The organism is Sphingomonas sp. GW821-FHT12D09 (genome assembly GCF_058807215.1).
Map to the genome: position 1 here is coordinate 432,869 of NZ_JBXAQL010000001.1, position 112,247 is coordinate 545,115.

Annotated in this window: 103 protein-coding genes and 2 tRNA genes (2 of these 105 running past the window's edge); 49 read left to right on the top strand and 56 right to left on the bottom strand. The window is 66.9% G+C overall.

Features of this window, described 5'->3' with window-relative positions; translation table 11 throughout:
• From AC1RPL_RS02115 to purM, 6 genes are all read right to left on the bottom strand, one after another.
• Positions 1-1,843, bottom strand: partial view of a patatin-like protein gene (locus tag AC1RPL_RS02115; protein WP_493067601.1) — the 5' portion only. 449 nt of this gene lie to the left of the window's left edge; only the first 1,843 of its 2,292 coding nucleotides appear in the window; its start codon is at positions 1,841-1,843; the stop codon falls past the left edge of the window.
• Positions 1,843-2,541: an endonuclease/exonuclease/phosphatase family protein gene (locus tag AC1RPL_RS02120; protein WP_493067602.1), complete on the bottom strand. Its 699-nt coding sequence runs from the start codon at positions 2,539-2,541 to the stop codon at positions 1,843-1,845. The genes AC1RPL_RS02115 and AC1RPL_RS02120 overlap by 1 nt, the downstream gene beginning before the upstream one ends.
• A 43-nt stretch (positions 2,542-2,584) precedes the next feature.
• Positions 2,585-2,785 (bottom strand): hypothetical protein, encoded by a 201-nt coding sequence (locus AC1RPL_RS02125; protein WP_493067603.1) that lies wholly within the window; start codon positions 2,783-2,785, stop codon positions 2,585-2,587.
• 93 nt (positions 2,786-2,878) lie between these two features.
• A complete protein-coding gene (locus tag AC1RPL_RS02130; protein WP_493067604.1) occupies positions 2,879-3,271 on the bottom strand; it encodes an MmcQ/YjbR family DNA-binding protein in 393 nt (130 codons plus the stop codon).
• Entirely contained in the window at positions 3,247-3,828 is a 582-nt protein-coding gene (gene purN, locus AC1RPL_RS02135) for a phosphoribosylglycinamide formyltransferase (RefSeq protein ID WP_493067605.1), read from the bottom strand. Before purN ends, AC1RPL_RS02130 begins: the two co-directional genes overlap by 25 nt.
• Positions 3,821-4,915, bottom strand: coding sequence for a phosphoribosylformylglycinamidine cyclo-ligase (purM, locus tag AC1RPL_RS02140; protein WP_493067606.1), 1,095 nt, complete (start codon positions 4,913-4,915; stop codon positions 3,821-3,823). Before purM ends, purN begins: the two co-directional genes overlap by 8 nt.
• A gap of 198 nt (positions 4,916-5,113) precedes the next feature.
• Between purM and AC1RPL_RS02145 the strand changes: the two genes are divergently transcribed.
• The 5 genes from AC1RPL_RS02145 (at position 5,114) to AC1RPL_RS02165 (ending at position 11,834) form a co-directional block, all read left to right on the top strand.
• A complete protein-coding gene (locus tag AC1RPL_RS02145) occupies positions 5,114-6,397 on the top strand; it encodes a heavy-metal-associated domain-containing protein (protein WP_493067607.1) in 1,284 nt (427 codons plus the stop codon).
• Positions 6,394-6,999 (top strand): P-loop NTPase family protein, encoded by a 606-nt coding sequence (locus tag AC1RPL_RS02150; RefSeq protein WP_493067608.1) that lies wholly within the window; start codon positions 6,394-6,396, stop codon positions 6,997-6,999. Before AC1RPL_RS02145 ends, AC1RPL_RS02150 begins: the two co-directional genes overlap by 4 nt.
• 46 nt (positions 7,000-7,045) lie before the next feature.
• Complete coding sequence (locus AC1RPL_RS02155) at positions 7,046-9,187, top strand: RNA degradosome polyphosphate kinase (protein WP_493067609.1); 2,142 nt, start codon at positions 7,046-7,048, stop codon at positions 9,185-9,187.
• Complete coding sequence (locus tag AC1RPL_RS02160; protein ID WP_493067610.1) at positions 9,184-10,683, top strand: Ppx/GppA phosphatase family protein; 1,500 nt, start codon at positions 9,184-9,186, stop codon at positions 10,681-10,683. Before AC1RPL_RS02155 ends, AC1RPL_RS02160 begins: the two co-directional genes overlap by 4 nt.
• A 65-nt stretch (positions 10,684-10,748) precedes the next feature.
• Entirely contained in the window at positions 10,749-11,834 is a 1,086-nt protein-coding gene (locus tag AC1RPL_RS02165; RefSeq protein ID WP_493067611.1) for a serine hydrolase domain-containing protein, read from the top strand.
• A 1-nt stretch (position 11,835) separates the two neighbouring features.
• Here AC1RPL_RS02165 and AC1RPL_RS02170 read toward each other — a convergent pair whose 3' ends face one another.
• Together AC1RPL_RS02170 and rnd are read right to left on the bottom strand one after the other, a co-directional pair.
• Entirely contained in the window at positions 11,836-12,123 is a 288-nt protein-coding gene (locus tag AC1RPL_RS02170; protein WP_493067612.1) for an I78 family peptidase inhibitor, read from the bottom strand.
• Positions 12,120-13,295, bottom strand: coding sequence for a ribonuclease D (gene rnd / locus AC1RPL_RS02175; protein WP_493067613.1), 1,176 nt, complete (start codon positions 13,293-13,295; stop codon positions 12,120-12,122). The genes AC1RPL_RS02170 and rnd overlap by 4 nt, the downstream gene beginning before the upstream one ends.
• A 175-nt stretch (positions 13,296-13,470) precedes the next feature.
• Between rnd and aspS the strand changes: the two genes are divergently transcribed.
• The 5 genes from aspS to AC1RPL_RS02200 all read left to right on the top strand — a co-directional run bounded on the left by aspS (position 13,471) and on the right by AC1RPL_RS02200 (position 19,447).
• Positions 13,471-15,309: an aspartate--tRNA ligase gene (aspS, locus tag AC1RPL_RS02180; RefSeq protein ID WP_493067614.1), complete on the top strand. Its 1,839-nt coding sequence runs from the start codon at positions 13,471-13,473 to the stop codon at positions 15,307-15,309.
• Between the two features lie 317 nt (positions 15,310-15,626).
• A complete protein-coding gene (locus AC1RPL_RS02185) occupies positions 15,627-17,018 on the top strand; it encodes an L-serine ammonia-lyase (RefSeq protein ID WP_493067615.1) in 1,392 nt (463 codons plus the stop codon).
• A 10-nt stretch (positions 17,019-17,028) separates the two neighbouring features.
• Positions 17,029-18,045 carry a 2-hydroxyacid dehydrogenase gene (locus AC1RPL_RS02190; RefSeq protein ID WP_493067616.1) on the top strand — a complete coding sequence of 339 codons (1,017 nt, stop codon included), beginning with the start codon at positions 17,029-17,031 and terminating at the stop codon, positions 18,043-18,045.
• Positions 18,046-18,109: 64 nt separating this feature from the next.
• Complete coding sequence (locus tag AC1RPL_RS02195; protein ID WP_493067617.1) at positions 18,110-18,616, top strand: hypothetical protein; 507 nt, start codon at positions 18,110-18,112, stop codon at positions 18,614-18,616.
• Positions 18,617-18,673: 57 nt separating this feature from the next.
• Positions 18,674-19,447: a polyphosphate kinase 2 family protein gene (locus AC1RPL_RS02200; RefSeq protein ID WP_493067618.1), complete on the top strand. Its 774-nt coding sequence runs from the start codon at positions 18,674-18,676 to the stop codon at positions 19,445-19,447.
• A 115-nt stretch (positions 19,448-19,562) separates the two neighbouring features.
• Here AC1RPL_RS02200 and AC1RPL_RS02205 read toward each other — a convergent pair whose 3' ends face one another.
• Positions 19,563-20,192 carry a carbonic anhydrase gene (locus tag AC1RPL_RS02205; protein ID WP_493067619.1) on the bottom strand — a complete coding sequence of 210 codons (630 nt, stop codon included), beginning with the start codon at positions 20,190-20,192 and terminating at the stop codon, positions 19,563-19,565.
• Positions 20,193-20,306: 114 nt separating this feature from the next.
• On the opposite strand from AC1RPL_RS02205, the gene lipA reads away from it, so the two are divergent.
• A complete protein-coding gene (lipA, locus tag AC1RPL_RS02210; protein ID WP_493069066.1) occupies positions 20,307-21,245 on the top strand; it encodes a lipoyl synthase in 939 nt (312 codons plus the stop codon).
• 161 nt (positions 21,246-21,406) lie between these two features.
• Positions 21,407-21,913, top strand: coding sequence for a type II toxin-antitoxin system RatA family toxin (locus AC1RPL_RS02215; RefSeq protein ID WP_493067620.1), 507 nt, complete (start codon positions 21,407-21,409; stop codon positions 21,911-21,913).
• Here the strand turns inward: AC1RPL_RS02215 and AC1RPL_RS02220 are convergent.
• Both AC1RPL_RS02220 and AC1RPL_RS02225 read right to left on the bottom strand, forming a co-directional pair.
• Positions 21,829-22,374: a CinA family protein gene (locus AC1RPL_RS02220; RefSeq protein ID WP_493067621.1), complete on the bottom strand. Its 546-nt coding sequence runs from the start codon at positions 22,372-22,374 to the stop codon at positions 21,829-21,831. The genes AC1RPL_RS02215 and AC1RPL_RS02220 overlap by 85 nt on opposite strands.
• 369 nt (positions 22,375-22,743) lie before the next feature.
• The gene (locus AC1RPL_RS02225; protein WP_493067622.1) at positions 22,744-23,868 is read right to left on the bottom strand and encodes a bifunctional 2-C-methyl-D-erythritol 4-phosphate cytidylyltransferase/2-C-methyl-D-erythritol 2,4-cyclodiphosphate synthase; all 1,125 of its coding nucleotides are present in this window, start codon (positions 23,866-23,868) and stop codon (positions 22,744-22,746) included.
• 480 nt (positions 23,869-24,348) lie between these two features.
• On the opposite strand from AC1RPL_RS02225, the gene dusB reads away from it, so the two are divergent.
• The 7 genes from dusB (at position 24,349) to hflX (ending at position 33,633) form a co-directional block, all read left to right on the top strand.
• Positions 24,349-25,347: a tRNA dihydrouridine synthase DusB gene (gene dusB, locus AC1RPL_RS02230; protein WP_493067623.1), complete on the top strand. Its 999-nt coding sequence runs from the start codon at positions 24,349-24,351 to the stop codon at positions 25,345-25,347.
• A complete protein-coding gene (locus tag AC1RPL_RS02235; RefSeq protein ID WP_493067624.1) occupies positions 25,323-26,420 on the top strand; it encodes a two-component system sensor histidine kinase NtrB in 1,098 nt (365 codons plus the stop codon). Before dusB ends, AC1RPL_RS02235 begins: the two co-directional genes overlap by 25 nt.
• Entirely contained in the window at positions 26,417-27,862 is a 1,446-nt protein-coding gene (ntrC, locus tag AC1RPL_RS02240; protein WP_493067625.1) for a nitrogen regulation protein NR(I), read from the top strand. The genes AC1RPL_RS02235 and ntrC overlap by 4 nt, the downstream gene beginning before the upstream one ends.
• Positions 27,863-27,946: 84 nt before the next feature.
• A complete protein-coding gene (locus AC1RPL_RS02245) occupies positions 27,947-30,178 on the top strand; it encodes a sensor histidine kinase NtrY-like (protein WP_493069067.1) in 2,232 nt (743 codons plus the stop codon).
• The gene (gene ntrX, locus AC1RPL_RS02250; RefSeq protein WP_493067626.1) at positions 30,175-31,554 is read left to right on the top strand and encodes a nitrogen assimilation response regulator NtrX; all 1,380 of its coding nucleotides are present in this window, start codon (positions 30,175-30,177) and stop codon (positions 31,552-31,554) included. Before AC1RPL_RS02245 ends, ntrX begins: the two co-directional genes overlap by 4 nt.
• Positions 31,555-31,773: 219 nt before the next feature.
• On the top strand, positions 31,774-32,331 hold the full coding sequence (gene hfq, locus AC1RPL_RS02255; RefSeq protein WP_493067627.1) for an RNA chaperone Hfq: 558 nt from the start codon (positions 31,774-31,776) through the stop codon (positions 32,329-32,331).
• 12 nt (positions 32,332-32,343) lie between these two features.
• Positions 32,344-33,633, top strand: a complete 1,290-nt coding sequence (hflX, locus tag AC1RPL_RS02260) for a GTPase HflX (RefSeq protein ID WP_493067628.1) — start codon at positions 32,344-32,346, stop codon at positions 33,631-33,633.
• A gap of 4 nt (positions 33,634-33,637) precedes the next feature.
• On the opposite strand, the gene AC1RPL_RS02265 is transcribed toward hflX, so the two are convergent.
• From AC1RPL_RS02265 to AC1RPL_RS02315, 11 genes are all read right to left on the bottom strand, one after another.
• A complete protein-coding gene (locus AC1RPL_RS02265) occupies positions 33,638-33,967 on the bottom strand; it encodes a low molecular weight protein tyrosine phosphatase family protein (protein WP_493067629.1) in 330 nt (109 codons plus the stop codon).
• Entirely contained in the window at positions 33,964-34,743 is a 780-nt protein-coding gene (gene mazG, locus AC1RPL_RS02270) for a nucleoside triphosphate pyrophosphohydrolase (RefSeq protein WP_493067630.1), read from the bottom strand. Before mazG ends, AC1RPL_RS02265 begins: the two co-directional genes overlap by 4 nt.
• Before the next feature lie 57 nt (positions 34,744-34,800).
• Positions 34,801-35,445: a retropepsin-like aspartic protease family protein gene (locus AC1RPL_RS02275; RefSeq protein ID WP_493067631.1), complete on the bottom strand. Its 645-nt coding sequence runs from the start codon at positions 35,443-35,445 to the stop codon at positions 34,801-34,803.
• Positions 35,442-36,209, bottom strand: coding sequence for an MBL fold metallo-hydrolase (locus tag AC1RPL_RS02280; RefSeq protein ID WP_493067632.1), 768 nt, complete (start codon positions 36,207-36,209; stop codon positions 35,442-35,444). Before AC1RPL_RS02280 ends, AC1RPL_RS02275 begins: the two co-directional genes overlap by 4 nt.
• Positions 36,206-36,985, bottom strand: a complete 780-nt coding sequence (locus AC1RPL_RS02285; RefSeq protein ID WP_493067633.1) for a TatD family hydrolase — start codon at positions 36,983-36,985, stop codon at positions 36,206-36,208. Before AC1RPL_RS02285 ends, AC1RPL_RS02280 begins: the two co-directional genes overlap by 4 nt.
• On the bottom strand, positions 36,982-38,481 hold the full coding sequence (gene metG, locus AC1RPL_RS02290) for a methionine--tRNA ligase (RefSeq protein WP_493067634.1): 1,500 nt from the start codon (positions 38,479-38,481) through the stop codon (positions 36,982-36,984). The genes AC1RPL_RS02285 and metG overlap by 4 nt, the downstream gene beginning before the upstream one ends.
• Positions 38,482-38,626: 145 nt before the next feature.
• On the bottom strand, positions 38,627-38,953 hold the full coding sequence (locus AC1RPL_RS02295) for a hypothetical protein (protein WP_493067635.1): 327 nt from the start codon (positions 38,951-38,953) through the stop codon (positions 38,627-38,629).
• 51 nt (positions 38,954-39,004) lie between these two features.
• Positions 39,005-39,952 (bottom strand): DNA polymerase III delta subunit-related protein, encoded by a 948-nt coding sequence (locus AC1RPL_RS02300; protein WP_493067636.1) that lies wholly within the window; start codon positions 39,950-39,952, stop codon positions 39,005-39,007.
• A gap of 161 nt (positions 39,953-40,113) precedes the next feature.
• A complete protein-coding gene (locus tag AC1RPL_RS02305) occupies positions 40,114-41,280 on the bottom strand; it encodes a D-alanyl-D-alanine carboxypeptidase family protein (protein ID WP_493067637.1) in 1,167 nt (388 codons plus the stop codon).
• Between the two features lie 17 nt (positions 41,281-41,297).
• The gene (locus tag AC1RPL_RS02310; protein ID WP_493067638.1) at positions 41,298-42,461 is read right to left on the bottom strand and encodes an SPOR domain-containing protein; all 1,164 of its coding nucleotides are present in this window, start codon (positions 42,459-42,461) and stop codon (positions 41,298-41,300) included.
• Positions 42,445-43,470: a lytic murein transglycosylase gene (locus AC1RPL_RS02315; RefSeq protein ID WP_493067639.1), complete on the bottom strand. Its 1,026-nt coding sequence runs from the start codon at positions 43,468-43,470 to the stop codon at positions 42,445-42,447. Before AC1RPL_RS02315 ends, AC1RPL_RS02310 begins: the two co-directional genes overlap by 17 nt.
• 127 nt (positions 43,471-43,597) lie before the next feature.
• Here AC1RPL_RS02315 and AC1RPL_RS02320 point away from each other — a divergent pair.
• The 4 genes from AC1RPL_RS02320 to AC1RPL_RS02335 all read left to right on the top strand — a co-directional run bounded on the left by AC1RPL_RS02320 (position 43,598) and on the right by AC1RPL_RS02335 (position 49,950).
• Positions 43,598-43,687 (top strand) — tRNA-Ser (locus AC1RPL_RS02320).
• Between the two features lie 641 nt (positions 43,688-44,328).
• Positions 44,329-46,839: a TonB-dependent receptor domain-containing protein gene (locus AC1RPL_RS02325; protein WP_493067640.1), complete on the top strand. Its 2,511-nt coding sequence runs from the start codon at positions 44,329-44,331 to the stop codon at positions 46,837-46,839.
• Positions 46,840-46,962: 123 nt separating this feature from the next.
• Positions 46,963-48,825, top strand: coding sequence for a methyl-accepting chemotaxis protein (locus tag AC1RPL_RS02330; protein WP_493067641.1), 1,863 nt, complete (start codon positions 46,963-46,965; stop codon positions 48,823-48,825).
• 87 nt (positions 48,826-48,912) lie between these two features.
• A complete protein-coding gene (locus tag AC1RPL_RS02335) occupies positions 48,913-49,950 on the top strand; it encodes a DUF2332 domain-containing protein (protein WP_493067642.1) in 1,038 nt (345 codons plus the stop codon).
• A 20-nt stretch (positions 49,951-49,970) separates the two neighbouring features.
• Here the strand turns inward: AC1RPL_RS02335 and AC1RPL_RS02340 are convergent, their stop codons facing one another.
• From AC1RPL_RS02340 to rpsB, 19 genes are all read right to left on the bottom strand, one after another.
• Positions 49,971-50,441, bottom strand: a complete 471-nt coding sequence (locus AC1RPL_RS02340) for a hypothetical protein (protein ID WP_493067643.1) — start codon at positions 50,439-50,441, stop codon at positions 49,971-49,973.
• Positions 50,442-50,590: 149 nt separating this feature from the next.
• Entirely contained in the window at positions 50,591-50,848 is a 258-nt protein-coding gene (locus AC1RPL_RS02345; protein ID WP_493067644.1) for a PilZ domain-containing protein, read from the bottom strand.
• Positions 50,849-50,983: 135 nt separating this feature from the next.
• Positions 50,984-51,214 carry a 50S ribosomal protein L31 gene (gene rpmE / locus AC1RPL_RS02350; protein ID WP_493067645.1) on the bottom strand — a complete coding sequence of 77 codons (231 nt, stop codon included), beginning with the start codon at positions 51,212-51,214 and terminating at the stop codon, positions 50,984-50,986.
• Positions 51,215-51,303: 89 nt separating this feature from the next.
• Positions 51,304-51,519: a hypothetical protein gene (locus AC1RPL_RS02355; protein ID WP_493067646.1), complete on the bottom strand. Its 216-nt coding sequence runs from the start codon at positions 51,517-51,519 to the stop codon at positions 51,304-51,306.
• Positions 51,519-52,154 carry a hypothetical protein gene (locus AC1RPL_RS02360; protein WP_493067647.1) on the bottom strand — a complete coding sequence of 212 codons (636 nt, stop codon included), beginning with the start codon at positions 52,152-52,154 and terminating at the stop codon, positions 51,519-51,521. Before AC1RPL_RS02360 ends, AC1RPL_RS02355 begins: the two co-directional genes overlap by 1 nt.
• Entirely contained in the window at positions 52,151-52,630 is a 480-nt protein-coding gene (gene fabZ / locus AC1RPL_RS02365) for a 3-hydroxyacyl-ACP dehydratase FabZ (protein ID WP_493067648.1), read from the bottom strand. Before fabZ ends, AC1RPL_RS02360 begins: the two co-directional genes overlap by 4 nt.
• A complete protein-coding gene (locus AC1RPL_RS02370; RefSeq protein WP_493067649.1) occupies positions 52,627-53,379 on the bottom strand; it encodes an OmpH family outer membrane protein in 753 nt (250 codons plus the stop codon). The genes fabZ and AC1RPL_RS02370 overlap by 4 nt, the downstream gene beginning before the upstream one ends.
• Positions 53,379-56,159, bottom strand: a complete 2,781-nt coding sequence (gene bamA, locus AC1RPL_RS02375; RefSeq protein WP_493067650.1) for an outer membrane protein assembly factor BamA — start codon at positions 56,157-56,159, stop codon at positions 53,379-53,381. Before bamA ends, AC1RPL_RS02370 begins: the two co-directional genes overlap by 1 nt.
• A gap of 71 nt (positions 56,160-56,230) precedes the next feature.
• Entirely contained in the window at positions 56,231-57,364 is a 1,134-nt protein-coding gene (locus tag AC1RPL_RS02380; RefSeq protein ID WP_493067651.1) for a M50 family metallopeptidase, read from the bottom strand.
• Positions 57,361-58,521 (bottom strand): 1-deoxy-D-xylulose-5-phosphate reductoisomerase, encoded by a 1,161-nt coding sequence (gene dxr / locus AC1RPL_RS02385; RefSeq protein ID WP_493067652.1) that lies wholly within the window; start codon positions 58,519-58,521, stop codon positions 57,361-57,363. Before dxr ends, AC1RPL_RS02380 begins: the two co-directional genes overlap by 4 nt.
• Positions 58,518-59,294: a phosphatidate cytidylyltransferase gene (locus AC1RPL_RS02390; RefSeq protein WP_493067653.1), complete on the bottom strand. Its 777-nt coding sequence runs from the start codon at positions 59,292-59,294 to the stop codon at positions 58,518-58,520. The genes dxr and AC1RPL_RS02390 overlap by 4 nt, the downstream gene beginning before the upstream one ends.
• Entirely contained in the window at positions 59,291-60,028 is a 738-nt protein-coding gene (locus tag AC1RPL_RS02395; protein WP_493067654.1) for an isoprenyl transferase, read from the bottom strand. The genes AC1RPL_RS02390 and AC1RPL_RS02395 overlap by 4 nt, the downstream gene beginning before the upstream one ends.
• Positions 60,029-60,079: 51 nt before the next feature.
• Positions 60,080-60,637 carry a ribosome recycling factor gene (gene frr, locus AC1RPL_RS02400; RefSeq protein ID WP_493067655.1) on the bottom strand — a complete coding sequence of 186 codons (558 nt, stop codon included), beginning with the start codon at positions 60,635-60,637 and terminating at the stop codon, positions 60,080-60,082.
• Positions 60,638-60,649: 12 nt separating this feature from the next.
• On the bottom strand, positions 60,650-61,381 hold the full coding sequence (pyrH, locus tag AC1RPL_RS02405) for a UMP kinase (protein ID WP_493067656.1): 732 nt from the start codon (positions 61,379-61,381) through the stop codon (positions 60,650-60,652).
• A gap of 84 nt (positions 61,382-61,465) precedes the next feature.
• Positions 61,466-61,873, bottom strand: a complete 408-nt coding sequence (locus AC1RPL_RS02410) for a hypothetical protein (RefSeq protein ID WP_493067657.1) — start codon at positions 61,871-61,873, stop codon at positions 61,466-61,468.
• Complete coding sequence (locus AC1RPL_RS02415) at positions 61,873-62,520, bottom strand: TMEM175 family protein (RefSeq protein WP_493067658.1); 648 nt, start codon at positions 62,518-62,520, stop codon at positions 61,873-61,875. The genes AC1RPL_RS02410 and AC1RPL_RS02415 overlap by 1 nt, the downstream gene beginning before the upstream one ends.
• 66 nt (positions 62,521-62,586) lie before the next feature.
• Positions 62,587-63,087, bottom strand: coding sequence for a hypothetical protein (locus AC1RPL_RS02420; protein WP_493067659.1), 501 nt, complete (start codon positions 63,085-63,087; stop codon positions 62,587-62,589).
• Positions 63,088-63,177: 90 nt separating this feature from the next.
• Positions 63,178-64,113, bottom strand: a complete 936-nt coding sequence (tsf, locus tag AC1RPL_RS02425; RefSeq protein WP_493067660.1) for a translation elongation factor Ts — start codon at positions 64,111-64,113, stop codon at positions 63,178-63,180.
• Positions 64,114-64,331: 218 nt separating this feature from the next.
• Positions 64,332-65,186, bottom strand: a complete 855-nt coding sequence (gene rpsB, locus AC1RPL_RS02430; protein WP_493067661.1) for a 30S ribosomal protein S2 — start codon at positions 65,184-65,186, stop codon at positions 64,332-64,334.
• Between the two features lie 347 nt (positions 65,187-65,533).
• On the opposite strand from rpsB, the gene AC1RPL_RS02435 reads away from it, so the two are divergent.
• Positions 65,534-65,752 carry a hypothetical protein gene (locus AC1RPL_RS02435; RefSeq protein ID WP_493067662.1) on the top strand — a complete coding sequence of 73 codons (219 nt, stop codon included), beginning with the start codon at positions 65,534-65,536 and terminating at the stop codon, positions 65,750-65,752.
• Here AC1RPL_RS02435 and AC1RPL_RS02440 read toward each other — a convergent pair.
• Both AC1RPL_RS02440 and AC1RPL_RS02445 read right to left on the bottom strand, forming a co-directional pair.
• Positions 65,688-66,479 (bottom strand): CDP-alcohol phosphatidyltransferase family protein, encoded by a 792-nt coding sequence (locus AC1RPL_RS02440; protein ID WP_493069068.1) that lies wholly within the window; start codon positions 66,477-66,479, stop codon positions 65,688-65,690. The two genes, AC1RPL_RS02435 and AC1RPL_RS02440, sit on opposite strands and share 65 nt — an antisense overlap.
• A gap of 50 nt (positions 66,480-66,529) precedes the next feature.
• A complete protein-coding gene (locus AC1RPL_RS02445; RefSeq protein ID WP_493067663.1) occupies positions 66,530-67,258 on the bottom strand; it encodes a phosphatidylserine decarboxylase in 729 nt (242 codons plus the stop codon).
• A gap of 136 nt (positions 67,259-67,394) precedes the next feature.
• On the opposite strand from AC1RPL_RS02445, the gene AC1RPL_RS02450 reads away from it, so the two are divergent.
• The 8 genes from AC1RPL_RS02450 to AC1RPL_RS02485 all read left to right on the top strand — a co-directional run bounded on the left by AC1RPL_RS02450 (position 67,395) and on the right by AC1RPL_RS02485 (position 75,099).
• Positions 67,395-68,777 carry a cytochrome P450 gene (locus AC1RPL_RS02450; RefSeq protein ID WP_493067664.1) on the top strand — a complete coding sequence of 461 codons (1,383 nt, stop codon included), beginning with the start codon at positions 67,395-67,397 and terminating at the stop codon, positions 68,775-68,777.
• Positions 68,777-69,205, top strand: coding sequence for an aminoglycoside 6'-N-acetyltransferase (aac(6'), locus tag AC1RPL_RS02455; RefSeq protein WP_493067665.1), 429 nt, complete (start codon positions 68,777-68,779; stop codon positions 69,203-69,205). The genes AC1RPL_RS02450 and aac(6') overlap by 1 nt, the downstream gene beginning before the upstream one ends.
• Before the next feature lie 105 nt (positions 69,206-69,310).
• The gene (locus AC1RPL_RS02460; protein ID WP_493067666.1) at positions 69,311-69,925 is read left to right on the top strand and encodes a class I SAM-dependent methyltransferase; all 615 of its coding nucleotides are present in this window, start codon (positions 69,311-69,313) and stop codon (positions 69,923-69,925) included.
• A gap of 78 nt (positions 69,926-70,003) precedes the next feature.
• Complete coding sequence (locus AC1RPL_RS02465; RefSeq protein WP_493067667.1) at positions 70,004-71,224, top strand: NADP-dependent isocitrate dehydrogenase; 1,221 nt, start codon at positions 70,004-70,006, stop codon at positions 71,222-71,224.
• A 57-nt stretch (positions 71,225-71,281) separates the two neighbouring features.
• On the top strand, positions 71,282-72,181 hold the full coding sequence (locus AC1RPL_RS02470) for a surface lipoprotein assembly modifier (RefSeq protein ID WP_493067668.1): 900 nt from the start codon (positions 71,282-71,284) through the stop codon (positions 72,179-72,181).
• Positions 72,182-72,203: 22 nt separating this feature from the next.
• A complete protein-coding gene (locus AC1RPL_RS02475; RefSeq protein WP_493067669.1) occupies positions 72,204-74,000 on the top strand; it encodes a cation:proton antiporter domain-containing protein in 1,797 nt (598 codons plus the stop codon).
• 68 nt (positions 74,001-74,068) lie between these two features.
• A complete protein-coding gene (locus AC1RPL_RS02480; protein ID WP_493067670.1) occupies positions 74,069-74,581 on the top strand; it encodes a hypothetical protein in 513 nt (170 codons plus the stop codon).
• The gene (locus AC1RPL_RS02485; protein WP_493067671.1) at positions 74,581-75,099 is read left to right on the top strand and encodes a hypothetical protein; all 519 of its coding nucleotides are present in this window, start codon (positions 74,581-74,583) and stop codon (positions 75,097-75,099) included. Before AC1RPL_RS02480 ends, AC1RPL_RS02485 begins: the two co-directional genes overlap by 1 nt.
• A gap of 18 nt (positions 75,100-75,117) precedes the next feature.
• On the opposite strand, the gene alaS is transcribed toward AC1RPL_RS02485, so the two are convergent.
• The gene (alaS, locus tag AC1RPL_RS02490) at positions 75,118-77,769 is read right to left on the bottom strand and encodes an alanine--tRNA ligase (RefSeq protein WP_493067672.1); all 2,652 of its coding nucleotides are present in this window, start codon (positions 77,767-77,769) and stop codon (positions 75,118-75,120) included.
• Positions 77,770-77,900: 131 nt separating this feature from the next.
• On the opposite strand from alaS, the gene AC1RPL_RS02495 reads away from it, so the two are divergent.
• Positions 77,901-78,896 carry an aldo/keto reductase gene (locus AC1RPL_RS02495; protein WP_493067673.1) on the top strand — a complete coding sequence of 332 codons (996 nt, stop codon included), beginning with the start codon at positions 77,901-77,903 and terminating at the stop codon, positions 78,894-78,896.
• A 199-nt stretch (positions 78,897-79,095) separates the two neighbouring features.
• On the opposite strand, the gene AC1RPL_RS02500 is transcribed toward AC1RPL_RS02495, so the two are convergent.
• Positions 79,096-80,343, bottom strand: coding sequence for a M24 family metallopeptidase (locus AC1RPL_RS02500; RefSeq protein ID WP_493067674.1), 1,248 nt, complete (start codon positions 80,341-80,343; stop codon positions 79,096-79,098).
• Positions 80,344-80,440: 97 nt separating this feature from the next.
• Here AC1RPL_RS02500 and AC1RPL_RS02505 point away from each other — a divergent pair, with 97 nt between their 5' ends.
• The 3 genes from AC1RPL_RS02505 to trhO all read left to right on the top strand — a co-directional run bounded on the left by AC1RPL_RS02505 (position 80,441) and on the right by trhO (position 84,366).
• Positions 80,441-82,081: a tetratricopeptide repeat protein gene (locus AC1RPL_RS02505; protein ID WP_493067675.1), complete on the top strand. Its 1,641-nt coding sequence runs from the start codon at positions 80,441-80,443 to the stop codon at positions 82,079-82,081.
• A gap of 136 nt (positions 82,082-82,217) precedes the next feature.
• The gene (locus AC1RPL_RS02510) at positions 82,218-83,531 is read left to right on the top strand and encodes a dicarboxylate/amino acid:cation symporter (protein ID WP_493067676.1); all 1,314 of its coding nucleotides are present in this window, start codon (positions 82,218-82,220) and stop codon (positions 83,529-83,531) included.
• Positions 83,518-84,366, top strand: coding sequence for an oxygen-dependent tRNA uridine(34) hydroxylase TrhO (trhO, locus tag AC1RPL_RS02515; protein WP_493067677.1), 849 nt, complete (start codon positions 83,518-83,520; stop codon positions 84,364-84,366). The genes AC1RPL_RS02510 and trhO overlap by 14 nt, the downstream gene beginning before the upstream one ends.
• Here the strand turns inward: trhO and AC1RPL_RS02520 are convergent.
• The 4 genes from AC1RPL_RS02520 to recA all read right to left on the bottom strand — a co-directional run bounded on the left by AC1RPL_RS02520 (position 84,357) and on the right by recA (position 88,154).
• Positions 84,357-84,983 (bottom strand): glutathione S-transferase family protein, encoded by a 627-nt coding sequence (locus tag AC1RPL_RS02520; protein ID WP_493067678.1) that lies wholly within the window; start codon positions 84,981-84,983, stop codon positions 84,357-84,359. The genes trhO and AC1RPL_RS02520 overlap by 10 nt on opposite strands.
• On the bottom strand, positions 84,980-85,441 hold the full coding sequence (locus tag AC1RPL_RS02525) for a hypothetical protein (RefSeq protein ID WP_493067679.1): 462 nt from the start codon (positions 85,439-85,441) through the stop codon (positions 84,980-84,982). The genes AC1RPL_RS02520 and AC1RPL_RS02525 overlap by 4 nt, the downstream gene beginning before the upstream one ends.
• Before the next feature lie 2 nt (positions 85,442-85,443).
• On the bottom strand, positions 85,444-86,826 hold the full coding sequence (locus AC1RPL_RS02530) for an RNB domain-containing ribonuclease (RefSeq protein WP_493067680.1): 1,383 nt from the start codon (positions 86,824-86,826) through the stop codon (positions 85,444-85,446).
• Positions 86,827-87,074: 248 nt separating this feature from the next.
• Positions 87,075-88,154 carry a recombinase RecA gene (gene recA / locus AC1RPL_RS02535; protein WP_493067681.1) on the bottom strand — a complete coding sequence of 360 codons (1,080 nt, stop codon included), beginning with the start codon at positions 88,152-88,154 and terminating at the stop codon, positions 87,075-87,077.
• Between the two features lie 228 nt (positions 88,155-88,382).
• Here recA and AC1RPL_RS02540 point away from each other — a divergent pair, with 228 nt between their 5' ends.
• Together AC1RPL_RS02540 and AC1RPL_RS02545 are read left to right on the top strand one after the other, a co-directional pair.
• A complete protein-coding gene (locus AC1RPL_RS02540) occupies positions 88,383-88,802 on the top strand; it encodes a DUF2541 family protein (RefSeq protein ID WP_493067682.1) in 420 nt (139 codons plus the stop codon).
• A 204-nt stretch (positions 88,803-89,006) separates the two neighbouring features.
• Positions 89,007-89,723: an MOSC domain-containing protein gene (locus AC1RPL_RS02545; RefSeq protein WP_493067683.1), complete on the top strand. Its 717-nt coding sequence runs from the start codon at positions 89,007-89,009 to the stop codon at positions 89,721-89,723.
• Between the two features lie 26 nt (positions 89,724-89,749).
• Here AC1RPL_RS02545 and AC1RPL_RS02550 read toward each other — a convergent pair whose 3' ends face one another.
• From AC1RPL_RS02550 to smpB, 5 genes are all read right to left on the bottom strand, one after another.
• Positions 89,750-90,112 (bottom strand): response regulator, encoded by a 363-nt coding sequence (locus AC1RPL_RS02550; protein ID WP_493067684.1) that lies wholly within the window; start codon positions 90,110-90,112, stop codon positions 89,750-89,752.
• Positions 90,113-90,152: 40 nt separating this feature from the next.
• Complete coding sequence (locus tag AC1RPL_RS02555; RefSeq protein ID WP_493067685.1) at positions 90,153-92,555, bottom strand: hybrid sensor histidine kinase/response regulator; 2,403 nt, start codon at positions 92,553-92,555, stop codon at positions 90,153-90,155.
• 180 nt (positions 92,556-92,735) lie between these two features.
• Complete coding sequence (locus tag AC1RPL_RS02560; protein WP_493067686.1) at positions 92,736-94,814, bottom strand: M13 family metallopeptidase; 2,079 nt, start codon at positions 94,812-94,814, stop codon at positions 92,736-92,738.
• Between the two features lie 121 nt (positions 94,815-94,935).
• On the bottom strand, positions 94,936-95,499 hold the full coding sequence (locus AC1RPL_RS02565; protein ID WP_493067687.1) for a DUF2062 domain-containing protein: 564 nt from the start codon (positions 95,497-95,499) through the stop codon (positions 94,936-94,938).
• Positions 95,492-95,971 carry an SsrA-binding protein SmpB gene (smpB, locus tag AC1RPL_RS02570; RefSeq protein WP_493067688.1) on the bottom strand — a complete coding sequence of 160 codons (480 nt, stop codon included), beginning with the start codon at positions 95,969-95,971 and terminating at the stop codon, positions 95,492-95,494. The genes AC1RPL_RS02565 and smpB overlap by 8 nt, the downstream gene beginning before the upstream one ends.
• 166 nt (positions 95,972-96,137) lie before the next feature.
• Here smpB and recJ point away from each other — a divergent pair, with 166 nt between their 5' ends.
• From recJ to AC1RPL_RS02615, 9 genes are all read left to right on the top strand, one after another.
• Positions 96,138-97,901 (top strand): single-stranded-DNA-specific exonuclease RecJ, encoded by a 1,764-nt coding sequence (recJ, locus tag AC1RPL_RS02575; protein ID WP_493067689.1) that lies wholly within the window; start codon positions 96,138-96,140, stop codon positions 97,899-97,901.
• Between the two features lie 84 nt (positions 97,902-97,985).
• A tRNA-Glu gene (locus AC1RPL_RS02580) sits at positions 97,986-98,060 on the top strand.
• 356 nt (positions 98,061-98,416) lie between these two features.
• On the top strand, positions 98,417-99,736 hold the full coding sequence (locus AC1RPL_RS02585; RefSeq protein WP_493067690.1) for a methyl-accepting chemotaxis protein: 1,320 nt from the start codon (positions 98,417-98,419) through the stop codon (positions 99,734-99,736).
• A 19-nt stretch (positions 99,737-99,755) separates the two neighbouring features.
• Entirely contained in the window at positions 99,756-100,730 is a 975-nt protein-coding gene (locus AC1RPL_RS02590) for a hypothetical protein (RefSeq protein WP_493067691.1), read from the top strand.
• 11 nt (positions 100,731-100,741) lie between these two features.
• Complete coding sequence (locus AC1RPL_RS02595) at positions 100,742-101,197, top strand: hypothetical protein (protein ID WP_493067692.1); 456 nt, start codon at positions 100,742-100,744, stop codon at positions 101,195-101,197.
• A 26-nt stretch (positions 101,198-101,223) separates the two neighbouring features.
• The gene (locus AC1RPL_RS02600; protein WP_493067693.1) at positions 101,224-102,324 is read left to right on the top strand and encodes a DUF11 domain-containing protein; all 1,101 of its coding nucleotides are present in this window, start codon (positions 101,224-101,226) and stop codon (positions 102,322-102,324) included.
• A 115-nt stretch (positions 102,325-102,439) separates the two neighbouring features.
• A complete protein-coding gene (locus tag AC1RPL_RS02605) occupies positions 102,440-107,404 on the top strand; it encodes a hypothetical protein (RefSeq protein WP_493067694.1) in 4,965 nt (1,654 codons plus the stop codon).
• 129 nt (positions 107,405-107,533) lie between these two features.
• Positions 107,534-107,959, top strand: coding sequence for a MarR family transcriptional regulator (locus AC1RPL_RS02610; RefSeq protein WP_493067695.1), 426 nt, complete (start codon positions 107,534-107,536; stop codon positions 107,957-107,959).
• A gap of 40 nt (positions 107,960-107,999) precedes the next feature.
• Positions 108,000-109,031: a spore coat protein U domain-containing protein gene (locus tag AC1RPL_RS02615; RefSeq protein ID WP_493067696.1), complete on the top strand. Its 1,032-nt coding sequence runs from the start codon at positions 108,000-108,002 to the stop codon at positions 109,029-109,031.
• 8 nt (positions 109,032-109,039) lie between these two features.
• Here AC1RPL_RS02615 and AC1RPL_RS02620 read toward each other — a convergent pair whose 3' ends face one another.
• Together AC1RPL_RS02620 and AC1RPL_RS02625 are read right to left on the bottom strand one after the other, a co-directional pair.
• Positions 109,040-109,504, bottom strand: coding sequence for a YbaK/EbsC family protein (locus tag AC1RPL_RS02620; protein WP_493067697.1), 465 nt, complete (start codon positions 109,502-109,504; stop codon positions 109,040-109,042).
• On the bottom strand, positions 109,501-111,066 hold the full coding sequence (locus AC1RPL_RS02625; RefSeq protein ID WP_493069069.1) for an MFS transporter: 1,566 nt from the start codon (positions 111,064-111,066) through the stop codon (positions 109,501-109,503). Before AC1RPL_RS02625 ends, AC1RPL_RS02620 begins: the two co-directional genes overlap by 4 nt.
• A gap of 269 nt (positions 111,067-111,335) precedes the next feature.
• Between AC1RPL_RS02625 and AC1RPL_RS02630 the strand changes: the two genes are divergently transcribed.
• Both AC1RPL_RS02630 and AC1RPL_RS02635 read left to right on the top strand, forming a co-directional pair.
• Complete coding sequence (locus AC1RPL_RS02630) at positions 111,336-111,602, top strand: DUF6356 family protein (RefSeq protein ID WP_493067698.1); 267 nt, start codon at positions 111,336-111,338, stop codon at positions 111,600-111,602.
• 16 nt (positions 111,603-111,618) lie between these two features.
• Positions 111,619-112,247 carry the 5' portion of an FAD/NAD(P)-binding protein gene (locus tag AC1RPL_RS02635; RefSeq protein ID WP_493067699.1) on the top strand. 718 nt of this gene lie beyond the right edge of the window, so only the first 629 of its 1,347 coding nucleotides appear in the window; the start codon lies at positions 111,619-111,621; the stop codon falls past the right edge of the window.

Consider the following 112,247-nt stretch of genomic DNA (forward strand, 5'->3'; position numbering starts at 1 on the left):
CGGCCGCGAGCCGCGCATCGGTCTCCGCATCGAGCTGCTTGAGCTGCATCCGGTCCGCCAGCCGGTCGAGGATCGGGCCGGCATCGTCGGTCATCATGCGGATCTCGTCGCGCAGGTCCGCATAGGTGCCGGCGCGCTTGAGTTCCAGATAGGTGGCGAGCGAATCATAGATCGCCTCGCGCATCGGCTTCAACGCGCCATGACTGCTCGGCAAGTCGATCTCGGTCAGGCGGCGGGCAAGCAGGCGCAGCCGCCGGATGCGGAAGCCAAGGTCGTGGGTGCGCAGGAACTCCAGCGTCTCGGGCGAGGCGCCGTTGGACAGCGTCGCCCCGAACTTGTCCGCGCCCCGCGACTGGACCGCCATCGCCAGCGCCTCGCGAATCTCGTGCAGCCGCTCGGGGCCGTGGCGCTCTCCGACCGTGTAGAGCAGCCGCGCAGTGCGATCGATCGCACCCTCGACCTTGAGCAGGCCATAGGCTGTGTGCCCATACCCGGCCTTGGCGGCGGCGGCGACTTGCGCGCGCTTGCGCCAGGCGGCGAGGCGCTTGGGGTTCGGATAGTCAAGCCAGAGCGTGTAGCCGAACAGCGCCTCGACCTGCGTCTCCACTTCGGCGCGGATCTCGGTGACGATCGCCAGCATGCGCTCGATCCGGTGCGAGCGCCGGGCGATTTCATCCAGGTTATCGCGGATCGGCTGCTCGCGCGGCAGCTCGGACAGCGCGCCGATGATCGTCGCGAAGAAGCCGGGCTTGTCGTCGCTCGCGCCGTAGAAATCGAAGCGGAAATTGGGGAAGGGGTCGACGAAGACGAAGCGCCGGTCGACCTGGCGGCGGGCAGGGCGCTCCTTCAGCGCCTCCATCGCCGGGCGGAAGGGCGCGTTGGCGAGCACCGATCCGTCGATCAGGATCGCCTTCTCCGCCTTGTTGTCCTCCCATTGGCGCGGCAGCACGCGCTCGAGGAACTGGTCGCGCTCGGGCCAATCCTGTTTCCGCTCGGTGAGCAGCTCGTCCATCTCCTCCACCGTCATCGGCGGAAAGGCGCCGGGGAAGCTGGAAGTCGCACGCGCCGCGAAGGTCAGGCTCGCCGCATCGGCGAAATCCTCGCCGGGAATGCCGTGATCGGTGAAGGAGAAGACGAGGCGATGCTCGTTCTCCATCACCTGCGCCGGCGAATTGAGCCGCAACGCCTCGGGATGGCCGCGGAAATCGGTGACGGTGACGAACAGGTCGAGCGGCTGGCCGTCCGGCAGCAGGCGCTTCTCCTTCGGCCCCTTGGCCATGGCGGCAAAGGCATCGAGGATGGTGTTGGCCAGGTTCTTGCCCCCGAAGGGCGGCTCGAACCAGCGCGAGCGGACGAAATGCTCGAGCTTGGTGCGCACTTCCTCGCGCGCGCCGGCTTCCACCGTTTCGTCCACCGTCTTGGAGCGATTGGCGACCAGCCAGGCGATCGGCACGGCCCAGAGCTTGGCGAAGCGGTGCGAGGCGCGCTGGCGCGGGGCGAGCAGCGCCTCCACGTCCGCATTGTCCATCCACAGGTCGGTCAGCGGATCGAGCGACTGGCCGGTGGCGATCGCCTGGGCGAGGAACACCGTGTTGATCCCGCCCGCGCTGGCGCCGGCGAGGATGTCGACCAGCACGCGCAGATTGACGCCCGAAGTCTCGCGGATCTCCTCGATCAGCTCGCGATAGACATCGGGGCTGGCATCGGCACCGTCGCGCTCGGCGCAGCTCGCCCGGGCGAGGCGCCAGATCTCCTTGGTGATGCCGTGCATGTAGACAGCCAGGCTGATGCCGCCATAGCAGACGAGCGCCAGCCGCAGTTCCTTGTCACGAGTTTCGGGCATCAGGCCTTCTGAAGAGTCGCCCAGATGGGCAGGTGATCCGAGGCGGTACGCGCCTGCAGGCTGTCGTGCACCCCGGCACCCGTTATGGTCAACTCGTGGCTTGCCATGATCCGGTCGAGCTTCGCCATCGGGTGGCGGGCGTGGAAGCTCTTGCCGGTCGCCGCAAAGGCGAAATGGTGGGAGAAGTCGCGCAGACACCCGGAATGGGCGCTCCATTCGTTGAGGTCGCCCATCAGGATCGTCGGATACTGGTTCGTGCTGGCCTGCAGGTGCGTGATGATCGCATGCGCCTGGCGCCGCCGCCACAGGCCCGAGAGATCCAGATGCATGCCGACGACGCGCACCACCGTGCCGCTCGCCAGCCGGACATCGGCCATCACCGCGCCGCGCGGCTCCAGCGCGGGCAGGTGAATCGCCTCGCAATCGAGGATCGTCGCGCCCTTGCGCACCAGCAGGGCATTGCCGTGCCAGCCCATCGAGCGCGCCTTGGTGCCGAACGGGATCGCCTTGTAGTCGCTATGCTCGGCGAGCAAGTGGCCGGTAAGCACCGCCGAACGCTCGCCGAAGCGGCGATCGGCTTCCTGCAGCGCGACGACGTCGGCGCCGATCTCGCAGAGCACCTTCAACGTGCGCTCGGGCATGCGCCTGCGATCGGTTCCGATCGACTTGCGCATATTGTAGCTGGCGACCTTGATCATCGGTGCTCCTTATCAAGGGAGCAGGGGAGCATGTGCAAGGGCCTCAGCTCGGTTGCGCCTCGGCGCGCGTCTGGCTGGAAGCCTCTTGCGCTGCCGCCACCAGGCGCCGGCCGGTTTCTTCCGCAGCTTGTGGCGTCATCGCGATGGCGACGCCATCGGGTCCGTCGAGCAGCACCACACCCTGTTCGGCGGTGGCGACACCCGGCAATTCTTCCGGTTCGGCGTGGGAGATCTTTTGTCCCATCTTATATTCTCCATTCGCCAGCCTCGGGCAGTGAGACGGGAATGGGGACCCAACAAAGATGAACGGGAAAATATCCCCAAAAACCTTGGGCTTTCAGCGGCCGCCCGCTTCGAGCAGGCGACGCGGAGCGGCCAGCTCCCAGCTGCGCGCGATGCGGTCGCCGACGAAATCCCAGTCGATTTCGGGCCCGCCCAGCGCGATGCCGACCCAGCCCACACCGAAATAGGCGACCTTGGAATAGGTCTCCGGCGCGATCTCGATCAGGTTCGGGCCTTCCTCGTCGTCCGCGGTCTTCACCGCGACAATGGTGCGGCCATCACCATGGTGATCGTGACGGAACTGGGCGAACTGCTTGCCGGCAACGAAGAAGGTCGCCTGGCCGTGGCTGGGGCGCTCCTCGGCTTCGGGAAGCTCCAGCGCGATGGCCCGGACCTGGGCGAGGGCAGGGCCTGGATCCGGGCTCAGCTGTGCAGATTCTTGGGACATAGGAACTCGGCAACTACCCTTGGGTAGAGCCGATGTTCCTCCTTCAGCACCCGCTGCGCAAGGCTTTCCGCCGTATCGCCGGGCAGGATCGCGACTTCGGCCTGGCCGAGCACTTCTCCGGCATCCAGCTCCTCGGTGACGATGTGCACCGAAACGCCGCCGTGCGTGTCGCCCGCGTCGATGGCGCGCTGGTGGGTGTCGAGGCCCTGGTACTTGGGCAGCAGCGAAGGGTGGACGTTGACGATCCGCCCGCGCCAGGCCTGGACGAAATCGTCGGAGAGCAGGCGCATGTACCCGGCCAGTGCGACCGCCTCGACGCCAGCCTTGCGCAGCGCCGCATCGATCTTCGCTTCATATTCGGGCTTGGGCATGCCCTTGGGACTCTGCGCGAAGGTCGAGATGCCCTGGTCGGCGGCCCAGGCGAGCCCTTCCGCGTCGGGCCTGTCGCTCGCGACCAGCGCGACTTCATAGGGGCAGTCGGCCGCACGTGCCGCCTCGACGAGCGCGGCCATGTTCGAACCGCGCCCGGAAATCAGGATGCCGAGCTTCTTACGCATTATGCGTGGCGGACCACTCCGCGCGCGCGCTCCAGGTCTCGGCCGGGCCGAACACCGTGCAGCCCTGCGCCCCCTCGACCACTTCGCCGATCACGAACACTTCTTCGCCCGCGGCATAGAGCGCTTCCTTCACATCCGCCGCCACGTCCGCGGCCACCACGGCGACCATGCCGATGCCGCAGTTGAAGGTCCGCGCCATTTCCTCGGGCTCGATATTGCCCTGCGCCTGCAGGAACGCCATCAGCCGCGGCAGCGGCCAGGCGCTGGCGTCGATCCGGGCATGGCAACTCTCGGGCAGCACGCGCGGCACGTTCTCGAGCAGCCCGCCTCCGGTGATGTGCGCCAGGCCGTGGATCGCACCCTTGCGAAGCTGCGGAAGCAAGCTCTGCACATAGATGCGCGTCGGCGCCATCAACGCGTCGAGCAGGATCACGTCCTGGTCGAACACCGCCGGGCGGTCCATCTTCCAGCCCCTGTCGGCGGCAAGGCGGCGGACCAGCGAGAAGCCGTTCGAGTGCACGCCGGTCGAGCCCAGGCCGAGCAGCACGTCGCCCGGACGGATCGCGCTGCCGTCTAGCAGTTGGTCGCGCTCGACCGCGCCGACGCAGAAGCCGGCCAGGTCGTAATCGCCCTCGGCATACATGCCCGGCATCTCCGCGGTCTCGCCGCCGATCAACGCGCAGCCTGCCTGGCGGCAGCCCTCGGCGATGCTGGCGATCACGCGCTCGGCGGTCTCGGGCACCAGCTTGCCGCTGGCATAATAGTCGAGGAAGAACAATGGCTCGGCGCCCTGGACGATCAGGTCGTTGGCGCACATCGCGACCAGGTCGACGCCGACGCCGTCATGCGCGTTGTAATCGATCGCCAGCTTGAGCTTGGTGCCCACGCCGTCATTCGCCGCGACCAGCAGCGGATCGGTGAACCCGGCCGCCTTCAGGTCGAACACCCCGCCGAACCCGCCGAGCGCGGCATCGGCGCCGGGGCGGCGCGTGGACTTGGCGAGCGGGCCGATCGCGCGGACCAGCGCATTGCCGGCCGCGATCGAGACGCCCGCCTGGGCGTAGGTATAGTTCTTCTGGTCGCTCATGCGGCGCGCATAGCGCCGTACCCCGGGATCGTCACCCTCTAACCGTCATCCCCGCGAAGGCGGGGATCCAGGGTAACAAAGCGACGCCCTGCGTGGCTCTGGATCCCCGCCTTCGCGGGGATGACGGGGAGGGGAGTAACGCCGCATGTTACATCTGCGCTTGGATTTCCCCGCCCGCTTCGCCAAAAGGGCCGCTGCATGACCCTTGCCCGCAAATCCCTCACCATCGGCATCGCCTCCGCGCTCGCGCTTGCGGGGCTCGGCGCCGTGTGGGCGGAAGGCGAGCAGAAGGGCGGCGGCAGCGCCGTGCCGATCGACGCCTCCGGCAGCTTCGAAGTCTCGGGCGTCGAAGTCGATGTGAAGGGCAAGGACGCCGATGCCGCGCGCTATGGCGGCTGGCGGCTCGCGCAGCGGCGCGGCTGGGAGCAACTGTCGCGCAAGCTGACCGGCAAGGCATCGACCCTGTCCGATTCGGCGCTCGATTCGCTGGTCACCGGCATCGTCGTCGAGCAGGAGCAGATCGGCCCGCAACGCTATATCGCCAAGCTGAGCGTGTTGTTCGACCGCAACAAGGCAGGCGGCATCCTGGGTGTCTCGGTCGCGGTAAACCAGTCGCCGCCGATGCTGATCGTGCCGCTGGAATATTCGGGCGGCACCGGCCTGGTGTTCGAGCGCGAGACTGCCTGGGCCAAAGCCTGGAACCGCTTCAAGAGCGGCGGCAGCACCGTCGATTATGTCCGCGTCCAGGGCAATGGCCCGGATTCGATGCTGCTCAATGGCGGCCAGATCCTGCGTCGCGGGCGCAACTGGTGGCGTAGCGTGCTCGACCAGTACGGCGCCGCCGACGTGCTCATCGCCGAGGTCCAGCTGCGCCGCGAATATCCCGGCGGCCCGATCATCGGAATCTTCTCCGCCACCCACGGCCCCGATCGCCAGAAGATCGGCGGCTTTGCGCTGCGCGTAGACAATGGCGATTCGCTCGATACGCTGATGGATGCCGGCGTCCAGCGGCTCGACAAGGCCTATCAGCAGGCGCTCGCGCTCGGCCAGCTCCACACCGACCGGCTGCTCGCCACGCGCCCGCCGACGCCCAAGACCGAGGAAGAAAAGCCTGCCGACGAGGCGACCGATGCGGCAACGCCCACGCCGGAAGCAACCGCGGCGGCCACCGGCAATGGGGTCAATATCCAGTTCGACACGCCCAATGTCGGCTCGGTCAATGCCGGAGAGGCGGCCCTGCGCGGCATTCCGGGCGTGCGCACCGCGATCACCTCCAGTCTCGCATTGGGCGGCGTCTCGGTGATGCGCGTCACGTATGACGGCGCGATCCCGGGGCTGCGCGTCCAGCTCGAGGCACGCGGATGGAGCGTGCAGGAAGGGGCGGGGGTGCTGCGCATCCGCCGTCCGGGCGGAAGCGGCGGGGCGCAGCAACCCATACCGGCGCCGACCGGCACGGCCACGGCAGCGCCGAACGGCGGATGACGCAGCTTCGCCTGCCGCTTGGACTGCCAGAGGCGCGCGAGACGGAATTCCTGGTCAGCGACTCCAATTCCCGCGCAATCCACCAGCTCGAACATTGGGGCACCTGGCCGGTGATGTCGGCCTTGCTCGTCGGCCCGCGCAAGTCCGGCCGCAGCCTGCTCGCACGCATCTTCGCGGCGAAGACCGGCGCGCGCATCTTCGACGATGCCGATCTGGGCAGGGAAGCGGAGGTCTTCCACGCCTGGAACCAAGCCCAGGCCGAGCACCGCCCGCTGCTGATCGTCGCCCAGGCGGCACCGCCCGCCTGGGCCGTGAAGCTGCCCGACCTGAAGTCGCGCCTCGCCGCCTCGCCCCTGCTCGAGATCGGCCCGCCCGACGACGAGCTCATCCCGCAGCTGTTGGAGCGTGCCTTCGAGCGCCACCTGCTCCACGCCAAGCCCGACGTGATCGCCTGGATCGCCAAGCGGATGGAACGCAGCCATATCGCGATCCTGCGCGTTGCCGATGCATTGGAGCTGGAAGCGGGGAGGCGCTTGTCGATACCTTCGGTGCGCGCCACATTGTCGGCAGCCGGTCTCATAACCGAAACGGATGGCGATTAACGGCGTGGTCAAGGCAGCGAAGAACCGCGCCGTCGAAGGGGCCGAGATGACTGAATTGCCGGATAGTGGCGTACGTTACTTCAATCGCGAACTGAGCTGGCTCGCGTTCAACCGGCGGGTGATGGAAGAGGCGTGCAACCCCGCCCAGCCGCTGCTCGAGCGGCTGCGCTTCCTGTCGATCTCCGGCTCGAATTTCGACGAGTTCTTCATGGTCCGCGTCGCCGGCCTGATGGGCCAGCAGCTGCAGAATGTGGAAGCACGCTCGGTAGACGGACTGACGCCAAGTCAGCAGCTCGCCGCCATTTCCGCCCAGGCCGAGGCGCTCGCCGACAACCAGCAGGGCGTGTGGACCGACATCCGCAGCGACCTCACCGAGACCGGCATCTTCGTGCTCGACGCGAGCGAGATCGCAGGGGAGACCGAAGTCTGGCTCGAAGCGCATTTCCGCGAGCAGATCTTCCCGATCCTGACGCCGCAGGCGCTCGATCCCGCGCACCCGTTCCCGTTCATCCCCAACCAGGGATCGTGCGTGATCTTCGATCTGGTCCGCAAATCCGATCGTGAGCCGGTGCGCGAGCTCGTCCTGCTGCCCACCGCGATCAAGCGCTTCGTCCGCCTGCCCGGCATGCCGGCGCGCTATGTCGCGGTCGAGACGGTGCTCAAGCATTTCTCGCATTTGCTCTTCCCCGGCTACACGTCGCTCGGTGCCGCGGCCTTCCGGGTGCTGCGCGACAGCGATCTCGAGATCGAGGAAGAGGCCGAGGATCTGGTCATGACCTTCCGCTCGGCGATCAAGCGCCGGCGGCGGGGCAGGGTCATCCGCCTCGAGATGGAGGAGAGCATCTCTCCAGAGCTGGAAGCCGTGCTCAAGGAGGAGCTGGGCGGCAGCGAGGCGCTGCTTACCGAGACCGGCGGCTTCCTCGGCATCGGCGACCTGGCGATGCTGGTTGACGAGGACCGGCCCGACCTGAAGTTCACGCCCTTCTCGGCGCGTTTCCCCGAGCGGATCCGCGAATATGGCGGCGATTGCTTCGCAGCGATCAAGGCCAAGGACATCGTCGTCCACCACCCCTATGAGAGCTTCGACGTCGTGCTCTCGTTCCTGGGCCAGGCGGCGGCCGATCCTGACGTGGTGGCGATCAAGCAGACGCTCTACCGCGCCGGCAAGCAGCCTGCCGTGATCAACGCCCTGATCGCCGCCGCCGAAGCCGGCAAGTCGGTCACCGCCGTGGTCGAGCTGAAGGCACGGTTCGACGAGGAGCAGAACCTCTATTGGGCCACTGCGCTGGAACGGGCAGGCGTCCAGGTCGTCTATGGCTTCATCGACTGGAAGACCCACGCCAAGGTCTCGATGGTCGTGCGGCGCGAGGGCAATGCCTATCGCACCTATTGCCACTTCGGCACGGGCAACTACCACCCGATCACCGCGCGCATCTACACCGATATCAGCTTCTTCACCGCCGATCCGCGCATCGGCCGCGATGCCGCGCAGATCTTCAACTATGTCACCGGCTATGTGGAGCCGCAGAGCTTGGAGCTGCTCGGCATCTCCCCGCGCGACCTGCGCGACCGCCTGGTCGGCCTGATCGACGACGAGATCGCCCATGTCCGCGCCGGGCGGCCCGGCGCGATCTGGGCGAAGATGAACTCGCTGGTCGATCCCGCGGTGGTCGAGAAGCTCTATGAGGCGAGCAATGCCGGGGTCGAGATCGAGCTGATCATCCGCGGCATCTGCTGCCTGCGTCCCGGCGTTCCCGGGATGAGCGAGAACATCAAGGTCAAGTCGATCGTCGGCCGCTTTCTCGAGCACAGCCGCATCTGGGCCTTTGGCGGTGGCAAGGCGCTGCCGAACGACGGCGCGAGGCTGTTCATCTCATCGGCCGACTGGATGCAGCGCAACTTCGATCGCCGCGTCGAATTCATGCTGCCGATCCTCAACAAAACGGTACATGCCCAGGTGCTCGACCAGGTGATGGTAGCGAACCTGCTCGACAATGAGCAAAGCTGGGTGCTCCAGTCCGACGGCAGCTATATCCGCATCGGGCCGGGCGAGGACGGGAGCTTCAACCTGCACCGCTATTTCATGACCAACCCCTCGCTCTCCGGTCGCGGCGCCGCGCTCGATGCGCGCAAGCCCGTGCCCAAGCTCCAGCTGAAGCGCCGCGGCAGGGCCAAGGCCAAGGGATGAACACTTTGATGTTCCGCAAGGGACGCCCCAAGGCCCAGCCGGCCGAGGACCGCACCGCGATCATCGACATCGGCTCCAATTCGGTGCGCCTGGTGGTCTATCACGGCTCGGCCCGCCTGCCGGCGACCCTGTTCAACGAGAAGGTGATGGCGGGGCTGGGCCGCGGCCTGGCCGAGACCGGGGCGATCGATCCCGCGAGCCTCGCCAGCGCGCGGGCCGCGCTGGCCCGCTTCGCCACGCTCGCCCGCGAGATGCAGGCATGCGAACTGCGCACCGTCGCCACGGCTGCTGTCCGGGATGCGTCGAACGGCGGTGAGCTGATCGCGGCGGCACGCGCGCTCGGCCTGGAGGTCGAGACGCTGTCGGGCGAGGAAGAGGCCACCGCGTCGGGCCTCGGCGTGCTCTCGGGCATCCCGGAGGCGGACGGCATCGTCGGCGACCTCGGCGGCGGCTCGCTCGAGCTGGTCCGCGTCGTCGCCGGCACGGTGACCGACCGCGTGTCCTTCCCCCTGGGCGTGCTGCGCCTCGGCGCGATCCGCGCCGGCGGCAAGGGATCGCTCGAACGCAAGGTGACCAGGCTGCTCGACGAGGCCGGCTGGAAGGGGCGGGGGAAGGGGCTGCCCTTCTACCTGGTCGGCGGATCGTGGCGCAGCCTTGCCCGGCTCGACATGCACCTGAAGCATTATCCGCTGCCGATCGCGCACCAATATCCGATGGCGGTCGCGCGCATCGCCGAGCTGGCCAGCTCGATCGCGGTGATGCCCAAGTCCGATCTCAAGGCGATCCCCAACCTGTCCAGCGGCCGCGCCTCCTCGCTGGAAGACGCCGCGAACCTGCTGAGCCATGTCCTCAAGCAGCTCGGCAGCAGCGGTACGATCGTCTCCGCCTATGGCCTGCGCGAAGGACTGCTCTATCAGCGGCTTTCGCCCGAAATCCGCCGACAGGACCCGCTGATCGCCGCCACCCGCGACGAGGGCGAGCGGATGGGCCGCTTCCCCGAACATGGCGACCTGCTCGATGCCTGGATCGCCCCGCTCTTTGCCGGCGAGCCGCCCGAGCTCGGCCGGCTGCGCCACGCCGCCTGCCAGCTGGTCGATGTCGGCTGGCACGCCAATCCGGAGTTCCGCGCCGAACGCGGTCTCGATGCGGCGCTCCACGGCAATTGGGTGGCGATCGATTCGATGGGCCGTGCCGCGCTCGGCCAGGCGCTGTACACGGCGCTGGGCGGCGGGCTGGACACGCCGACGCCGCTCAACCAGCTTGCCGATGACGATACGCTGTGGCGCGCCAAGCTCTGGGGCCTGGCCATCCGCCTGGGCCAGCGCCTGTCGGGCGGAGTCGCCGCGCCGATCAAGCGCTCCGAGCTGCACATGGACGCGGACACGCTCGCGCTCGTCCTCGATCCCGCCGACGAGGTGCTGTACGGCGAGGCCGTCGAGAAGCGCCACAAGGCACTCGCCGCAGCCTTCGGTCGCCAGCCCGTATTGGAGGTCTGACGGTCATCAGGCGTTCATGTCGCTCCCGCAATGAACCCGCATATTGTGGCTTGAGGGGGGACCCAATGATCGATCGACGCATGGTGCTGCAAGGCGGTCTCGTCACGGGCATGACTGCGCTGGTGCCGGTGCCGGCCTTCGCGAAGATGGGCGCCGACGATGCCAGGATCGATGCCTTCGTGAAGGCCAACGGCTTTGGTGGCACGATCGTCCGGGCCAAGGCCGGCAAAATCCTCTACGCCCGTAACTTCGGACTGGCGAACATCGCCGCCGCCAAGCCGGCGACGATCGAGACGGTCTATGGCATCGCCTCGATCTCCAAGTTCCTCACCACCGTGACGGTCCTCAAGCTGGTAGAGGCTGGCAAGCTTGCCCTCGACGCGCCGATCGCGACGCTGCTGCCCGGCTACCGCGCCGATACCGGTGCCAGGGTCCAGCTCGCGCACCTCCTGTCGAACACCAGCGGCATTCCGAACGACTTCATCCCCACCCTCAAGACCGAGCCCGACCTGGTCACGCGCGACCTCGGCACCGCCGAATCGGTGCGCCGCTTCGCCTCGGGCGATCTCGCCTTCGAGCCCGGAGCCAAGTTCGACTATGCGCTGACCAACTGGTTCATCGTCGTCGCGGTCGTCGAGGCGGCGACGGGCAAGCCGTTCCAGCAAGCGATGCGCGAGATCACGCTCGATCCGCTGGGCTTGAGCCACACGACCGCCGCGGCGGGGATCGACAACGCCCCGGGCACGGCCCTGTCCTATCGCACCGTCGAGCCGCCGGTCGAATGGCCCAATCCGCGCGCGCCGGTCATGGCTGCCTCGGGCGGCTATTTCAGTACAGCACCCGACCTGGTCCGCGCCGGCCATGCAGTGTTCGACAAGGGCTTCGTCTCATCCGCTTCGCTAAAGGCGCTGCGCACCGTGCGCGTCGCCGACCAGGATTATGCACTGGGCGGCCGCGTCCGCAGGATGACCATCGCCGGCAAGCCGGTCGAGGCGGCATGGGAGACCGGGCGCACCGCCGGCTTTCGCACGCTGCTCGCGCATCGCTACGACACGCGCGAAGCGGTGGTGCTGCTCAACAATAGCGGCATTTCGCAAAAGGCGATCGACCTGTTCGCCGACAGCCTGTTCGGTCCGGCGCCGCGGCCCTAGCTCACCCGCAGCGCGCGGAGCCGATCTTGCCGTCGGTTCCGAGATGCAGGTTCAGCCGGTCCGCCCGGAATTCCATCGTCACGATGGCGTTCGGCTCCAGCCAGCGCACCACGTTCGCGCCCGACAGTCGCTTGGCCTCGGCCTCGACCTCGGGACTGCGCGTCTCGCCGACCAGCCCGCCAAGCTTCGACGCATTGCACTCCACGCCGGGAATCGGCTTGGGCGGCTCCTGCTGCGCGCAGGCGCCCAGAAGGACCAGGGCAGCGGCGGGGAGGGCTAGGCGGATCATTCGGCGGGTTCCTCGGTACGGGTCATCTTGAGCTTACCATTCTTGACGGTGAACCCCAGCTGACCCTCGACCAGGTTGAGCGCGTCGCGGCCGAACTGCTCGTAGCGCCAGCCCTGCAGGATCGCGAGTCCGTCGCGCACGCCGGCCGCCAGCGCCTCCAGATCGTCGGTGCGCGCGAGCAGGCGCGGCGCGACGTTGATCTCCTTGGCGCGGATCTTGAGCAGCAGCTTGAGCAGGTCCGCCACCAGCGCGCCGTCCTTGCCGAGCGAAGGCTTGCGGTCGTCGCGCGGCGGCATCTCGTCGCTCGACATCGGGTTGGCACCCTCAAGCGCCGCCATCAGCCGGCCGCCGATATCATTACCCGCCCAGGCCGCGGAGAGCCCGCGCACCTTGCCGAGATCGCTCTGCTTGCGCGGCGGATTGCCGGCGATATCGGCCAGCGTCTCGTCCTTGACGATGCGGCCGCGGGGCAGGTCCTTGCCCTGCGCTTCCAGCTCGCGCCACCGCGCCAGCGCCTTCAGGCGGCCGAGCACTTCGGGCTTGCGGCTCGACACGCGCACGCGCTGCCAGGCTTCGTCGGGGTCGTTGTGATAATTCTCCGGATCGGCGAGCCGCTCCATCTCCTGGTCGAGCCAGGCGCCGCGGCCGGTCTTCTTCAGCTTCTCCAGCATGCGCGGAAAGATGTTGGAGAGGTGCGTCACGTCGCCGATCGCATATTCGATCTGGCGCTTGTCGAGCGGACGGCGGCTCCAGTCGGTGAAGCGCGCGCCCTTGTCGATGGTGAAGCCGAGATAGGTGTCGACCAGGTTGGAATAGCCGATCTGCTCGCCCAGCCCGAGCGCCATCGCGGCGACCTGGGTGTCGAACAGCGGGTGCGGGGTCTTGCCCGTCAGGTTGTAGACGATCTCGATGTCCTGCCCGCCGGCATGGAAGACCTTCAGCACATCCTCGTTGTTCACCATCAGGTCGAGCAGCGGCTGCATGTCGATTCCGCCCATCGGATCGATCGCCGCCGCCTCTTCGTCGTCGGCGATCTGGATGAGGCAGAGCTCAGGCCAATAGCTGTTTTCCCGCATGAACTCGGTGTCCACACAGATATAGGGCTTGTTGGCGAAACGGGCGCAGAGATTGGCGAGAGCCGCACTGTCTTCAATCAGACCATGGATATGCATCCTAGGCCCATAGACCGGACTTCGGGTTGACAAAAGAGGGTGGGACGAAGATGCGCCGCCTCATTGATTTTATCGTCATCCCGACGAAAGCCGGGACCCAGAGCCCCAAGCGGCGTCGCTAGCGACCCTGGGCCCCGGCTTCCGCCGGGGTGGCGAACCATTGAGAGACCGGAAAATGCACGCCTATCGCACGCACAATTGCGCTCAGCTCCGCGCCGCCGATGTCGGCCAGGAAGTCCGCCTGTCGGGCTGGGTCCACCGCAAGCGCGACCATGGCGACCTGGTCTTCATCGATCTGCGCGATCATTATGGCATCACCCAGATCGTCACCGAAGTGGACGGCCCGGCCTTCCAGGTGATCGAGTCGCTGCGCAGCGAATCGGTGGTGACGATGACCGGCAAGGTCGTCGCCCGCGCTTCCGAAGCAGTGAACCCCAACCTGCCGACCGGCGAAGTCGAGATCCGCGTCACCCACGCCGTGGTCCAGAGCCACGCGCAGGAGCTGCCGCTCCCGGTGTTCGGCGACAACGAGTATCCGGAGGACATCCGCCTCCGTTACCGCTTCCTCGATCTGCGCCGCGAGAAGGTCCACAAGAACATCATGCTGCGCTCCAGCGTGATCGCCTCGCTGCGCCGCCGGATGATCGACCAGGGCTTCACCGAGTTCCAGACGCCGATCCTCACCGCGTCGTCGCCCGAAGGCGCCCGCGACTATCTCGTTCCCAGCCGCGTCCATCCGGGCAAGTTCTACGCGCTCCCCCAGGCGCCGCAGATGTTCAAGCAGCTGCTGATGGTCGCCGGCTTCGACAAGTATTTCCAGATCGCTCCCTGCTTCCGCGACGAGGACGCCCGCGCCGATCGTTCGCCGGGCGAGTTCTACCAGCTCGATTTCGAGATGAGCTACGTGACGCAGGACGACGTGTTCGCCGCGATCGAACCGGTCCTGCACGGCGTGTTCGAGGAATTCGCCGATTGGGAGGGCATGGGCCGCAGCGTCTCGGCGCTGCCGTTCAAGCGCATTCCCTACAAGGAATCGATGCTCAAATATGGCAACGACAAGCCGGACCTGCGCAACCCGCTGCTGATCACCGACGTGTCGGACTTCTTCAAGGGCTCGGGCTTCGGACGCTTCGCCTCGATCGTCGAGGGCGGCGACGTCGTCCGTGCCATCCCGGCGCCGGGCACGCACGAGAAGAGCCGCAAGTTCTTCGACGACATGAACAGCTGGGCCCAGTCGGAAGGCTTCCCGGGCCTCGGCTATGCCACCCAGAAGGATGGCGTGTTCGGTGGGCCGATCGCCAACAATCATGGCCAGGATGGCATGAAGGCGATCGCCGACGCGATGGGCCTCGGCCCGAACGACGGCATCTTCTTCGCCGCCGGCAAGGAAGCCCAGGCGACCAAGCTCGCCGGTCTGGCCCGCACCCGCGCCGCCGAGCAGCTCGACCTGATCGACAAGAAGCGCTTCGAATTCTGCTGGATCGTCGACTTCCCGATGTTCGAATATGACGAGGACGCCAAGAAGGTCGACTTCAGCCACAATCCCTTCAGCATGCCGCAGGGCGAGATGGAGGCGCTGGAGACCAAGGACCCGCTCGATATCCTGGCCTATCAGTACGACATCGTCTGCAACGGCATCGAGCTGTCGTCCGGCGCGATCCGGAACCACCGTCCGGAGATCATGTACAAGGCGTTCGAGATCGCCGGCTACACGCAGGAAGACGTCGACACCAACTTCGCGGGCATGATCAACGCCTTCAAGTTCGGCGCCCCGCCGCACGGCGGCTCGGCCCCGGGTGTCGACCGCATCGTCATGCTGCTCGCCGACGAGCCCAACATCCGCGAAGTGATCGTCTTCCCGATGACGCAGAAGGCGGAGGACCTGATGATGCAGGCGCCGTCCTTCGTCAGCGAGAAGCAGCTCAAGGAGCTCAACATCCGCCTGGCCCCGCAGGTGGCGGCGGACCTCGCCAAGAAGGGCACCGACGGCGTGGTCGATCCTTCGGCGGGCTAACTTCCTTCGTCACCCCGGCGAAAGCCGGGGCCTAGGAGTCATAAGCGGAATCGCTCCTGGCTCTGGGTCCCGGCTTTCGCCGGGATGACGACATTGGGTGTCCGGAACCCTTTTACCCGTCATCCCGCGCAGGCGGGGATCCAGGGTCACAAAGGATATCGCTCTGCCACTCTGGATCCCCGCCTGCGCGGGGATGACGAATTTGGATTTGCCGGCCAAGCCCGCCAGCTTGAAGTTATAAAACTTCAATATACAGACATAAAACTACAACCAAGATCAGCAATCCGGCCGCCAGAGCCCGGGACGCAGGAGTAGAAATGTCTGACGAGAACACCTCCCGGGCCCGCGCCCGGGCGGAAGCGACCATTGGACTGGCCGATCTGTTCACGATCGGCATCGGCCCGTCGAGCTCGCATACGGTCGGCCCGATGCGCGCTGGCTGTGCCTTTGCCGAAGCCGCGCTCGATCGCGGCACGCCGACATCCGTCTCCTGCGAGTTGTTCGGATCGCTCGCGCTCACCGGCCGCGGCCATGCCACCGATATCGCCGTGATCCTGGGGCTCGCCGGCTATGGACCGGAGAGCGTCGATCCCGATGCGGTCAGCACGATCGTCGCCACGATCCGCGCCGAGGAGAAGCTCGCGCTCGGCGGCCATGTCGTGGTGCCCTTCGTCGAGGGCCGCCATCTGGTCTTCCGCGACGACCGTTTCCTGCCCTCGCACCCCAATGGCATGCGCTTCGTCGCGCATTATGCCGAGAGCGAGCCTTGGGAGACCTTCTTCTACTCGATCGGCGGCGGTGCGATCGTCGAGGGCGGGTGCGAGCCGCCCCAGTCCAACGTCCGTCTGCCCTTCGCCTTCACCTCGGGCGCCGAACTGCTCGCGGTGGCGGAGAAGCAGGGCGCCACGATCGCCGATATCGTCCGCGCCAACGAAGCCGCCTGGCGCGACGATGCCGAGACCGACGCGTTCCTCGACAGCCTGCGCGCCGCCATGTCGGCCTGTATCGACCGCGGCACGCGCGGGGAGGGGGAGCTGCCCGGCGGCCTCAAGGTCAAGCGCCGTGCCCGCGATCTCCACCAGCGCCTGATCGCGCGTGGCCCGCGCAGCGATCCCTCGCTCGTCTTCGACTGGGTCAGCCTATGGGCGCTCGCGGTGAACGAGGAGAATGCCGCCGGCGGCCGCGTCGTCACTGCGCCGACCAACGGCGCCGCCGGCGTCATCCCCGCGGTGCTGCGCTATTACGAGACCTTCTGCGCCAGCCCGACGCCCGCCGGCTCGCGCACCTTCCTGCTCACGGCCGCGGCGATCGGCTTCCTCTACAAGAAGCGCGCCTCGATCTCCGCCGCCGAGATGGGCTGCCAGGGCGAAGTCGGCGTCGCCTGCTCGATGGCCGCCGCCGGCCTCGCCGCCGCGCTGGGCGCCACCAATTCCCAGATCGAGAATGCCGCCGAGATCGGCATGGAGCATAACCTTGGCCTCACCTGCGACCCGATCGGCGGCCTGGTCCAGATCCCCTGCATCGAGCGCAACACGATGGGCGCGATCAAGGCGATCAACGCCGCCTATCTGGCGCTCCACGGCGACGGCAGTCACATCGTCAGTTTGGACGCGGTGATCGAGACGATGCGCCAGACCGGCGAGGACATGCGGTCGAAGTACAAGGAAACGGCGCAGGGCGGCCTCGCGGTGAACGTCGTCGCCTGCTAGCCTGAGCGGCATGCGTATCGCCGTATTCAACACCAAGCCCTATGACCGCCGCTTCCTGAGCGAGGCAAACACGGCCTTCGGGCACGATCTCCACTTCCTAGAGCCCCGCCTCGAACCCGCCACCGCCGCGCTGGCGGCCGGGCATGGCGCGGTCTGCGTCTTCGTCAACGACATCGTGGACGCCGAAGTGCTGGAAGCGCTCGCGGCCGGCGGGACGAAGCTGGTGGCGCTGCGCTGCGCCGGGTTCAACAATGTCGATCTCGCCGCCGCCGCGCGCCTCGGCGTGGAAGTCGTCCGCGTGCCCGCCTATTCGCCCCATGCGGTCGCCGAGTTCACCATCGGGCTGCTCCTCGCCGTCGACCGCAAGATCCCCCGCGCCTGGGCCCGTGTCCGCGAGAACAACTTCGCGCTCGATGGGCTGATCGGCCGCAATTTGCATGGCCGCACCGTCGGCGTGATCGGCACCGGCAAGATCGGCGCGCTTGTCGCCCGCACCCTGAAGCTCGGCTTTGGCTGCGAAGTCCTCGCCGCCGACCTCTTCCCCGACCCGGAGCTGGAGAGCATCGGCATCCGCTACGTCCCCCGCGACCAGCTGCTGCGCGAGGCGGAGATCGTCACCCTCCATTGCCCGCTCACCCCCGACACCCGCCACCTGATCGACGCCAGGACCATCGAAACCGCCCGCGACGGGCTGATGATCGTCAACACCAGCCGCGGCGCGCTGATCGACACCGCGGCGCTGATCGAGGGCCTCAAGTCCCGCAAGGTCGGCGCCGTAGCGCTCGACGTCTACGAGCAGGAAGCGGACCTCTTCTTCGAGGACCTCTCCAGCGAGATCGTCTCGGACGACGCCTTCCAGCGGCTGCTGACCTTTCCGAACGTGCTGATCACCGGCCACCAAGCCTTCCTCACCGAGGAGGCGCTGAGCGCCATCGCCGGCACGACGCTGCAGAGCATCGCCGATGCGGAAGCGGGCAGGGCGCTGGAAAACCGCGTCGATACCGCCCGGATCGCGCCTTCGAAGTGAGAAGGGCGGCCTTGGTCGCATCCCGGTTCCGGAGCCCAGCCTCCAGCCGCTAGCCCGCGCGCCCATGAACCGCCCGATACTGATCCTCGCCGCCGCCGCGCTCCTGCTCGCCCAGGAGGGCGCCGCCGCCCAGGACGTGCCTGTACCCGCCCAGGATGCCGGCTGCGCCGCGCTCCGCGCCGAAGTCGCCCAGATCGAGCGCGACATGCGCACCGAAAGCACCGCCATGTCGAAGGCTGCCGAGGACATGCGCAAGAAATCCATGTCGCGCGCCAAGGCGGCCCGCACCACCGGCATGCTCACCGGCCTCGCCGGCATGATCCCCGGCGTCGGCATGGCGGCCTCGCTCGGCGGCTCGCTGCTCTCCCGCGCCGCTTCCGCGGGCGGCGGGATGGGCATGCCCAAGGCAATGGAGGAGGCGATGGCGCGCCAGACCGCGCTCAGCGATCGCATGACGACTGCCTCCCAGGCGCTGCAGGACAGATGCGGCGGCGCCTCCTCCGGACCCACGATGTCGCGCGAAGAGGTCAAGGCGATGATGGACCAGGCCAGGAACCCGACGCCGAACTGACGATTTGGCGCATCCTCTTCCAGTCTCTATCGTTTCGCCAGGCACGAAAGGAACGGCATGGCGATCGATCTGGGCGATTACGAAGACGGCGAAGCGTTCGACGGCAAGTACAAGCACGCGCTGGAGAAAATCCAGAAGCGCCTGAGTCACATCCATTACGCGCACATCGTCCACAAGCGCCGCGCGATCATCGCGTTCGAGGGTTGGGACGCGGCGGGGAAGGGCGGGATCATCCAGCGCCTCACCGCCGAATGGGACCCGCGCTATTTCGAAGTCTGGCCGATCTCGGCACCCACGCCGGAGGAGCTGGCCCACCATTTCCTCTGGCGTTTCTGGCGCCGGCTGCCCGCCCAGCACAATATCGCGATCTTCGACCGCAGCTGGTACGGCCGTGTCCTGGTCGAGCGGGTCGAGGGCTTCACGCCCGAGGCGGACTGGAAGCGCGGCTATGCCGAGATCAACGATTTCGAGGCCCAGCAGGTGGCCGCGGGCACCACGCTGGTCAAGGTCTTCGTCCACGTCACCCAGAAGGAGCAGGACAAGCGCCTCACCGCGCGGCTCGAGCATCCCTGGAAGCGCTGGAAGACCGGCCTCGACGATTACCGCAACCGCGCCAAACGCCCGGAATATCTCGACGCGATGCACGACATGTTCAAGCAGACCGACACCAAGGTCGCGCCCTGGATCGTGATCGACGGCAACGACAAGAAGGCCGGCCGCATCGCGGCGCTCACCGCCATTGCCGACGCGCTGGAGAAGCATGTCCCGATGGAGCCGCCGGAGCTCGATCCCGAGGTCGAGAAGGTCGCGCGCAAGGCGCTGGGGCTTTAACCACCACCGTCACCCCGGCGAGAGCCGGGGCCCAGGGTTTCTCTGCCGTGTCGCTTGTGGCTCTGGGTCCCGGCTTTCGCCGGGATGACGAACCATGGATGGCGAACCAAAAGGCTCAAGCCTCTCCGAACGCCCCATCCTCGCCCATGACGTGCAGCACGCCGTCGGCGATCGCGAAATAGGCGCCGTGGAGGGTGAGCGTGCCCGCCTTCACCCGCTCGGCGACGAAGGGGAAGGTCAGCAGGTTGACCAGCGAGACCCGCACCGTCTCCAGCTCCAGCGCATGCACCGCCTCGGGGCCGGTGCCGTGCTCGGCGACGATCCGCTCGCGCGCCTCGTCGAGCATGTCGACCCAGTGCGCGATGAACCCGCCTTCGCCATTGGCCGCGCCCTTGAAGCGCTGCGACAGCGCCGCCGACACGCCGCCGCACGCACCGTGCCCCAGCACCACGATCTCGGGCACTTCCAGCTGCGTCACCGCGAACTCCAGCGCCGCCGAGACGCCGTGGCGACTCGCATCGTCCTCGAACGGCGGCACCAAATTGGCGACGTTGCGCACCACGAAGATCTCGCCGGGCACGGTATCGAAGATCTGCGCCGGATCGACTCGGCTGTCCGAACAGGCGATCACCATCACCCGCGGGCTCTGCCCCTCGGTGAGCTCGGACCATCGGTCGCGGTGGCGGCGATATTCACTGGTCCGGAAGCGCTGATAGCCGTCGAGCAGGTCGGTGAAATCGGTCATGGCCGCTGCCGTAACGTCCGGCATCCAGACTGCCAAGGTTTGTATCGAACTGTTGCTCGACCCGATGATTGACGAAAGTGCAACCGGGGCTGGAATCCCCGGCCCACCCGCTCTATCTGGCCTGTCATGAACGACCTTTCCCCGGCACCTCGTCCCGAGCGTCAGCGCAAGCCCGACTGGATCCGCGTCAAGGCGCCGACCTCGGAAGGCTTCGCCAAGACGCGGGCGCTGATGCGCTCGAAGAACCTCGTCACCGTGTGCGAGGAAGCGGCCTGCCCGAACATCGGCGAATGCTGGACCAAGAAGCACGCCACGGTGATGATCCTGGGCGACGTCTGCACCCGCGCCTGCCGCTTCTGCAACGTCAAGACCGGCATGCCGCGCAAGGTCGATCCGCTCGAGCCCCAGCACGTCGCCGAAGCGGCCGCGCAGATGGGCCTGGAGCATATCGTCATCACCTCGGTCGACCGGGACGACCTGCCCGACGGCGGAGCGTCGCAGTTCGTCAAGGTGATCGAGGAGATCCGCAAGGCGAACCCGACCACCACGATCGAGATCCTCACGCCCGATTTCCGCAACAAGCACGAGGCCGCGATCGAAGCGATCGTCGCCGCGCGGCCCGACGTCTACAACCACAACCTCGAGACGGTGCCGAGGCTCTACCCGACGATCCGCCCGGGCGCGCGCTACTACGCCTCGCTGCGCCTGCTGGAGACGGTGAAGCGGCTCGATCCGACCATCTTCACCAAGTCGGGCATCATGCTGGGCCTCGGCGAGCAGCGCCTCGAGGTCCACCAGGTGATGGACGACATGCGCTCGGCCGACATCGATTTCCTGACGATGGGCCAGTATCTCCAGCCGACCCCGCGGCACGCCAAGGTCGAGGAATTCGTCACGCCCGCCGCCTTCCAGGCCTATGGAGCGATCGGCCGGGCCAAGGGCTTCCTCCAGGTCGCCTCGTCGCCGCTGACGCGTTCGAGCTATCACGCCGGCGAGGATTTCGCCGAGATGAAGGCCGCGCGCGAGGCGAAGCTGGCAAAGGCGCAGGCATGAAATTCCTCCCCGGAACGGGGAGGGGGACCGCGACGCGAAGCGGCGTGGTGGAGGGGGCCCGCGCGCCCCGAATGATGTCGCCGGTGGAGGGCGGGGCCCCCTCCACCATCGCTTACGCGATGGCCCCCCTCCCCGTGCCGGGGAGGAATTAAGAAGACCCGATGCCCAAGCATTCCGAAACCCGCCCGCTGCCCTACACGCCCGAACAGATGTTCGACCTGGTGGCGGACGTCGCGCGCTATCCCGAGTTCTTGCCCTGGGTCAGTGCGATCCGGGTGCGCTCGAACAGCGATACCCAGATGGTCGCGGACATGATCGTCGGCTTCAAGGGCCTGCGCGAGACCTTCACGTCGAAGGTGGAGAAGGCGCGGCCGGGTGCACTGCATATCGAGTATCTCGAAGGGCCGCTGAAGCACCTCAACAACGACTGGAAGTTCCGCACCGACGGGAAGGGCGGCTGCCTGGTCGACTTCACCGTCGACTTCGCGTTCAAGAACCGCGTGTTCGAGATGCTCGCCGGCCAGATGTTCGACCGGGCGCTTCGCAAGATGATCAATGCGTTCGAGGAACGCGCCGCGCGCCTCTACGGCGATTCGACGTCGGCTTCCTCGGCATCGAGTCCCACCGCACCCGGCATCAGCAGCTCGAGCGCGCACAACGCCGCCTGAAGCCGCACGCCGGCGCGGCCGTTATTCTCGAAATGGCGCGCATCCGCCACGATATGATCGGGATCGGCGCCGCGCACGGCCTGGGCGAACACCACCGTGCCCACCGGCTTCTTCTCGGTGCCGCCATCGGGGCCGGCAATCCCGGTGATCGCCACCGCGACATCGGCATGGGTGCGGGCCAGTGCGCCCTGCGCCATGCTCCAGGCGACCGCGATCGAGACCGAGCCGAAGGTCTCCAGCACGTCGCTGCCCACCTTGAGCACGTCGTGCTTGGCTTCGTTCGAATAGGTGACGAAGCCCGCGTCGAAGACGTCGGACGAGCCGGGGATCTCGGTGAGCGCGGCGGAGACCAGGCCGCCGGTGCAGCTTTCTGCAACGGCGACACGGCGGCCTGCGGCGCGATTGGCGTCAAGCACCTTGCGCGCGGCCGCGACCAGTTCCGGCGGAAGAATCGTGTCCATAGGTGGGCGCCTTTGCCACCCTAATGTTGCCGAGGCGAGTCAGTTCATTCACGGGGTGGTTAAGAGGTGACGGCAAACCGTCATCCCGGCGAAAGCCGGGATCTCAGGCGGCATAGGATCGTCTCCCGAATGGCGACCTTCCCCGGCGAAGGCCGGGGCCCAGCTTCGGACGCTTATTTCTCACGCGGAGGCGCAGAGAACGCTGAGGTGTCCTGCACCGCGCCAGCGGTGCGCTCAAGTTCGGAGCTACCCCAATTCCCGCCGCTGACGCGGCACCGGAATTGACCGCGAGCACAGCCTCTCTGCGCTCTCAGCGCCTCTGCGCGAACAAAAAATCTCCGCGCCTCCGCGTCTCCGCGTGAACAAAAACTAGCCAGGCACCCGCACCGTAGCCACAGCCTGCGCCGCCATACCCTCGCCACGCCCGGTGAACCCCAGCCGCTCGGTGGTTGTCGCCTTCACGCTCACCGCCGATATCGGCAACCCCAAAATCCCCGCGATGCTCGCCCGGATCGCCTCGCGGTGCGGCCCGATCTTGGGCGCCTCGCAGATGATCGTCAGGTCGATATAGTCGATCACGCCGCCCTCGGCCGCCACCAGCGAGGCGGCATGTTCCAGGAACCTGGCCGAGCGCTGGCCGCGCCACTGCGGGTCGCTCGGGGGGAAGTGCATGCCGATATCGCCCGCGCCGATCGTGCCGAGCAGCGCATCGGTGATCGCATGCAGCGCCACATCGGCGTCGCTATGCCCCGCAAGCCCCTTGGCATGCGGCACCAGCACGCCACCCAGCCACAATTCCTCACGCTCGGCGAAGCGGTGGACGTCATAGCCCTGGGCAGTGCGCACCCGCATCTGCGCCCCGAAGCGCGCCTCGGCGGCGGCGAAATCGGCGGGATGGGTGATCTTTTCGAGCATCGCGCACCCTTCCACGACTGCAACGTCCATTCCCAGCGCGCGCAGCATCTGCGCATCGTCGGTCGCTTCCTGGTCTTCCGGCCAGGCCCGGTGCGCCGCCTCTATGGCGGCATAGCGGAACGCCTGGGGCGTCTGCACCCGCACCAGCCCGTCGCGTGGAACGGACGCTCCGGCCGCGGAGACGAGCGTGTCCGCTACCGGCAGCCCCGGAATTGCTCCGTCATGCGTCTCCAGCGCGGCCAGCAGCCGGTCGATCACCGCATGCGGCAGGAAGGGGCGGGCGGCATCATGGATCAGCACCCGGTCGGCACCGTCCAGCGCTGCCAGCCCCTTGGCCACGCTCTCCCGCCGGGTCGCCCCGCCAACAACGAAGGCCAGATCGTCCGAAATCGCGCGCAAGGCCTCTTCCTGGCCCGCGCCGATCACCACCAGCACCCCGTCGATCGCGGAATGTGACGTCATGGCGGCAACGCTGTGCGCCAGCATCGGCTTGCCAGCGAGGAGGGCGAACTGCTTGGGCACGGTGCCGCCGGCGCGGATGCCGTTGCCGGCGGCGACGATGATCGCGGCTGTCTTCATGGGGGCGGACCTAGAGCAACTTTCTTTCTTCGTCATCCCCGCGAAGGCGGGGATCTAGGGCCAGACAGGACATCGCTTCGTAACCCTGGATCCCCGCCTTCGCGGGGATGACGGTAGGTGCGAAGGGAAGGGGCTACCAATGTAGGAAATCCTCTGACAGCCTCGAGCATCGGCCGGCAAACACCGGCCCGCTCTTTGAACCGTCCAGCCACCGAACCGCGCACGCCTCTTCGTGCGCAAAATCAACGCGTTATCCACGCGCCAAAGGGAGGGACCGCAAACATCCGCGCCCGAACGGATCGCAAAAGCAACCTTCGACTCCGCGGAAACCCACGTGTTCCGGCCATTCCCGGCCAGATAGCGGACCACTTCCAACCCGGCCCCCTGCGCAAACGCTGCGAACATCCGCCTCCGCAAGCGTCCGCTTGCCAATCTCCGCTTGTACCTGTAGGCGCCACTGCCTATTTTTCAGGCACAGTCATGAGCGAACTCGCCCCCATCCAGATCGGCCCGGTTACGGTCGAAGCGCCGGTCATCCTGGCGCCGATGACCGGCGTTACCGACCTGCCGTTCCGCCGCGCGGTGCGCCGCTATGGCTCGGGGCTCAACGTCACCGAGATGATCGCCAGCGCGGCTGCCATTCGGGATACGCGCCAGTCGATCCAGAAGGCCGCCTGGGATCCGATCGAGGAGCCGGTGTCGATGCAACTCGTCGGCTGCTCGCCCCCCGAAATGGCCGAGGCCGCCAAGCTCAACGCCGATCGCGGCGCCGCGATCATCGACATCAACATGGGCTGCCCGGTCCGCAAAGTGACCAATGGCGATGCCGGCTCGGCGCTGATGCGCGACCTCAAGCATGCCGCGGCGATCGTCGATGCCTGCGTGAAGGCGGTCGATGTGCCGGTCACGCTCAAGATGCGCATGGGCTGGGACCTGGACAGCCTCAATGCGCCTGAGCTGGCGCGCATCGCCGAGGACCTCGGCTGCAAGCTGGTCACCGTCCATGGCCGCACCCGCAACCAGATGTACCGCGGCAGCGCCGACTGGAGCTTCGTCCGCAAGGTCAAGGACGCCGTCTCGATCCCGGTGATCGTCAATGGCGACATCTGCTCGGTCGAGGATGCCCGCGAGGCGCTGCGCCAGTCGGGTGCGGACGGCGTGATGATCGGCCGCGGCGCGTACGGCAAGCCATGGGTGCTCAAGCAGGTGATGGACGCGCTGACGGGCAAGGGCGAGCAGGCCGACCCGAGTATCGAAGAACAATATCGTGTAATTCTAGAGCATTACATCGATAGTCTCGAACATTATGGTGAGATGACCGGCGTCAATATGATGCGCAAGCATCTCGGCTGGTACACCAAGGGCATCCACGGCTCGGCCGAATTCCGCAACAAGGTCAATCAGGTGCCGGACGCCAAGACCGTCCTGGCGATGCTCGACGAATTCTACGCACCGTGGCGTTCCCGCGCGGCGGCCTGAGGCGACGTCCGGCGCCGGCCCTCGGGCCCGGCTTTGCCGAGACGTTCGCCGCGCTGCCCGTCGCTGTCCTCGTCATCGATCCCGATGGCCGCATCGCGCATGCCAATGCGGCATGCGAGGCGCTGCTCAACCATGCCGAGACCACGATGATCGGCCAGCCCTATGACGCGGTGCTGAGCCCGCCCGACGGCTATGTCGAGCGCCGCGACGGGCACGGCTTCGCTGCCTTCGACACCGAGATCGAGGCCGTGCGCGGCCCGCGCATCCGGGTCGATTTCGTCGAGACCCATGTCGCCGATCATCCCGGCTGGCGGATCGTCACGCTCCACCACGCGCCGCAGTCCCGCCGCGTCGCCCAGGGTGCGGACCGCAGCGCTGGTGCCCGTGCCGCCGTCGGTGCCGCCGCGATGCTCGCCCATGAGATCAAGAACCCGCTCTCGGGCATCCGCGGCGCCGCCCAGCTGCTCGCCAGCTCGGGCGAGGATCGCGAGCTCACCGGCCTGATCACCACCGAAGTCGACCGCATCGCCGCGCTGATCGACCGGATGCAGGACTTCACCGACACGCGGCCGCTCAAGCTCGAGCCGACCAACGTCTACCCGCTGCTCGACCATGCTCGCCGCCTGGCGCTGGCCGGCTTCGCCCGCGGCATGGTGATCGAGGAGCGCTTCGATCCCTCGCTGCCCCCGGTGCTGATCGATCCCGATGCCTTCCAGCAAGTGATGATGAACCTGGTCAAGAACGCCGCCGAGGCGCTTGGCGGGCTTGCCCAGCCGCGGATCGTGCTCACCACTGCCTATCGCCACGGCATGTCGGTCAGCACCGGCGCCGGCCGCCCGCGCCAGCCTTTGCCGATCGAGATCTGCGTGATGGACAATGGCCCCGGCGCGCCCGAGGACATTGCCGAGCATCTCTTCGAGCCCTTCGTCTCGGGCAAGCCGGAGGGGAAGGGGCTCGGCCTCCCGCTCGTCGAGAAGCTGGTCCGCGACATGGGCGGCATCGTCCAGTACGCCCGCGAGCGCGCCCCCGAAATGACTGTCTTCCGCATTCTCCTCCCCCGAGCCAAGGCATGACCGGCTCGGTCCTGGTCGTCGACGACGACAGCGCGATCCGCACCGTGGTCGCCGCAGCGCTGCGCCGCGAAGGCCATGCCGTCACGACGGCAGCCAGCCTGGCCGAGCTGCGTCGGGCGATCGGCGCCGCGCTGCCCGACGTGCTGGTCACCGACGTGATCCTGCCCGACGGCAATGGCCTGGACGAAGTCGCCAAGCTCACCGCCGAGCATCCCGCGCTCCCGGTGATCGTCTTCTCCGCGCAGAACACGCTGGCGACGGCCGTGCGCGCCACCGAAGTCGGCGCGTTCGACTATCTCCCCAAGCCCTTCGACTTGGATGTGCTCGGCCAGGCGGTGCGCAGCGCCATCGCCCGCGGCCGCCATCTCCCCGCAGACCTGCCCGGCGACGAGCTGAGCGGCGGTTCCTCGCTGATCGGCCGCTCGCCGGCGATGCAGGAAGTCTACCGCGTCATCGCCCGTGTCGTCTCCAACGACCTCACCGTGCTGATCTCGGGCGAATCGGGTACCGGCAAGGAACTGGTCGCCAAGGCGATCCACGACATGGGGCCACGCCGCCGCGCGCCGTTCGTCGCGCTCAACATGGCCGCGATCCCGCGCGAGCTGATCGAGGCCGAGCTGTTCGGTCATGAACGCGGCGCCTTCACCGGCGCCCAGGCCCGCGTCGCCGGCAAGTTCGAGCAGGCAGCAGGCGGCACCCTGTTCCTCGACGAGATCGGCGACATGCCGATGGATGCGCAGACTCGCCTGCTCCGCGTGCTCCAGCAGGGCGAGTTCACCACCGTCGGCGGCGCCCGCGCGATCAAGGCCGATGTCCGCATCGTCGCCGCGACCAACAAGGACCTGACCGCGCTCGTCCAGGCCGGCCAGTTCCGCGAGGATTTGTTCTACCGCCTCAACGTCGTCCCCGTGGCGCTCCCGTCGCTCCGCGAGCGCCGCGACGACGTGCCCTTGCTGGCCCGCTTCTTCCTCGACCGAGCCGCCGAGGACGGCCTGCCGCGCAAGAGCCTGGCGGCCAACGCGATCGCGGTGCTCGAGGGCTATGACTGGCCCGGCAATGTCCGCCAGCTCGAGAATTTGATGCGCCGCATCGCGGCGCTCAGCCGCGACGAAGTGATCGATGGCGACGCCCTGCGCCGGGCGCTGGGCGAGGCGAGCGCGATGCCGGCCCCAGCGACTCGCGACGAAGGCATCGAAGCCGCCGTCCGCGCCCGGCTGGAGCGCATCGCGATCGAGGAGCCGCGCACGCTCGACGACGGCACGCTCTACGATCGCATCATCGGCGAAGTGGAGCGCCCGCTGATCGAAGCGATGCTGGGGCGTCATGGCGGCAACCAGCTGCGCGCCGCCCGCGCGCTTGGCATCAACCGCAATACCCTGCGCAAGCGCCTCGATACACTGGGCATCGATGTCGGTCCCAATCGCCCGGATGGTGCCGAATAGCGACAGACCGAGCAATATTATGTGTTCTTTTTGCCACAATCTCGCTCTAGCGTGTCCGGGATGGATGCCGTCACTGCCGAGCCTATGATCAAGGCGCCGCCGCGTAAGCGACGGTTCACGGCTATAGGGACGCTGGAGATCGTGGTTGTGGCGCTGGCCATAGCCACCCCGGTCGCGACCTTCCTCTTCGTCCGCAATTTCGCGCACCAAGTGTTCAACCCCGGCGTCGCCGCCTCGCTGCTACTGGCGAACCTGCTGCCTTATGTCGCGCTGATCGTGCTGATCGGCCGGCGGATCGCCATCCACCATGCCGCCAAATCGGCGCTGGAGGGTGGGGGAAGGCTGCACGTGCGCCTGGTCGCGGTGTTCTCGCTTATGGCGAGCATCCCGATCGTGCTGACCGTGTTGGCCGCCTCAGTGATGTTCCAGTCGGGTGTGCAGCTCTGGGGCTCGGAGCGCGCGCGCAGTGCCTTCAATTCCACCAAGTCCTTTGCGGACCAGGGCAAGCGGCTGGTCATCCAACGCTGGACCGGCGAAGCCCGTTTCATGGCGGGCGATATCGCGGGCAAATACCCGGTCGTCCCGGATCGCTCGCTTGCCGTGCAGGACTATCTGATGCGGCAGACCTATAACCGCAATCTCTACCAGTTCGTCCTTTTCCACATTGTGGACCAGAAGAATGTGGTGGCGCTCTATTCCTACGACGCGCCCAAGCCGGATCTGTTCGCGGCCCGGGTATCGGGCCAGGTGCTCAATCTGCTGCGCGACGAAGACAGCTACACCAATTTCGACAACGAGATGCTCTGGGTGGTCACCCCGGTCGATCGGTCGCGCAACCTGTTCCTTTATGTCGCTACACCCAACAATGTTGACTTCCTCAGCAGCCAGAATCACGAAACCGACCGGATCATGTCGGAATTCAGCGCGCTCCAGGCCCGCGCGCGCTCACTCCAGGTCCAATTCAACCTGGTGCTGTTCGGCGTCGCATTGCTGATCGTCGGCCTGGCCACCTGGATCGCGCTCGCCGTCGCCGATCGGCTGGTGAAGCCGGTCGAGCAGCTCGTCACTGCTGCCCGGCGTGTCGCCGGCGGCGATCTCACCGCTCGTGTCGACATCCCGCAGACCGGTGACGAGATCAGCACGCTCAGCAACGCCTTCAACTCGATGACCGAGCGGCTACAGGCACAGACCAATGCGTTGGTCACCGCCAATGCCCAGATCGAAAGCCGCCGCGTGCTGATTGAAGCGGTGATGTCCGGTGTCTCGGCGGGCGTCATCTCGATCGATGCGCAGCGCAATGTCCGCCTGATCAACGAATCGGCGATCGAATTGCTGCATCAGGGCGAGGAAGAGCTGGTCGGCCGTGCGCTCAGCACCTTGGCCCCTGAGCTCAACGACCTGCTCGACACCGGCGACCGCGAGTCGGTGATCAAGCTCGGCACCGGCGCGGACGCGCGGACGCTCGCAGTGAAGGTCACCAGCGACGAGGCCGGCCAGGTGCTCACCTTCGACGACATCACCCAGCAGCTCAACGACCAGCGCCGCGCCGCCTGGTCCGATGTCGCGCGCCGCATCGCACACGAGATCAAGAACCCGCTCACCCCGATCCAGCTCGCCGCCGAGCGCCTCAAGCGCCGCTACGGCAAGAAGATCGAGCCCGAGGACGGCATCTTCGCCCAGCTGACCGACACGATCGTCCGCCAGGTCGGCGACCTGCGCCGCATGGTCGACGAATTCTCCTCCTTCGCGCGCATGCCCAAGCCGATGTTCCGCCAGGAATCCCTGCTCGACATCGCGCGCCAGGCGATGTTCCTCCACGAAGTCGCGCATCCCACGCTGCGTTTCGAGATGGAGGTGCCCGATCCCGCGCCGAGCCTTATCTGCGATCGCCGCCAGATCGGCCAGGCCTTCACAAATATTGTGAAAAACGCCGTCGAGGCGATTGAAGCACGCGGGGAAGGGGAGGCGCTTTCCCAGGGCGAGATCGTCATGACCATCCATGACGCGGCCGAAGGCAAGCTCACCCTGACACTGGCCGACAATGGCATCGGTCTGCCGGTCGAGCGTGACCGGATCGTCGAGCCCTATATGACCACCCGCAGCCGCGGCACCGGCCTGGGCCTCGCGATCGTTAAGAAGATCGTCGAGGAGCATTTCGGCACCATCGCCTTCTCGGACCGTCCCGGCGGCGGCACGCTGGTGACGATCTGCTTCGATACCGACCAGCTCGCCGAAATGGTGAGTTCCCCTGAAGGTGAAGGCGCCGACGAACCGCGCCCCGCCGTGCTTACCCGTACTGGAAGTGCCAAGTCATGAGTCTCGATATCCTGGTCGTCGACGATGAGCGCGACATCCGTGAGTTGGTAGCCGGCGTCCTCGAGGACGAAGGCTATGCCACGCGCGGCGCCGCCAACAGCGACGAGTGCCTCGAGGCCATCGCCGAACGCCGGCCCAGCCTAGTGCTGCTCGACGTATGGCTCCACGGTTCGCGGCTCGACGGGATGGAGATCCTCGACGAGATCAAGCGCCGAGACCCCTCGATCCCGGTGCTGGTGATCTCCGGCCATGGCAATCTCGACACCGCCGTCGCCGCGATCCGTCGCGGCGCCTCCGATTTCATCGAGAAGCCGTTCGAGGCCGAGCGCCTGTTGCTCATGGTCGAGCGCGCCACCGAGACCGAGCGCCTCAAGCGCGAAGTCGCCTCGCTACGCGCCTCGATCGGCCGAGAGGAGGACCTCACCGGCCAGTCGGGCGCGATCAACACCGTGCGCGCAACCTTGAAGCGGGTCGCCTCCACCGGCAGCCGCGTGCTGATCAGCGGCGGCGCCGGCACCGGCAAGGAAGTGGCCGCCCGGTTGCTCCATGGCTGGAGCCAGCGTACCGCCGCGCCCTTCGTGATCGTCAGCGCCGCGCGCATGCAGCCCGAGCGTGTGGAGGAAGAGCTGTTCGGCGTGGAGGAGGGCGGGGACCTGGTCCGCACCGGCCTGCTCGAACAGGCGCATGGCGGCACCTTGTTCCTCGACGAGATCGCCGACATGCCGATCGCCACCCAGGCACGGATCCTGCGCGTGCTCACCGACCAGAGCTTCACCCGTGTCGGCGGCACCCGCGTGGTCAAGGTCGATGTCCGCGTCGTCTCGGCCACGGCACGCGACCTTATGAACGAGATCGCCGAGGGCCGCTTCCGCGAGGACCTCTATTACCGGCTGAACGTGGTCCCGGTGACCATCCCCCCGCTCACCGACCGCCGAGAGGATATTCCCGTCCTGGTCGAGCATTTCGTCGCGCATTACGCAAACGAGCGCCGCGTACCGACACCGGAGGTGGCGCCGGACGCGATGGTGGCGCTGCAGAGCTATGAATGGCCCGGCAATGTCCGCCAGCTGCGCAACGTGGTCGAACGCACCGTAATCCTGGCGCCGGGCGATCGGATCGGCCGCATCGACCTCGACCTGCTGCCTCCCGAAGTGCTCGGCCGCCCGGCCGAGACCGGCGGCAACATGGGTGCCAGCGCGATCATGGGCGCGCCGCTCAAGGAAGCGCGCGAGAGCTTCGAACGCGAATATCTCCGCGTCCAGATCCGCCGCTTCTCGGGCAACATCTCGCGCACTGCCAGCTTCATCGGCATGGAGCGCTCGGCGCTGCACCGGAAGCTCAAGCTGCTGGGAATCACCGACAGCCGGGAAGAGTAGGGGGCTCATCCCCGCGACTCATTGCCTTGCAATGTAGGATTTCACATGCTTGGCTCCTGAAGCCGGGCATGCGGCCTTTCCCCCGCCCACCCGCGCGATGAACTACCAAGAGAATCAACATTTCTCCGAGTTGTCGCGCGGTGTTTGTAGGACCGCAACAAGCACCGCTGGACGATTTGCCGCCCAAAGCATAAAAGGGCGGCGCAGCGCGCCGGACGGGTGCGCGCACTCCGACGCCAGAGAACGGCGCCAAAGCGGGGAAACTCCCGCCAACAAAGAGAGTCACGAACGATGGCCGAAAAGCAGACCTCGCTTCAGGATCTGTTCCTCAACTCGCTGCGCCGGTCGAAGACGCCGGTCACGATGTTCCTCGTCAAGGGCGTCAAGCTCCAGGGCATCGTCACCTGGTTCGACAATTTTTCGGTGCTGCTCCGCCGCGACGGCCAGTCGCAGCTCATCTACAAGCACGCCATTTCCACGATCATGCCCTCGGGCCCGGTAGACCTCGCCCCGCTCCTCGAAGCGGTGGGAGAATTCCAGTCCAAGAATCCGGTATTGCAGGAGATTTTCCTGAATGCGGTCCGCCGCCAGCAGGAAAATGTCACCATGTTCCTGGTGAACGGCGTGATGCTCCAGGGCCAGATCGCCGCCTTCGACCTGTTCTGCATGCTGCTCCAGCGCGAGGGCATGGCCCAGCTGGTCTACAAGCATGCCGTCTCGACGATCCAGCCGGCCCACCCGCTGAACCTCGCCGAGGAACAGAATAGCGACGACTAAGGTTCGCACAGCATGAGTACTGGTTTCGAGCGCGACCCCGATGAATTCAGCCGGGGCGCGCGAGCGGTCGTGGTCTATCCGGACCTCGGTGGAAGCTCGCGCGATGCTGAAGCACGCCTGGAAGAGACGGCGGGCCTGGCCGCGGCGATCGGCGTCGACGTGGTCGAACGGGTGCCCTTGCGCATCCGCGCACCCAAGCCGGGCACGCTGATCGGCTCGGGCCAGGTCGAGGCGCTGGCCGAGACGGTGCGCGACAGGGAACTGACGCTCGCCGTGTTCGATGCCAGCCTCACTCCTGTCCAGCAGCGCAATCTCGAAACGGGGCTGGGCTGCAAGGTGATCGACCGCACCGGCCTGATCCTCGAGATCTTCGGCGAGCGCGCCCGCACCGCCGAGGGCCGGCTCCAGGTCGAACTGGCCCATCTCGATTACCAGGCCGGCCGCCTCGTGCGCAGCTGGACCCACCTCGAGCGCCAGCGCGGCGGCTTCGGCTTCCTTGGCGGCCCGGGCGAGACCCAGATCGAAGCCGATCGCCGGCTGATCCGCGACCGCATGGCCCGGCTGCGCCGCGAGCTGGATTCGGTCAGCCGCACCCGCAGCCTCCACCGCGACCGCCGTCAGCGGGCACCCTGGCCGATCATCGCGCTGGTCGGCTATACCAACGCCGGAAAATCCACACTTTTCAATCGCCTGACCGGAAGTGACGTCATGGCGGAGAACCTCCTCTTCGCCACGCTCGATCCGACGCTCCGTCAGATTTCGCTGCCCGGCATCGACAAGGCGATCCTGTCGGATACGGTAGGCTTCGTCTCCGAACTGCCGACCCAGCTCGTCGCCGCCTTCAAGGCGACGCTGGAAGAGGTCGTCTCGGCCGACCTGCTGATCCATGTCCGCGACATCGCCCATCCAGATACGGAGGCGCAGGCGGACGATGTCGAGCAGGTTCTGGCCGATATCGGCGTCGCCGAAGCCACGCCGCGCTTCGAGGCCTGGAACAAGATCGACCTGCTCGAAGGCGAGCTTCGCGATGCGCTACTGGCGGAGGCCGCGCGCCGCGACGACGTCATGCCGGTCTCGGCTGTGACCGGGGAGGGGGTGGATGCCCTGATCCAGGCCGTCGCCGCCCGCCTCACCGAGGGCCATCGCCGCTACACGATACTCCTCGATCCTGCCGACGGCGCCGCCGCGGCCTGGCTCCACCAGCATGGCGAAGTGCTCGAGCAGGGGATGGACGGCGAGCAGGCAGTGTACGAAGTGCGGATCGCACCGCGGGATTATGAGCGGTTCCTGACGCGGGGCTGAGCCCTCAAGGCGCCGGCAGGTACCGCTCCATTCGAGCCCGAAGCAGCGAGATCAAAGCCGGGTCCATGAACTCGTACTCGTCGGGGATGCCGAGCACGACGATGTTCTTGCCGTTCAGCGCTGCGCGGTAACGCTTCTGGATCCTGCTGCGATGCTCCCGCTCCATCGCGAAGATCAGGTCGGCCCATTCGATCAATTCGGCGCTGAGCGGGTTCTCGGCATCGTTGTTCGTGCCGGCCGAACTCGTCTCGATCCCCGGACGGTCGGCGAAGATCTGCTCCGCGGTGGGGCTGCGCAGCCGGTTCTGGCTGCAGACGAACAGGACATTCTTCATCGCGTCGCCAGCTTGGCCTTCACCCAGAGTTCTTCCTTGGCCTCGAGGTCCAGCGCTTCGAACATATCCCCAGCTTCGGCTTCCATGGCCTTGAAACGCTTCTCAAATTTCGCGTTAGCTACTCGCAGCGCAGCCTCCGGATCGATACCCAGCTTGCGCGCCCAGTTGACCATTGCAAACAGCAGATCGCCAACCTCCTCCTCGATCTCCGCCGGCGTAGCGGCCGCGTCTACCTCCGCCAGTTCCTCATCAATCTTGGCGCGGGCACCGCTGGGGTCGGGCCAGTCGAAGCCGGTGCGGGCGGCGCGCTTCTGGAGTTTCTCGGCCCGGAGCAGGGCGGGGAGGCCGGCTGCCACGCCGTCCAGCGCGCTCTCATGCCCCTTGGCGCCCCGCTCCGCGGCCTTGATTTGTTCCCAGAGGTGATGGCCGCCCTTGCTAGCGCCCAGGAAGATATGCGGGTGACGGCGCTCCATCTTGTCGCTGATCGCGCCCACGACATCGGCCAAGGCGAAGTCGCCGGCTTCCTCGGCCATGCGGCTGTGGAAGATCACCTGGAGGAGCAGATCGCCCAGTTCGTCCTTGAGGTCGTCCATGTCGCCACGCTCGATCGCGTCGGCCACCTCGTAAGCTTCCTCGATCGTGTAGGGGGCGATCGTCGCAAACGTCTGCACCGTATCCCATTCGCAACCGCTCACCGGATCGCGTAGCCGCGCCATGATCGCAACCAGCCGTTCGATATTGCTGGCCGAAGGGCCGGGAGAAGTCGGGGGAGTCATGCGAGGGGGCCTCTCCGGAACACATCCGTAAGATCGATAATATACATTATGTAAAATCTATTCCTGGTTGCCGGAGGTTGGCAGCAGCACCCTCTCTTCGCGGCGTCTTGCCGGTTCGAGGATCAAAACACGGTCTTCGACACGCCAGGATTTGAGCCGCGACAGGAAGTTCATGCCGAGCACGTCGAGATCACCGAAGCTGTCGCCCACGACCAATGGCAGGTCCTGCGTCGCGAGCGGCCCGATCGCCACCTCGTCCGCTCGCGCCGGCTTGGCCTGTACCGTGCCGTTGGCGGTCTCGATCAGCACTGGTGGCGCGAGCGATAGCTTCACGCCGGCGGCAGCAGCGGTGTCGGCCGAGATCGCCGTTACCGTCGCGCCGCTGTCGACCAGCATGCGCCGCTCGACGCCGTTGATCTTCACACGCGCCCAGAAATGCCCGTCCGGGCTCATCTTGATGCGCACCGTCTCGCCCTGGACGCTTTGCTGCTCGTAACCGAGCTTTTCGGACGCCGTCGCGAGCAGCCCGCCCAATTCCTGGCGGTGGTTCATCACGATCACCATCGCCACACCGACAATGCCCCAGAGCACCAGGGTCTGGGCCAATCCCCGGAGCGTGATACGCTGCACCGACAGTGCCTTCAGCGCGAGCATCAGTGCGCCGAGCAGGAACAGCAGCTGGAGCAGGCGATCGTTGGTCATGCCGCGACCTCCATGCCGTCGAAGCCTGGCTCGACTCCGGCGGGAAGCGTGGCCATCAGCGTCGCATAGTCCATCGAATTGTCCATATGGGCGAGCAGGGCGCGACGCGGCGCCAAGTCCCTCACCCACTCCAGCACGGCATCCAGATGCGCATGCGTCGGATGCGGCTTGCGGCGCAGGCAGTCGACCACCCACACATCCACATCCTTATACAAGTTACGCATATCCTGCGTCATCTCATTGAAATCTATAGCATAAGCTATAGATTTTCCATTACTTTCTAAGCGCAGCCCGGCTGAAGTAATGCCGCCGTGCGGCTGATCCACCACCTGCACCCGGATATCGCCGATCGTGATCGTGTCGGGTAGCGGCTCGATCGCCACCGTCGGCCGGTAGAGCTTGCTTCCCTTGAACGCATAGCCGAAGCGCTGCGTGAGCTGCTCTAGCGTGAAGGGCCGCGCAAGGCCGCGCACGGGCTCTCCTTCCCGCGCGTGCATGACCTGCCGCAAGTCGTCTATGCCATGGCAGTGATCGGCATGGTCGTGCGTCCAGATCACTGCATCGAGATCGGCGATGCCGGCGGCCAGCGCCTGCTCACGGAAATCGGGACTGGTGTCGATGAGGATGCAGGTTGTCTCGGTCCACACCATCACCGAGGCACGCAGGCGCCGGTTCTTCGGCTCAGCGGGATCGCAAGCGCCCCAGTCGTTCCCGATCCGCGGCACGCCGGACGAAGTCCCCGAGCCGAGGATGCGCAGCTTCATGCCAGGGTCTTGGCGAACAGCTGGTGGAAGTTCGCGCGGGTGGCATCGGCCAGCGCGTCGGGGGCCTCGCCGCGCAACTGGGCAAGGAAGCGGCAGGTGTCGGCGACGAACGCCGGCTCGCCCGTCTTCCCCCGGTGCGGCACCGGCGCGAGGAAGGGCGCATCGGTCTCGATCAGCAGGCGATCGAGCGGCAGCTGCGCCGCAGTATCCTGCAGGTCCTTGGCGTTCTTGAACGTCACGATGCCCGAGATCGAGATGTAGAAGCCAAGCTCCAGCGCGATCTCCGAGAATTCGCGGCTCGCGGTGAAGCAGTGGATCACCCCGGGGAAAGCGCCCTTCCCCATCTCGTCGCGCAGGATCTCGGCGGTGTCCGCCTCGGCGTCGCGGGTGTGGACGATCAGCGGCAGCTGGGTCTCGCGGCACGCGGCGATGTGCGCGCGGAAGCTCGCACGCTGGCGGTCGCGGTCGCTATGATCGTAATAATAATCGAGCCCGGTCTCGCCGATGCCGACCACGCGCGGATGCCGCGCCTTCTCGATAAGCTTGGATGCGTCGATATCGGGATGCTCGTCCGCCTCGTGCGGGTGGATGCCGACCGAGGCCCAGACGTCCGCCTCACGCTCGGCGACGGCGATCACTTCGTCCCATTCGCGCTCGCGCGTCGAGATGTTGAGCATCGCGACTACGCCCGCTTCCCGGGCGCGCGCCAGCACCTCGGGCTGCTGCTCGCCCAGGCCCTTGTAGATCAGGTGGCAGTGACTGTCGGCGAGGTTCACGCGTCTTCCTTCAGCTCCAGCCGGGGAAAGATGGGGGTCGGCGGCGCGATCCGGAAGTCCGCATCGCCCTCACGCCCCAGCTGGTCGAGCAGCTTTTGCGCCGAACCGGGCACCACCGGCGCGATCGTGACGGCAAGACGTCGGATCGCACGCAGAAGCGTGTGCAGCACCGCATGCATCCGCTCGGGATCGGTCTTGCGCAGCCCCCAGGGCGCCTGCGCGTCGATATACTGGTTGCAGGCGAACACGCCGGTCATCCACAGCTCAACACCCTGGCTGAGCGCGAGATCCTCGAACCCTCGGATGAAGCCGCCACAGGCATTGTCGACCTCCGCGATCAGCACCGCGTCGGCATCCTCGGCCCGGCCCGTCTCGACCAGCCCCTCGCAATTCTTGGCGATGAAGGCGAGCGTGCGCTGGGCCAGGTTGCCGAAGCTGTTCGACAAATCGGCATTGGCGCGCATGACGATCGCCTCGTCGCTAAACGTGCCGTCATTGCCGAAGCTCACATCGCGCAGCAGGAAATAGCGCAGGGCATCGACGCCGTAATAGTCCGCCAGTGCCATCGGATCGACGACATTGCCGACGGACTTGGACATCTTCTCCCCGCGATTGAGCAGGAAGCCGTGCCCGAACACCTGTTTGGGGAGCGCTATCTTCGCCGACATCAGGAAGGCCGGCCAATAGACCGCGTGGAAGCGGACGATGTCCTTGCCGATCAGGTGGATATCCGCCGGCCAGTAGCGCGCCAGGCGTTCCCGATCGTCGGGGTAGCCCGCGCCGGTCAGGTAATTGGTCAGCGCGTCGACCCAGACATACATCACATGCCCGGGCGAACCGGGCACCGGCACGCCCCAGTCGAAGCTGGTGCGGCTCACGGAAAGGTCGACGAGCCCGCCCTCGACAAAGCGCAGGACCTCATTTCGCCGTGATTCCGGGCGGATGAAATCCGGGTTGGAAGCATAGAGATCGAGCAGGGGCTGCTGGTATTTGGAGAGCTTGAAGAACCAGGTCTCCTCCGCAGTCCATTCCACCGGCGTACCCTGGGGGGAGAGCTTCTCGCCCCCCGGCCCTTCGACGAGCTCCTTCTCTTCGTAAAATGCTTCGTCGCGCACCGAATACCAGCCCTCGTAGCGATCGAGATACAGGTCGCCGGCATCGGCCATCGCCTGCCAGATCGCCTGGCTAGCCTTGTAATGCTCGGCCTCGCTGGTGCGGATGAAGCGATCGCACGAGATATCGAGCTTCTCGGCCATCTCGCTGAAATAAGACGACATCTCGTCCGCCAGCTCACGCGCGGTCATGTCGCGGTCGCGCGCCGTCTTGACCATCTTGAGGCCATGCTCGTCGGTGCCGGTCTGGAAGAACACGTCGCGGCCCTGCTGGCGCTGGAAGCGCGCGATCGCGTCGGCGGCGATCATCTCATAGGCGTGCCCGATATGGGGGCGGCCATTGGGATAGTGGATCGCGGTGGTGATGTAGAAAGGGTCGGCCATCCGGGGCATCTAGAGGCTGGATGCCCGAGCGGCAACGCCCCCGTCGCAATATGCGCGTTCGCGCGCGGCTCTTCCCTTCGAGAGTATGGCCACCCTCACAAGCCCTCCGAAACTAGGCCCCGGCCTCGCTAGGCGAACACGCTGCTCAGCCCAGCATATGCTCGGTGGCAAAGGGCGAGTCCGGAATCGCCACCCCTGTCTTCTGCTCGTGCACCTTGCGCACCGCCTCGGCGACCTCCTTGTCGATCGCTTCCTTCTCCTTGGGCGGCAGCTTCTGGTAATCCTCTTCCGAGAGGTCATGCTTCTTGAGCACCGCGTCGCGGGCGCGTTCCTCGGGCGTCTGGCTCGCCGCCTTCTTGAAGGCCTCCAGGATCGCATCGAAGCTTGTGTCGCTCGGGCCATTGGCCTGCGACGTCGCCCCAGCGCTGGCGCCGATGCTGGAGGTGCCGACGATACCCGTGATGCTGGTCATGTCCGATCCCCTGTTTCGGGTCCGGAATAAGCCGCTCTGCCTAAGGCCGCGTTAAACGCGTCCCAGCCGGGCGAGGATGCCACCCATCTCGAAGACGGTGGCCGAAGCGTCGAGCGACAGCCCCGTCGCTGCCCCGCCCAGCTCGCGCGCCGCACCATAGGCGTCGAGCGCGGTACGCAGCGCATCGCCGGAAAGCGGCCGCGCGCGTTCGGCGATGAAGCTCGGCGCGCGCTCGAGGAACGCCTCGTAGCGCGGCTGCGCGGCCTTGCTGCCGAGCAGCTTGGCGAGGCGCGAGCGGATCATGTTGGAAGGATCGCCGGTATCGGCCAGAGCCGCCATCTCCGCTTCGATCGTGGCGATATCGAGCCCGGCGAAGCCCAGGGCGCGACCGGGAGAACCCTCCCCCGCCTTGACCAGCGCCGCGATCTCGGTGCTCGTTGCGTCGGGCAGCTGCTCGCGCAGGATCGCCGTGACATCCGCGTCCGCCAGCGCCTCGAAGCGCAGCAGCCGGCAGCGCGAGCGGATCGTCGGCAGCAGCCGACCCGGCGCATGGCTCACCAGCAGGAAGACCGTCCCTACCGGCGGCTCCTCGAGGTTCTTGAGCAGCGCGTTGGCGCCCCCCCGCTCGAGATCGTCGATCGCGTCGATCACCACGACGCGATGTTCCCCCGCTTCGGGATGACGTGCGTAGAATGGCTGCAGCGAACGGACCTGGTTGATCGTGATGCTGCGCGCCAGCGCTTCGTCGGGCTTGTCCGGATCCTTGGGCAGGCGAACCAGCTCGCGATACCGGGGATGCGCACCGGCGGCGATCTGATGCTCATGGCTCTCGATCGGCTGGGAATTGTTCTTCGCGAGAAGGCGCAATGCCACCTCCCGGGCAAACATGCCCTTCCCCACCCCTTCGGGCCCGGCGATCAACCAGGCATGGTGCAGCGCTCCGCTCGCCATGGCAGCGGCAAGTGCCTCGCGGGCATGTTCATTGCCGATCAGGGGCATCGCGTCTCTTGTTTCCCTCCCTTCCAGGGAGGGGCAAGGGGTAGGTCTGCCGAGAGCGAGGCTCGATCCCTCGATGGCGGCTTCGATGGCGAGGGCAGTCGGCTCGCTTCGCGCGCAATCCACCCCCAACCCCTCCCTTCAAGCGAGGGGAGTTTCAAGCGTTACGCCCCGAACAGCGACCAGAACCCGCGCCAGGCGCGCCCGAAGAAGCCCGCCTCGCCGATGTCCTTCTCCGCGACCAGCGGCACGGTCTGCGACGGCAGGCCTGGCGAATCGACGACCAGGTCGGCGATATGGTCCCCCGCCTTGAAGCCGGCCGGGACCGGGCCGTTATAGACGATGCGTGCCTGCATCTCGGGTGCTGTGCCCGCCGGTACGGTGGCGGTCAGGTCGCGCGGGGCGACCACGCCGACGCTGCCCGACGTGCCGCCCTGCACCTGCACTTCACCCACCTTGCGGCCCTTCTTGACCAGCGGGCGGGCCTGCCAGGCGCGGAAGCCCCAGTTCATGAACTTGACCGATTCCTCGGCGCGGCCGCCATAGGTGTCGAGCCCGGCGACCACCATCACCAGGCGACGGCCATTCTGCTCGGCCGACCCGGTGAAGCCATAGCCGGCCTCATCGGTATGGCCGGTCTTGAGGCCATCGGCACCCTGCACCTTGCCGAGCAGCGGATCGCGGTTCGACTGGCTGATGTCGTTGCCGGCCCCCAGCGTCTTGCCCCAGGTGAAGCTCGGCAGCGCATAATATTGCTTGTAGAGATCCGGATGGTCCTGGATCGTCGCCTTGGCGAGATGCGCCAGGTCACGCGCGGTCACATAGGTGCGGCCTTCGTCGGGCCACCCGTTCGACGTGCCGAAATGGCTGTTGCTGAGGCCAAGCTTCTTGGCAGCTTCGTTCATCCGCTGGACGAACGCTTCCTCGGTGCCGGAGATGCCCTCGGCAAGCACGACGCAGGCATCATTGCCCGAAAGCGTGACGATGCCCTTGAGCAGGTCGGAGACGGTCGGCTTCTCGCCCACCGCCAGGAACATGGTCGAGCCCTGCGAATGCCACTTCTTCCAGGTCTCGGGCTGCACCTCGATCTGCCTGTCGAGCTTGAGGTCGCCCTTCTTGATCAGGTCGAATGCGACATAGACCGTCATCATCTTCGCCATCGATGCCGGCGGGATGCGGCGATCGGCATCCTTGGCATAGAGCACCGCGCCGGAGGACAGATCCTCCATATAGGCGATCGGCGCCGGCGTATCGAAGGGCGGGCCGGCCGCGTTCGTCGACTGGGCGGCGGCAAGCGCAAGGAACGATGCGGCGAGCAGAAGCTTCTTCATGTGGTCCGTCCGGCCTTTCAGTTGGCTTGGACGCGTGCATCTCCATAGCCCGCGCCCGCGGCACGCCGCCGTGCCGCATCGGCCTCACCCGCCGTAGCGAAAGGACCGAGCTGAACACGATAGAGCCCGCCACCCGGCTTTACGAACCCGCCTAGGCTTTGGGCAAGCGCTTGTGCACGGGCAGCGTTAGAAAGTGCGGCGACCTGCACGATATACTTGCCGTTTGCGGCCGGCCGAGCCGCTGGCGGGGCACTACGAACCGGCGCCGGGCGCGGCGCGGTGGTCCGCGGCGGGCTGTAGCTGGGCGTACGCGGCGCGGCGCTGGCATAGCTGGGCGGGTTCGGCAGGCGCTTGCGCAGCGCGGTGAGCAGCACCTGCGGCGCATCGGCCCGCGCGCCGGCGGGCTGGCCCGCCTGCAGCGCGTTCTTGTCCATCGCGGGCGGGTTCACGCTGCGGATACGGACGCCGACGCTATCGCCGCTCGCCCCGAGCAGCCGCGCGGCGCCGGCAGAAAGGTCGATAGGATGGTCGGCACCCGGATCGGTGCCGGTGACGAGCACCAGGATCGTCTTGCCGGTATCCAGTGAAGTGACTTCGACATAGGAGTTCGCCGGCAGCGAGCGGTGCATCGCCACCACCGCCTGATCTGCCGCGCCGCTTACCGGGCGGACGCCGGCATAACCGATCTCGTCATAGCGCGGGGTTTCGCCGGGTGCCGGCTGCGACGAACCGGCCGGGCCGGCCACGCCAGCGGTGGGGTCGCCATAGTCCTGGGGCAGCGACGGCGGCGCCTGTTGCTGGACGACCGGCGCGGGTGCCCGGCGGGTCTGGCGCACCGGAGCGATCCCGGGAACCGCATAGGAAGCGCCCGGCGCACTCGATTGCTGCGGCGCCGGCGCGGGATCGGCCCATTGCGGCTGTGGCTCATATTGGGGTTGGGGCTGCTGCACCACCGGCTCGGGCGCCGGCTGCGCTTGCGGCTGCTGGCGCGCGGGGCGCGAACGGATCGTGCCGTCCGCGGCGCGCCACGTCTCCGTCGCCTGCGCGTCGGGTTGGGACTGGGGACCGCCATAGGCCTGCGCCCCGACGGAGCCCCGCTGGAAAACATGGGCATGGCTCGGCGCTCCACCACACAGGGCAGCCAGGAGCGGGAGTGCGAAAATGCTAGCGTTCGACCTCATCGGCAAGGAGACCTACCGACAAAGCGTAAAAATTCGAGCAATTATAGTCGAGGATCACGCGATAATTTCCGGTGAGCAGATAGCCGGTCTTGCCCGGCCCGTCGGGCTCGATCAGCGTCGCCTGGACATTATCGGCCGGCCAGGCGCGGGTCTGCGGCACGATTCCGAGCGCGCGCCACTCCGCCATGGTCTTCCAGCGGCTATGCCGATCGAACACGCGTGGGCAGCGCGGCGCCGTCGTCCTGGTCGCGAGCACGGCGCGATTGAGCGTCGCGGGCACGGTCACCGCGAAGCCCCAGGGCTGGCCCGGGCGCCAGCCGGCATTGACGAAGTAGTTGGCGATCGACGTGAGCGTGTCCGCTTCGCTCGTCCAGATATCGGCCATGCCATCGCCGTCGCCGTCCCGGGCGAGTCGGAGATAGACCGAGGGCAGGAATTGCGGGCCGCCGAACGCCCCTGCCCAGCTCCCGACCAGCTTCTCGCGCGGCACCCCGCGATCGACCATCTTGAGCGTGGCGATGAACTCGCTGGCGAACAGGTCGCGCCGGCGGCCTTCATAGGCCAGGCTGGCGAGCGCGCGCGGCAGGTCGAATCCGCCCATCACCCGCCCGTAATTGGTTTCGTGGCCCCAGATCGCGACCATGATCGATTCGGGGACACCGGTCTCCGCCTCGATCCGCTGCAGCCGCGAGCGCTGGCGCTGATAGGCGGCGCGCCCCTGGCTGATTCGCGCGGCATCGACATGGGCGCGACGATACGGCTCGAAATTGGAGATCGGTGCGTTGGGCGCGGTCTCGGGCTGCTGCCGGTCGAGCGCCACGACGCGCGCATTATAGGTAAGCGTCGGGATCACCGCGTCGATCGTCCGCCGGCTCACTCCCTCGGCTGCCGCCTGGCGCGCGAGATCACCCAGATATGTCTGGAAGCCGCTCTCGTCCTGGGCGATCGCGGGCGCGCTCACCGGCGCCGCCGCGATCACGGCTACACCAAGTGCCAACAGGCTACGCATCACACTACTCCGTCCCCGCATGCGCTTTTTGTGCCACAGGGCGACACAATGCAGAACCCCCTGCCGCGGGCATTCGTCAACAAATTGTGGCGGATCGTCGCCGATCGCGATAGCGGAGGCTGCGCGCGGAGAGGTGGCCGAGTGGTTTAAGGCAGCGGTCTTGAAAACCGCCGTGGGTGCAAGCTCACCGTGGGTTCGAATCCCACCCTCTCCGCCAAAACTTTTCCAAAAATTTTCCACGCATTTCCGACCTGTGACCGCGCGTGCCTGAGGTATCTGTGTCCAGCAGGCCACAGTCCATGTGACATTTTGCGCTGGTCCCTCGGCTCACATCCAAAGAACTCGTTGTATCTCAGCAGCATGACCCGTTTCTGGGAATAGCATTTATTTTGGGCGTTTTTACCGGCCACCCCGGCGACCCGGCTATATTATCCGCGTGGCACTTCGGCCGCGGGAACTGAGGGGAAGGAGCAGAGCTCTACGAGCATCTTGCCCAGGCGGGCATAGGATCACTCCAGTACCGGGTCACGGCCGTCCTTTCGGCCGTTCCGACCTGTCCAAGTGGGAGCCCCGGAGGGGAGGCTCCGCGCGAACACAATCATCGCTGCTATCCCATTCTCCGGCGAGACCTGTCGCGCCGGGTGGAGAGGCGCGCGCTTTTTGCCGTCGCAACGCACCCGACAGACCGCCGGAGAATCCTTCCTCACCCAGCAGGTCCCGCACCGACCGGAGCATCGGCTGGCCCCTGAGCAGGGCCACGCAGGCCAGTGCCGAGGCACGAGAGCATCGCAGAATTCCAGGGAAACAACGACGACCCCGAGCGGGGTCACCAATCTTTCAAGGTGGGTACTGATAATCATGACGAAGCATTTCCTGTTGTTCACTGTCGCGCCGTTCGCGCTCATCGCCCCGGCAATGGCCGAGACCGCGCCTGCCGCATCGGCCGCCAACGACGCCAAGACCGCCAAGCCTGAGGGCGAGGCCCAGAAGGCCCCGGTCAAGAAGGGCACCGAAGAAGTCTTCTCGACCGGCGTCGCCAAGGGCCGCGACCGTCTCGACAGCGCCACGTCGACCAGCGCGCTGCGCGCCGCCGAGATCGACAAGATCGGCGCCCGTTCGATCTCCGAGATCCTGCGCGACATCCCCGGCATCCGTTCGGAAGCCTCGACCGGTGAAGGCAGCGCCAACATCACGATCCGCGGCCTCCCGATCGCCTCGACCGGCGCCAAGTTCCTGCAGCTGCAGGAAGACGGCCTGCCGATCCTCGAGTTCGGCGACATCGCCTTCGCGACCGCCGACACCTTCCTGCGCGCCGACCTGAACCTGGCCGCGGTGGAAGCGATCCGTGGCGGTTCGGCCTCGACCTTCGCGTCGAACTCGCCGGGCGGCATCGTCAACTTCATCTCGAAGACCGGCGACACCGATGGCGGCGCCGTGCAGCTCTCGGCCGGCCTCGACTATGGCATGCGCCGCGTCGACTTCGACTATGGCGCGCACATCACCCCGACGCTGCGCTTCCATGTCGGCGGCTTCTACCGCGACGGCGCCGGCCCGCGCGAGACCGGCTACACCTCGACCCGCGGCGGCCAGATCAAGCTGAATGTCACCAAGGAATTCGACGGCGGCTATATCCGTTTCTACGCCAAGTATCTGGACGATCGTACGCCTGCGTACGACATCACCCCGATCGCGGTCAGCGGCACCAACACCGATCCGAAGTATGCGAACATCGCCGGCTATGACGTGCGTCACGACTCGCTGTTCTCGAAATACTATCAGAGCCAGCTGACGCTCGACGGCAACAACCAGGTCGTCCGTGACGACGTGACCGCCGGCCAGCACCCGATCCAGAAGTCGGTCGGCATCGAGAGCAAGTTCGAAGTCGCTGGCTGGGATATCACCGAGAAGTTCCGCTACTCGAACATGTCCAACCACTATATGGGCATCTATTACACCCAGTTCGTGCCCGTCGCAGCAATGCCGGCGGCGTTCGGCGCCCCAGGGGGCACGGTGCGCTTCGCCAGCGGCCCGAACGCCGGCGCGACGGTCACCAGCCCGACCACGCTGAACGGCAACGGCATCGGCGCGCTGATGATGCTCGCTGATACTGACCTCAACGACCTGAGCAACATCACCAACGACGTCCGCGCCAGCAAGGTGTGGAACCTCGGCGGTAACGACCTGACCACCACGGTCGGCCTGTACAGCTCGCACCAGACGATCGACTCGGACTGGAACTGGGCCAGCGTTCTCAGCGGCATCGCCTCTAACGGTAACGCCCAGCTGCTCGACGTCGTCACCGCGACCAACATCAAGGTCACCCAGGACGGCACGCTGCGCTATGGCGCGCCGACCCCAGGCCAGTTCCGCCGCGGCTACAAGCTGAGCTACACCACCAACGCGCCCTTCGCTTCGGTTAATCTGAAGATTGGTGGCGTCTCGATCGGTGGCTCGCTGCGCTATGACTTCGGCAAGGCCGAAGGCACGGTGTTCGGCTCGGACCTGGGCGGCGGTCGTGTCGGCGTCGGTCCGCATGACATGAACGGCGACGGCACGATCTCGGTCCCCGAGATGGCGGTGGCCTTCACCCCGGCGCGTCCGGCTCCGGTCGACTACACCTATGGCTATCTGAGCTATTCGGCCGGCATCAACTGGCGCATCGCCGAGCAGCTCGCGGTGTTCGGCCGTTACAGCCGCGGCGGCCGCGCCAATGCCGACCGCATCCAGTTCAGCCCGCTGGTCAACTCGCTGACCGGCGCGATGGCGAACAAGGACGCCGCAGTGGACGTGGTGCATCAGGCCGAAGCAGGCGTGAAGTTCCGTAACGACAACCTGACGCTGAACGTGACCGGCTTTTGGGCCAAGGCCGAGGACAGCAACCTCGACTCGACCACCGGCCTGCCGCTGCTGCGCGACTACAAGGCGATCGGCGCCGAGTTCGAGGGCAGCTACCGCATGGGCATCTTCAGCATCACCGCTGGCGCGACCTATACCGACGCGGAAATCACCAACGACGTGCTGACCCCGGCGAACAGCGGCAACACGCCGCAGCACCAGGCGAAGCTGATCTATCAGGTCACCCCGCAGATCACGACCGACCAGTTCAGCGTCGGTGCGGTGATCGTCGGCACCACGGGCAGCTACGCCACGGCGGCCAACACGCTCAAGGTGCCGGGCTACACCACGACCAACGCGTTCGTGCAGTTCCGTCCGCTCGACCGCGTGACCCTGTCGCTCAACGCCAGCAATCTCTTCGACGTCCTCGCGATCACCGCGATCGACGACGCAGTGATCCCGGCGGTTGGCGTTGCTCGCGCGCACGTCCTCAACGGCCGCACCATCTCGGCTGCGGTCCGCTTCGACTTCTGATCGGGCACGGGACCCGGGCTGCGCGAGGAGCGCGGCCCGGGTCCTTTCCCGTTTGGAAGGCCCCCTTTGAGGGTGGCGCAAATGCGGTCGCAAGAACCGCCACCCCGATAAAGGCTAGGAAATATGTTCAAGGCCATGAAGATCCCCAGGAAGCTGGGTCTCTCGTTCCTGACGATCTGCGCGACTGCGGCGATCGTGATGCTGGTGTTCTACTCCAGCATTTCGTCGATTCGCGGCTCGACCGACGCGAACAATCTCAGCCAGTCGATCCATGCCAAGACGCTCGGCCTGGAGACTGCGCTGCTGCGTCAGAACAGCCAGATGCGCGGCTTCCTCGTCACCGGCGACGAGACTTATCTCAAGTCGTACAATGAAGGCGGCGCCGACTATGACAAGACGTCGGCGGAGCTGGAAACCGTACTCCAGGATCCCAAGCTCGACGCCGCTTTGCTCAAGTCGCGCGAGGAAACGCTCAAGTGGCGCAAGGACTGGAGCGATCGCCTGATCGCCAAGGTCAAGGCCGGCCAGCGTGACGCGGCCGAGGCCGAAGTCCGCGCCGCCGGCAAGGCAGTGCTCACCAGCAACGCCGTGCTGCCGCTGCGCGAGATCAAGGACGCGCAGACCGCGCTGATCGAGAAGAATGGCGCACGCCAGGAATCGGCGATCGGCACTGCGCTGTTCGTGCTCGTCATCGGCGCGATCGCGCTGATCGGCATCGCCATCGCGCTCGCCTGGATGCTCACCCGCCTGATCGCGGCCCCGGTGTCGGGTCTCACCCGTACCATGGCGGATCTCGCCGCGGGCCGGAACGACATCGCCGTACCCGATACGGATCGTGGAGACGAGCTGGGCGACATGGCACGCGCCGTGCTGGTGTTCCGCGATGCCGCGGTAGCCAAGCAGACCTCGGACGCAGCCAACGCCAAGGCAGAGGCCGAGCAGAAGATGGTCGTCGAGACCGTCTCGGCGCACCTCGCCGAACTGGCGGGCGGCAACCTGACGGCCGAGATCACCCGCGAGTTCCCGGGCGACTATGCGACGGTGAAGACCAACTTCAACGCCGCCGTCACCGAATTGCGCAGCCTGATTGCCTCGGTGATGGAATCGACCCAGTCGATCCATACCGGCTCGAACGAGATCGCCCAGGCCTCCGAAGACCTGGCGCGGCGCACCGAGGCCAATGCCGCCAGCCTCGAGGAGACGGCTGCCGCGGTCACCCAGATGAACGGCCGCCTGCGCGCGACCGCCGATGCCGCCAAACGCACGGTTGCCCGCGCCGACGACACGATCGCCACCGTCACCGACGGCCGCGAGACTGCCGACGAAGCGGTGCAGGCGATGACTCGCGTCGCGGACAGCGCCAAGGGCATCGACTCGGTCATCGAAGGCCTCGACAAGATCGCCTTCCAGACGCGCGTTCTCGCGATGAACGCTGCCGTCGAAGCCGGTCGTGCCGGTGAGGCCGGCCGCGGCTTCGCGGTCGTCGCCGACCTGGTCAGCGCGCTTGCCATGCGGGCGGAGGAAGAGGCTGGCCGCGCTCGCGACCAGCTGACCGCTACCCAGACCGACATCACCGCGGCAGTGGAGATGGTGCAGCGCGTCGATGGCGCGCTCGCCAACATCTCCACCGGCGTCGGCGAAGTCCACGGCCTGCTCGGCGAGATGGCGTCTGACAACCAGGCCCAGGCGACGGCGATCAGCGAAGTCAGCACTGCGATCGGCGCGATGGACCAGTCGACCCAGCAGAACGCGGCGATGGTCGAGGAAACCTCGGCGGCGGCGCGCAACCTCGCCGGTGAAGTGACCACGCTGTCCGAACAGGCGCGTCGCTTCAACGTCGGCGAGCCCGGGCGCAGCAGGCCTGCGCCGATGACGACGGCCAGGGCCTATACCTCGCCGGTCAAGCCGCTGCCCGCGGCTGCAGTCTCGGCACTCGTTCGCAAGAACGGCGCCGACACGGCGATGGACGACTGGCAGTCCTTCTGAATGCGGACCGGCCCGGTGGCGCACGCTACCGGGCCGGCTCGTGCGTGTCCGCGTATCACCGCCTCCGGGCGGCAAGGAAAATACAAGATGAACATGATGGTTCCCGCGATCGAGGACGAGCTTCGCCGCCAGGCGCGAGTCGCGCGCCGGCTCGGCTCGCCGTTCGTCGCCTCGGTGCTCGAGGCCGGGCACCGCCAGATCGATCGTGCCCCGCGCACCGCCGCGCTGATCCAGGGCTGGCAGCGCGATCCCTCCGCTTCCGCGCTCGCGATGCGCTTCAACGCCGCGCTCCATTTGCTGGCACGTCGCGGCGAGCCCGAGGCACTGCGCGCGCTCTATGCGCGCGAGCATGATGATTATGATGGCGCGATCGGCGCCGCGCTTGCCGCTTCGGACGAATTCATCGCCGGCTGGATGGAGAATACTCCGCAAACCAACGAAGTCGGCCGCGCCGCCGCGATCGGCGCCGCGCTGATGGCCGCGCGCCACCGCTTCGGCCTGCCCTTCGAACTGTTCGAGCTGGGCTCCAGCTGCGGCCTCAACCTCAACCTTGCCCGCTACGGCTATGATCTGGGCGGCGTGATCGCCGGCGTGGAGCATTCCCCCGTGCAGGTCGTGCCCCTGTGGACCGGCCCCGCACCCCTGCCCGCGCCGATCGAAGTGGCTGCGGCGCGCGGTGTCGATCTCAATCCGCTGGATGCCGGCGACCTGGCGACGCGCGAGCGGCTGCTGTCCTATGTCTGGGCCGATCAGCCCGGCCGCGCCCGCCGGCTCGAGCGCGCACTCGCCATGGCGCTGCGCTATCCGCCGCGGATCGACCGCTCCGACGCCGCTTCCTGGCTTGCCCAGCGGCTCGAGGAGCCCCAGCAGGCCGGGCTGTGTCGCGTCGTCTTCCATTCGATGGTGCTGCAATATCTCACCGCCGAGGACCGGCAGTCGGTACTCTACGCGATCCGCACCGCCGGCGCCCGCGCAACCGAGGAGCGCCCGCTCGCCTGGATAAGCTTCGAATGGACGCCGACGCGCAGCGAAGTACACCTCTCGCTCACCACCTGGCCCAGCGGCGAGACGAAGCGGCTGGCGACCTGCCATGCCTATGGCAACTGGATCGACTGGCGCGGTTGAAGCGCGGATCCGGGAAGCGCCTAGTTTCCCGGCATCACCTTCCACAGCGCCTGCGCGACGCCGCCGCCGCCCAGGCTGACCGGTGCGCTCTCTTCCTTCCCGTCGATGCGCAGCACCAGCATGGTGCTGAGCGGCGAGCCGCGGAAGCGTGGCTTGCGATAGTCGGAAAGGATGTCGTGGACCGCCCAGCTGCTCCCGCGCACGCTGGTCGTGTTCTTGCCGACGTCCAGCGTGGCGAGGTGCCAGGCGGGCAGCGCCCGCACTTGCTCGATTGAAAAGCCAGTCTGGAGCAGTACCGGCTCCTCATGCGGCACCGGCCTGGCGGCCGGAAGCACGGGGGCTTCACGGCGTTCCACGCCATGATAGGCGATCGGCAGGAAGGTGGGACGCTGTGCCAGGCCACGGCCAGGCGGCGCCTTGCGCGCGGCGCTACCGGCCGCCAGCAGCGCCTTCACATTGGGAACGATCGGTAAATCGCGATCGCCAGCCAATACAGTCGTAGGCGCAGCGCACGCAGCCACGCAAAGCAGCAGACCCTTGAGCATCACCAGTTTCCCCAGCAGGTGAATTAGGTCGAGGATGTCCTATCTCGCGGACAAGCGCAATCGGCCGCGCATCCTTCTGGCGCGCGGCTTACTCGTTATGCCGTAAGTGCTTCGAAAGCTTCGGGTGTGAGCGATGTCTGGAATTCGAGGCCGGCCTCGAAATCATTGGACCATACGACTCGCGCGGCGACATGGCCGATATTGGGCAGCGCCAGCCAGATCATCGACTGGGCCTTGACCAGCGAATAGGTCTGGATGCGGGCGCCGTGCAGCGAAAGGTCGGTGACCTTGCACAATGCGCGATCCAGGCCCCCCCGGCCGATCTTCGCATCGAGGGACACGGGCGCACGCATGGACCGCCGCCGGCCAAGTTCCTCGGCTGGTTCGAATTCCGCTGCGAATGCTCGTGCTGCGCTTGCCATGACAGCAAGCTAACCGCGGGTGGCTAACGGCGCGTTAACGAGAACGCGCCGTTTCACCCATCCGGCTTACTTCTTGCCGAGGTTCAGGCCGCCAAAGCGCTTGTTGAAGCGCGCAACCTGGCCGCCCTGATCGAGAAGCTGACCGCGGCCGCCGGTCCAGGCCGGGTGCGCCAGCGGATCGATCTCGAGCTGCATGAGATCGCCTTCCTTGCCCCAGGTCGAGCGGGTCTCGTAGGTCGTCCCGTCGGTCATCTGGATCTTGATCATGTGGTAGTCGGGGTGGGTATCTTTCTTCACACCAAATTCCTTGAAAAAGCCGCCGGTTTCCGACCGGCAGGAGGGCGCGCGCCTAGCAGAGGCGAGGCCGCTGCGCAACGTCGTAATCCTCAGCGCCGTGCCAGCCACCAGCGCCGCGCCGCGACACCGGCCCAGATCGCCTCGACCAGCCCGAACGGCCAGGCGCCCTGCAGGAAGCCATAGGTCGAGCCCAGCAGGCAGGACACTGCAAAGGCCAGGATCCACCCTGCCCCGCGGCTCTCCAGCGCATAGGTAACCAGCATCGCCGTCACCGCAAGCAGGCCGAACAGCGTCAGCATGTCCATCATCGCCAGCAGCTTTCGGCCTTGGCGACTTCGAACATCGCCGGGATGTCGCTCAGATAGAGGCCATAGCGCACGAACCAGCGTCCGCTGCGCTTCACATAGATATCGGGTTCATCCGTCCCGTCGCTTTCGCCCTCGGCCCAGAGCTGGGGCGAATCATAGGACACCCGCCGCGCGAAGCGGCGGATGGAGAGCGGCATCCAATCCCTGCGCGTTTCGGGATCCGGCCAGCCATGGATCGCCATGAACGCCCGGCCCCTCTTGTCCCTCTCCACCCTCCGCCAGCCGAGGAAGCGGTTGCCCCGGCCCAGGAACACCAGCGCATCGTTCGCGCGCACCGCGCTCAGCGCATGCCCGGCCTGGACCAGTCCAGTCGTGGACCATTTGCCATGGCCCAGTATCTCGGCACGCTCGGCGAAGCGGTAACGATAGAGGCCGTGGCCAAGCAGATCATCCGGATCGTTGATGGGCTCCGGGTCGCCGACCGAACGCAAAACGCCCCGCCCGACATAGTCGATGCAGGGGCGCAGGTTGGGGATCGTCTCCCCATTGGCGACTTCGACTTCCTGCTGGCCCCTGGCGGCGGCGGGGACGAGGAGTCCGGTCGCCAGCAGCCAGGGGAGCAGCCGAATCACGCCGCGGGCGGATCCGCGATCATCGCGGTGAACTCGCACTCGGTGGCGACTTCGCCGTTCAGCATCGCGCGGCCGGCGAACTTGCAGACCCGCGAACGCTTCTGGATGAACTCGACTTCGAGGCGGAGCAGCACGCCTGGTTCGACCGGCTTGCGGAACTTCACCCCGTCGATCGACATGAAATAGACGAGCTTGCCCGAGCCGGCGAGGCCGAGGCTCTCGACCGCGAGCACGCCCGCCGCCTGCGCCAGCGCCTCCACCTGGAGGACGCCGGGCATGATCGGCCTTCCGGGGAAATGTCCCTGGAAGAATTCCTCGTTCATCGACACCGCCTTGATCGCGACGATTCGCTGGTCCGGGACCAGCTCCTCGACACGATCGACGAGCAGCATCGGGTAACGATGCGGCAGCGCCGCCATCACCCGCTTGATATCAAGCGGGCCGATGTTGGCGGCTACCGTTGCTTCCTCGCTCACCGCGGCTCAGCAGGCTTCTTGCCGCCAGCGGCGGCCGGGGCAGCTGCGGGAGCCGGAGCAGCGCCAGCCGGGCGCTGCTGCTGGGCAGCCGCCTGATAGGCGCGCATCTGCTCGAGCTGGGCGAGCTGCTGCTGCAGCGCCAGCGTCTCGCGGGCGGGCTGCCACTCGGCCGGCGGCTGGATGCTCACGGTCGGCACGGCCTTGTCGAGCTCGGCGGTGATCGCGTCGCTGATGTCGGCCGAGTCGGGCGCGTACATGAAGGCTTCCGGCGTCAGGATGACGCCGATCTTGCGTGCAGTGACGACGCGCAGCTGGGCCGCGTCATACTGGCGCAGGATCGATTCGATCGCGAACAGCTCGGCGCGGGCGGCCGGGTTGCTCAGCTTGCCGACATCGGTATTCGCGGCGGTCTGCAGCGCGGCGATCTTGTCGAGCACGGGATTCTTCGCTGCCTTGGCAGCGTTGATCTCGGCGTCGTCGACCTTCTTGTCCTTGTTGGTGTCGAGCTGCGCGAGGAGCGGCTCGGCTTCCTTCTGGGCAGCCTGGCGGCGCGCGTTGATCTGGTCGAAGGCCGCCTTGAAGGTCGCCTGGATCTGCTGCTGCGCGGCGGCGAACGCCTTGGACGAATCGACGACACGCACCGGGCTGGCGGTGGCGATGCCATTGACCTGCGCCTGCGCGGGAGCCGCGAAGGCAAGCGCTGCGGGTGCAGCGAGCAGCGCGGCGAGAATGCGCTTCTTGATAATCATCAGAATTGAGTCCCTACATTGAAGGTTACAAGCTTGGTGTCGTCGCCCTTGGCGTGGAGCAACGTCTTGGCCACGTCGATGCGCAGCGGTCCGAAGGGCGAATTCCAGTTCACGCCGAAGCCGATCGAGACACGCGGCATCGCCGAGTCGCCGACATAGCGCTCGTAGAACGGCGCGATCTGGTTGTTGTAGATCGCGTTGACGGAGGTGCCCACGCAGGGCTGTCCGGCGGCCGCATAGCCGACGGCGCAGGTGGTGAGGGCACCCGAGTTCGTCGCGTCCGAGGCGCTGACGATGTAATATTGGTTACCCGCCGAATCCTTGACGAAATTGTCCTTGGGCAGCAGCGAAGGCGAACCGTCGGTATTGTACTTCAGCGAGCCATCGGCGTTCGTGGCCTGCGCGAACTCGATCGTCTTGCCGGGCTTCGTGATGTTGAACAGGCTGCCCGCCATGATGAAGATCGACGGACGCAGGCCCATTTCAGCCGCACCGGCACCCAGCGGGATCTCCAGCTCGGCCTTGGTCAGGTAATAGGCCTTGCCGCCGATCGCGTCGTCGGTGACCTGGTCCTTGTCGGTCACCAGCAGCTGGTCGCCACCGGCCACCGTGCCCGTGTAGCTGTAGCGCTGCACGCGCGGACCCACGCCGCGGATGTCGAAGCCGCGGAACTGCGGCTCGCCCAGGTAGAAGCGGTCGGTGATGCGCACCGGATCGCTGCCAGGCGTGCTGCTCTTCTCGAGGCTGTGGATATAGCCACCCTCGACCGACAGCGAGGCGATGAAGCCCTTGCCGACATTCCAATATTTGTCGCCATCGACGCGGGCACGCAGGTAACGCACGTCGCCGCCGACACCGGCAAAGTCGCCGCTTACCGACAGGCGCGAGCCGCGCGATGGGCGCAGGCGGCTGTTCAGGCTGTCATAGGTAAGCGTCACTCCGACCAGCGAGGTCAGGCGGTTGCCCACCGCCTCGCAATAATAGCGGCCCGCCTTGAGCGGATCGCAGGTATCGAGGATGCCGTCGTTGTTGGTGTCGGAATAGAAGCTCGACTTGTCGAGCGTCACATTGTCCTGCGCCAGGTAATAGCGGCCCGACAGCGTCCAATATTCGGTGAGCGGCACGCCGGCGACGAGCTGGAAGCCGGTCGAGACCTGGCTGTAGGTCGTCGAGCGATCCGAACCGATATAGTTGAAGGCGTTGTAGTCGCGGCGGAAGAGCGTGCCGCCCAGCGCCACGTTCATGTCGAACAGATACGGCTCGGTGAAGCCCAGTTCGAGCGACTTGGAGTAGCTCGAATAATCGACCGAGGCCGAGACCGTCTGGCCCATGCCGCGGAAGTTGCGCTGGCGGATCGAGGCCTGGAGGATGAACTGCTCGAGGCTCGAGAAGCCGGCCGACAGCGTCAGCTCGCCGTTCGCACGCTCTTCGACATTCGCCTTGAGCACGATGCGATCCGGCGCCGAACCCTCGACACGCTCGATCTCGAACTTGTCCTGGAAATAGCCCAGCGAGTTGATGCGGTCCTGCGAGCGCTTGACCAGGAAGGTGTTGAAGGCGTCGCCCTCGGCCACGCGGAACTCGCGGCGGATCACCTTGTCCTGGGTCTGGCGGTTGCCGGTGATGTCGATGCGCTCGATATAGGTGCGATTGGCTTCCGCGATGTGGAAGTTCATCGCCATCGTCAGCGAGTCCTTGTCCCGCTGGAAGTCGGGGCGCACGTCGGCGAAGGCATAGCCCGCGATGCCGGCGGTCTCGCTCAGCTGCTCGACCGTGTCTTCGACGGCCTTGGCGTTATACCACTGGCCTTCCTTGATGCTCAGCGCGCCGGCGAGCTTCTTGTCGTCGAAGTCGCGGATCGCGCTGTCGACGGTGACCGGACCGAATTTGTAGCGCGGGCCTTCCTCCACCACATAGGTGATGATGAAGTCCTTCTTGTCCGGCGTCAGCTCGGCCACCGCCGAGATCACGCGGAAATCGGCATAGCCGTTGGTCAGGTAGAACTGGCGCAGCTTCTGCTGGTCATAGGCCAGGCGATCCTGGTCGTAGCTCGTGTTCGAGCTCATCAGGTGCATCAGGCTGGCGGTCTTGGTCGCCATCTCGCCGCGCAGCTTGCCGTCGGAGAACACCTCGTTGCCGATGATGTTGATCTGGCGGACCTTGGACTTGGGGCCCTCATGGACCTCGAAGATCACGTCGACGCGGTTCTGGTCGAGGCTGACCATCTTGGGCTCCACCACGGCGGCGAAGCGGCCCTGGCGGCGATAGAGCTCGACGATGCGCGCCACGTCGGCGCGCACGGCGGTGCGGGTGAAGATCTGGCGCGGCGCCAGCTTCACTTCCTTCTTGATCTTGTCTTCCTTGAGCCGCTTGTTGCCCTCGTAGATCACGCGGTTGATCACCGGGTTCTCGCGGATGCGGATCACCAGGTCGCCGGTCTCCACGCCTTCGATCGAAACGTCGGCGAGCAGCTCGGAGGCGAGCAGGTCCTTGATCGCCTGGTCGACCGTCTCGTTGGTATAGGCATCGCCCACGCGCAGGCGAGTATAGCTCATCACCGTTTCCGGCTCGATGCGCTGCGAGCCCTGGACGCGGATCGACTTGATCGTGCGCGTCACCGGAGCCGGAACAGCAGGCGGGGCGGCCTGCGCCGCCGAAGCGGGCGCGGGGGCCGTCTGGGGCGCGGCCTGAGCGAACGCCGCACCCGAGAGCATCGTGCCCGCGAGGAGGGTCGCAGTGGCGCGCGCGCCGATTTTCGTTGCCTTGATCGCAGTCACCATCCCACCCCAGTCGGAATCAAAAAATTCACGGCCGTCAGCCACGCGGCTTGCACCGCCCTGCACGAACCACATCAGCCGATCAACCCGGCCAGATTTCTCCACACGCCGAACGTGCCGAGGTCGTTGAGCGTAACGAACAGTGCAAACGCGAGAATCGCGATCAAACCGCCACGATAAGCCCATTCCACAACCTGCGGCTCCACCGGGCGGCGGCGGACGGCTTCTGCTGCGTAGAACAACAGATGGCCGCCATCCAGCACCGGAATTGGCAACAGGTTGATGAATCCCAGATTAATCGAAATGAACGCGATCAGGCTAACCAATTCGAGCGGTCCCATAGCGAGACGCTCTCCGGAAACCTGCGCGATTTTCAGCGGACCGCCAAGCTCGGTCACCGGGATCTGGCCCAGGATGATCCGCTTGAGGCCTTCCGCCATCAGCCCGACGATCTCCACCGTCCGCGATACGCCGACCAGCGGCGCCTTCCAGAACGGCACCGGCTCGATCACCGCGTCGCCCGGGCCGATGCCAAGGCGCCCCTGATGGCTGACATTGCCGAAGCGATCCTTGAGGGCGAGCGTGCCGATCGTCAGCGTCATCTGCTGCGCCTGGCCGCCGCGCTCGAAGGAGATGGTCACGGCTTCGCCCGCGCGCATCGCAGTGAACATGCGCAGGTCGTTGAACTCGTCGATCTTGCGGTCGCCAAGCGCGGTGATCAGGTCGCCCATCTTGAGGCCCGCCTTCGCAGCCGCGCTGTTCGGCTCGATAACGCCGATCCGCGCCGGCGTGACGTTCTGGCCAAAAGCGAAAGCGAACGCGCCCAGGATCGCGATGGCGACCAGAAAATTGGCGATCGGCCCAGCGGCGACGATGATCGCGCGCTGCCACAGCGGCTTCGCCTGGAAGGTCTGCGCGCGCTCCTTGGCCGGCAGCGAGAGCCATTCGGGCGAAGGCTGGCTGGCCGGGTTCATGTCGCCGGCGAAGCGGACATAGCCGCCCAGCGGCAGCCAGCCGAACTTCCAGCGGGTGCCGCGCTTGTCGGTGACGCCGGCGATCTCGCGGCCGAAGCCGATCGAGAATTCCTCCGCCTTCACGCCGAACCAGCGCCCGGCAAAATAATGGCCCAGCTCGTGCAGGAAGACGAGCGGCCCCAGCACCAGCACAAAGGCGAGTATGGTGACCAGGATGCCGGGGTTTTGAATCAAGCGACGCAATCCTTCACACGCTCACCCGCGATCCGCCTTGCCTCGGCGTCGATTGCCCAAACGGCTTCGAGGCAGTCCGGTGCGGCCGGGTCATAGCGGGCAAGCGTATCGGCAGAGATTGCGGCAATTTCAAGAAAGTTGAGACGGCCCGCAAGGAAGGCCGCCACGGCCACTTCATTCGCCGCGTTCAGGATGGCCGGACGAGCCCCGCCCGCCTCCAGCGCCTCGCGCGCCAGCCGCAATGCCGGAAAGCGCATCGGATCGGGTGCTTCGAAGTCCAGCCTTGCCAGCGCCACAAAGTCGAGCGGCGGCATCGGCGTCGTCATCCGGTCGGGCCAGGCCAGCGTATGCGCGATCGGCACGCGCATGTCCGAAGGCCCCATCTGGGCCAGCACCGATCCATCGACATATTCCACCATCGAGTGGATAACCGACTGGCGATGCACCAATATTTCAAGTGTGTCATTCGCCACGGGGAACAGGCGCGCCGCCTCGATCAGCTCGAGGCCCTTGTTCATCAGTGTCGCCGAATCGACCGATATCTTGGCGCCCATCGACCAGTTCGGGTGCGCGCAGGCCTGGGCCGGCGTCACGCCGCGCATCGCTTCGATGTCCCAATCGCGGAACGGTCCCCCGCTTGCGGTCAGGATGATCCGCCGCACTCTTTCAGGACGCTCGAAATCGAAGCATTGGAAAATCGCATTATGCTCCGAATCGGCGGGGAGAATCGTGGCGCCGTGGCGTCGTGCCGCCGCAATCACCAGATCCCCGGCCGAAACCAGCGGCTCCTTGTTGGCGAGCACCACCGTGCCGCCCTGCTCGATTGCCGCCATGGCCGAGCCGAGCCCGGCCAGGCCCACGATCGCCGCCATCGTCCAGTCGGCGCCCATTCGCGCAGCATCGCACACCGCTTCCGCACCACCCGCAGAGGTGATCTCCGTCCCCGCCAGCCGCTCACGAAGCGCCGGCAGGCAGCTCTCGTCGGCGACCACGGCATGGTGCGCGCCGGTACGGATCGCCGCGGCGGCAAGCTTCCCGACATCGCAATTGGCGGTGAGCGCAATCACTTCGAATCGTTCGGATTCGCGTTCGATCAGGTCGAGCGTAGAGCTGCCCACCGATCCGGTGGCGCCCAGGATCGTCACGCTGCGCTTCATCGGACCAGCCAGAGCACCAGCAATGCCGCCACCGGGGCGACCGCCACCAGCCCGTCGAGCCGGTCCATCACCCCGCCATGACCGGGCAGCAGATTGCCCGAATCCTTCACGCCGGCGACTCGCTTCAAATGACTTTCGAGCAGGTCACCCATCTGCGCCAGCACGGCCAGCACGGGCGTCGCCCAGGCCAGTGCCACCGGCAGGCCGAACAGCCAGACCAGCAGGAAGGCGAACAAGGTCGCGCCCAGAACGCCGCCGAGCAGGCCCGACCAGGTCTTGTTCGGGCTGATCGCCGGGGCGAGCTTGGGCCCGCCCAGCGCGCGTCCGGTGAAATAGGCCCCGCTGTCGCACGCCCATACCAGCGCCATCGCCCAGAAGGTAAGCAGCAGCCCCTGCACCGGCTGCTCGCGGATCAGCACCAGCGCCAGCACGGTCAGGCCGACATAGAAGGCGCCGAGCGCCAGCTTGGTGTTGCGCGTGATGATGGCGAGGAAGAAGAACGCGCCGATGATGAAGCCCAGCGCCAGGAAGCCTGGCCCTGCCGCCAGTCCCGGCGCCATGATCGCCAGCGGCACGCTCATCGCATATTGGGCGAGCCGTCGCCCGGCCGGATTGGCGCCGGCCAGCATCGCCCATTCGCCCATCATCAACACCGCGGCGAAGCTCACCACCAGCCAGAAGCCCAGCCCGCCGGCATAGAGCGCGGCGGAGGCCAGCCCGATCAGCGCGACGGCAACGATCAGGCGCTTGGGAAGATCGGCGTTCTTGCTCACAGGCCCCCGAAGCGGCGCTGGCGCCGGCCGAACTCGTCGAGCGCGCTTGCCAGCGCCTTCTCGTCGAAATCCGGCCACAAGGTATCGACAAACAGGAATTCGGCATAGGCCGCCTGCCAGAGCAGGAAGTTGGACAGCCGCTGCTCGCCCGAGGTGCGGATCAGCAGATCCAGCGGCGGCAGGTCGCCGGTGTCGAGTGCCGTCTCGAACAGCTTCTCGTCGATCGCCGCGGGATCGATCTCGCCCGCCTTCGCCTTCTCGGCAAGCGCGCGCGCGGCAGCGGCCAGCTCGGCCTGCGCGCCATAGTTGAGCGCGATCACCAGCGTCGGCCCGGGATTGTTCGCCGTGCGCGCGACGGCGCCTTCGATCATCGCCACCAGGTCGGGCGAGAGCTTGCGCCAGGCGCCGATGATGCGCAGCTTCACGCCCTCGGAAACCAGCTCGTCGAGCTCGCTCGCCAGGAAATGGCGCAGCAGGCCCATCAGGTCGCGGACCTCTTCCTCCGGCCGCCGCCAATTCTCCGAGGAGAAGGCGTAGAGCGTCAGGACTTCGATGCCGAGCTTGCGCGCGGCCCGGCTGATCCGCCGCACCGCTTCCACGCCCTGCTTGTGCCCGGCGATGCGCGGCAGCAGCCGCTTCTTCGCCCAGCGCCCATTGCCGTCCATGATGATGGCGACATGGCGCGGGGGCGCGCTGCCCCCGCTCGATGCGTGGATGGGATTAGCAGCCATCATACCCGCCGCTGACGTCATTCCGGCAGGAAACAGACAGGGCGCACGCCAGGCTCACTTGCCCAGGATTTCCTTTTCCTTGGCGCTCGACGCCGCATCGATCTCGACGATCGTCGCGTCGGTCAGCTTCTGCACCTCGGTCTCGTGGCGCTTGCGCTCGTCTTCCGAATAGACGCCCTTCTTCTCGTCGGTCTTCAGGCTGTCATTGCCGTCGCGGCGCACGTTGCGCACGGCGATGCGCGCCTTCTCGGCGTACTGGCTGGCGAGCTTGGCGAGCTCCTTGCGGCGCTCCTCGGTCAGATCCGGGATCGGCAGGCGCAGCGTCTGGCCGTCGGTGATCGGGTTGAGGCCCAGCCCCGCCGAACGGATCGCCTTCTCGACCGGGCCGACATTGGACTTGTCCCACACCTGCACCGAGAGCAGGCGCGGTTCGGGGACCGAGACCGTCGCCACCTGGGTGATCGGCATGTGTGCGCCATACACCTCGACCGTCACGGGATCGAGCAGACTGGTGCTGGCGCGGCCCGTCCGCAGGCCCACCAGGTCGTGCTTGAGCGACTCGACGGCACCGTTCATGCGGCGCTCGATGTCGGCCTTGTCATATGCGGCCATTCTCGGCTCCTCTTATGCGTATTGGGGTTCGGTCTGGACGATCGTCGAAGTGCCCTCGCCGCGCAGCACGCGGGTGAGGTTGCCTTCGTCGCGGATGTTGAACACCACGATCGGGATATTGTTGTCGCGGCACAGCGCCACCGCAGAGGCGTCCATCACCTTCAGATTGTCTGCGAGGACGCGGTCGTAACTCAGCGTATCGTAACGCTTCGCGGTCTTCACCTTCTTGGGATCGGCATCATAGACGCCATCGACCGAGGTGCCCTTGAACAGCGCGTCGCAGTTCATCTCGGCCGCGCGTAGCGCCGCCGTGGTGTCGGTGGTGAAGAACGGCAGGCCGGTGCCCGCGGCGAAGATCACCACGCGGCCCTTCTCCATGTGGCGCTCGGCGCGGCGGCGGACATAGGGCTCGCACACCGAAGCCATCGGGATCGCCGATTGCACGCGGGTATCGACGCCGATCTTCTCGAGCGTGTTCTGCATCGCCAGCGCGTTCATCACTGTCGCGAGCATTCCCATGTAATCCGCCGAAGCGCGGTCGAAGCCCTGCGCGGCACCGGCAAGCCCGCGGAAGATGTTGCCGCCACCCACGACCATGCAGATCTCGAGCCCGCCATCCTTGGCGTCCTTCACTTCGCGCGCCACGCGCTCGCAAGTATCCGGATCGATGCCGAACTGCCCCTGCCCCATCAGGACCTCGCCCGAGAGTTTGAGGAGGATGCGTTTGAATCGGGGAGCGGACATCGGAGCCTTTGGTTACAAGCGATACTGGGGAGCGGCGCGGACCCTAGAGGAGGCCGCCCGCAGGAACAAGCGTGCAGATGCCCGTTATCGCCCGTTTGCGCCACTCTGCCTCCAGGCCAGCGCGAGCGCCGAGACCAGCACGGCCGCCACTATTCCCAGCGCCACCAGCAGCACGGCGACGATCGTTCCGGTGGGCTCGCCATTGGACGCGCGGATGCCATGGGACATCGCTTCCAGCCGCCCGAACACGCTGCGCCAGCCGAAGCCGAGTGCATAGGCCCAGCCCGCCGCGAGCAGACCCGCCGCGCTACCCGGCCGCACGATCAGCGAGCGCATGCCGCCGAGCAGCATCAGCGCGTTGCAGATATAATCGACAAGCAGCGCCTGGAGCGGCTGGCCCCAGGTCAGGTGGTACCAGGTCTCCAGCGTGAAATGCGTCGCCGCGGCGAACAGGGTGAGGATCGCCAGCGCGGTCTCGGAGCGATGCCGCATCATGCCGCGCGCGCGAGCAGCCTGCGGCGCAGCCGACCCATCACGCCTGCAACCAGCACCATCGGCGCGACCACCCAGCCGCCGGCACCCGAGCCGAGCACGAATCCGCTCACGCCGAAAAGCACCGGGATCAGCACGAAAGCGGCCAGCATGAACCAGCGCTGTTGCCGGCCGATCTCGGCATAGACCAGGTCGCGCCACAGCGCCGCATAGCCCCAGAGCAGCGCCTGGGCGATGCCGGTGGACGCCACGAGGATGCCGTAGAATTTCATCGCACGGGCCGGCCCATGCTCGGCGACCAGCGCCGCCGCGAACGGAGTGAGGCAGATCAGGCAGAGGAAGAGGAGCGTCAGCACCGTATAGGGCCCATCCACGCGCGTCAGCCGCGCAACGATGCCGCGATTGCTCACCCAGAAGAACGCGACGATCATGAAGCTCAGCGCAAAGCCGAACAGCGCGCGCCAGCTCTGCGCGAGCAGGTCGAGCATGTCGCCCGACCAAATGTGCGGCGGCCGCACCTCCAGCGCGAGCAGGGTCATGGCGATGGCGAAGACGCCGTCGGAAAGCATGATCAGCCGGTCGAACCAGTGCCGTTCCAGCCGCCGCGCCAGCGGCTCATGCGTATCCAGCGATTCCGGTTCGCTCATAAAGGCTCCCCCTGCCCCATGCCCACCAAGCAGACTGGCACGTCCGTCTGGGCGAGTCGAGGAGGGTCAATGTGCTCGCGGGTCGGTCCGGTCATGGCAGGCAATGCTGCCGCCATGGCCATCGGCTACCCGCCGAATTCGGATAACCGGCTGCTCGCGCGTTCCCGCCGCGAAGAACGCCACCTCGCATATCCCATCCACCGCCAGCGCACGCATCGCCGCCTGCATGTCGCCCCGCTGCGCCCCATCCGGCAAGCGTGCCATGAGGAACGTGCCGATATCGTCCGGCCCCCAGGGCCCGGCATGGGGCTGGATCAGGCCGCTGGCGGACCGGTGCAGCTTGTTGCCGGCGATCCAGTTGCCGCTCGACGGATCGAATAGCGGCAGCCTCGCGAGCGCTTCCGCCTCGTGCTCCGGGGTAAGCACGGCTGTGGTCAGCGTAATGTCGATCTCGGCATCGGGAATCGCCGCCTTGCCCGGCGTCAGGAACCACCAGCCATAGCCGAGCAGGATCAGGCCGATCACCCCGACCAGCGCGACCCGCATCTTGGTCCCGAACCCCCGCATCCCACGAAGCTGCCACAGCGCCAGCCCCAAACGCAAACGGGCGCCGCCACCCGAGGGTGACAGCGCCCGCGCGTCAGGTCCGGGAAGACCTTAGCGGCTGATGCCCGAAGCAGCGGCGACTTCGGCGGCGAAGTCGCTCTCTTCCTTCTCGATGCCTTCACCGAGCTGGAAGCGGACATAGTCCTTGAGCACGATCGTGGTGCCGGCGTCCTTGGCCGCCTTGGCGATGACGTCCTGCACCGGAGTCTTGCCGTCCATCACGAAGAGCTGGCTGAGGAGAGCATTCTCCTTCTTGAACTTCTCGATCGGGCCGTTGAGGATCTTCTCGGCGACTTCGGCCGACTTGCCGACGATCTTCTCGGCGTTCTTCTCGCGCAGGATCGCAGCCTCGCGCTCGACGACTTCCGGATCGAGATCGTCGATCGACAGCGCCAGCGGGAAGGCAGCGGCGACGTGCATCGCGATCTGCTTGCCCAGCGGCTCGAGCACGTCGACGCCGGCATCGCTCTCGAGCGCGACCAGCACGCCGATCTTGCCGAGACCCGGAGCCTGCGCGTTGTGGACGTACGGGATCACCGCGCCCTGCGACACCTGCACCTGCTTGGCGCGGCGCAGAACCTGATTCTCGCCGATCGTCGAGATGTTGTTGGTCAGCACTTCCTCGACGGAGCCGCCGGCCGGCAGCTGCGCGGCCTTGAGCGCCTCGATGTCGTCGCCCTTCTCGAGCGCGACTGCGGTCACGTCGCGGACGAAGCCCTGGAAGATCTCGTTCTTGGCGACGAAGTCGGTCTGCGAGTTCACTTCGACGGCCACGCCCTTGGTGCCGGCGACGGCGACGCCGACCAGGCCTTCAGCGGCGGTGCGGCTCGACTTCTTGGCAGCTGCGGCCAGGCCCTTCGAACGCAGCCAGTCGCTGGCCGCTTCGATGTCGCCATTGGTCTCGGTCAGCGCCTTCTTGCAATCCATCATGCCGGCACCGCTCTTCTCGCGGAGTTCCTTCACGGCTGCTGCAGTGATCTCGGCCATGTTTCTTTCCTCTAGCTTGGGTGGCCGGAGCGAATCCGGCCATCAATATCAAAACCCGTTCGCCCTGAGCTCGTCGGAGGACCGCATTCTCTTGCCGCGCGCCGGAAGGAAGACGGTGCTTCGACAAACTCAGCACGAACGGGGATAGGGTCGGCGCTTCGAACTGACCGGCCGCCTAATGCAGGCCTATGTCAGTTCGAAGACATCCGTTTTCAACTTTACGCGTCGATCTGACGCTCGCCCTCGGCAGCCTGCTCCGGGGTGGTCGCAGCGGCCGGGGCTTCCGGCTCTGCGGCAGGAGCTGCGGGCTCGGCAACGGCTTCGGTCAGGGCCGGCTCGATCGGAGCCACTTCCTGCGCGCCCAGGTCGACGCCGAAGCTCGCCTGGCGGTCCTGGTTGCCGCGGGTCGCCGCAATGGCGATCGCTTCGCAGTACAGGCGGATAGCGCGCGAGGCGTCGTCGTTCGCCGGAACCGGGAAGGCGATGCCGTCCGGGCTCACGTTCGAATCGAGGATCGCGACGACGGGGATGCCGAGCGTGTTGGCTTCCTTGATCGCCAGCTCTTCCTTGTTCGCGTCGATCACGAACATGATGTCGGGAACGCCGCCCATGTCGCGGATGCCGCCGAGCGAGAGCTCGAGCTTGTCCTTCTCGCGGGTGAGCTGAAGCACTTCCTTCTTGGTCAGGCCGTGCGTGTCACCCGAAAGCTGCTCTTCGAGCGTCTTCATGCGCTTGATCGAGCCCGAGATGGTCTTCCAGTTGGTGAGCATGCCGCCCAGCCAGCGGTGGTTGACGAAATGCTGGCCCGAACGGCGGGCGGCCTCGGCGATCGGCTCCTGCGCCTGGCGCTTGGTGCCGACGAACAGGACCTTGCCGCCGCTGGCGACGGTCGAGTTCACGAACTCGAGCGCGCGCGCGAAGAGCGGCACGGTCTGCGAGAGGTCGATGATGTGGACGCCGTTGCGGTCGCCGAAGATGTAGGGCTTCATCTTCGGGTTCCAGCGGTGCGTCTGGTGGCCGAAGTGCGCGCCCGATTCGAGCAATGCCTGCATGGAGACGACAGGAGCCGCCATAGGGATATATCCTTCCGGTTGTGCCTCTGGGAAGCGAGTGACCAAAGCCCTTGTTGATCCCACGCCAAACATGGCGGGGGCGGCCTCGGCACCGGTTTATGATGCTTCCCATGCGGGTTGAGAGCGGCGCCCCTAATCGAAAGCGCCATGGAGTGCAAGTGGGGGCCCGGCCGGCCTGATTCAACCGTCCGTCAGGCGGATATGGAACAAGCGAGGAACATCCGCTTGACAAGGGAACGTTAACGGAACATAAACGGCTCAGAACGCGGACAGGGAACGTCAGCGGGCGCCAAGTGGTTGGAATCCTTGAATTCCCGCCAGGTACGGCGCGTTTGGGAGCCATAGTGATGACTGCACTGCTTACCGTTCTGCTGTTCGGCACCGCCTTCGCCGTCGCCGCCTGGACGATCGCCGGTTCGATCGTCGGCGCGCTTCCCCGCATGCGTGAACTGATCGGCCAGAGCGTAGCCCGGCCGCTGCCCGAGCTGGTGCCGACCCGCGTTACGGTTCGCTATTCGGCTCCGGTGCGCCGGGCCGCGGCGTTCCCGCTTCGCGCAGCTGCCTGATCCGGCGATAGCTGCGCACACTGAACGGGATCGAGACGATATAGAGCGCCGCGATCAGCGCCAGCGTCGGCCAGGGTGCCGCCACCAGCGCCGCGACGAGCACCACCAGCACGGCGATCGCCTCGAAGCGGATGCGCTGCTTCAAGCGCATATGGGGCGCGAAGGTGGCGATGCTCGAGATCATCAGCACCGCGACGAACGCCGTCCAGGGTGCCACCACCAGGGCCGAGCGCAGATGCGGCTCGCCCGTGAACAGCCACAGATAGAGCGGCAACAGCGTGAGCACCGCGGCGGCGGGCGCAGGCACGCCGGTCAGGAAGCCCGCCGATTTGTGCGGCTGCTCCTCGGCATCGATCTGGGCGTTGAACCGGGCGAGGCGCAGCGCGCAGAACAGCGCATGGACCAGCGCGATCATCCAGCCGAACCGGCCGACCGACTGGAGCGACCAGAGATAGAGGATCATCGCCGGAGCGACGCCGAACGAGATCGCGTCCGACAAGCTGTCCAGCTCGGCACCGAACCTGCTCTCGCCGCGCACCATCCGGGCGATCTTGCCGTCGATGCCGTCGAGCATGCCGGCGATCAGCACCATCAGCACCGCCAGTTCCCAGTTCGCGTCGATCGCGAAGCGGATCGCGGTCAACCCCGAGCAGAGTGCAAGCGCAGTGATCGCGTTGGGCGCAATCGCCCGCAGCGGTATCCCGCGCACCGGCCGCATCCGCCGCATGCGCCGTGGCCGCAGGGTGCGCGCACCGGCATCGTCGCCACGACGGCCGTTCACTGCGAAATGCCGCCGACGGCTGCGGCCCCCTTCCGGGCGATGACCGTCTCGCCCGCGATCGTGCGCTGGCCGAGCGTGACCTGGGCAGCATAGTCCTGGGGCAGGAACACATCGACGCGGCTGCCGAAGCGGATCAGGCCAATGCGCTGGCCGGCGACGATCATGTCGCCCGGCTTGGTGAAGCTCACGATGCGCCGCGCGACGAGGCCGGCGATCTGCGTGAAGCCGATGCGCAGCCCATGCTTGTCCTCGACGATGAAGTGCTGGCGCTCATTCTCCTCGCTCGCCTTGTCGAGGTCGGCGTTGAGGAAGCGGCCGGAGATATAGATCACGTGGCGGATCGTGCCGGTGATCGGCGTACGGTTCACATGCACGTCGAACATGCTCATGAAGATCGACACGCGCACCATCGGCTTGTCGCCCAGCGCCTGCGGACCACGCAGCTCGGGCGGCAGCGCCACGGGCTGGATCATCGTCACCAGCCCGTCGGCCGGCGCGATCAGCATGCCTTCGCCCTGCGGCGTCACGCGCACCGGATCGCGGAAGAACGCCGCCACGCCGAAGGTGAGGAACACCAGGGGCCAGGTGATGAAGTCCCACAGGAACAAGCTGGCCAGCGCGATCGCGGCGGCGATGGCCACATATTTGCGGCCCTCGGGATGAATGTCGGGGAAACGCCACTTCACCGTGGGAGTACCGAGCGGGGGCGTGTCCAAAGATGCCATCGCAAAGTCTCTAGCTGCCTGTAGCGGCCAACACAACGCACCGCCGCGCGGCTCTTTCCCCAGGTCTCTTTCACCCAAGGCTTTTCCAAGGCCGTGGACAGGCGTAGGGCAAGGCCACCGACAAGGGGGCAAGGCGATGCTGACGAGCGACGCGATCCGGGCCTTTGCCGGCGAGCCTGCCGGGCCGCCGCTCCGGTTCCGTCCGCCCGCTCCCGAACCGCTCGAACGCGCCCTGCCCTGGCAGATCCTGCCGCGCGCGATGCGCAATCCGATCGAGGCGTGGCCGCGCATATTGTTCGAGGGAACGAGCTGGCGCCCGCCCTTCCCCGGCGCGCCGATATTCCTCACCGATCCCGCCGGCGTTCGCCTGGCAATGGTCGATCATGCCGAGGATTTTCCGCACGGGCACCTCTGGCGCCGCGTGATGCACCCGGCCTGGGGCGACGGGCTGGCTGCGGTGGACGGCGCGGACTGGCGCTGGCAGCGCCGCGCCGCCGCCCCGGCGTTCCGGGCCGCGCAGATGGCCGCGCTCGCCCCGCGCATGCGCACCGCCGCCGAATCCGCCCTGGAGCGCTGGCGCAGCGCCGCCCAGCCGGTCGACATCGCCGCCGAAACCGGCCGGATCGCCTTCGACGTGATCCTCGACACCATCCTCTCGGGCGGGGAGGATTTCGAGCGCGCGGAGACCGAGGCACGCGTCCGCGCCTTTCTCGACCAGCTCGAATATCGGCGCCTCAGCTATCTCTTCCTCCCCGACCGCGCGCATCGCGGCAAGCGCAACAGGCCCGCGCCCGAAGCCGCGCTGCTGCGCGCCGATGTCGACCGGATGATCGCCCGCAGGCGCACCGCGCCGCCGCGCGGCGACCTGGTCGATCTGCTGCTCGGCGCCATCGATCCCGAGGCCGGCCGACCGATGGACGACCGCCTGCTGCGCGACAACCTGCTCGGCTTCATCCTGGCCGGCCACGAGACCAGCGCAGTCACGCTAGGCTGGGCGCTGTGGCTCGCCGCGTCCCATCCGCCGAGCGGCGAGCGACTGCGCGCCGAGGTCGAGACCGTCACCGGCGGCGCACCCGTCGGTCCCGAACATCTGGAACGGCTCGTCTTCACCCGCCAGCTGATCCAGGAGACGCTGCGCCTCTATCCCCCCGGCTATCAGCTCACCCGCGTCTGCGTGGCCGACACCGTGATCGACGGCCGCCGGATACGCGCCGGCACGCGCATCCTGATCCCGGTCTATGCGCTCCACCGCCACCGAAGACATTGGCGCGACCCCGATCTCTTCGACCCCGAGCGCTTCGCCCCCGGCATGCCCGTGCCCGACCGGCATCTCTACATGCCCTTCGGCGCCGGACCGCGCATCTGCCTGGGTGCCGCCTTCGCGATGACCGAGCTGCTCACCGTCCTCGCCACCCTTGTCCGCGCCGCCCGGTTCACGCCGCTGTCCATTCCCTGGCCGGTGGCCAGCACCAGCATCCGCCCGAGCGGCGGGCTGCCGATGCACGTCGAGCTACGCTGATGCGGATCGCCCCCTGCAGCCAGGCCGACCTGGCCGACTGGGCCGAACTGCGCCGCGCCCTCTGGCCCGACTGCGACGACAGCGAGGCCGAGGCGATGCTCGCCCGGCCGGAAGAACTCGCCCTGATCGCCCGCGACGACACCGGGGCCCCGCTGGGCTTCGCCGAAGCCGCGATCCGCCATGATCATGTCAATGGCTGCGACAGGTCGCCGGTGCTGTTCCTCGAAGGTCTCTATGTCGCCCCCGCCCACCGCCGGGCCGGCATCGCCCGCGCCCTGGCCGATCACGCCGCGCAATGGGGCCGCGCCTTTGGCTGCATGGAATTCGCCTCCGACGCGCTGCTCGACAATGTCGAAAGCCACGCCGTCCACGCCGCTTTAGGCTTTGCAGAGACCGAGCGCGTGGTCTATTTCAACCGCCGGCTTTGACCCGTTTCACGACATGCAATGCGGTGAAATGAAACTGACACGCTTGCATGTTCGTTCGAATTGCCCAAATGCCGCGACTGTTCCCAGTTTCTGATAAGGTCGCCCATGCCCGCTTCGACTGCCGCCAAGGCCCGTACCAGCCGCCGCGCACCCGGCACGCCTTCGCCCTGGGGCATGTTCTTCCGCGGCTTCCTCAAGCGCCCGGTGATGGTCGGCGCAGTGGCGCCCTCGTCGCGCTTCACGATCAACCGCATGCTCGCGCCGGTCGACTGGGACAACACCAAGCTGTTCGTCGAATACGGCCCCGGCGTCGGCACCTTCACGCGTCCGATTCTCGACAAGCTCTCGCCCGAGGGCAAGCTGATCGTGATCGACACCAACCCCGATTTCATCCGCTACCTGAAGCAGAGCATCCCCGATCCGCGCCTGATCGCGATCCAGGGCTCGGCCGCGGACGTGAAGCAGATCGTCGCCGACCACGGCTTCGAGCATGCCGATTACATCGCCTCGGGCCTGCCCTTCTCCACCCTGCCGCCAGGCGTGGGCGACGCGATCGCCAAGGCGACCCGCGAAGTGATCCGCAAGGGCGGCGCCTTCCTGGTCTACCAGTACAACCCGCGCGTGAAGAACTTCCTCACCCCGCATTGGTCGCACATCGATCATGCGATGGAGTGGATCAACATCCCGCCCGCACAGCTCTGGTGGGCCTGGAACGACTGATAAGCGCATCGGGGGCGCTTGATCCCCCCGCCCCATCCTCCTAGACGCTCGCCAAACCCCTTATAAGGACAAGCGAGCATGGCGAAGATCAAGGTTGCAACGCCCGTCGTGGAGATCGACGGCGACGAGATGACGCGGATCATCTGGGAATGGATCCGCGAGCGCCTGATCAAGCCCTATCTCGACATCGACCTGAAATATTACGACCTCTCGGTCGAGAATCGCGACGCGACCGACGACCAGGTCACGATCGATTCCGCCAAGGCGATCCAGCATTACGGCGTCGGCGTGAAGTGCGCCACGATCACGCCGGACGAGGCGCGCGTCGAGGAATTCAAGCTCAAGAAGATGTGGAAGTCGCCCAACGGCACGATCCGCAACATCCTGGGCGGCGTCGTCTTCCGCGAGCCGATCGTGATCAAGAACGTCCCCCGCCTGGTTCCGGGCTGGACCGACCCGATCGTCGTCGGCCGCCATGCGTTCGGCGACCAGTATCGCGCGACCGATTTCAAGGTGCCCAGCGCCGGCAAGCTCACGATGAAGTGGGTCGGCACCAATGGCGACGAGCTCGAATATGAAGTGTTCGACTTCCCGAGCGCCGGCGTTGCCATGGGCATGTACAACCTCGACGAGTCGATCCGCGACTTCGCCAAGGCGAGCATGAACTATGCGCTCGATCGCGGCTGGCCGCTGTATCTCTCTACCAAGAACACGATCCTCAAGGCCTATGACGGCCGCTTCAAGGACCTGTTCCAGGAGACCTTCGACGCCGACTTCGCCGACAAGTTCAAGGCTGCCGGCATCGTCTACGAGCACCGCCTGATCGACGACATGGTCGCCTCGGCGCTCAAGTGGTCGGGCAAGTTCGTCTGGGCCTGCAAGAACTATGACGGCGACGTCCAGTCGGACACGGTTGCCCAGGGCTTCGGCTCGCTCGGCCTGATGACCTCGGTCCTCATGTCGCCGGACGGCAAGACGATCGAGGCGGAAGCCGCGCACGGCACCGTCACCCGCCACTACCGCATGCACCAGCAGGGCAAGGCGACGTCGACCAACCCGATCGCGTCGATCTTCGCCTGGACCCAGGGCCTGTCGTTCCGCGGCAAGTTCGACAACACGCCGGACGTCACCAAGTTCGCCGAGACGCTCGAGGCCGTCTGCATCGAGACCGTCGAGAGCGGCAAGATGACCAAGGATCTCGCGATCCTGATCGGCCCGGACCAGCCCTGGATGACCACCGAGCAGTTCTTCGAGGCGATCCGCGAGAACCTCGAGAAGAAGATGGCCGCCTGGGGCTGAGCTCCGGCATCGCCGACACAAAGGGGCGCGCGACCACGGGTTGCGCGCCCTTTTTCTTTGCGCAATCGCACGCTGCATCTTGCCGGCCAGGCCTATGCGCGATTTGGCGTCGCGGACGGCGTCGCACTGGTCCCGCGCCTTGCCGGCCCTGGTAATTTCTATCGCGCGAGCATGTTCGACGATGTCTCGGGCTCGGCGCTGCTGGGCGTGGAATGGCAGCGCACGCACAGCCGGATCAGCGCCTCGCCCGGGCGCATCTGGCGCTGGTTCGGCGGCAAGGCCTATGCCCATACCGACGCGGCTTCGATCGATTGGCTGCATGGCCTCGGCCGGCGGACGCAGATGATCGCCACCGCCAGCATGAGCCGCGCCCGCTATGTGGCCAATGATCTGCACGACGGCACGATCTACGACGCCGGCCTTACGATCGAGCGAGCGCTTTCCGCGCGAACCGGGATCAGCCTGGCAGCTTCGGCGACGCGGCAGACCGCGCGCGATCCCGGTTATGCGACTGCGGCAGGGGGCGTTACCCTGGTCCGCTGTCGCGAAGCGGGCCGGACGACGCGGTTCGCCTCCGCCGCACCGAAGGCGATGCCGCGCTGGTCCTCCATGGCGACCGCCGGCGCGAGTGGCTGTTCTCGGCCCGGGCCGGCGCCACCCTGCGCGGCCTTCAGGTCCATGGCTTCGCGCCCTTCGTTCGCGGCGCCTATGAGCGCAACCAGTCGAGCCTGGCGCTCTACGAATATCGCCGCATCGCCGCCGAGTTCGGGATCACGCGCCCCTTCCAGGTCCAATATGCGCGCTATCTCCGAAAAAGCGGTATCGGCACCTTGCAATGTAGGACTTGCCATGCTGCCCTTGGCCCCATGGCCAGAATCCATTTCAAACCCTGCACTCCCGCGAAATCGGCACCCCGCCGCTCCGAAATTCATTCCCGTACAAGCGCGAACTTCGTGAAGTTCGAAAGGTTCGCCGCTCCATGCTGAACCTCGCCAATAGCGGCCTCAGCGATGCGCTGGTGATCCTCGGCGCGGCCGGGCTCGTCATTCCGGCCTTCGCGCGCTTCCGGATCAGCCCGGTGATCGGTTTCATCCTGGTCGGCGCGCTGGTCGGCCCATTCGGGCTGGGCAGCCTCGTCCCTGCCCATCCCTGGCTCTACTACCTCACCATCTCGGACGGGCATGCGATCGAGCCGTTCGCCGAGTTCGGCATCATCCTGCTGCTGTTCTCGATCGGGCTCGAGCTGTCGTTCAAGCGGCTGTGGTCGATGCGCAAGCTCGTCTTCGGCGTCGGCGCGGCCGAGCTGCTGCTCGCGGCGCTGATCCTCGGCGCGCTGCTCTACCTCACCGGCCTCAGCACCGGCGGCGCGATCGGGCTCGGCCTGGCGCTGGCGCTCTCCTCCACCGCGATCGTGCTGCCGATCGCCGGCACCACCAGCGCGGTCGGCAAGGCAAGCTTCGCGATGCTCCTGTTCGAGGATCTGGCGCTCGTCCCGATCATCTTCCTGCTCGGCGCGCTCGCACCAGCTGCGGGCGCGGAGGCCGGCTGGATCCGGCTCGGCTCGACGCTCGGCTTCGGCATCCTCACCGTCGCGATCCTGTTCGTCGGCGGGCGCCTGTTGCTGCCACGCATGTTCGCCCAGGCCGCGCGCACCAAGAGCCCCGAGCTGTTCCTCGCCGCCAGCCTGCTCGTGGTGATCGTCGCCAGCCTCGCCACCAGCGCGGCCGGCCTCTCGCCGATCGTCGGCGCGCTGATCGCGGGCCTGCTCATCGCCGAGACCGAATATCACGGCGAAGTCGAAGCGATCACCGCGCCGTTCAAGGGCCTCGCGCTCGGGGTGTTCCTGATCACCGTCGGCATGCGCCTCGACCTCAACTTCATCGTCCATAGCTGGGCGCCGCTGCTCGGCGCCTCGCTGCTCGTCATGGTGGTCAAGGCGGCGGTGACGATGGGGCTGCTCAGGCTTTCGGGCGCGCGCACCGGCACCGCGGCGGAAACCGGCGTGCTGATGGCCAGCCCGTCCGAGACCACGCTGATCGTGCTCGGCGTGGCGGGCGCGGCCGGACTGATCAGCCCGAGCACCGCGGCCTTCTGGACCACGGTCACGGCGATCGGCCTGACGTCCACACCCCTGCTCGCCAAGGCCGGCCGTGCGGCCGCGCAGCTGATCGAGCGCTCGAAGACTGCGGAAGGCCCCGATCCTTCGCTCGTCGACGTCCAGTCGGGCACCGTCATCATCGGCTTCGGCCGCGTCGGCCGCACCGTGGCGGACATGCTGCGCCGTCACGGCCTGCCCTATATCGGCGTCGATGCCGACATCGATAACGTCAACGCGGCGCGCCGCGGCGGCTATAATGTGCTGTTCGGCGACGTCACCCGCTCCGAGCTGGTCGACAAGCTCAACCTGGGCCACGCCAAGGCGCTGGTGCTGACGATGGACGATCCGGTGCTCACCGTGCGCCTCGCCAAGCGCGTGCGCGGCTGGGTGCCGGCCCTGCCGATCATCGCCCGCGCCCGCGATACCGCGCATGCCGCCGAGCTCTACCGCGCCGGCGCGACCGAGGCAGTGCCCGAGGCGCTGGAAAGCTCGCTCCAGCTCTCCGAAGTGGTGCTGGTCGATCTCGGCCTCGCGGTCGGGCCGGTGATCGCCTCGATCCACGCGAAGCGCGACGAGATGCGCAAGAAGATCAAGGAAGTCGCCGGCATGGACCGCGAACCGCGCTTCCGCCGCGTGCGGGTCGAGCGGGGCAACGAGGAATCGGACATGCCTGCCTGACGCGGATTGCACTTGCCCAGGCCATGGCCGCGGCGCATCTCTAGCCATCTGTTCCAGGGAGTATTGTAATGTTGTTGAGCCTTTTGATCCTCGCCGCCCCGCTCGCCCAGGCGAGCGACGCCTATGCGCCGGCACGCGAGGGCAAGATCCAGTGCGTCGTGCCCAACAAGGAGAAGAAGACCTGCGTCGGCACCACCGCGCTCAAGATCGCGGCCGACGGCAGCTATGAGGCGACGACCTGGCTGTTCCTCAACCCCACGCCGCTGATCACGATGGAAGTCCACACCAAGGGCAAGATCGCGGGCGGCAAGGCGTGCGAAACCGTGCGCACCGCCGATTTTCAGGCCGGTACGGTGTATCTCGCGGGCAAGCCTGCCGACGATGCCACCTCGAACGCCGTGAAGACGCAGTTCGCCACCGTCCTCGGTGCGCTCGAGGGCAAGACAACCTGCTCGGAGATCAAGCCGGCCAATAGCGAGATGCTGCTCAACGAAGTCAGCGTCGATGACACCGTCCGCCCCGACTTCAGCCAGAAGTTCATCTGGGTGAGCCCGAAGGACGGCTATAATCTGGGAATGTGATGACGATGATCGCCACCCTGCTCCTGCTCGCCACCGCTGCGCCGCTGCCCGCGCCCGATTCGCTCGATCCCGCGCGGGCCGGCAAGATCCGCTGCATCACGCCCGACACCCAGGCGCGCACCTGTGCAACGATGGTGCGCTATTCGGTGCATGCCGATGGCAGCTTCGATGCGGTGGTGACCGGCGTGGTCTCCACCGAGCCGACCATCGTGATGGAATACCAGACATCGGGCCAGGTCGAGGATGGCGCGGTCTGCTCGACCATCCGCCCGATCGACTTCACTTCGGGCAAGCTGACCAAGGATGGCGGGCCGCTCGCGCCTGCGGTGGAGACCTCGGTCCGCCAGCGGCTGATGCTCGCGCTCCAGCCGCTCGCCGGCAAGAAGCGCTGCTACCGCGACCGCCCGTATAGCGACGGGCTCGTCTCCGACATCATCATCGAAGGCCAGGTCCGCGCCGATATGAACCAGCGCGCGATCTGGGTTTCGCCGGAAGACGGCTGGGGCCCGGGGATGTAATCCGCGAACCGCGGCGGTTCAGGCGGCCGCGGTCGCCTTTGCCAGCTCGGCCTTGACCGCTTCGAGCGCGTCCGCGCCCTTGTCACCGTCCGGGCCGCCGCCCTGGGCCATGTCGGGTCGGCCACCGCCGCCCTGCCCGCCCAGCACCGCCACCGCGACCTTGACCAGGTCCACGGCATTGGCCGCCACGCCTTCGCTCACGCCGACCGCGACCGAAGCCCGGCCCTCATTGACCGCGACCAGCGCGACCACGCCGCTGCCGATCCGCGCCTTGGCCTCGTCGACTGCGCCGCGTAGCGCCTTGGGGTCGAGCCCGTCGAGCACCTGGCCGAGGAAGGTGATCCCCGCCACCTGCTCCGGGCCTGCCGCCTGCGCGGCACCGCTGCCGCCCAGCGCCAGCGCCTTCTTGGCCTCGGCCAGTTCGCGCTCGAGCTTGCGCCGCTCCTCCACCAGCGCCCCGACGCGCGCCACGACATCGTCGGGGCTCGTCTTGAGCGCAGCCGCCGCCTCGCGCAGCTGCGCGTCGCGGCCGTTCAGCCACAGCCGCGCGCCTTCGCCGGTCAGCGCCTCGATGCGCCGCACGCCGCTCGAAACGGCGCTCTCGGAGACGATCTTGAAGATCGCGATGTCGCCCGTCGCATTGACATGGGTGCCGCCGCACAGCTCGACCGAGTAGGACGCATCCGCGCCCAGCCCCATCGAGAGCACGCGAACCTCGTCGCCGTATTTCTCGCCGAACAGCGCCATCGCGCCCGCTGCGATCGCGTCGTCGGGCGTCATCAGCCGCGTCTCGACCGCACCGTTATGGCGGATCTGCGCATTCACGTCCGCCTCGACATCGGCGATCTCGTCGGCGCTGAGCGCAGAGGGATGCGAGAAGTCGAAGCGCAGCCGGTCGGGCGCCACCAAGCTGCCCTTCTGGGAGATATGCCCGCCCAGCCGCTTGCGCAGTGCCGCGTGCAGCAGGTGCGTCGCCGAATGGTTGGCGCGCACCCGGTCGCGGTGATCGACATCGACCACGAGATGCACCGCGTCGCCGACCGCGATCTCGCCGGTCTCGATCTTGGCATGATGCGCGTGGAGACGCCCGAGCGGCTTCGAGGTGTCGTCCACCGCCGCGCTCATCTTGTCGTTCGAGATCACGCCGACATCGCCCATCTGGCCGCCGCTCTCGGCATAGAAGGGGGTCTGGTTGGTCAGGACCGTCACGCTGTCGCCGGCCGAAGCCTTCTCGACCCGCGCGCCGTCCTTGACGATCGCGACCACCTGGCCCTCGCCCTGGGTGCCGTTATAGCCGGTGAACTCGGTCCCGCCGAGCTCGTCGGCCAGGTCGTACCACAGCTCTTCCGAAGCCTTTTCGCCCGAGCCCTTCCAGGCCGCCCGCGCCGCGCGCTTCTGCTCGGCCATCGCCGTGTCGAAGCCGGCGCGGTCCACGGTCATGCCCTGGCCGCGCAGCGCATCCTCGGTCAGATCGTACGGGAAGCCGAAGGTATCATAGAGCTTGAACGCGGTCTCGCCGGGCAGCGTGCCGCCCTCGCTCATGCCCTGCGTCGCTTCGTCGAGCAAACGCAACCCATTGGCCAGGGTTTGCCGGAAGCGGCGCTCCTCCTGGAGCAAGGTCGCCTCGATCAGCGGCTGCGCGCGCACCAGTTCGGGGAACGCAGCGCCCATCTCGGCGACCAGCGACGGCACCATGCGGTGCATCAGCGGATCCTTGGCGCCGAGCAGGTGGGCATGGCGCATCGCGCGGCGCATGATGCGGCGGAGCACATAGCCGCGGCCTTCATTGGCCGGCAGCACACCATCGGCCACCAGGAAGCCGGCCGAGCGCAGGTGATCGGCGATCACGCGGTGGCTCGCCTGGTTCTCGCCCGTAGTCGAGGCACCGGTCAGCGCGCCCGATTCGGCGATCAGCGCCTTGAACGTGTCGGTATCGTAATTGTCGTGGACACCCTGCAGCACCGCGGCGACGCGCTCCAGGCCCATGCCCGTGTCGATCGAGGGGCGCGGCAGGTCGCCGATGATCTCGTCATTCTCCTGCACGAACTGCATGAAGACGAGGTTCCAGATCTCGACGAAACGGTCGCCATCCTCCTCGGGCGATCCCGGCGGGCCGCCCCAGATATGGTCGCCGTGATCGTAGAAGATCTCCGAGCACGGCCCGCACGGACCATCCGATCCCATCGCCCAGAAATTGTCCTTGGTCGGGATGCGGATGATGCGGCTCTCGGGCAGGCCGGCGATCTTCTTCCACAGCTCGAAGGCCTGGTCGTCGGTATGATAGACGGTCGCGGTCAGCCGCTCGGCGGGGATGCCCCACACCTTGGTGAGCAGCGTCCAGGCGTGGGTGATCGCCTGTTCCTTGAAATAGTCGCCGAACGAGAAGTTGCCGAGCATCTCGAAGAAGGTGTGGTGACGCGCCGTGTAGCCGACATTGTCCAGATCGTTGTGCTTGCCGCCGGCGCGGACGCACTTCTGCGAGCTGGTCGCGGTCGAATAGGGCCGGCTCTCAAGGCCCGTGAACACGTTCTTGAACGGCACCATGCCCGCGTTCACGAACATCAGCGTGGGATCATTGTGCGGCACCAGCGGCGCGCTGGCGACACGGGCGTGACCCTGGCTCTCGAAATAGTCGAGGAACGAACGGCGGATATCGTTGGTGGACGTCATATCGGCGACTTAGTTGCGCGCCGCGCTTTCCTCAAGCGAAACACTTCGATCAGGGTGATTGACGGCGGGACTGTGGCGCGGGTGCAATCGGCACCCTATCTCGCGGAGACGAGTTGCCGAGGAGAATTCCCGTGAAGCATCGCAGCCTTGGTTCTTCCGGCCTGCAGGTATCGGCCCTCGGCCTGGGCTGCATGAGCTTCGCCGGCGCCTATGGGCCGGGCGGCGATCGCCACGACAATATCGCGCTGATCCGCAAGGCGGTCGACGCCGGCGTGACCTTCTTCGACACCGCCGAGGCCTACGGCCCGTTCACCAACGAGGAACTGGTCGGCGAAGCGCTGGCGCCGGTGCGTGACCAGGTCGTGATCGCCACCAAGTTCGGCTTCGACATCGATCTTACGACAGGGGAGCGCCGGCCCGGCGTCGACAGCCGGCCCGAGCACATCAAGGCAGTCGCCGATGCTGCGCTCAAGCGCCTGCGCACGGACCGGATCGACCTGTTCTACCAGCACCGCGTCGATCCGGCCGTGCCGATCGAGGAAGTCGCCGGCGCAGTGGCTGAGCTGATCCAGGCCGGCAAGGTCACGCATTTCGGCCTGTCGGAAGCGGCTCCCGACACGATCCGCCGCGCCCATGCCGTGCAGCCGGTCGCCGCGCTGCAGAGCGAATATTCGCTGTTCTGGCGCGAGCCCGAGGAGGAATTGCTTCCGCTCTGCGCCGAGCTCGGCATCGGCTTCGTGCCATTCAGCCCGCTGGGCGCCGGTTTCCTCGCCGGGCAGATCGACGAGAACACCGTCTTCGCCCCCGGCGATTTCCGCAACTTGGTGCCGCGCTTCTCCATTGAGGCGCGCAAAGCCAATATGGCACTGGTCGAGCTGGTGCAGCGCGTCGCCGATCGGCGCGGCGCCAAGCCGGCACAGGTCGCGCTCGCCTGGCTCCTAGCGCAGCAGCCGTGGATCGTGCCGATCCCGGGCACCAGCAAGATCGAGCGGCTGGAAGAGAATCTCGGCGCGATGAATGTCGCGCTCACGCCCGAAGACCTCGTCGAGATCGACGCCGGCACCGCGGCATTCGACGTCACCGGCGAGCGGCTGCCCGAAGCCGTCCTCAGGATGACCCGCCGCTAGAACCGGAACTGCCGGCTTGCAATGTAGGATTTGATTTGTTCTATCCTCATCGATGCAGCCACGACGCGCCTCGACACCCGTTTACCCGCACTGCGGCACGCGCAGCTTTGTGCGCCGGGTTCGAATTTCGAGGTGTGGAAACCCGGGGCCCCGTAGCATCAACTTCGTAAACTTCCGAAGCCCGGGTATGCCCCGCGCCTCACCCCATCGGCGCATCGACCGACTTGGGCGGCGTGCTGAACCAGGCCGGCCCGCTCTCAGTCATGTGGAAGCAGTCCTCCAGCCGCACCCCGAAGCGGCCCGGGATGTAGATGCCTGGCTCGTTCGAGAAGCACATGCCCGGCGCCAGCTTGGTCGCCTCGCCGCGCACCAGGTTGACCGGCTCGTGCCCGTCCAGCCCGATGCCGTGCCCGGTGCGGTGCGAGAGACCGGGCAGCTTGTAGTCCGGCCCCCAGCCGAGCGAGGCATAGTAACGGCGCACCGCATCGTCGACCTTGCCCGTCGGCGTGCCCAGCCTGGCCGCGGCGAAGGCGACCTGCTGGCCCTGCGCCACCTGGTCCCACACCTTGCGCTGTTCGGCATTGGCAGTGCCATGCACCCAGGTGCGCGACACGTCGGACTGATAGCCCTGCACCGTGCAGCCGCAGTCCATCAGCACGATCCGCCCGTCCGCCACCGGCGACGGCACCTTGGTTCCGTGCGGATAGGCTGCGCCCTCGCCCACCAGCACCATGCTGAACTCGGGCGTGCCGCCCAGCTTCTTCGTTGCCGCATCCATCAGGGCGGACACGTCGCGCTGGCTCATCCCCTTCTCGACGCGCGGATGGACCCAGCGATAGGCGGCGATCGTCACATCGGTGGCGAGCTGCATCAGCGCGATCTCGGCGGGTGTCTTGATCATCCGGCAGCCGCGCACGACCGGGTTGGCCGAAACCACTTTGAGCCCGGCCTTTTGCAGGCCATCCACGGCGAAATAGCGCACCGTCTCTTCGATGCCGACAGGCAGATGGGCGAGCTTGCGGTCCTTGAGGAAGCCGGCGACGGTCTTGAGCGGGTCCTCGTCCTCCTGCCACACCCGCACTTCGGCCGGGATCGCCAACCCTTCGCGGGTGCGTGCTTCCTCGAAGAAGGGAGTGACGATGCAGGGCTCGCCCTCGGCGGGCAGCACCACCGCGGTCAGCCGCTCGCTACGCCCCCAGCGCAGGCCGGTGAAGTAGACCAGCGACGATCCGCCCTCGATCAGCACCGCGCCGATGCCGTTGGCCTGCATCAGCTTCTGCGCACGGGCGAACCGCGCCGCGCGCTCGACGTTATCGATCGGCACCGCGCCTTTGGTGATGTCCTGCAGCGCCGAAAGGTCCGGCTCGGCGGCGCGCAGCACGCCCGGCAACGTGAGCAGCGGCGCGGCGACGGCGGCGCGGACAAGGGTTCGGCGATCGAGGCGCATGGCAGTCTCCGGAAACAGGTCGCGCGCAGCGATACGGTCCTTGACCTCTCCGCTGCAATAGCTTCACTTCGCCGCAGGGGTTCGACAGGGGAAAACGATGCGCCGTATCATGCTCGTGCCGACGATGCTTCTGATGGGCGCCACCGCTGCACCCCCGCGCCCCCCGGAGCTGCCGCCCGCGCGCTGGTGCGGCGGCGACGTGCCGGCTTTCCTCGCCGATGATGCCCCCGCGACGGTGCTGCTCCCGGGCTATGGCCAGGGCGGTTTCCGGGTCACGACGAAGAACCCGGAAGCGCAGGCCTTCTTCGACAATGGCATGCAGCTCGCCCACGCCTTTGCCCACAAGGCGGCGATCGCGGCGTTCCAGCAGGCGCGCAAGCTCGATCCCGATTGCGCGATGTGCGCCTGGGGAGAGGCCTGGTCCTCCGGCCCGACGATCAACTACGGTGTCTCGGACGACGACGCGAAGAAGCTCGCCGCGATCGTCGTCACGGCCGAGAAGCTCGCCGCTAACGGCCCGATGCGCGAGCGCAACCTGATCGGCGCGCTCAAGCAGCGTTATCCGGCGAGCGGCAAGGGCGGCAACCAGGCGTTCGCCTCGGCGATGGAGCAGATGGTGGCGCTGGCACCCGGTGACGACGAGATCCTGACAATCACCGCCGACGCACTGATGATCGCCACGGACGAGGCCACGGCGGAGAACATGGCTCGGCCGGTCGCGCTGCTCGAGACCGTGCTCAAGCGCAATCCCGACTATGCCCCGGCAATACACTTCTACATCCACGCGACCGAGGGCGCCGGCTATCCGAAGCGCGCCGAAGCCTATGCGGACAAGCTCAAGACGGTCGCGCCGGCGGCGAGCCATCTCGTCCACATGCCGTCGCATACCTATTACTGGATCGGCCGCTACGCCGATGCGGCAAGCGCCAATCTGGCGGCGGTGGAGATCGACCGGGCGAATGCCGAGCGGCTCAAGCTGCCCGGTCCGGACGGCGTGTGGAAGCTCGGCTACCACGCCCATAACGTCCATTTCGGGATCGGCGGGGCGCTGATGTCAGGCGATGCCGCGACCGGGCTCACGCTCGCCCGCCCCCTGGTCGCCGCCGCGGCCAAGACGCAAAAGATGAACGATTTCCGTCAGGCGGTGGTCGGCATGGGCTATGTCGCAGTCGCCCGTTTCGCCCCGGTCGAAGAGATGCTCGGGCTCCCGGCGCCGGCGGCGGGGAATCCGGTGGCGAGCGCGATGTGGCATTATGCCCGGGGCGAGGCGCTGGCGCGCAAGGGCGATGCGGCGGGCGTGCTCGCCGAAGCCAGGGCGCTGCCGGCCAAGGCGACCACGGGATCGTTCGCCCCGGTCCTGTCCAAGCTGTACGCGGTCAATCGCCTGGTGCTAGAAGGGCGCGTAGCGATGCTGCGCAAGCGCTACGACGATGCCGCCCGCCTGTTCGGCCAGGCCGCCGCGATCGAGGAAGCCAAGCCGCTCGCAGATTTCTCCGATCCCCCGCTCTTCTGGTATCCGGTGCGACGCGACGTCGCCGCCGCGCTGCTGGCCAAGGGCGACACCGCCGGCGCGCTGGCGGCGGCGGACGCCTCGCTCAAGCATCGCCCGCTCGATCCGGTGGCGCTGGAACTCCGCGCCCTGGCCCAGGCCAAGCTCGGCAATGCCGCGGCGTCGCGGCGCGATCGACGGCAGGCAGTGGCGGGCTGGCGCGGTGATCGGCGCAGCCTTGGCAGATAGGGCCCCACACAGCGTGATATGCGCTGCCGGCATAGGGCTCTCTCCACAGAATTGGGCAAAATCGAGCCACAGGGTTCTTGACCCGGCGCGCGCAATCCACTTTGCCTGCACCACGGATTTTTGAGGGGGCCTGATCTTGGGCAAGCGACTTACCTGGTTCATTCTTGCCGCACTGCTGCTCGGCGGCTTGCTCGGCTATGCCCTGAACATCAGCTATTCCGGCTCGCCGGAGGGTACCAAGTCGCTCGATAGCTGGGCCTATTATCTCGACATTCCCACCCAGATGTTCCTGCATCTGATCAAGATGATCATCGCCCCACTGGTCGTCTCCACCCTGGTGGTGGGAATCGCGCACATGGGCGGAGGCGGCGCGATCGGGCGCGTGGGCGGCAAGGCCTTTCTCTGGTTCGTCTGCGCCAGCCTGATCTCGCTCACCCTCGGCCTGATCCTGGTCAACGTGCTGCAGCCCGGCGTCGGGCTCAACCTGGCGCTGCCGGCAGCGACCGAGAAGGTCGATGTGACCACCTTCGATCTCGCCAAGTTCTTCATCCACATCGTGCCGACCAGCGGCATCGATGCGATGGCGAGCAACGACATCCTCCAGCTCGTCATCTTCTCGCTCTTCTTCGGTGTCGGCCTCGCCGCGGTCGGCGAGAAGGGCGCTCCGCTCGTCCGCGGGCTCGAAGCGCTGGTCCAGGTGATGCTCACCGTCACCGGCTATGTCATGCTGTTCGCCCCCGTCGCCGTGTTCTGCGCGGTGGCCAAGGTGCTGGCGACCAAGGGCATCGGCGTGGTCGGCGACCTCGCCTTCTTCATGGGCAGCTTCTATCTCGGCCTGGCCCTGCTATGGGCCGTGCTGCTCGGCGCCTGTTTCCTGATCGTCGGCCCGCGCACCGGCACGCTGCTGCGCTATCTGCGCGATCCGATCCTGCTTGGCTTCTCCACCGCTTCTTCCGAAGCCGCCTATCCGCGTACGCTCGACGCGCTCGACCGGTTCGGCGTGCCGCCGCGCATCGCCAGCTTCGTGCTGCCGCTCGGCTATTCGTTCAATCTCGACGGCTCGATGATGTACATGACGTTCGCATCGATCTTCATCGCCCAGGCCTATGGCATCCATCTCGACTGGATGACGATGATCCAGATGCTGCTGATCCTGATGGTCACCAGCAAGGGCATCGCCGGCGTGCCGCGCGCCAGCCTGGTGGTGATCACCGGCACGCTCAGCCACTTCAACATTCCCGAGGCCGGCGTGCTGCTGATCCTCGCGGTCGATCATTTCCTCGACATGGGCCGCACCGCGACCAACGTCATCGGCAATGCCATCGCCAGCACGGTGGTGGCGCGCTGGGAAGGCCAACTCGATGCGCCGGGCGTCGCCGAGCCGGCGGTCAAGCCGCTTGACGGCGCAGCGACCGACACAGACAGCTTCGAGGATTATGGCAAGTCCTGACTATAACCCGGCGCTGCCGGTCCGCGTCGTCGCGCTCTACCAGTTCACGCGCTTCCCCGATGTCGACAGCCTGAAGGGCCCGCTCGCCGAGCTGTGCTGCGCGCTGGGCGTGAAGGGCACGTTGCTGCTCGCCAATGAAGGCCTGAACGGCACGATCGCGGGTAGCGATGCCGCGATCGACGCAGTGCTCGCACATGTCCGCGCCCTGCCCGGCTGTACGGGCGTGGACGTGAAGGAATCGCGCGCGCCGGCGCTGCCGTTCGACCGGATGAAGGTGCGGCTCAAGCGCGAGATCGTCACGATGGGCGAGCCCGATATCGATCCGCTCACCGGCGTCGGCCATTATGTCGCGCCGGAGGACTGGAACGCGCTGATCGACGCGCCGGACACGATCGTGATCGACACGCGCAACGCCTATGAAGTCGCGCTCGGCACTTTCAACGGCGCGCTCGATCCAGAGACGCGCAGCTTCCGCGAGTTCCCCGACTGGTTCCGCCGCTTCCGCGCCGAGCGTGAGGCGGAGGGGCCGATGCCGCGCATCGCGATGTTCTGCACCGGCGGCATCCGCTGCGAGAAGTCCACCGCCTTCCTCAAGGCAGAGGGGCTCGACGAAGTCTATCACCTCAAGGGCGGCATCCTCGCCTATCTCGAGCAGGTGCCGCCAGAACAAAGCCGCTGGCAGGGCGAGTGCTTCGTGTTCGACCAGCGCGTCACCGTCGACCACGCGCTCCAGCCCGGCAACCGTGCCTTGTGCAAGCGCTGCCAGGGCCTCATCGCCGACGAGGACGGCCCCTGCCCTGCATGCGACGACCTCCCCTTCCGGGATCAGGCATAGGCATAGGGCCCGCCGGCGGCGAGCGCTGCCTTGTAGGCCGGGCGGGCGTGGATTTTCTCGATCCAGGCGGCGATGTGCGGGCGGCCCTGGGTGGCGTTGGCGCGGGCGACCGCGGCTTCGAGCGGGAAGCTCATCATCACGTCGGCGGCAGTGAACTCGTCACCGGCGAACCAGGGGCGCGATGCCAGCTCGGCCTCGACATAGTCGAGATGGACGTCGATCATCGGCTGGAACTTCTTCTGCGCCGCCTTGCCGAACAGGGGCACGCGGCTCAGTACCAGTTTGGTGAACAAAGGCGGCATCAGCGAGCCCTCGGCATAATGGAGGAACTGGCGCCAACGCAGCGCATCCTCGCGGTGGCCGGGCTTGCCGAGGCGGCCATCGCCGAGTTCGACCAGATATTCGATGATCGCCCCGGTCTCGGCGATGACATTGCCACCATGCTCGATCACCGGTGACTTGCCGAGCGGATGGATGCGGCGCAGCTCGGGCGGGGCGAGCATCGTAGCCTTGTTGCGCTCATAGCGCATGACCTCATAGGGCAGTCCCAGCTCCTCGAGTAGCCAGAGCACGCGCTGCGAACGGGAGTTCTCGAGATGGTGGACGATGACGGTCATGCAGGCTCCTGTGCCGGGCGGCGCGGTCGCTGGCGCGCCGCGACCGACTTGACGATGGTCCGTCCGCCCGCCGGCGGCAAGGGGCGTTTCGCCCGGTCGAGCGCTGCGTCGATCAGGACGATGACGGCACGCGCGTCGAGTAGCGCTACATCCTTGAGGCAGACATAGCGGCCCTGCCGGCCCTCGCCCTGGAGCAGTCCCTCGGGATCGGGCAGGCCGATGCCGGGGAGGAAATAGAGCAGCACGTTGCGCGGATAGATTGCCAGGCTGAACGCCGCTTCCGAGGCCTTCTCGCCCGGGGTATAGGAGATCGCGAGGCCGTTGTAATTGTCATAGACCAGCTCGGTCGCGCCGGGCAGCCGTTCGCGCAGGACAGCACGAGCGGCCCGGACGCGTCCGGCAATCTCCGGTGTGAAGCGGGCGATGAAGGTTTCGAGCTGCGCTTCGGCTTCCTCCATGGCTAAACCTGCTCGAACCGGATCGAACGCTGCGACGGATCGGCATCGACCAGGCGGACCTGCAATGCAGTGCCCGGCGCGGCACCGGGGGCGTCGATCCGCGTGACGACCGGCAGGTCGGCAAGCTGCATCCGGGCGCCGCGGACATCGACATCGGTAACCACCGCCGCGAAGTCATCGCCCTCACGCCCATCGAGCATCACGGCCTCGGCGAGGTCGATCACTGCGCGATCGATCTGGCCGCCCAGCGCATCGGCGCGGGCCATGACCTTGGGCAGACGTGCAAAGGCGTCGTTGACGGCATCCGGAACCGGCTGGCCGTTCGCGACGGCGAGCGTCGCGCGGATCACATAGCGATCGGCGAGGCGGCGAAGCGGGGCGGTGGCGTGGACATAGGGCGCGGCGACGGCGGCATGCCAGGGCAGCGTATCCAAACGCCAGGGCGCATAGCTCGCCCCCTGCCCTGCGCGCCGGATCGCGAGCATCAAGGCGGCTTGGTTGGGATCGGCGGCATCGAGCCCGGCGCGGAATGCAGCCAGCGATTGCGCCTCGGGCCAGGCGATGCCGAAGGCGCGGGCGCTGTTGCGCAGGCGCTGGACTGCATTCGCATCCGGCTCGGCCATCACTCGGAACAGGCCCGTGTGGTGCGCGCGCAGCACATCGGCGATGGCGAGATTGGCGGCGAGCGACAGGGCGGCGTTGCGATCTTCGGACGGATGGCGGGCGCGGAAGGCCAGCGCATAGCCGCCATCGGGACGGCGCGCGACTTCCTGCTCGGGCGGATCGACCCGCGAGGCGCCGCGTGCAGCCTCGGCAAAGGCGATGCGGCGGGAGAGTTCGGCAAACTGCGGCGGCAGGTCGGTGTCGGCGGCGGTTTCGTAGGCGAGCTTGGCGCGGCTGCGGACCAGAGCGCGCTCGGCGCCGTCGAGCTTTACTGCACCATCAGGGGCAACGCGAACGGTGAACAGCACTGCGGGGCGTGGACCGTCGGGGAGCAGGCTGGCGGCGCCTTCGCTGAGCACCGGCGGGTAGAGGCTTGCCTTGCCGTCAGGCAGGTAGAGCGTCGTGCCGCGGTGCCAGGCTTCGACATCCACCGGATCGCTGTCCTCCACGAACCAGGCGACATCGGCGATGGCGTAGCGCAGTAGCAAGTCGTTGCCGCTGGTCTCAATCGCCAGCGCCTGGTCGAGATCGGTCGCGCTGGCCGGGTCGAGCGTGACGAAGGGGATATCGGTGCGGTCGACATGCCCGGTTGGTGCCCGCCGGGCCGCGGCTTCGGCGGCTTCCAGGACCGGCTGCGGGAAGGATCGGGGGACCTGGAACTGGTTGCGAATCGCGGCGAGGCCATCGGCGAGGACGCGGTCGGGATCGAGGACTGCCTTCATCGCGACACCTTAGCGGCCCCGGCAGCGCTGAAAAGTACACGAAGTACACGCCAAAGCCCGCTTCGCCAGCGAGCGCCTGCGAGCCGGTTGCGGCGCTGGAAAGTCACAAGGTTGCGACACCTACGCAAGGGCGCGCGAGCCCCCGAACGGGAAAGACCCGGCGCGGGGCAACGCGCCGGGTCTTCCGATGGGTCTAAGCCCGTGACCGCCGCCTCGCGCGTCGCACGCGGGCGCGGCCTGTAGTTCCATTATAGATCGTCGTCGCCGTCATCGGCGTCGGGACCCGTCATAAGTCCTTCGGCGACCTTGTCGGTGCGCGCGCGGATCGCCTTTTCGAGGCGGTCGCGCAGCTCGCCATTCTCCTTGAGGAAGGTCTTGGCGTTCTCGCGGCCCTGGCCGATGCGGACGCTGTCATAACTGAACCAGGCGCCCGACTTCTCGACCAGGCCGGCCTTGACGCCGAGATCGAGGATCTCGCCGATCTTCGAGATGCCTTCGCCGTACATGATGTCGAACTCGACCTGCTTGAACGGCGGGGCGACCTTGTTCTTGACGACCTTCACGCGGGTCGAGTTGCCGACGATGTCCTCGCGGTCCTTGATCTGGCCGGTGCGACGGATGTCGAGGCGGACCGAGGCGTAGAACTTCAGCGCATTGCCGCCGGTCGTGGTCTCCGGATTGCCGTACATCACGCCGATCTTCATGCGCAACTGGTTGATGAAGATCACCATGCAGCGCGAGCGGCTGATCGAGCCGGTGAGCTTGCGCAGCGACTGCGACATCAGGCGGGCCTGGAGTCCGACATGGCTGTCGCCCATCTCGCCTTCGATTTCCGCACGCGGCACCAGCGCTGCGACCGAATCGACCACCAGCACATCGATCGCGTTCGAGCGGACCAGCGTATCGACGATCTCGAGCGCCTGCTCGCCGGTATCGGGCTGCGAGACGATCAGTTCGTCGATGTTGACCCCGAGCTTCTTGGCATAGACCGGATCGAGCGCGTGCTCGGCATCGACAAAGGCCGCGACGCCGCCGCCCTTCTGCGCTTCGGCGATCACATGGAGCGCCAGCGTCGTCTTGCCCGAGCTTTCCGGCCCATAGACTTCGATCACGCGCCCGCGCGGCAGGCCGCCGACGCCGAGTGCGATGTCGAGTCCGAGCGAGCCAGTCGAGATCGATTCGACCTGCATCGTCTCCTTGGAGCCGAGCTTCATCGCCGAGCCCTTGCCGAATGCGCGGTCGATCTGCGCGAGTGCGGCGTCGAGCGCCTTCTGCTTGTCCGAAGAAATCGCCATGTTGCCGTCAATCACCTTGAGCGAAGCTGCCATTGGAAGTCCCCGTCGCTAGAAGGTTTAGCACGCTGCATCAACCTGTGTTGGAACGGCGTGTATCGCGTTTGTTCTCAAGGAACAAGAGCGGAACGGAATTTTTTGTTCCATAATCGTTCTTCTCCGCTTCCGCAGGCACGCCTAGGGACAAAATCCGGCTGCGGCCAAGGCAATCCCCGATGCCGTTCCCACGCCGCACCCCTAGGCTGAGCCGATGGAGGACGGCGCATGAAACCCGTACCCTTGCTGCTACTGGCGGTACTGGCCGCCGGCCCCGCGCTCGAAGCCCAGCAGGTCTCTCGCCCCGCCCCCGGCCCCGCCGGCAGCTGGCGGATGCTGGGCGTCGCCACCGCGCGCTTCACCGCCGATCACGACACGGTCTGGGTGAAGGGCCCATATGACAATTTCCGCCGGATCAAGTTCAAGGTGCGCGACGCGCCGCTGCAGCTCGTGCGGCTGACGGTGACCTATGACAATGGCGTGCCGGACAATATCCCGGTGCGCTACAACATACCCCAGAATGGCGAGAGCCGGGTCATCGACCTGCGTGGCGCGGGCAAGCGCAGCCTGAGGCGCGTCGATTTCTGGTACGACACGCGCGGCCGCGGGCGCGGCACCGCAAACGTGTCGCTATGGGGGATGCACTAGCGCGTATCGGCATGCATCGATTCAGCTCCCCGGCGAAGGCCGGGGCCTGGTCTCGGCGCATCTGGTTGGAAACATGCGCCTCACCAACGACATCGCAACTGAGCCCCGGCCAGTGCTTGGGACTGCCCATCCACCGGATGTCGCTACGCCCTGGCGCCCCATAGCGAGTTGCGATAGGGACTGCGCGCCGCTAGCCCGGCGCGCATGACCCGCATCGTCGGCCATGTCAGCGCGCTCAATCGCTATCCGGTCAAGTCGATGGCCGGGGAAAGCATCGCCATTGCCGAACTGGATTGGCAGGGAATCGAGGGCGACCGCCAATATGCGTTCGTCCGCGCAGCGAACGGGACGCGCTTCCCCTGGCTAACCGCGCGCGAAGTGCCGGCGATGGTGCTGCATCACGCCCGCTTCGCCGATCCGAACAAGCCCAAGACCAGCGCGGTGATGGTCGAGACGCCCGACGGCATGATGGTCTCCCTGCACGATCCGATGCTCAAGGCGCATCTGGAGACGGCCGCGGGCGAGCCCGCTTCGCTGATCCGGGTTGCGCGCGGCGTCTATGATTCGATGCCGGTCTCGATCCAGAGCAGCGCCGGCCATGCCGCGCTGGAGGCCGCGCATGGCGAGATCCTCGCCATCGATCGCTTTCGCATCAACGTGATCGTGGAAAGCGACCTGCCCGCGACACTATGGCAGGGGCGGCGGCTGGCGTTCGGGAACGAGGAGGACGGCGCGGTGGTGCAATGCGCCGATCCGATCAAGCGCTGCGTGATCGTGACAATCGATCCGGTGACGGGGGCCAAGGAGCCGCGCGTGCTGCGCACCGTCGCCCAGGCATTCGGCAATGCGTACGGCGTCTATGCGGGGCCGGCGCGGCCGGGGCTGATCCGGCTGGGCGACACGGTGCGGCTGGTGGACTAGCCGGCAAAAGCCAGCGGCGGCGGCATTCAGTCCGCGGCAACCAGGCTGTCGAGCACGCGCTCGACGCTGTCCATCGTGAAGGGCTTGGAGAGGATCGGACGATCGCGATAGGCCTCGGCGATCATGTCCCCTGCCCCGCCGGTGGCGAGCACGAAGGGAATGCCGCGTGCAGTCAGCGCATCGGCGATCGGCCAGCTGGTCTCGCCGCCGCGCAGGTTCACGTCCATAATCGCTGCGTCGATGCCGCCGGCCTCGACCAGTTCCAGCGCCGAAGCGACACTGTCAGCCGTACCGGCTGCGGTACGGTCTAGCGCGTCGAGGAAATCCTCGAGCATCATCGCGATGAGCGGTTCGTCTTCGACGATGAGGATCTTCTGCGGCCCCGACATGCTGTTTTCCATTGCAGGAAAAAAGCCGAACGCCAAGGCTTTATTTCAGGGCAAGCACGTCCCGTGCAGCTTCCGCAAGTTGTTGAACGGAAAAGGGTTTAGGCAGGAAGGAAACTTGCTCCAGATCAATGGACTTGCGGAGTTGCTCCTCGGCATAGCCCGACATGAACAGGATCGGCAGGTCCGGATATCTGGCGCGGACCTTGCGCGCCATGGTCGGCCCGTCCATCACCGGCATGACGACATCGGAGATCAGCATATCGGGCCGATCGATCGTCTCAAGCAATTCCAGCGCAGCCTCGCCATTTTCTGCTGTGACCACGGTATAGCCTTGGCGGGCGAGCGCGCGCTCGGCGATGGCGCGCACCATGTCTTCGTCCTCGACGATCAGGATCGTGCCGGTGCCCCAGGTATCGGCGGGCTTCTCCTTCACCCCGGGCAGCTTGGCAGGAACCGGCGCTTCGGCCGCGGCATGGACCGGCAGGTAGATGGTGAACTCCGCCCCGCCCTGCGCGCCATTGTCGGCGAAGATGAACCCGCCCGACTGCTTGATGATGCCGTAGACGGTGGAAAGGCCGAGGCCGGTGCCCTTGCCGATCTCCTTGGTCGTGAAGAACGGCTCCCAGATCTTGCCGAGTATCTCGAGCGGGATGCCGGTGCCAGTGTCGGAAATGCGCAGCGCGGTATAGTCGCCGACGGGAAGGACGTCGTCATCCATCTGGCGGACTTCGGAGGCGGAAACCGGCATCGTCTCGATCGTCAGCGTGCCGCCGCCGGTCGGGTTCTGCGAGAGCATCGCATCGCGGGCGTTGACCGCAAGGTTGACCACCACTTGCTCGAGCTGGCCGGGATCCGCGCGGACCGGCCCCAGGTTGCGGCCATGCTTGACCTCGAGCCGCACCGTCTCGCCGAGCAGGCGCTTGAGGAGGTTGGAGACTTCCGAGATCACGTCGGGCAGCTGTAGCAGCTGCGGGCGCAACGTCTGCTGGCGCGAGAAGGCGAGCAGCTGCCGGGTCAGCGAGGCCGCGCGGTTGGAATTGGCGCGGATTTGCTGGATGTCGTCATAGTCGCTGTCGCCGGGCGAATGGCGCATCAGCATCAGGTCGCAGTGGCCGATGATCGCGGTGAGGATGTTGTTGAAGTCGTGCGCGACGCCGCCGGCGAGCTGGCCAACGGCCTGCATCTTGGTGGCCTGGGCGACCTGGCGCTTGAGCTTGGACTCCTCGCCCGAGTCCTTGAGGCTGATGAGCACCGCGGCATCGCCCAGCCCGCGGGCGCCGGCGATGCCGATCGAGACGGGCTCCTCGGGAGCGTCGGCCAGGCGGACGGTCATCTCGGCCGATTGCGGCGCGCCGCCGGCAAAGCGACGGATCGCATCGGCAAGCGCCGCCTTGTCCTCGCGCACCATCAGGTCGCCGGGGTAGAGCGGCGGCGCGGCGGCGTTGACGCGGGTGGCGCGGACGAATGCGTCGTTCATGCTAGCGAAGCGGCCATCGCGGTCGACCAGCGCCAGGCCGAGCGGGAGCAGCGCGATCAGCGAGCGGACATGCGCGCCGGCACTGGCACCGATCGCGGGCGTCGGGGCATTGCCCTGTTCCTCGTCGAGCAGCGCGACCAGCAAGGGCGCATCCTCGCCGTCGAGGAATGGGATCTGGAGCACGCGCAGCGGCGTGCCCTCAAGCCCCTCACGCTCGAAGCGGACCAGGCCCATCGAATCGGTGATCAGGAAGCGGGCGAAGTCGCGGCCCTCCACCGCCGCCTCGCCGCTGCCCATTGCGCGCAGGCGGAAGACCCGGTTGGCGGCGCGCACCCGGCCCTCGGGCGAGACCATCGCGGCCATGATGCCGGCGGAAGCGAGCCGGTCGCCGGTATGCCCGTCGATCAGCGACTGGACCTGGCTGGCGAGGTCGAGCGCCTGCACGCCGATGAAGCGCCAGACCAGGGATTCCTCGCCGACGCGCTGGACGCGGGCGGAGACGGGCGCGCCGAAGACCTGGATGCCATCCTCGCGCGCCTCGCCATCGCGCCAGGCGGTGCGGGCGGCAGTGCCGAGCGCGACGACAGAGGCGTCGCTGACGGGCAGGTTGGGCGGCGTCGGCCAGCCGGCGAACAGCGCCTCGAAGCGGCTATTGGCGCAGACCAGGCGACCGGCGCGATCGGTTACGGCGAGCGCGTCGTCGCTGGCGGCGGCGAGCGCCTGCGCGACCGACCAGTCGATCGGCAGCTCGGCGGCGGTCTCGGTGTCGAACAGCTTGCGCGCGCCCCAGAGCGCACCCGAGGCGAGCAGCCCCGCTGCGACGAACCCGACCGCGACGGCGCGGTCGTTGAGCGTCAGCAGGATCAGCGCGGCAGCGAGGAACCCCGCCAGGATCGCCGCCGCGAAGGGCAGCCAGCGGCGGGACGGCGATATCGGACTATGCGTGTGGGCGGGCAGCGTGGCCATGCGCCCGTGTGAGGCGGTGTGGCGCGAGGGTCAAGGACCAGAATCCCTCTCCCATTGGGAGAGGGAGGGAGCGCCCAAGGCGCGGAAGGGTGAGGGTCGGTTGATCTCAACCCTCACCCTTCCTACTCGGCTCCACCTCGCGGGCCCCTTCCCTCTCCCGCTGGGAGAGGGAAAAGAAGCTTACCAGATCCGGACGCGCTTCTCGGGCGTCAGGAACAGCTTGGTCGACGGATCGGGGTTGTACGCCCCATACCAGGGATCGAGGTTGCGCACGACCCAGGCGCGCTGCTGCGAGGGCGAGTGCGGATCGGTCAGCAGGCGCTGGCGCAGATTCGCCTCGCGATAGTTGCGGCGCCACACCTGGGCCCAGCCCAGGTAGAAGCGCTGGTCGCCGGTGGTGCCGTCGAGCACCGGAGCCTCGGCGCCGTTCAGCGACTTCTTGTACGCGTCATACGCTACCGTCAGACCGGCCAGGTCGGCGGTATTCTCGCCGAGCGTCAGCGCACCCTTCACATGCATGCCGGGCAGCGGCTCATACTGGTCATATTCGGCGACCAGCGCGTCGGTGCGCTCCTTGAACGCCTTGACGTCAGCCGGCGTCCACCAGTCGGTCAGGCGGCCGTGCATGTCGTACTTGGCGCCCTGGTCGTCGAAATGGTGGCTCAGCTCATGGCCGATCACCGCGCCGATGCCGCCATAGTTGATCGCCGGATCGGCGTTCGGATCGAAAAAGGGCGGCTGCAGGATCGCTGCGGGGAAGACGATCTCGACCATGCCGGGATTGGCATAGGCGTTGATCGTCATCGGCGTCATGCCCCATTCCCAGCGCCGGATCGGCTGGCCGAGCTTCGAGACATTGTCGTCATACTGCCAGTTGTTCGAGCGGACATTGTTGCCGAACGCGTCGCCCGCGGTGATCGCCAGCGAGCCATAGTCCTGCCAGCGGTCGGGATAGCCGATCTTCGGCGTGAAGGCGGCGAGCTTCTGGTGCGCCTTGACCTTGGTCTCGGGCGCCATCCATTCGAGCTTGTCGATGCGGGCATCCATTGCCGCGATGATGTTCTTGACCAGCTGGTCGGCCGCCGCCTTGGTCTCGGGCGGGAAGTACTTCGCCACATAGACCTGGCTGACATCGTCCGACAGCGCGCCGGTGGTGAAGTCCACCGCGCGCTTCCAGCGCTCTTCCTGCTCGGGCGTGCCCGACAGGGTGGTGCCGTAGAAAGCGAACTGCTCCTTGTCGAAGGCGCTCGGCAGCACATCGGCGAAATTGTCGAGCGTGCGGACCAGCAGCTGATCCTTGAGGACGCCGAGCGGCGCGGCGCCGACCAGCTTGGCGATGCCGGTGATCGCGCTGGGCTGGGCGACGATCACGCTGTCGACCGGAGTCTTGCCCGCCGCCAGGAACGCCTTGAAGTCGAAACCCGGGGCCGACTTCTGCAGCTGGGCGACCGTCATCATGTTATAGGTCTTGTTGGCGTCGCGGCTCTCGATGCGGGTCCACTGGACCGCGGCGATCTTGGTCTCGAAATCGACGATCGCCTGAGCACGCGCGGCTGCATTGGGCTCGCCGGCCAGGGTCAGCACATTGGTGAGGTGCTTGAGATAGGCCGTCTTGGTCTCGAGGAACTTGGCGTCCTTCGACAGATAATAGTCGCGGTCGGGCATGCCGAGGCCCGACTGGATCAGGCTGAGCGCATAGACGTCCGGGTTCTTGTCATCCTGGCCGACATAGGCACCGAACGGCGTGCCGACGCCGTTGCGGCGCGCGGCGGCGAGGAGGGCCGGATAGCCGGCCTTGCTCTTCAGCCCGTGGATCTGGTCGAGCCAGGGCTTGGCGGGTGCCAGCCCCTTGGCATCGATCGCCGCGGTGTCGAGATAGGTCGCGTAGGCGGCGCCGATCTTCGAATTGGGATCTCCCTTGGCTTCCTCGAGGATGCCGTGCGTCTGCTTCTTGGCATTGTCGTCCAGGATATTGAACGCGCCATAGTTGGACTTGTCGGCCGGGATCGGGGTGTTCTTCGCCCAGGCGCCATTGGCGTAATTGTAGAAATCGTCGCCCGGCTTGATCGCGGCATCCATGCCTGCGGAGTCGAAGCCGAAGCTGCCATAGACGGGCTTGGGCTTTTCGGGCTGCGGGGCCGGATCGACGACCGGCGCGGCCTCGACCGGGACGACCGGCATCGGCTCGTTATGGGCGCAGCCGGCGAGCAGGACGGGCGCGGCGGCGAGGAAAGTGGTGGCAAGGAGCGACAGGCGCATGGGAAACCCTCGATAGGTTGGATGCGCGCTGTCTTACGCCGTTGATACGCTCCGTCAATTGGCTCCACGCAACATTGTTACGCTCGCGTGACCGAATGCGTTTCCGGGCGATTGCCGGCGTTCAAGCCGCGTGACGATGCGCGCGACGCTTCCATTTATGCGCGATCCACAGCCGCCAGGCGAGCGCCGTGCCGAAATAACCGACCAGCGCCAGTGCGCCGGTGATCGTGACCAGCCCAGCAAGCGTCGCCGGCCCAGCCTGGTGAACCAGCCAGTCGCCCCAGCCCTGCTCGATCACCTTGGCCTGGGTCGTGACGACCTCGCCCGGGCCTAGCATCCAGCTGCCAAGCCAATAAGCGGCAACCCAGAGCGGCGGGGTGGTGAAGGGATTGGTGATGAAGGTGGTCGCCGCGGCCGCCGGAATGTTCGCACGCAGCGGCAGCGCCAGGATCGCCGAGGCGGGGATCTGCCCCATCGGCACCAGCACCCCGGTCACCACGCCCAGCGCCACGCCGCGCGGCACCGACCGGCGGGTGAAGCGCCACAGCGACGAATGCATCACTCGGTGCGCGAACGGCCGTAGCCAGCGGTTGTTCTCCACCGATTCGCGGCTGGGCGTCGCCTTGTCGAGCCAGCGACGGAAGCGCGATGCCTTTGCGGGATCCTGGGGCGCGGGATCAGCCACGGTCGCGCAGGATTCGTCCTTGCTCCCGCTTCCAGTCCCGTTCCTTGATGGTGTCGCGCTTGTCATGCGTCTTCTTGCCCTTTGCCAGCGCGAGTTCGACCTTCGCGCGGCCCTGCCCGTTGAAATAGATGGACAGCGGCACAAGGGTCATGCCCTCGCGCGCCACCGCACCATGAAGCTTGTTTATCTCCCGCTCGTGAAGGAGCAATTTACGGGGGCGCTTGGGCTCGTGGTTGAAGCGGTTGCCGTGGCTGAACTCGGGGATGTTCGAGTTGACCAGCCAGACGCCGCCGTCATTCACTTCGGCATAGGCTTCGGCGATCGATCCCTCACCGAAGCGCAGCGACTTCACCTCGGTGCCGGTGAGGGCAATGCCGGCCTCATAGGTCTGCTCGATGAAATAATCGAACCGCGCGCGCCGGTTCTCGGCGACGGTCTTCACTTTTTCCTGGGCGGGACGGGGACGGGCCATAAGGCGATGCGATGTAGGCGCGGAACGGGGGGAATGCCAGTGCCTCGTCATCCCGGCGAAAGCCGGGATCTCAGGCCGCGAGCGCACGGCGTCGAGCACGAGACCCCGGCTTTCGCCGGGGCGACGGGAATGGACACCCCCTCCCCCATGTTCCATAGCTGTTCCAATGTCCGCAGTTCTCAACATCCATAGTTCGATCACTGGCCAGCCCTGGCGCTGGCGCGGGCTCGCCAGCGATTCGCGCGGCGGGCTGGTGCCGGATGACTTGGTGACGCAGCTCCTGCTCGCCCGCGGCGTGCCGCGCGAGGATCTGGAGATGCACCGGCTGCCCAGCATCCGCGCCTTCATGCCCGACCCCTCGATCTTCCAGGACATGGACAAGGCCGCCGAACGGCTGGCCGACGCGGTCGAAAAGCGCGAGCAGATTGCCGTCTTCGGAGATTATGATGTTGATGGAGCTACTTCGGCAGCACTTCTTATACTGCTTCTTAGAGACCTGGGCTTAGAAGCACGCCCCTACATCCCCGATCGCCTGATGGAAGGCTATGGCCCATCCGGGGAAGCGCTGGTGCGGCTGAAGGGCGAAGGCGCAGACCTCATAATCACTGTGGACTGTGGCGCCCAAGCCTTTGAAGCGCTTGAAATGGCAAGCGATGCGGGTGCCCAGGTGATCGTGGTCGATCACCATAAGTGCACCGCCGAACTGCCCATCACCTTCGCGTTGGTGAACCCCAATCGGCTCGATGAGGGCGAAGGCGCGGCGCATGGCCATCTGGCGGCAGTCGGCGTCGCCTGGCTGCTCGGCGCCGCCCTGATCCGCACGCTGCGCGTCCGCGGCTATTTCGCCAGCCGCGCCGAGCCCAAGCTGCTCGACCTGCTCGACATCGTCGCGCTGGGCACCGTCGCCGATGTCGCGTCGCTCAAGGGCCTGAACCGCGCCTTTGTCGCGCAGGGGCTCAAGGTGATGGCGCAGCGACGCAATATCGGCCTGAACGCGCTGATCGAGGCCTCACGGCTCACGCGCGCGCCGACCTGTACCGATCTCGGCTTCGCGCTGGGCCCGCGGATCAACGCCGGCGGGCGCGTCGGCCGGTCGGACCTGGGCGTGCGCCTGCTCACCACCCGCGACCCCGAAGAAGCCCGCGCAATCGCCGAGGAGCTGAACCTCCTCAACGAGGAACGCCGCGCGATCGAGGCGGGCGTGCAGGCGGAAGCCGAGGAACTGAGCCACGGCAAGGCAAACCACGCCGTCGCCGTGATCGCCAGCCAGGGCTGGCACGCCGGAGTGATCGGGATCGTCGCCGGGCGCCTCAAGGAGAAACTTGGCCGCCCTGCGATCGTCATCGCGATCGATGAGGATGGGATCGGCAAGGGCTCGGGCCGCTCGATCCCCGGCGTCGATCTGGGCGCGGCGGTGCTCGCCGCCAAGGATGCCGGGCTGCTCAAGGCAGGCGGGGGGCATGCCATGGCCTGTGGCGTGACGATCGAAGCCGACAAGCTCGATGCCTTCGCCACCTTCCTCGAGGAGCGGCTTTCCGAGCGCGTCACGCAGGCGATGGGCGAGCGGGCCCTGCTGCTCGACGCGGTGGTGGCACCGGGCGGCGTCTGCCCCGACCTGGTCAACGCGATGGAAGCCGGCGGGCCCTATGGCATGGGCTGGCCCGCACCGCGCGTCGTCGCCGGGCCGGTGAGCGTGATCAAGGCGGATATCGTCGGCACGGGCGGGCATGTCCGCCTGATCGTGGCCGGCCCCGATGGCCGCAGTCTCAAGGCGGTTGCCTTCCGCCAGGCCGATACCGAGCTGGGCGCCGCCCTGCTCTCCGCCCCGCGCCACCGCAAGCTGTGGCTCGCCGGGCGGGCGAAGATCGACGATTGGGGCAGCCGCCCCGCCGCGGAGCTGCACGTCGAAGACGCGGCCTGGGCGGACTAGCCCAAAGTTCGTGCCTGGGAGGCAATTGAGGGCCTTGACCGCGTGGCGATCCTTCCCTAACTGGCCGCCTCCACGCTTCGGCATGGCCCCTTCGTCTAGCGGTTAGGACGCGGCCCTTTCACGGCTGAAGCACGGGTTCGATTCCCGTAGGGGTCACCACCGACGACGGATTTACGAATTCCGTCGTCGCACTCCCCGAACCGTTTCCCCAGCGCCCACCCGTCCTTCCCCCGCGTCCATGCGCGACGCCGAATGGCCGTGCCCGCAACCTGGCGGGACATCATCGCGCTGTGTCGCCCCGGGCAAATACAGCCCAAATACTCCCCCTGTAATTACACCTAGACTTGGCCGAATCCTCTCTCGGCAAAGTTGAATTACCAATCAAAATGGACACGATCCCGCCGGCCAACTGGAATCGTGACGACCCCTAGTATCTATAATCCAACTTAATCGCGGTGTTGTGGGGCAATTCAAGCAACACCGTGAATTTCGATGGCTTTCACGGGGGTGCTGCCATGGACTGGTTTACCGCACATGCTCCGATCAGGCTCAAGCTCCTGATCGCTTTCGGCGCGATGTGCGCGCTGGTGGCCGTTCAGCCGCTCGCCGCATGGATCGCCGGCCCTTCGTCCGTGCTCGTGACCGGGTTCGTCGCGACGGCGACTGCCGTCGTGCTGGGCGCCTGGTTCCGCAGGGCGATCGCGACACCCTATGTTACCACCGTGCTCCGCATGGAAGCGCTGGCGACGGGCGATCTCGCCAGCCCGATCGTCTTCACCGACTATCGCGACTGTGTCGGCCGCATGACCAAGGCGATGTTCGCCTTCCGCGACTCCGCCCAGGCACAGATCACGCTCAACAAGGAGGCGGAGAAGCACGCCTGCCTGGTGCGCGGCATGACGGCCAACTTCAAGCGCCTCGCCGACGGCGACCTGACCGCCGACATCACCGAAGAATATCCCGCCGACTATGCCCCGCTCAAGGCCAGCTTCAATGAGGCGCTGGCCAGCCTGCGCGCGCTGATCGGCACCGTCACGCAGAGCGCAGCGACGATCCGCGCGGGATCGAGCGAGATCGCTGGCGCATCGGAATCGCTTGCACGGCGTACCGAAGCCAATGCCGCGAGCCTCGAGCAGACCTCGGCGGCGATCGCCCAGATCGACAGCCGCCTGAAATCGAACGCCGCCGCCGCGAGCCGCACCGTCGCACGCGCCGATGGCGCCATCACAACGGTCGGCAATGGCCGTGCGGTGACCGGCGAAGCGGTGCAGGCGATGGGCCGGGTGTCGGAGAGCGCCAAGGGAATCGATGACGTCATCGAGGGCCTGGACAAGATCGCCTTCCAGACGCGCGTTCTCGCCATGAACGCCGCGGTCGAGGCCGGCCGTGCCGGCGAGGCGGGCCGCGGCTTCGCGGTCGTCGCCGACCTCGTCTCTGCACTCGCGATGCGCGCCGAGGAAGAGGCGAAGCGCGCCCGCGAGCAGCTCACCGTCACGCAGAGCGAAGTGCTGGTCGCGGTGGACATGGTCCAGCGCGTCGACGGCGCGCTCGCCGCGATCTCCGGCGATGTCGATGAAGTCCATGCGCTGCTCAGCGACATGGCCAGCGACAACCAGGCGCAGGCGCTGGCGATCGGCCAGATCACCGATGCCGTGGGCACGATGGACACTGCCACGCAGCAGAATGCGGCGATGGTCGAGGAGACCTCGGCTGCCGCGCGCAACCTCGATGTCGAAGTGAATGAGCTTGCCCAGCAAGCGACGCGCTTCCGCACCGGCGACATGGTTACGCCGGCCCACAAGCCTGCGCGCCGCCTCGCCGCCGTGCTGCACTGAGCGCGCGAAGCCGCACGTCATGACCCCGGGCTCGCCCCTCCTGCTCCGCGCTCCCGTCGCGCGGCTCAGCCGCCCTGCGCTGGGCGTCGCCGCGGCGTGCCTGACGCTAGCCGGCGCGGGCACGGCGATGGCGCAGCGCGCGGGCAGCGAAGTGCGTAACATCGCGAGCGCCGACCTGCAGGTGGATGGCACCCCCGCGCATATCGCCTCGAACGCCGCAACGCTGCGGATCGCCGAGCGGCTCGACATCGGCCTTGCCGCTACCGGCGGCGTCTTTGCAGTCGAAGGCGCGGGAAGCGCAGTACCCTTCACGCTGACAAATGGCGGCAACGGCAATGAGCGCTTCGTCCTGGCAGGCATGCTCGAGGGCATTTCCGGCCAGGTGCGCGGCTTCGCGATCGACGGCAACGCCAATGGCATCTTCGACGCCGGCGACACGCTGCTCGACGGCCTTACCCCCCTTCTCGCTCCCCAGCAGAGCCTGACGCTGCTCGCGGTGCTCGATCCCGGCGCGGTGGCGAGCGGCGCGGCGCTCAGCGTCTTCGCCCGCGCCGCCACCGGTTCGGGCGCGCCGGGCACGCTTTATCCCGGTCGCGGCGACCTTGGCACCGACGCGATCGTCGGCCCCACCACCGCCGAGGCGACGCTGCGCGTCTCGCTGGTCGCCGGCGCCGCACCGACTGCCAGCCTCGAGAAGAGCCAGACGGTGCTCGCCCCCGATGGCAGCGCCATGATCGTGCGTGGCTCGGTCATCACCTACGCCATCGTCGCGCGCTTCGAAGGCAGCGGCATCGCGCGGGCGATCGCGGTCGCCGATCCGATCCCCTCCGGCACCAGCTATGTCGCGGGCAGCCTGTCGCTTGACGACAGGGCGCTGACCGACGCCGCCGACGGCGATGCCGGCAGCTTCGCCAGCGGCCAGATCGCCGTCACCCTCGGCGACGTCTCCGGCGCCGCCACCCGCACCATCCGCTTCCAGGTCAAGATCCAGTGAGGAGTATGTCCATGTCGCTTATCCTTTCGCTCACCCTATTGGCCGCTGCGCCGGCCGCTGCCGCACCGATCGAGATCCACTCGAGCGTTCTCGCCGAGAAGCGCAGTTCGGCTGCCGACGGCACGACGCGCGTCAGCTTGGTCCCCGCCGCGCGCGTCACGCCAGGCGACCGCGTCGTCTACCGCATCGACTATCGCAACAACGGCAAGCAGGCCGCGACCGGGCTGGTGATCGCCAACCCCGTCCCCGCCGCGCTGCAATATGCCGGTCCCGCCGATGGCTCTCCCGCGCCCGAACTTTCGGTCGATGGCCAGACCTTCGGCCCGCTCTCCACGCTCAAGGTTCGCAGCGGCGCCTCGGTTCGCCCCGCCATCGCCGCCGATGTGCGTGTAGTCCGCTGGCGTCTCGCCCAGCCTGTTGCCGCCGGCGCCAAGGGTCAGATGGCCTTTCGCGCAATTCTCAAGTGATATCAGTTACAAAAGGGTAGTTCGTCATGTATAGAATAAAGTTGCACAACGTGCTGCTCGGCAGCGCTGCCTTGGGCGCGGTGGTGAGCATCGCCGGTACCGCCCAGGCCCAGCAGACCCCTGCCGGCACCAGCGTCAACAACCAGGCGACCGTCAGCTACGAAGTCGGCGGCACGCCGCAGACGGTGTCGTCGAACGTCGCCACCTTCGTGGTCGACAAGAAGGTCAACCTGGCCGTGGCCGAAGTCGGCGGCGCGCCGACGCAGACCGCAGTCGGCGCGACCGACCAGGTGACCACCTTCACCGTCACCAACCTCACCAACTCGGCGCAGGATTTCCGCCTCGAGGCCGACCAGCAGCTGGTGTCGATCCCGCTGCTCGGCACCGACAATTTCAACATGAACAACCTGCGCGCCTTCGTCGACAGCAACGGCAACGGCACCTATGACGCGGGTGTCGACGTCGCGACCTATATCGATGAGCTCGCGCCCGACGCGACCGTGACGGTCTTCCTCGTCGGCAACGTGCCCAACACGCCGGGCATCGAGACGGCGATCGTCTCGCTCAACGCGATCGTCGCCACCGGCGGCAGCGCCGGTGCCCTGGGCGCCGACCTCACCGCCAGCTCGACCCTGGTGGCGGATTCGCCCAGCACGGTGGAAACCGTGTTCGCCGATGACGGCGGCCTCGTCGATGCTGCGCGCAACGGCCAGGGCCGCGCGTTCGACGCCTATCACATCTCAACCGCCGTGGTGACGATGCTGAAGAGCGCCACCGTGATCAGCGATCCGGTCAACTTGCTGCTCAACCCGCATGCGATCCCCGGCGCGACCGTGGAATATTGCATGAAGGTGAGCAACGCCGGCCCCGGCACGGCCAGCAACATCGCGCTGAGCGACGTGGTGCCGGCGAACAGCACCTTCGTCCCCGGCTCGATCACGGTCGGCACGTCGGGCATCCTGGGCGCCTGCATCCTGCTCGGCACCTCGGAAGACGACAACAACACCGGCGCCGACGAGACCGACCTGTATGGCGGTTCCTTCGACGGCACCACGGTGCACGCGACGCTCCCGAGTATCGTGGCGTCCACTTCCATGTCGATCGCGTTCCGCGTGACGCTCAACTAAGCGCCACACGAAGCCAGATAAGGACCCAACCACCGGCGCGCGGGCAACCCCCGCGCGCCGGACGGGAAGCTGTATGCTGCGAACCTCCTCCCCCTTGCGCGCACTCGGTCGCGCCATGGCACTCGCCATCGCCGCGCTGTCGATCCCGACGGCGGGGGCGCAGACGATTCGCAACACCGCGTCCATGTCCTTCCAGACCGCTGCGGGCCCGCAGACGATCGCGTCCAACACCGTGACGCTAGATCTCGCCAAGCGCCCCACCAAGATGCGGTTCCACGAAATTCCGGCCGGCTATCAATATACCGGTCTCGACTGCCAGACCGATCCGGTCCTTCAGTTCACGCCGAGCATGGTCTCGCCTGCGGAACTCGCCGCGGCACCCCTGTTGGCGACGATCCAGCGCGGCCAGGCGCTGATCGTCGAACTCGACGCGCAGGCGGAGAACCGCGACGCGACCAAGCGCGAAATCGCGTGGATCGACGTTTCCGCCGGCGCGCTCTCGGTCAAGCTGCCGCTGACCGAGACCGGCGAGAACACCGGCGTATTCGCCGGCGGCGTCTCCGCGTCCGGCACCCATCCCGAGTTCGCGGCGTGTGACATCGCCAAGCGCGCATCGGGATCGAAGATCCATGTCGAGTTCGACGGCAGCGCGGACAGCTTCTCCTCCGATGCGGACGTGCTAGTCGACCCCGAAGGCTATGTCTTCGATTCGCTGACCGGCGAGTTGATCAACGGTGCCACCGTCACGCTCATCGACAACGCCACCGGCCTGCCCGCCGCTGCGGTGTTCGGCGACGACGGCACCAGCGCCTATCCCAACACGGTGATCAGCGGCACCAGCGCGACCGACGCCAGCGGCCAGGTCTATTCGTTCACGCCGGGCAATTTCCGCTTCCCGCTGGCGCCCAAGGGCTTCTATCGGCTGCAGGTGACGCCGCCGGCCGGCTATACCGCCCCGTCCAGCGTCCAGCCCGATGCGCTTGCACACCTTACCGGCCCGCCTGGTGCTTTCCGCATCAGCGACGCCTCCTATGGCGCCAAGTTCGAGCTTGCCGACCCCGAGCCCGTGCATATCGACATCCCCGTCGATCCCCGGCTGCTGCGCACACGGCTGCTCGAAGGCCTGATCCTGGAAAAGACGGCGTCCGTGCGCGAAGCCTCGCCGGGCGAGTTCGTCCAGTATCGGCTCGAAGTGCGCAACACATCGCGCAGCGCGACCGTGGGGGAAGTCCGGATCGAGGACCGCGTGCCCACCGGCCTGCGCTACCGTGCCGGCACGACGATCGGGGCGTCCGAGCCCGAGGTCTCGCGCGACGGCCGTTCGCTGGTCTTCACCCTGCCGCGGATCGCCGGGCTGGCGAGCGCGCCGGTCAGCTATGTCCTTTCGGTCGCGCCCGGCGCGCCGCAGGGCGAAGCAGTGAACCGCGCCATCGCGTCCACCGCGAACGGATCGAGCAACGAGGCGAGCGCCTCGGTACGCATCACCAAGCTGCTGATGACTGACGCCATGACGCTGATCGGCCGCGTGACCGAGGGCGGCTGCGGCGATCCGCTGCGCCACCGCAAGGGCGTGGCCGGTATCCGCGTGGTGATCGAGGATGGCAGCTTCACCGTCACCGACGCGAATGGCTATTATCATTTCGAGGGCATCCGCCCGGGCACCCACGTCGTCCAGCTCGACACGGCGAGCATCCCGGCCACGCACGCCCCCGCCAACTGCGACCGCGACACACGCAGCGCCGGCAGCAACGTCTCGCGCTTCGTCGAGGGTCAGGGCGGCAGCCTGCAGCGCGCCGACTTCCAGCTGGTGCTGACCGGCCAGAAGGCCGCCGCCGACGCTGCCCTGCCCGTCGTCCAGGGCGACGACGCGATCGCGGCGGGCAACCGTAGCGACTGGCTGGAGCGCGCCACGCCGGGGATCGACTGGTTGTTCCCCGAGATGGACCACAATCCGCGCTCGCCCGCGCTGCGCGTAGTCATCCGCCATCAGCCGGGCCAGAACGTTGCACTCAGCGTCAACGGCAGGCCGGTCGACGCGCTTAGCTTCGACGGCACCGACACCGATGCCCAGCGCGGCGTCGCGATCTCGCGCTGGACCGGACTCCCGCTTGCCGAGCGCGACAACAAGCTCGAGGCGCGCGTGCTCGACGCGGGCGGCAAGACCGTCGCCACGCTCACCCGCACCGTCCATTACGCCAATGTACCGCTCCGCGCCGAGCTGGTGGCAGCCAAGTCGCGCCTCGTCGCCGACGGCCTGACCAAGCCGCTGGTCGCGGTCCGCGTCACCGATCGCGACGGCCGCCCGGTCCGCGCCGGCACCGTCGTGCCCTTCCGCGTCGATCAGCCCTATGCGGCCGCGCAGGAGATCCAGGCGCAGCAGGGCCGTCAGCTCGCCGGCCTCGACCGCGCCGAGGCGACCGCACGCGTGATCGGCGACGAGGGCCTGGCTTTCGTCGCGCTCCAGCCGACCACCCAGACCGGCAGCGCGCGCATCACGATCAAGCTCGCCGATCAGGGCCTCATCCAGACCAGCGAGATCAAGGCCTTCCTCGCCGCCCCGGTGCGCGACTGGATGATCGTCGGCTTCGCCCGCGGCACCGCCGGCTTCGACATGCTGCGTTCGAAGAGCAAGAGCCTGCCGCGCGGCGACCGCAACGACCTCACGACCGATGGCCAGATCGCGCTCTACGCCAAGGGGCGGATCAAGGGTTCCTGGCTGCTAACCCTCGCCTATGACAGCGACCGTGCCGTCGATCGCGACCGCGGGCTGCTCGGCACGATCGACCCCAATCGCTATTACACCGTCTATGGCGACGCCAGCCAGCAGGCCTATGACGCGCCGACCCGTGGCAAGCTGTACCTGCGCCTCGAGCGCAAGACCTTCTACGCGCTGTTCGGGGACTTCGAGACCGGCTTCGTCGACACGCGCCTGACCCGCTACAGCCGCACGCTGAACGGCATGAAGGCCGAGGCTTCGGGCGACCATGTGACGTTCAGCGCCTTCGCCGCGCGCGACGAGGATCGCTATGGCCGCGACGAGATCCAGGGCAATGGCCTGTCGGGGCCCTATCGCCTGTCGGCGCGCGACATCGTGCCCAACAGCGACAAGATCACGCTGGAGACGCGCGACCGGCTGCGCCCGGAGCGGATTCTGGATAGCAAGCTGCTCACCCGCCACATCGACTATGACGTGGATGCGATCGCCGGCACGCTGCGCTTCCGCGAGCCGATCCTCAGCCGCGATTCCGCGCTGAACCCGATCTACATCGTCGCCGATTACGAGACCTATGGCGCCGGCAAGAAACTGGCCGCGGGCGCGCGCGGCGCGGTCAAGCTCGCCAAGGGCAAGGTCGAGATCGGCGCAACGGTGCTGCACGACCAGGCCCAGTCCGACGCAACCGTTGCCGGTATCGATCTGCGTGCAAAGCCGGGCCAGGGCATCGAGATCCGCGCCGAAGCCGCCACGGGCGGCCGCGACGGGCTGCGCGCCGCCCAGGCGTTCACCGCCGAGCTCGAGCATCATGGCGGCGGGGTCGATGCCCTTGTCTACCTGCGCCACCAGGAGAGCGGCTTCGGCGTCGGCCAGCAGAATGGCGGCGAGGCAGGCACCAGCAAGGCCGGCGTCGATGCGCGCCTTCAGCTCGGTGCCGGCCTGTCCGCAGTGCTCACCGCCTGGCACCAGGAAGACCTGACCAGCGACGCCAGCCGCAGCGCGGGCGACGCGCGCATCGAATATCGCAAGGGCTCCAGCCTGGTCTTCGCCGGCGCGCAGCTCGCCGCCGACCGCGGTGCCGCGGGCGAGACGCGCAACTCGACGCTGCTCACTGTCGGCGGCACCCAGTCACTGTTGGACAACAAGCTCGAGATCACTGCCCAGGCGCAGGTCGCGCTCGGCGGTGCCAATGACAGTGCGGACTTCCCGGCGCGCCAGCAGATCAGCGCGAGCTGGCGCGTGCGCAACGGTGTCCGGTTGATCGGCGGCTATGAAATTGCCAAGGGTGACAGCTATTTGGCGCATAATGCGCGCATCGGCTTCGAAGTTTCACCCTGGTCCGGCGCGCGGCTGATGTCGACGCTGAACCAGCAGGCGCTTGGTCAGGCGACGGGCGAGAATGGTCGCCGCGCCTTCGCCCAATATGGGCTGAGCCAGTCGCTGCCGCTGGGCAAGCACTGGACGATCGACGCGACGCTCGATTCGAGCAAGACCATCTCGGGCGCGGTACCGAAGAACAGCCTGTCGAACCCGGTGATCGGCAACTCGATCCTCGGCCAGAATGTCCGCGAAGGCGATTTCGTCGCCGTGACCCTGGGCGCCGGCTATCGCGGCGAGCTTTGGTCGTGGAACAGCCGCGCCGAATACCGCACCTCGGCGGAATCGCGCCGCTTGGGCTTCACCAGCAACCTGCTGCGCACTCTGGGCGAAGGCAAGACGCTCGCCTCGTCGATCCGCGCCTATCGCACGACCGACAGCAGGGGCCGCTCCGTGGTTTCGGCCACCGGCGACCTCGCCTTGGCGCTGCGCCCGGCGGACAGCCACTGGTCGCTGCTCGAGCGCTTCACCCTGCGCCACGAGACCGCCGACCAGGGCGTGAGCGAGAACAATGTGCTCACCGTCCCCAGCTTCGCCCAGGGGTCGCTCGCCACGCTGCGCGCGATCAACAACCTCGCGCTCGGCTATCGCTCGGGCGACGAAGGGGGATCGCACGGCTTCGAGGCGACTTTCTACTACGGCGCCAAATATGTGCGCGGCCGCTATGCCGGCGAGACGCTCGAGGGGTTCATCGACGTGGTCGGCATCGAGGTCCGCAAGGATCTCCGCCGCAACCTCGACATCGGCGTGCAGGCCAGCGTCCAGCATAGCTGGACCGACGGCTCCGCATCCTTCTCCGCCGGCCCCAGCCTGGGCGTCTCGCCGGGCAAGGGACTGTGGTTCAGCGCGGGCTATAATATCGCCGGCTATCGTGACCGTGATTTCGAAGATTCGCGCTACACGCGGCAAGGTCCGTACCTCACACTGCGTGCGAAGTTCGACCAGTCGTTACTGCGCGCGGCAGGTAATTTGTTCGGAGGCAGACAGTGAGTCGCTCAATTCGTCCATTGTGGATCAAGTTGCGTGTTCCATCTCGGGAATGCCTTGGAACATCTTATGGTGCTCGACGCGTTTTGATCTATGTTAGCCTAAGTCTGCATTCATGCACGCAGGTTCGCTATGAGTACGAAGAAGCAGAATACCAAATCGAACCCGGTACGCTCCGCCGAGCCGAGCAAGATCGCGAACCTCATGCTGCAGCGCGAGGGCATCGCGCATCGCGAGAAGGTGGACAGCATCATCCGCGTCCGCGAGGCGCGCGGCAAGTTCATGCCCGAGAACTGGTTCTCGGACCCAGCATGGGACATTCTGCTGCGCTTGTATCAGGCCTATCTCGACGGGCTCGAGCGCACGGTCGGCGATCTGGGGAGCTTTGCGAGCACCTCGCCCGCAACCACCAATCGCTGGCTCGACGTGCTTTCGGGACGCGGCTGGCTCCATCGCCGGCGCGACGAGCGCGACCAGCGTCGCGTGTTCATCTCGCTGACGGAAGAGGGAGCCGAGCATATGCGCGAGTGCATGGAGCAGATGGGCAAGCGGGGCTGACTGTCCGGTGCGGCGCGTCGCGCGCACTGGAGGCTTGCCGATGACCACGCTGCTCCGCCGCCTCGCCCTGGCGTGCCTGGCGCTGACCCTTTGGTCGGCTCCCGCCGCTGCATGCACCGTCTCGACCCCGGCCACCGCGAATATCGGCAGCTATTCGCCCAACGCGATCAAGGCCGGCGCCGTCCCCGTGATCGAGAAGTTCGGCGGGATCAACTGCGCCAACAGCACGATCACGCTGCTGGGCGGCAACACGCTCACTGCGACGATCAGCAACGCCAACAGCTTCAAGCTGACCTCGTCGGGGCAGCCCGATGGCACGTTCCAGCTCTTTCCCAGCGCGACGAACACGACCCCGATGGCCTCGGGCGTCGCGGTCAATTTCCTCAATCCTGCGGTGCTCGACATCCTCGGCCTGCTCGGCGGCAGCCCTAGCAACATCCCGCTCTTCATCAAGCCGTCGAGCACTACCCTGCTTACCCCGGGCACCTATAGCGGCGCGTTCCGGGTCACCTGGGCGTGGAAATTCTGCTCGGGCGTGTGGGTGGGCAGCACCTGCACGCTCGGCACGCTCGACCAGGGCAGCGGCTTTTCGGACATCACCTTCACCATTACGGTCGCGCCCAAGCCGGTGACGGTGGTGACGAGCTCACTCACCACCTCGGACCCGATCGCCGGCACCTCCTTCCCCAAGGCGATCGTCGGCGCCAAGAAGCGCGTGACGGTGGTCGTCACCAATCCCGACATCGTCGCGACCGACCTCAACACGGTCCGCGTCGAGCTGCCCACCCTCGCGGGCACCTCGCTCGCGCTCGAAGGCGATGGCGCCAGCGCCGGGGCACCGATCAAGTTCACCGATGGCACGCCCAGCTCCACCCTCGCCTTCAGCTATACCAATGCCGGCGACGGCGCCGACGATGTCGATTTCTATGCCGACGGCACCGGCTGGGCCTATGTGCCCACCGCCGGCGACCTGGTATCGCAGCGCCTGGTCAAGAAGGTTCGGCTGAAACCGCGCGGCAAGCTGGCCGCAGGCTCGTCCTTCACGGTCACGCTACCCTATCGGGTGGAATAGGCCCCGCGCTAGGCGAGCTTGCAGACGTCCACCCAGCGCTCTGAAACCAGCCCGGCGAGCCGCTCGGGTTCGACTTCCACCGATGCGGTGCGCGATCCCGCCGCGGGGAACACCGTGGCGTATCCCCGCAGCGAGACGTCGCAATAGACCGGCAGCGGCGTCGCCAGCCCGAAGGGGCAGACACCGCCCACCGGATGCCCGGTACGCGCCTCTGCCTCTTCGGCGCCGAGCATGCTCGCCCTGCCGGCGAATTCTGCCTTGGTCTTGGCATTGTCGAGCCGGGCATCGCCGCGGACGACGACGAGCAACACCCGCTCGCCCACCCGCAATGCCAGCGTCTTGGCGATGCGCCCGGGCTCGACCCCGAGCGTCGCCGCCGCCTCGGCGACCGTGGCGGTGCTTGCCGACTGCTCGATCAGGGTGAGATCGGGCGCATGTTCGGCAAGCCAGGCGCGTACCGTCTCTACGGTCAATCCTCGATCCGCTTCTTGAAGGTCTCGGGGAGCAGCAACAGTCCCAGGACGAAGGTGCAGGCCGCGGCCACCACCGGGTACCAGAGGCCGTAATAGATATCCCCCGTCGCCGCGACCATCGCGAAGGCAGTCGCCGGCAGGAAGCCGCCGAACCAGCCATTGCCAATATGATAGGGCAGGCTCATCGAAGTGTAGCGGATGCGGCTCGGGAAGAGCTCGACCAGCATCCCCGCGATCGGGCCGTAGACCATCGTCACCAGCACGACGAGCGCGAACAGGATCGCGATCACCAGCGGCTTGTTGATGCGCGCGTCGTCGGCCTTGGCGGGGTAGCCGGCGTCGGTAAGGGCTGCGCTCAGCCGCTTCGAATAGCTGGCCAGTTCGCCCACCTCGACCCTTTGCGCGCCGATGCTGACCGCACCGTCGCCCTGGGCCTGGCTGCTATACGGAATGCCCGCCTTGGCGAGCGTCGACTTGGCGATATCGCAACCGGTCTTGTCGAACTTGTTCTTGCCGATCGGATCGAACTGGACCGAGCAGGTCGCCGGATCGGCATAGACCAGTACCGGCGCCTTGACCTGCGCCTCCGCCAGCGCCGGATTGGCCGCCTGGGTCAGTGCATGGAACAGCGGGAAATAGGTGATCGACGCCAGCAGGCAGCCCGCCAGGATGATCGGCTTGCGGCCGATCTTGTCGCTCAGCCAGCCGAAGAACACGAAGAACGGCGTGCCCAGCGCCAGCGCGATCGCGATTAGCACGTTCGCGGTCATCCCGTCGACCTTGAGCGTCTTCTCGAGGAAGAACAGCGCGTAGAACTGGCCGGTGTACCAGACCACCGCCTGGCCGACGACCGCGCCGAACAGCGCGATCAGCACGATGCGCAAATTGCCCCAGCGGAGGAACGCCTCGGTCAGCGGCGCCTTGGAGGTGTTGCCGGTCGCCTTCATCCGGGCATAGACCGGGCTTTCGTTGAGCTGCAGCCGCACCCAGAGCGACACCCCGAGCAGCAGCACCGAGGCGAGGAACGGCACGCGCCAGCCCCAGCTCGAGAATGCCGCCTCGCCCAGCGCCGAGCGCGTGCCGATCACCACCAGCAGCGAGGCGAACAGCCCAAGCGTCGCGGTGGTCTGGATCCAGCTCGTATAGAGCCCGCGCTTATGGTTGGGCGCATGCTCGGCGACATAGGTCGCGGCGCCGCCATATTGGCCGCCCAGCGCCAGGCCCTGGAGCACGCGCAACGTCACCAGCAGGATCGGCGCGAACACGCCGGCGGTGGCGAAATTGGGGAGCAGGCCCACCGCGAAGGTCGATCCCCCCATGATGCCCATCGTCACGAGGAACGTATTCTTGCGCCCGACCAGGTCGCCGATCCGCCCGAAGACGAGCGCGCCGAACGGCCGCACCGCGAAGCCGGCGGCAAAGGCGGCGAGCGCGAAGATGAAGGCAGTGGTGTCGTTGACGCCGGCGAAGAACTGCGCCGAGATCGTCGTCGCGAGCAGCCCGTAGAGGTAGAAATCATACCATTCGAACACGGTGCCCAGCGACGATGCCGCGATCACCATCTTCTCTTTGCCGGTGGCTACATGATGTTCGCCCGCGGGCGCCGACGAGGTGTCGGACGTCAGGTCCTGGCTCAAGCGATCTTCCCCTTAATATTGTTAGCGCTAACCGACCACAGTCGTGCTGTGATTGGAACCCCCATCGCTTCGCGTGCTCTGCGGCGCGCCTAGGCCCTTGTTCGGCGATGCGCGTGCGCATTGCAAACAAAGCCAGGCTTGGGCGCGCAAAAGCTGTACTTCACACGCTCGCGCTTGCAGCGTAAACGACAGCCATGTTCGACCGCTTCTTCCTGTCCCACCCGCGCGCCGTTGGCGAAAGCTATGGCGAGCACGCCGCCACCGCCGCGCGATTCGGCTTCACGATGATCGTCGGCGGCGCGGCCTGCGTCGTGCATTCGGTCTTTCCCGCCCTGTTCGCCCGCACGGCGAGCGACGCAGTGAAGCGGCTCTACAGCCAGATGCTCGCCCGCCAGCCTGGCATGGCGACGCGCAGCCCTGCCTATGAACAGCCCGAGTGGCAGATCGAATACGAAATCTGAGCGGGGGGTCGCGAGAATGATCGAGCACGTCGCCATTATCGGCGCGGGCTTTTCGGGCACGTTGCAGGCGATCAACCTGCTCCGCCACGAAGGCCCCCGCGCCACGCTGATCGAGCGCGCGCCGGTGGCGGGCCTCGGCCTCGCCTATGGCGCCGCGCATCCGAGCCATGTGCTCAATGTCCGCGCCGCGAATATGAGCGCCTTTCCCGACGATCCTTCGCACTTCGTCCGCTGGCTTGAAGCGCGGGGCGTGGAGAATGCGCCCGCCGCCTTCATCCCACGCGTCACCTATGGCGAATATCTGCGCGAGCTGCTCGACGCTGCGCTGCTCGAACATCCGGACCGCCTGAAGCTGCTGCGTGACGAAGTCGAGGACCTGGAGTTCGCCGAGAGCGTGACCTTGCGCCTGAAGGGCCGCACGATCACTGCCGACGCCGCCGTGCTGGCAGTGGGCAACCTGCCCCCGCACGATCCGCCCGGCCTCGACCCCGAGAAGCTCTCCGCCACGCGCTACAAGGGCGACCCCTGGGACGCGAGCGTGCCCGAGGGACTGGGGCCGGATGACACCGTCCTTGTCATCGGCACCGGCCTGACGATGATCGACGTCGTCCTCCTGCTCGATGCGCGCGGCTTCAAGGGCAAGAT

What these genes read in the sequence shown, in the direction of transcription:
- AC1RPL_RS02120 (WP_493067602.1), bottom strand. Translation starts at nt 2,541, where the DNA reads ATGATCAAGGTCGCCAGCTACAATATGCGCAAGTCGATCGGAACCGAT.
- AC1RPL_RS02125 (WP_493067603.1), bottom strand. Translation starts at nt 2,785, where the DNA reads ATGGGACAAAAGATCTCCCACGCCGAACCGGAAGAATTGCCGGGTGTC.
- AC1RPL_RS02130 (WP_493067604.1), bottom strand. Translation starts at nt 3,271, where the DNA reads ATGTCCCAAGAATCTGCACAGCTGAGCCCGGATCCAGGCCCTGCCCTC.
- purN (WP_493067605.1), bottom strand. Translation starts at nt 3,828, where the DNA reads ATGCGTAAGAAGCTCGGCATCCTGATTTCCGGGCGCGGTTCGAACATG.
- purM (WP_493067606.1), bottom strand. Translation starts at nt 4,915, where the DNA reads ATGAGCGACCAGAAGAACTATACCTACGCCCAGGCGGGCGTCTCGATC.
- AC1RPL_RS02145 (WP_493067607.1), top strand. Translation starts at nt 5,114, where the DNA reads ATGACCCTTGCCCGCAAATCCCTCACCATCGGCATCGCCTCCGCGCTC.
- AC1RPL_RS02150 (WP_493067608.1), top strand. Translation starts at nt 6,394, where the DNA reads ATGACGCAGCTTCGCCTGCCGCTTGGACTGCCAGAGGCGCGCGAGACG.
- AC1RPL_RS02155 (WP_493067609.1), top strand. Translation starts at nt 7,046, where the DNA reads ATGACTGAATTGCCGGATAGTGGCGTACGTTACTTCAATCGCGAACTG.
- AC1RPL_RS02160 (WP_493067610.1), top strand. Translation starts at nt 9,184, where the DNA reads ATGAACACTTTGATGTTCCGCAAGGGACGCCCCAAGGCCCAGCCGGCC.
- AC1RPL_RS02165 (WP_493067611.1), top strand. Translation starts at nt 10,749, where the DNA reads ATGATCGATCGACGCATGGTGCTGCAAGGCGGTCTCGTCACGGGCATG.
- AC1RPL_RS02170 (WP_493067612.1), bottom strand. Translation starts at nt 12,123, where the DNA reads ATGATCCGCCTAGCCCTCCCCGCCGCTGCCCTGGTCCTTCTGGGCGCC.
- rnd (WP_493067613.1), bottom strand. Translation starts at nt 13,295, where the DNA reads ATGCATATCCATGGTCTGATTGAAGACAGTGCGGCTCTCGCCAATCTC.
- aspS (WP_493067614.1), top strand. Translation starts at nt 13,471, where the DNA reads ATGCACGCCTATCGCACGCACAATTGCGCTCAGCTCCGCGCCGCCGAT.
- AC1RPL_RS02185 (WP_493067615.1), top strand. Translation starts at nt 15,627, where the DNA reads ATGTCTGACGAGAACACCTCCCGGGCCCGCGCCCGGGCGGAAGCGACC.
- AC1RPL_RS02190 (WP_493067616.1), top strand. Translation starts at nt 17,029, where the DNA reads ATGCGTATCGCCGTATTCAACACCAAGCCCTATGACCGCCGCTTCCTG.
- AC1RPL_RS02195 (WP_493067617.1), top strand. Translation starts at nt 18,110, where the DNA reads ATGAACCGCCCGATACTGATCCTCGCCGCCGCCGCGCTCCTGCTCGCC.
- AC1RPL_RS02200 (WP_493067618.1), top strand. Translation starts at nt 18,674, where the DNA reads ATGGCGATCGATCTGGGCGATTACGAAGACGGCGAAGCGTTCGACGGC.
- AC1RPL_RS02205 (WP_493067619.1), bottom strand. Translation starts at nt 20,192, where the DNA reads ATGACCGATTTCACCGACCTGCTCGACGGCTATCAGCGCTTCCGGACC.
- AC1RPL_RS02215 (WP_493067620.1), top strand. Translation starts at nt 21,407, where the DNA reads ATGCCCAAGCATTCCGAAACCCGCCCGCTGCCCTACACGCCCGAACAG.
- AC1RPL_RS02220 (WP_493067621.1), bottom strand. Translation starts at nt 22,374, where the DNA reads ATGGACACGATTCTTCCGCCGGAACTGGTCGCGGCCGCGCGCAAGGTG.
- AC1RPL_RS02225 (WP_493067622.1), bottom strand. Translation starts at nt 23,868, where the DNA reads ATGAAGACAGCCGCGATCATCGTCGCCGCCGGCAACGGCATCCGCGCC.
- dusB (WP_493067623.1), top strand. Translation starts at nt 24,349, where the DNA reads ATGAGCGAACTCGCCCCCATCCAGATCGGCCCGGTTACGGTCGAAGCG.
- ntrC (WP_493067625.1), top strand. Translation starts at nt 26,417, where the DNA reads ATGACCGGCTCGGTCCTGGTCGTCGACGACGACAGCGCGATCCGCACC.
- AC1RPL_RS02245 (WP_493069067.1), top strand. Translation starts at nt 27,947, where the DNA reads ATGATCAAGGCGCCGCCGCGTAAGCGACGGTTCACGGCTATAGGGACG.
- ntrX (WP_493067626.1), top strand. Translation starts at nt 30,175, where the DNA reads ATGAGTCTCGATATCCTGGTCGTCGACGATGAGCGCGACATCCGTGAG.
- hflX (WP_493067628.1), top strand. Translation starts at nt 32,344, where the DNA reads ATGAGTACTGGTTTCGAGCGCGACCCCGATGAATTCAGCCGGGGCGCG.
- AC1RPL_RS02265 (WP_493067629.1), bottom strand. Translation starts at nt 33,967, where the DNA reads ATGAAGAATGTCCTGTTCGTCTGCAGCCAGAACCGGCTGCGCAGCCCC.
- mazG (WP_493067630.1), bottom strand. Translation starts at nt 34,743, where the DNA reads ATGACTCCCCCGACTTCTCCCGGCCCTTCGGCCAGCAATATCGAACGG.
- AC1RPL_RS02275 (WP_493067631.1), bottom strand. Translation starts at nt 35,445, where the DNA reads ATGACCAACGATCGCCTGCTCCAGCTGCTGTTCCTGCTCGGCGCACTG.
- AC1RPL_RS02280 (WP_493067632.1), bottom strand. Translation starts at nt 36,209, where the DNA reads ATGAAGCTGCGCATCCTCGGCTCGGGGACTTCGTCCGGCGTGCCGCGG.
- metG (WP_493067634.1), bottom strand. Translation starts at nt 38,481, where the DNA reads ATGGCCGACCCTTTCTACATCACCACCGCGATCCACTATCCCAATGGC.
- AC1RPL_RS02295 (WP_493067635.1), bottom strand. Translation starts at nt 38,953, where the DNA reads ATGACCAGCATCACGGGTATCGTCGGCACCTCCAGCATCGGCGCCAGC.
- AC1RPL_RS02300 (WP_493067636.1), bottom strand. Translation starts at nt 39,952, where the DNA reads ATGCCCCTGATCGGCAATGAACATGCCCGCGAGGCACTTGCCGCTGCC.
- AC1RPL_RS02305 (WP_493067637.1), bottom strand. Translation starts at nt 41,280, where the DNA reads ATGAAGAAGCTTCTGCTCGCCGCATCGTTCCTTGCGCTTGCCGCCGCC.
- AC1RPL_RS02310 (WP_493067638.1), bottom strand. Translation starts at nt 42,461, where the DNA reads ATGAGGTCGAACGCTAGCATTTTCGCACTCCCGCTCCTGGCTGCCCTG.
- AC1RPL_RS02315 (WP_493067639.1), bottom strand. Translation starts at nt 43,470, where the DNA reads ATGCGTAGCCTGTTGGCACTTGGTGTAGCCGTGATCGCGGCGGCGCCG.
- AC1RPL_RS02325 (WP_493067640.1), top strand. Translation starts at nt 44,329, where the DNA reads ATGACGAAGCATTTCCTGTTGTTCACTGTCGCGCCGTTCGCGCTCATC.
- AC1RPL_RS02330 (WP_493067641.1), top strand. Translation starts at nt 46,963, where the DNA reads ATGTTCAAGGCCATGAAGATCCCCAGGAAGCTGGGTCTCTCGTTCCTG.
- AC1RPL_RS02335 (WP_493067642.1), top strand. Translation starts at nt 48,913, where the DNA reads ATGAACATGATGGTTCCCGCGATCGAGGACGAGCTTCGCCGCCAGGCG.
- AC1RPL_RS02345 (WP_493067644.1), bottom strand. Translation starts at nt 50,848, where the DNA reads ATGCGTGCGCCCGTGTCCCTCGATGCGAAGATCGGCCGGGGGGGCCTG.
- AC1RPL_RS02355 (WP_493067646.1), bottom strand. Translation starts at nt 51,519, where the DNA reads ATGGACATGCTGACGCTGTTCGGCCTGCTTGCGGTGACGGCGATGCTG.
- AC1RPL_RS02370 (WP_493067649.1), bottom strand. Translation starts at nt 53,379, where the DNA reads ATGATTATCAAGAAGCGCATTCTCGCCGCGCTGCTCGCTGCACCCGCA.
- bamA (WP_493067650.1), bottom strand. Translation starts at nt 56,159, where the DNA reads ATGGTGACTGCGATCAAGGCAACGAAAATCGGCGCGCGCGCCACTGCG.
- dxr (WP_493067652.1), bottom strand. Translation starts at nt 58,521, where the DNA reads ATGAAGCGCAGCGTGACGATCCTGGGCGCCACCGGATCGGTGGGCAGC.
- AC1RPL_RS02395 (WP_493067654.1), bottom strand. Translation starts at nt 60,028, where the DNA reads ATGATGGCTGCTAATCCCATCCACGCATCGAGCGGGGGCAGCGCGCCC.
- frr (WP_493067655.1), bottom strand. Translation starts at nt 60,637, where the DNA reads ATGGCCGCATATGACAAGGCCGACATCGAGCGCCGCATGAACGGTGCC.
- pyrH (WP_493067656.1), bottom strand. Translation starts at nt 61,381, where the DNA reads ATGTCCGCTCCCCGATTCAAACGCATCCTCCTCAAACTCTCGGGCGAG.
- AC1RPL_RS02410 (WP_493067657.1), bottom strand. Translation starts at nt 61,873, where the DNA reads ATGCGGCATCGCTCCGAGACCGCGCTGGCGATCCTCACCCTGTTCGCC.
- AC1RPL_RS02415 (WP_493067658.1), bottom strand. Translation starts at nt 62,520, where the DNA reads ATGAGCGAACCGGAATCGCTGGATACGCATGAGCCGCTGGCGCGGCGG.
- AC1RPL_RS02420 (WP_493067659.1), bottom strand. Translation starts at nt 63,087, where the DNA reads ATGCGGGGGTTCGGGACCAAGATGCGGGTCGCGCTGGTCGGGGTGATC.
- tsf (WP_493067660.1), bottom strand. Translation starts at nt 64,113, where the DNA reads ATGGCCGAGATCACTGCAGCAGCCGTGAAGGAACTCCGCGAGAAGAGC.
- rpsB (WP_493067661.1), bottom strand. Translation starts at nt 65,186, where the DNA reads ATGGCGGCTCCTGTCGTCTCCATGCAGGCATTGCTCGAATCGGGCGCG.
- AC1RPL_RS02435 (WP_493067662.1), top strand. Translation starts at nt 65,534, where the DNA reads ATGACTGCACTGCTTACCGTTCTGCTGTTCGGCACCGCCTTCGCCGTC.
- AC1RPL_RS02440 (WP_493069068.1), bottom strand. Translation starts at nt 66,479, where the DNA reads ATGCGGCGGATGCGGCCGGTGCGCGGGATACCGCTGCGGGCGATTGCG.
- AC1RPL_RS02445 (WP_493067663.1), bottom strand. Translation starts at nt 67,258, where the DNA reads ATGGCATCTTTGGACACGCCCCCGCTCGGTACTCCCACGGTGAAGTGG.
- AC1RPL_RS02450 (WP_493067664.1), top strand. Translation starts at nt 67,395, where the DNA reads ATGCTGACGAGCGACGCGATCCGGGCCTTTGCCGGCGAGCCTGCCGGG.
- AC1RPL_RS02460 (WP_493067666.1), top strand. Translation starts at nt 69,311, where the DNA reads ATGCCCGCTTCGACTGCCGCCAAGGCCCGTACCAGCCGCCGCGCACCC.
- AC1RPL_RS02465 (WP_493067667.1), top strand. Translation starts at nt 70,004, where the DNA reads ATGGCGAAGATCAAGGTTGCAACGCCCGTCGTGGAGATCGACGGCGAC.
- AC1RPL_RS02475 (WP_493067669.1), top strand. Translation starts at nt 72,204, where the DNA reads ATGCTGAACCTCGCCAATAGCGGCCTCAGCGATGCGCTGGTGATCCTC.
- AC1RPL_RS02480 (WP_493067670.1), top strand. Translation starts at nt 74,069, where the DNA reads ATGTTGTTGAGCCTTTTGATCCTCGCCGCCCCGCTCGCCCAGGCGAGC.
- AC1RPL_RS02485 (WP_493067671.1), top strand. Translation starts at nt 74,581, where the DNA reads ATGACGATGATCGCCACCCTGCTCCTGCTCGCCACCGCTGCGCCGCTG.
- alaS (WP_493067672.1), bottom strand. Translation starts at nt 77,769, where the DNA reads ATGACGTCCACCAACGATATCCGCCGTTCGTTCCTCGACTATTTCGAG.
- AC1RPL_RS02500 (WP_493067674.1), bottom strand. Translation starts at nt 80,343, where the DNA reads ATGCGCCTCGATCGCCGAACCCTTGTCCGCGCCGCCGTCGCCGCGCCG.
- AC1RPL_RS02505 (WP_493067675.1), top strand. Translation starts at nt 80,441, where the DNA reads ATGCGCCGTATCATGCTCGTGCCGACGATGCTTCTGATGGGCGCCACC.
- trhO (WP_493067677.1), top strand. Translation starts at nt 83,518, where the DNA reads ATGGCAAGTCCTGACTATAACCCGGCGCTGCCGGTCCGCGTCGTCGCG.
- AC1RPL_RS02520 (WP_493067678.1), bottom strand. Translation starts at nt 84,983, where the DNA reads ATGACCGTCATCGTCCACCATCTCGAGAACTCCCGTTCGCAGCGCGTG.
- AC1RPL_RS02525 (WP_493067679.1), bottom strand. Translation starts at nt 85,441, where the DNA reads ATGGAGGAAGCCGAAGCGCAGCTCGAAACCTTCATCGCCCGCTTCACA.
- AC1RPL_RS02530 (WP_493067680.1), bottom strand. Translation starts at nt 86,826, where the DNA reads ATGAAGGCAGTCCTCGATCCCGACCGCGTCCTCGCCGATGGCCTCGCC.
- recA (WP_493067681.1), bottom strand. Translation starts at nt 88,154, where the DNA reads ATGGCAGCTTCGCTCAAGGTGATTGACGGCAACATGGCGATTTCTTCG.
- AC1RPL_RS02540 (WP_493067682.1), top strand. Translation starts at nt 88,383, where the DNA reads ATGAAACCCGTACCCTTGCTGCTACTGGCGGTACTGGCCGCCGGCCCC.
- AC1RPL_RS02545 (WP_493067683.1), top strand. Translation starts at nt 89,007, where the DNA reads ATGACCCGCATCGTCGGCCATGTCAGCGCGCTCAATCGCTATCCGGTC.
- AC1RPL_RS02550 (WP_493067684.1), bottom strand. Translation starts at nt 90,112, where the DNA reads ATGTCGGGGCCGCAGAAGATCCTCATCGTCGAAGACGAACCGCTCATC.
- AC1RPL_RS02555 (WP_493067685.1), bottom strand. Translation starts at nt 92,555, where the DNA reads ATGGCCACGCTGCCCGCCCACACGCATAGTCCGATATCGCCGTCCCGC.
- AC1RPL_RS02560 (WP_493067686.1), bottom strand. Translation starts at nt 94,814, where the DNA reads ATGCGCCTGTCGCTCCTTGCCACCACTTTCCTCGCCGCCGCGCCCGTC.
- smpB (WP_493067688.1), bottom strand. Translation starts at nt 95,971, where the DNA reads ATGGCCCGTCCCCGTCCCGCCCAGGAAAAAGTGAAGACCGTCGCCGAG.
- recJ (WP_493067689.1), top strand. Translation starts at nt 96,138, where the DNA reads ATGTCCGCAGTTCTCAACATCCATAGTTCGATCACTGGCCAGCCCTGG.
- AC1RPL_RS02585 (WP_493067690.1), top strand. Translation starts at nt 98,417, where the DNA reads ATGGACTGGTTTACCGCACATGCTCCGATCAGGCTCAAGCTCCTGATC.
- AC1RPL_RS02590 (WP_493067691.1), top strand. Translation starts at nt 99,756, where the DNA reads ATGACCCCGGGCTCGCCCCTCCTGCTCCGCGCTCCCGTCGCGCGGCTC.
- AC1RPL_RS02595 (WP_493067692.1), top strand. Translation starts at nt 100,742, where the DNA reads ATGTCGCTTATCCTTTCGCTCACCCTATTGGCCGCTGCGCCGGCCGCT.
- AC1RPL_RS02600 (WP_493067693.1), top strand. Translation starts at nt 101,224, where the DNA reads ATGTATAGAATAAAGTTGCACAACGTGCTGCTCGGCAGCGCTGCCTTG.
- AC1RPL_RS02605 (WP_493067694.1), top strand. Translation starts at nt 102,440, where the DNA reads ATGGCACTCGCCATCGCCGCGCTGTCGATCCCGACGGCGGGGGCGCAG.
- AC1RPL_RS02610 (WP_493067695.1), top strand. Translation starts at nt 107,534, where the DNA reads ATGAGTACGAAGAAGCAGAATACCAAATCGAACCCGGTACGCTCCGCC.
- AC1RPL_RS02615 (WP_493067696.1), top strand. Translation starts at nt 108,000, where the DNA reads ATGACCACGCTGCTCCGCCGCCTCGCCCTGGCGTGCCTGGCGCTGACC.
- AC1RPL_RS02625 (WP_493069069.1), bottom strand. Translation starts at nt 111,066, where the DNA reads ATGGTGATCGCGGCATCGTCGCTGGGCACCGTGTTCGAATGGTATGAT.
- AC1RPL_RS02630 (WP_493067698.1), top strand. Translation starts at nt 111,336, where the DNA reads ATGTTCGACCGCTTCTTCCTGTCCCACCCGCGCGCCGTTGGCGAAAGC.